Annotated in this window: 106 protein-coding genes, 6 tRNA genes and 1 riboswitch (2 of these 113 running past the window's edge); of the genes, 66 read left to right on the forward strand and 46 right to left on the reverse strand. The window is 53.8% G+C overall.

Translation table 11 applies throughout. The features are described from left to right. The 10 genes from cydB to sdhC form a co-directional block, all read right to left on the reverse strand. Positions 1 to 564, reverse strand: partial view of a cytochrome d ubiquinol oxidase subunit II gene (cydB, locus tag LF929_RS14290; RefSeq protein WP_012883914.1) — the start only. It extends 576 nt beyond the left edge of the window; 564 of the gene's 1,140 nt are visible here — the first part of the coding sequence; it begins with the start codon at positions 562 to 564; its stop codon lies off the left edge, out of view. 12 nt (positions 565 to 576) lie between these two features. After that, the gene (gene cydA, locus LF929_RS14295; protein WP_012883913.1) at positions 577 to 2,142 is read right to left on the reverse strand and encodes a cytochrome ubiquinol oxidase subunit I; all 1,566 of its coding nucleotides are present in this window, start codon (positions 2,140 to 2,142) and stop codon (positions 577 to 579) included. Positions 2,143 to 2,842: 700 nt separating this feature from the next. Continuing rightward, on the reverse strand, positions 2,843 to 3,715 hold the full coding sequence (gene sucD / locus LF929_RS14300; RefSeq protein WP_016941937.1) for a succinate--CoA ligase subunit alpha: 873 nt from the start codon (positions 3,713 to 3,715) through the stop codon (positions 2,843 to 2,845). Next, positions 3,715 to 4,881, reverse strand: a complete 1,167-nt coding sequence (sucC, locus tag LF929_RS14305; RefSeq protein WP_012883910.1) for an ADP-forming succinate--CoA ligase subunit beta — start codon at positions 4,879 to 4,881, stop codon at positions 3,715 to 3,717. Before sucC ends, sucD begins: the two co-directional genes overlap by 1 nt. Before the next feature lie 138 nt (positions 4,882 to 5,019). Next, positions 5,020 to 6,240, reverse strand: coding sequence for a 2-oxoglutarate dehydrogenase complex dihydrolipoyllysine-residue succinyltransferase (odhB, locus tag LF929_RS14310; RefSeq protein ID WP_226092594.1), 1,221 nt, complete (start codon positions 6,238 to 6,240; stop codon positions 5,020 to 5,022). Positions 6,241 to 6,257: 17 nt separating this feature from the next. After that, positions 6,258 to 9,065, reverse strand: coding sequence for a 2-oxoglutarate dehydrogenase E1 component (gene sucA / locus LF929_RS14315; protein ID WP_016941939.1), 2,808 nt, complete (start codon positions 9,063 to 9,065; stop codon positions 6,258 to 6,260). Between the two features lie 239 nt (positions 9,066 to 9,304). Continuing rightward, positions 9,305 to 10,021, reverse strand: a complete 717-nt coding sequence (locus LF929_RS14320; protein ID WP_012883907.1) for a succinate dehydrogenase iron-sulfur subunit — start codon at positions 10,019 to 10,021, stop codon at positions 9,305 to 9,307. An 18-nt stretch (positions 10,022 to 10,039) separates the two neighbouring features. Further along, positions 10,040 to 11,806, reverse strand: a complete 1,767-nt coding sequence (sdhA, locus tag LF929_RS14325) for a succinate dehydrogenase flavoprotein subunit (RefSeq protein ID WP_038907390.1) — start codon at positions 11,804 to 11,806, stop codon at positions 10,040 to 10,042. Beyond that, entirely contained in the window at positions 11,806 to 12,153 is a 348-nt protein-coding gene (gene sdhD, locus LF929_RS14330) for a succinate dehydrogenase membrane anchor subunit (protein ID WP_012883905.1), read from the reverse strand. Before sdhD ends, sdhA begins: the two co-directional genes overlap by 1 nt. Then, the gene (gene sdhC, locus LF929_RS14335) at positions 12,147 to 12,536 is read right to left on the reverse strand and encodes a succinate dehydrogenase cytochrome b556 subunit (RefSeq protein ID WP_210174685.1); all 390 of its coding nucleotides are present in this window, start codon (positions 12,534 to 12,536) and stop codon (positions 12,147 to 12,149) included. Before sdhC ends, sdhD begins: the two co-directional genes overlap by 7 nt. A gap of 677 nt (positions 12,537 to 13,213) precedes the next feature. Between sdhC and LF929_RS14340 the strand changes: the two genes are divergently transcribed. Then, positions 13,214 to 14,500, forward strand: a complete 1,287-nt coding sequence (locus LF929_RS14340) for a citrate synthase (RefSeq protein WP_038903786.1) — start codon at positions 13,214 to 13,216, stop codon at positions 14,498 to 14,500. 110 nt (positions 14,501 to 14,610) lie between these two features. Here the strand turns inward: LF929_RS14340 and pxpA are convergent, their stop codons facing one another. From pxpA to LF929_RS14375, 7 genes are all read right to left on the reverse strand, one after another. Next, the gene (gene pxpA, locus LF929_RS14345) at positions 14,611 to 15,348 is read right to left on the reverse strand and encodes a 5-oxoprolinase subunit PxpA (RefSeq protein ID WP_210174686.1); all 738 of its coding nucleotides are present in this window, start codon (positions 15,346 to 15,348) and stop codon (positions 14,611 to 14,613) included. Continuing rightward, positions 15,338 to 16,267, reverse strand: a complete 930-nt coding sequence (pxpC, locus tag LF929_RS14350; RefSeq protein ID WP_038903784.1) for a 5-oxoprolinase subunit PxpC — start codon at positions 16,265 to 16,267, stop codon at positions 15,338 to 15,340. The genes pxpA and pxpC overlap by 11 nt, the downstream gene beginning before the upstream one ends. After that, a complete protein-coding gene (pxpB, locus tag LF929_RS14355) occupies positions 16,261 to 16,920 on the reverse strand; it encodes a 5-oxoprolinase subunit PxpB (protein ID WP_210174687.1) in 660 nt (219 codons plus the stop codon). The genes pxpC and pxpB overlap by 7 nt, the downstream gene beginning before the upstream one ends. A gap of 62 nt (positions 16,921 to 16,982) precedes the next feature. Beyond that, a complete protein-coding gene (locus tag LF929_RS14360) occupies positions 16,983 to 17,726 on the reverse strand; it encodes a type 2 GTP cyclohydrolase I (RefSeq protein ID WP_168365213.1) in 744 nt (247 codons plus the stop codon). 14 nt (positions 17,727 to 17,740) lie between these two features. Next, a complete protein-coding gene (gene phrB / locus LF929_RS14365; protein WP_226092595.1) occupies positions 17,741 to 19,186 on the reverse strand; it encodes a deoxyribodipyrimidine photo-lyase in 1,446 nt (481 codons plus the stop codon). A gap of 240 nt (positions 19,187 to 19,426) precedes the next feature. Further along, positions 19,427 to 20,386 carry a DUF523 and DUF1722 domain-containing protein gene (locus LF929_RS14370; protein ID WP_210174689.1) on the reverse strand — a complete coding sequence of 320 codons (960 nt, stop codon included), beginning with the start codon at positions 20,384 to 20,386 and terminating at the stop codon, positions 19,427 to 19,429. Between the two features lie 266 nt (positions 20,387 to 20,652). Next, complete coding sequence (locus LF929_RS14375; protein ID WP_038903778.1) at positions 20,653 to 20,859, reverse strand: YbfA family protein; 207 nt, start codon at positions 20,857 to 20,859, stop codon at positions 20,653 to 20,655. 390 nt (positions 20,860 to 21,249) lie between these two features. Here LF929_RS14375 and kdpF point away from each other — a divergent pair, with 390 nt between their 5' ends. The 7 genes from kdpF (at position 21,250) to LF929_RS14410 (ending at position 29,720) form a co-directional block, all read left to right on the forward strand. Next, the gene (kdpF, locus tag LF929_RS14380) at positions 21,250 to 21,363 is read left to right on the forward strand and encodes a K(+)-transporting ATPase subunit F (RefSeq protein WP_049779755.1); all 114 of its coding nucleotides are present in this window, start codon (positions 21,250 to 21,252) and stop codon (positions 21,361 to 21,363) included. Further along, entirely contained in the window at positions 21,363 to 23,048 is a 1,686-nt protein-coding gene (gene kdpA / locus LF929_RS14385; protein ID WP_210174690.1) for a potassium-transporting ATPase subunit KdpA, read from the forward strand. Before kdpF ends, kdpA begins: the two co-directional genes overlap by 1 nt. Before the next feature lie 14 nt (positions 23,049 to 23,062). Next, the gene (gene kdpB, locus LF929_RS14390) at positions 23,063 to 25,129 is read left to right on the forward strand and encodes a potassium-transporting ATPase subunit KdpB (RefSeq protein ID WP_038903775.1); all 2,067 of its coding nucleotides are present in this window, start codon (positions 23,063 to 23,065) and stop codon (positions 25,127 to 25,129) included. A gap of 15 nt (positions 25,130 to 25,144) precedes the next feature. Beyond that, a complete protein-coding gene (gene kdpC, locus LF929_RS14395; protein WP_016941954.1) occupies positions 25,145 to 25,720 on the forward strand; it encodes a potassium-transporting ATPase subunit KdpC in 576 nt (191 codons plus the stop codon). 50 nt (positions 25,721 to 25,770) lie between these two features. Then, entirely contained in the window at positions 25,771 to 28,500 is a 2,730-nt protein-coding gene (gene kdpD / locus LF929_RS14400) for a two-component system sensor histidine kinase KdpD (protein WP_226092596.1), read from the forward strand. Next, positions 28,497 to 29,186: a two-component system response regulator KdpE gene (gene kdpE / locus LF929_RS14405; RefSeq protein WP_226092659.1), complete on the forward strand. Its 690-nt coding sequence runs from the start codon at positions 28,497 to 28,499 to the stop codon at positions 29,184 to 29,186. Before kdpD ends, kdpE begins: the two co-directional genes overlap by 4 nt. 105 nt (positions 29,187 to 29,291) lie before the next feature. Further along, positions 29,292 to 29,720 (forward strand): EamA family transporter, encoded by a 429-nt coding sequence (locus tag LF929_RS14410; RefSeq protein ID WP_038903770.1) that lies wholly within the window; start codon positions 29,292 to 29,294, stop codon positions 29,718 to 29,720. Between the two features lie 62 nt (positions 29,721 to 29,782). On the opposite strand, the gene pgm is transcribed toward LF929_RS14410, so the two are convergent. Together pgm and seqA are read right to left on the reverse strand one after the other, a co-directional pair. Next, entirely contained in the window at positions 29,783 to 31,426 is a 1,644-nt protein-coding gene (gene pgm / locus LF929_RS14415) for a phosphoglucomutase (alpha-D-glucose-1,6-bisphosphate-dependent) (protein WP_038903769.1), read from the reverse strand. Between the two features lie 25 nt (positions 31,427 to 31,451). Beyond that, a complete protein-coding gene (gene seqA, locus LF929_RS14420) occupies positions 31,452 to 31,988 on the reverse strand; it encodes a replication initiation negative regulator SeqA (RefSeq protein ID WP_038907376.1) in 537 nt (178 codons plus the stop codon). A gap of 255 nt (positions 31,989 to 32,243) precedes the next feature. Between seqA and ybfF the strand changes: the two genes are divergently transcribed. Together ybfF and ybfE are read left to right on the forward strand one after the other, a co-directional pair. Next, complete coding sequence (gene ybfF, locus LF929_RS14425) at positions 32,244 to 33,014, forward strand: esterase (protein WP_226092597.1); 771 nt, start codon at positions 32,244 to 32,246, stop codon at positions 33,012 to 33,014. A 285-nt stretch (positions 33,015 to 33,299) separates the two neighbouring features. Beyond that, on the forward strand, positions 33,300 to 33,581 hold the full coding sequence (ybfE, locus tag LF929_RS14430; protein WP_012883886.1) for a LexA regulated protein: 282 nt from the start codon (positions 33,300 to 33,302) through the stop codon (positions 33,579 to 33,581). An 85-nt stretch (positions 33,582 to 33,666) separates the two neighbouring features. Here the strand turns inward: ybfE and LF929_RS14435 are convergent, their stop codons facing one another. After that, positions 33,667 to 35,355, reverse strand: coding sequence for a methyl-accepting chemotaxis protein (locus LF929_RS14435; protein ID WP_210174694.1), 1,689 nt, complete (start codon positions 35,353 to 35,355; stop codon positions 33,667 to 33,669). Between the two features lie 418 nt (positions 35,356 to 35,773). On the opposite strand from LF929_RS14435, the gene fldA reads away from it, so the two are divergent. Both fldA and fur read left to right on the forward strand, forming a co-directional pair. Continuing rightward, positions 35,774 to 36,301 (forward strand): flavodoxin FldA, encoded by a 528-nt coding sequence (gene fldA / locus LF929_RS14440; RefSeq protein ID WP_038903765.1) that lies wholly within the window; start codon positions 35,774 to 35,776, stop codon positions 36,299 to 36,301. Between the two features lie 421 nt (positions 36,302 to 36,722). Beyond that, the gene (gene fur, locus LF929_RS14445) at positions 36,723 to 37,169 is read left to right on the forward strand and encodes a ferric iron uptake transcriptional regulator (protein ID WP_012770614.1); all 447 of its coding nucleotides are present in this window, start codon (positions 36,723 to 36,725) and stop codon (positions 37,167 to 37,169) included. 85 nt (positions 37,170 to 37,254) lie between these two features. On the opposite strand, the gene glnS is transcribed toward fur, so the two are convergent. Both glnS and nagE read right to left on the reverse strand, forming a co-directional pair. Beyond that, positions 37,255 to 38,913 carry a glutamine--tRNA ligase gene (gene glnS, locus LF929_RS14450; protein WP_210174695.1) on the reverse strand — a complete coding sequence of 553 codons (1,659 nt, stop codon included), beginning with the start codon at positions 38,911 to 38,913 and terminating at the stop codon, positions 37,255 to 37,257. Positions 38,914 to 39,080: 167 nt separating this feature from the next. Next, on the reverse strand, positions 39,081 to 40,553 hold the full coding sequence (gene nagE, locus LF929_RS14455) for an N-acetylglucosamine-specific PTS transporter subunit IIBC (RefSeq protein ID WP_210174696.1): 1,473 nt from the start codon (positions 40,551 to 40,553) through the stop codon (positions 39,081 to 39,083). A 328-nt stretch (positions 40,554 to 40,881) separates the two neighbouring features. Here nagE and nagB point away from each other — a divergent pair, with 328 nt between their 5' ends. The 10 genes from nagB to LF929_RS14505 all read left to right on the forward strand — a co-directional run bounded on the left by nagB (position 40,882) and on the right by LF929_RS14505 (position 46,902). Next, positions 40,882 to 41,682 carry a glucosamine-6-phosphate deaminase gene (gene nagB, locus LF929_RS14460; protein WP_210174697.1) on the forward strand — a complete coding sequence of 267 codons (801 nt, stop codon included), beginning with the start codon at positions 40,882 to 40,884 and terminating at the stop codon, positions 41,680 to 41,682. Positions 41,683 to 41,704: 22 nt separating this feature from the next. Next, complete coding sequence (gene nagA / locus LF929_RS14465; protein WP_210174698.1) at positions 41,705 to 42,856, forward strand: N-acetylglucosamine-6-phosphate deacetylase; 1,152 nt, start codon at positions 41,705 to 41,707, stop codon at positions 42,854 to 42,856. Positions 42,857 to 42,885: 29 nt separating this feature from the next. Continuing rightward, a complete protein-coding gene (locus LF929_RS14470; protein WP_210174699.1) occupies positions 42,886 to 44,109 on the forward strand; it encodes an N-acetylglucosamine repressor in 1,224 nt (407 codons plus the stop codon). A 294-nt stretch (positions 44,110 to 44,403) separates the two neighbouring features. Then, positions 44,404 to 46,068 (forward strand): asparagine synthase B, encoded by a 1,665-nt coding sequence (gene asnB / locus LF929_RS14475; RefSeq protein ID WP_012883878.1) that lies wholly within the window; start codon positions 44,404 to 44,406, stop codon positions 46,066 to 46,068. 218 nt (positions 46,069 to 46,286) lie between these two features. Continuing rightward, a tRNA-Met gene (locus LF929_RS14480) sits at positions 46,287 to 46,363 on the forward strand. Between the two features lie 10 nt (positions 46,364 to 46,373). Beyond that, positions 46,374 to 46,458, forward strand: a tRNA-Leu gene (locus LF929_RS14485). 54 nt (positions 46,459 to 46,512) lie between these two features. Continuing rightward, positions 46,513 to 46,587: transfer RNA gene (locus tag LF929_RS14490), tRNA-Gln, on the forward strand. Positions 46,588 to 46,625: 38 nt separating this feature from the next. Further along, positions 46,626 to 46,700: transfer RNA gene (locus tag LF929_RS14495), tRNA-Gln, on the forward strand. A gap of 42 nt (positions 46,701 to 46,742) precedes the next feature. Beyond that, a tRNA-Met gene (locus LF929_RS14500) sits at positions 46,743 to 46,819 on the forward strand. An 8-nt stretch (positions 46,820 to 46,827) separates the two neighbouring features. Next, positions 46,828 to 46,902: transfer RNA gene (locus LF929_RS14505), tRNA-Gln, on the forward strand. A gap of 119 nt (positions 46,903 to 47,021) precedes the next feature. Here the strand turns inward: LF929_RS14505 and LF929_RS14510 are convergent. Beyond that, positions 47,022 to 47,351 (reverse strand): multidrug efflux SMR transporter, encoded by a 330-nt coding sequence (locus tag LF929_RS14510; protein ID WP_038907364.1) that lies wholly within the window; start codon positions 47,349 to 47,351, stop codon positions 47,022 to 47,024. Positions 47,352 to 47,544: 193 nt separating this feature from the next. Next, complete coding sequence (ubiF, locus tag LF929_RS14515) at positions 47,545 to 48,711, reverse strand: 3-demethoxyubiquinol 3-hydroxylase (protein ID WP_210174700.1); 1,167 nt, start codon at positions 48,709 to 48,711, stop codon at positions 47,545 to 47,547. A 245-nt stretch (positions 48,712 to 48,956) separates the two neighbouring features. Between ubiF and miaB the strand changes: the two genes are divergently transcribed. From miaB to LF929_RS14560, 9 genes are all read left to right on the forward strand, one after another. Beyond that, entirely contained in the window at positions 48,957 to 50,381 is a 1,425-nt protein-coding gene (gene miaB, locus LF929_RS14520) for a tRNA (N6-isopentenyl adenosine(37)-C2)-methylthiotransferase MiaB (protein WP_210174769.1), read from the forward strand. A gap of 233 nt (positions 50,382 to 50,614) precedes the next feature. Then, entirely contained in the window at positions 50,615 to 51,670 is a 1,056-nt protein-coding gene (locus LF929_RS14525; RefSeq protein ID WP_210174701.1) for a PhoH family protein, read from the forward strand. After that, positions 51,667 to 52,152 (forward strand): rRNA maturation RNase YbeY, encoded by a 486-nt coding sequence (gene ybeY / locus LF929_RS14530; protein ID WP_012883873.1) that lies wholly within the window; start codon positions 51,667 to 51,669, stop codon positions 52,150 to 52,152. Before LF929_RS14525 ends, ybeY begins: the two co-directional genes overlap by 4 nt. Positions 52,153 to 52,252: 100 nt before the next feature. After that, on the forward strand, positions 52,253 to 53,122 hold the full coding sequence (gene corC / locus LF929_RS14535; protein ID WP_038903756.1) for a CNNM family magnesium/cobalt transport protein CorC: 870 nt from the start codon (positions 52,253 to 52,255) through the stop codon (positions 53,120 to 53,122). Positions 53,123 to 53,129: 7 nt separating this feature from the next. Next, positions 53,130 to 54,659, forward strand: coding sequence for an apolipoprotein N-acyltransferase (lnt, locus tag LF929_RS14540; protein ID WP_210174770.1), 1,530 nt, complete (start codon positions 53,130 to 53,132; stop codon positions 54,657 to 54,659). 374 nt (positions 54,660 to 55,033) lie between these two features. Beyond that, positions 55,034 to 55,927: a glutamate/aspartate ABC transporter substrate-binding protein gene (locus LF929_RS14545; protein WP_038903755.1), complete on the forward strand. Its 894-nt coding sequence runs from the start codon at positions 55,034 to 55,036 to the stop codon at positions 55,925 to 55,927. Positions 55,928 to 56,089: 162 nt separating this feature from the next. Continuing rightward, positions 56,090 to 56,830: an amino acid ABC transporter permease gene (locus tag LF929_RS14550; protein WP_016941979.1), complete on the forward strand. Its 741-nt coding sequence runs from the start codon at positions 56,090 to 56,092 to the stop codon at positions 56,828 to 56,830. Beyond that, complete coding sequence (gene gltK, locus LF929_RS14555; RefSeq protein WP_012883868.1) at positions 56,831 to 57,505, forward strand: glutamate/aspartate ABC transporter permease GltK; 675 nt, start codon at positions 56,831 to 56,833, stop codon at positions 57,503 to 57,505. It begins immediately after the preceding gene. Next, on the forward strand, positions 57,505 to 58,230 hold the full coding sequence (locus tag LF929_RS14560) for an amino acid ABC transporter ATP-binding protein (RefSeq protein WP_226092598.1): 726 nt from the start codon (positions 57,505 to 57,507) through the stop codon (positions 58,228 to 58,230). The genes gltK and LF929_RS14560 overlap by 1 nt, the downstream gene beginning before the upstream one ends. 142 nt (positions 58,231 to 58,372) lie before the next feature. Here LF929_RS14560 and LF929_RS14565 read toward each other — a convergent pair whose 3' ends face one another. Then, positions 58,373 to 58,855, reverse strand: a complete 483-nt coding sequence (locus LF929_RS14565; protein ID WP_038907358.1) for a zinc ribbon-containing protein — start codon at positions 58,853 to 58,855, stop codon at positions 58,373 to 58,375. Between the two features lie 268 nt (positions 58,856 to 59,123). Between LF929_RS14565 and leuS the strand changes: the two genes are divergently transcribed. The 13 genes from leuS to lipA all read left to right on the forward strand — a co-directional run bounded on the left by leuS (position 59,124) and on the right by lipA (position 72,918). Next, positions 59,124 to 61,706, forward strand: a complete 2,583-nt coding sequence (leuS, locus tag LF929_RS14570) for a leucine--tRNA ligase (RefSeq protein WP_226092599.1) — start codon at positions 59,124 to 59,126, stop codon at positions 61,704 to 61,706. A gap of 14 nt (positions 61,707 to 61,720) precedes the next feature. Then, positions 61,721 to 62,275 (forward strand): LPS assembly lipoprotein LptE, encoded by a 555-nt coding sequence (gene lptE / locus LF929_RS14575; protein ID WP_038903753.1) that lies wholly within the window; start codon positions 61,721 to 61,723, stop codon positions 62,273 to 62,275. Further along, on the forward strand, positions 62,272 to 63,303 hold the full coding sequence (gene holA / locus LF929_RS14580) for a DNA polymerase III subunit delta (protein WP_226092600.1): 1,032 nt from the start codon (positions 62,272 to 62,274) through the stop codon (positions 63,301 to 63,303). The genes lptE and holA overlap by 4 nt, the downstream gene beginning before the upstream one ends. Beyond that, positions 63,293 to 63,967 (forward strand): nicotinate-nucleotide adenylyltransferase, encoded by a 675-nt coding sequence (nadD, locus tag LF929_RS14585; RefSeq protein ID WP_210176559.1) that lies wholly within the window; start codon positions 63,293 to 63,295, stop codon positions 63,965 to 63,967. Before holA ends, nadD begins: the two co-directional genes overlap by 11 nt. A 170-nt stretch (positions 63,968 to 64,137) precedes the next feature. Then, positions 64,138 to 64,455 (forward strand): ribosome silencing factor, encoded by a 318-nt coding sequence (rsfS, locus tag LF929_RS14590; RefSeq protein WP_012883861.1) that lies wholly within the window; start codon positions 64,138 to 64,140, stop codon positions 64,453 to 64,455. Between the two features lies 1 nt (position 64,456). Beyond that, positions 64,457 to 64,927, forward strand: a complete 471-nt coding sequence (rlmH, locus tag LF929_RS14595) for a 23S rRNA (pseudouridine(1915)-N(3))-methyltransferase RlmH (RefSeq protein ID WP_012883860.1) — start codon at positions 64,457 to 64,459, stop codon at positions 64,925 to 64,927. A gap of 36 nt (positions 64,928 to 64,963) precedes the next feature. Further along, positions 64,964 to 66,874 (forward strand): peptidoglycan DD-transpeptidase MrdA, encoded by a 1,911-nt coding sequence (mrdA, locus tag LF929_RS14600; RefSeq protein WP_038903750.1) that lies wholly within the window; start codon positions 64,964 to 64,966, stop codon positions 66,872 to 66,874. Positions 66,875 to 66,881: 7 nt separating this feature from the next. Next, the gene (gene mrdB, locus LF929_RS14605) at positions 66,882 to 67,994 is read left to right on the forward strand and encodes a peptidoglycan glycosyltransferase MrdB (RefSeq protein WP_038903749.1); all 1,113 of its coding nucleotides are present in this window, start codon (positions 66,882 to 66,884) and stop codon (positions 67,992 to 67,994) included. A gap of 9 nt (positions 67,995 to 68,003) precedes the next feature. After that, positions 68,004 to 69,152: an endolytic peptidoglycan transglycosylase RlpA gene (rlpA, locus tag LF929_RS14610; protein ID WP_226092601.1), complete on the forward strand. Its 1,149-nt coding sequence runs from the start codon at positions 68,004 to 68,006 to the stop codon at positions 69,150 to 69,152. Between the two features lie 179 nt (positions 69,153 to 69,331). Beyond that, positions 69,332 to 70,543 (forward strand): D-alanyl-D-alanine carboxypeptidase DacA, encoded by a 1,212-nt coding sequence (dacA, locus tag LF929_RS14615; protein WP_038903747.1) that lies wholly within the window; start codon positions 69,332 to 69,334, stop codon positions 70,541 to 70,543. Between the two features lie 134 nt (positions 70,544 to 70,677). Further along, on the forward strand, positions 70,678 to 70,941 hold the full coding sequence (gene ybeD, locus LF929_RS14620; RefSeq protein ID WP_012883855.1) for a DUF493 family protein YbeD: 264 nt from the start codon (positions 70,678 to 70,680) through the stop codon (positions 70,939 to 70,941). Positions 70,942 to 71,051: 110 nt separating this feature from the next. Further along, positions 71,052 to 71,762 (forward strand): lipoyl(octanoyl) transferase LipB, encoded by a 711-nt coding sequence (gene lipB, locus LF929_RS14625; RefSeq protein ID WP_226092602.1) that lies wholly within the window; start codon positions 71,052 to 71,054, stop codon positions 71,760 to 71,762. 190 nt (positions 71,763 to 71,952) lie between these two features. Continuing rightward, a complete protein-coding gene (lipA, locus tag LF929_RS14630) occupies positions 71,953 to 72,918 on the forward strand; it encodes a lipoyl synthase (protein ID WP_012883853.1) in 966 nt (321 codons plus the stop codon). 103 nt (positions 72,919 to 73,021) lie between these two features. Here lipA and tatE read toward each other — a convergent pair whose 3' ends face one another. Together tatE and LF929_RS14640 are read right to left on the reverse strand one after the other, a co-directional pair. Beyond that, on the reverse strand, positions 73,022 to 73,231 hold the full coding sequence (gene tatE / locus LF929_RS14635) for a twin-arginine translocase subunit TatE (protein WP_226092603.1): 210 nt from the start codon (positions 73,229 to 73,231) through the stop codon (positions 73,022 to 73,024). A gap of 161 nt (positions 73,232 to 73,392) precedes the next feature. Then, a complete protein-coding gene (locus LF929_RS14640) occupies positions 73,393 to 74,181 on the reverse strand; it encodes a deaminated glutathione amidase (RefSeq protein ID WP_210174706.1) in 789 nt (262 codons plus the stop codon). A gap of 84 nt (positions 74,182 to 74,265) precedes the next feature. After that, positions 74,266 to 74,327: riboswitch (Fluoride riboswitch) on the forward strand. A gap of 65 nt (positions 74,328 to 74,392) precedes the next feature. On the opposite strand from LF929_RS14640, the gene crcB reads away from it, so the two are divergent. Next, positions 74,393 to 74,776, forward strand: a complete 384-nt coding sequence (gene crcB / locus LF929_RS14645; RefSeq protein WP_210174707.1) for a fluoride efflux transporter CrcB — start codon at positions 74,393 to 74,395, stop codon at positions 74,774 to 74,776. A 63-nt stretch (positions 74,777 to 74,839) separates the two neighbouring features. On the opposite strand, the gene cspE is transcribed toward crcB, so the two are convergent. Both cspE and ypfM read right to left on the reverse strand, forming a co-directional pair. Next, positions 74,840 to 75,049, reverse strand: a complete 210-nt coding sequence (cspE, locus tag LF929_RS14650) for a transcription antiterminator/RNA stability regulator CspE (RefSeq protein WP_009113827.1) — start codon at positions 75,047 to 75,049, stop codon at positions 74,840 to 74,842. Positions 75,050 to 75,785: 736 nt separating this feature from the next. After that, positions 75,786 to 75,845, reverse strand: coding sequence for a protein YpfM (gene ypfM, locus LF929_RS14655; protein WP_146214195.1), 60 nt, complete (start codon positions 75,843 to 75,845; stop codon positions 75,786 to 75,788). Positions 75,846 to 76,074: 229 nt separating this feature from the next. Between ypfM and LF929_RS14660 the strand changes: the two genes are divergently transcribed. The 4 genes from LF929_RS14660 to LF929_RS14675 all read left to right on the forward strand — a co-directional run bounded on the left by LF929_RS14660 (position 76,075) and on the right by LF929_RS14675 (position 78,576). Then, entirely contained in the window at positions 76,075 to 76,458 is a 384-nt protein-coding gene (locus LF929_RS14660) for an ArsC family reductase (RefSeq protein WP_012883849.1), read from the forward strand. Then, the gene (gene dapE / locus LF929_RS14665) at positions 76,439 to 77,566 is read left to right on the forward strand and encodes a succinyl-diaminopimelate desuccinylase (RefSeq protein ID WP_038903741.1); all 1,128 of its coding nucleotides are present in this window, start codon (positions 76,439 to 76,441) and stop codon (positions 77,564 to 77,566) included. The genes LF929_RS14660 and dapE overlap by 20 nt, the downstream gene beginning before the upstream one ends. Continuing rightward, positions 77,563 to 78,246, forward strand: a complete 684-nt coding sequence (locus LF929_RS14670) for a M15 family metallopeptidase (RefSeq protein ID WP_210174709.1) — start codon at positions 77,563 to 77,565, stop codon at positions 78,244 to 78,246. Before dapE ends, LF929_RS14670 begins: the two co-directional genes overlap by 4 nt. 141 nt (positions 78,247 to 78,387) lie before the next feature. Next, on the forward strand, positions 78,388 to 78,576 hold the full coding sequence (locus tag LF929_RS14675; RefSeq protein WP_016941995.1) for a YpfN family protein: 189 nt from the start codon (positions 78,388 to 78,390) through the stop codon (positions 78,574 to 78,576). Positions 78,577 to 78,713: 137 nt separating this feature from the next. Here LF929_RS14675 and ypfH read toward each other — a convergent pair whose 3' ends face one another. The 6 genes from ypfH to dapA form a co-directional block, all read right to left on the reverse strand. Beyond that, positions 78,714 to 79,400 carry an esterase gene (gene ypfH, locus LF929_RS14680; protein ID WP_016941996.1) on the reverse strand — a complete coding sequence of 229 codons (687 nt, stop codon included), beginning with the start codon at positions 79,398 to 79,400 and terminating at the stop codon, positions 78,714 to 78,716. A gap of 230 nt (positions 79,401 to 79,630) precedes the next feature. Continuing rightward, positions 79,631 to 81,658, reverse strand: a complete 2,028-nt coding sequence (locus LF929_RS14685) for a tRNA(Met) cytidine acetyltransferase TmcA (protein WP_226092604.1) — start codon at positions 81,656 to 81,658, stop codon at positions 79,631 to 79,633. Positions 81,659 to 81,677: 19 nt separating this feature from the next. Further along, a complete protein-coding gene (locus tag LF929_RS14690) occupies positions 81,678 to 82,130 on the reverse strand; it encodes a DUF441 domain-containing protein (protein ID WP_226092605.1) in 453 nt (150 codons plus the stop codon). Positions 82,131 to 82,443: 313 nt separating this feature from the next. Further along, positions 82,444 to 83,157: a phosphoribosylaminoimidazolesuccinocarboxamide synthase gene (gene purC, locus LF929_RS14695; RefSeq protein WP_019844578.1), complete on the reverse strand. Its 714-nt coding sequence runs from the start codon at positions 83,155 to 83,157 to the stop codon at positions 82,444 to 82,446. 252 nt (positions 83,158 to 83,409) lie between these two features. Beyond that, positions 83,410 to 84,450: an outer membrane protein assembly factor BamC gene (gene bamC, locus LF929_RS14700; protein ID WP_038903737.1), complete on the reverse strand. Its 1,041-nt coding sequence runs from the start codon at positions 84,448 to 84,450 to the stop codon at positions 83,410 to 83,412. 16 nt (positions 84,451 to 84,466) lie between these two features. Then, a complete protein-coding gene (gene dapA, locus LF929_RS14705) occupies positions 84,467 to 85,345 on the reverse strand; it encodes a 4-hydroxy-tetrahydrodipicolinate synthase (protein WP_038903736.1) in 879 nt (292 codons plus the stop codon). Positions 85,346 to 85,456: 111 nt separating this feature from the next. Here dapA and LF929_RS14710 point away from each other — a divergent pair, with 111 nt between their 5' ends. From LF929_RS14710 to arsC, 4 genes are all read left to right on the forward strand, one after another. Then, entirely contained in the window at positions 85,457 to 86,062 is a 606-nt protein-coding gene (locus tag LF929_RS14710) for a glycine cleavage system transcriptional repressor (RefSeq protein WP_202951912.1), read from the forward strand. A gap of 2 nt (positions 86,063 to 86,064) precedes the next feature. Then, positions 86,065 to 86,532 (forward strand): thioredoxin-dependent thiol peroxidase, encoded by a 468-nt coding sequence (gene bcp, locus LF929_RS14715; RefSeq protein ID WP_012883838.1) that lies wholly within the window; start codon positions 86,065 to 86,067, stop codon positions 86,530 to 86,532. A 191-nt stretch (positions 86,533 to 86,723) separates the two neighbouring features. Next, positions 86,724 to 88,187 carry a M48 family metallopeptidase gene (locus LF929_RS14720; protein WP_038907342.1) on the forward strand — a complete coding sequence of 488 codons (1,464 nt, stop codon included), beginning with the start codon at positions 86,724 to 86,726 and terminating at the stop codon, positions 88,185 to 88,187. Positions 88,188 to 88,201: 14 nt separating this feature from the next. Further along, complete coding sequence (gene arsC / locus LF929_RS14725; RefSeq protein ID WP_038907341.1) at positions 88,202 to 88,558, forward strand: arsenate reductase (glutaredoxin); 357 nt, start codon at positions 88,202 to 88,204, stop codon at positions 88,556 to 88,558. A gap of 9 nt (positions 88,559 to 88,567) precedes the next feature. On the opposite strand, the gene hda is transcribed toward arsC, so the two are convergent. The 3 genes from hda to upp all read right to left on the reverse strand — a co-directional run bounded on the left by hda (position 88,568) and on the right by upp (position 91,514). Then, positions 88,568 to 89,275 carry a DnaA inactivator Hda gene (gene hda, locus LF929_RS14730; RefSeq protein WP_016942004.1) on the reverse strand — a complete coding sequence of 236 codons (708 nt, stop codon included), beginning with the start codon at positions 89,273 to 89,275 and terminating at the stop codon, positions 88,568 to 88,570. A gap of 115 nt (positions 89,276 to 89,390) precedes the next feature. After that, entirely contained in the window at positions 89,391 to 90,695 is a 1,305-nt protein-coding gene (gene uraA / locus LF929_RS14735; RefSeq protein WP_038903732.1) for a uracil permease, read from the reverse strand. A 192-nt stretch (positions 90,696 to 90,887) separates the two neighbouring features. Next, positions 90,888 to 91,514 carry a uracil phosphoribosyltransferase gene (gene upp, locus LF929_RS14740; protein WP_038903731.1) on the reverse strand — a complete coding sequence of 209 codons (627 nt, stop codon included), beginning with the start codon at positions 91,512 to 91,514 and terminating at the stop codon, positions 90,888 to 90,890. Between the two features lie 271 nt (positions 91,515 to 91,785). On the opposite strand from upp, the gene purM reads away from it, so the two are divergent. The 10 genes from purM (at position 91,786) to LF929_RS14790 (ending at position 104,177) form a co-directional block, all read left to right on the forward strand. Beyond that, positions 91,786 to 92,823, forward strand: coding sequence for a phosphoribosylformylglycinamidine cyclo-ligase (gene purM / locus LF929_RS14745; RefSeq protein WP_012883832.1), 1,038 nt, complete (start codon positions 91,786 to 91,788; stop codon positions 92,821 to 92,823). Further along, positions 92,823 to 93,461, forward strand: coding sequence for a phosphoribosylglycinamide formyltransferase (gene purN, locus LF929_RS14750; protein WP_038903730.1), 639 nt, complete (start codon positions 92,823 to 92,825; stop codon positions 93,459 to 93,461). The genes purM and purN overlap by 1 nt, the downstream gene beginning before the upstream one ends. Before the next feature lie 278 nt (positions 93,462 to 93,739). Further along, complete coding sequence (gene galS / locus LF929_RS14755; protein WP_038903729.1) at positions 93,740 to 94,738, forward strand: HTH-type transcriptional regulator GalS; 999 nt, start codon at positions 93,740 to 93,742, stop codon at positions 94,736 to 94,738. 413 nt (positions 94,739 to 95,151) lie between these two features. After that, a complete protein-coding gene (mglB, locus tag LF929_RS14760; RefSeq protein WP_038907338.1) occupies positions 95,152 to 96,147 on the forward strand; it encodes a galactose/glucose ABC transporter substrate-binding protein MglB in 996 nt (331 codons plus the stop codon). A gap of 120 nt (positions 96,148 to 96,267) precedes the next feature. Then, positions 96,268 to 97,788, forward strand: coding sequence for a galactose/methyl galactoside ABC transporter ATP-binding protein MglA (mglA, locus tag LF929_RS14765; RefSeq protein ID WP_038903726.1), 1,521 nt, complete (start codon positions 96,268 to 96,270; stop codon positions 97,786 to 97,788). 19 nt (positions 97,789 to 97,807) lie between these two features. Continuing rightward, positions 97,808 to 98,818 carry a galactose/methyl galactoside ABC transporter permease MglC gene (gene mglC, locus LF929_RS14770; RefSeq protein WP_038903725.1) on the forward strand — a complete coding sequence of 337 codons (1,011 nt, stop codon included), beginning with the start codon at positions 97,808 to 97,810 and terminating at the stop codon, positions 98,816 to 98,818. Positions 98,819 to 99,067: 249 nt separating this feature from the next. Continuing rightward, complete coding sequence (locus tag LF929_RS14775; RefSeq protein ID WP_210174714.1) at positions 99,068 to 99,889, forward strand: ABC transporter substrate-binding protein; 822 nt, start codon at positions 99,068 to 99,070, stop codon at positions 99,887 to 99,889. After that, entirely contained in the window at positions 99,889 to 100,734 is an 846-nt protein-coding gene (locus LF929_RS14780; protein WP_080647278.1) for an amino acid ABC transporter permease, read from the forward strand. The genes LF929_RS14775 and LF929_RS14780 overlap by 1 nt, the downstream gene beginning before the upstream one ends. Before the next feature lie 175 nt (positions 100,735 to 100,909). After that, complete coding sequence (locus LF929_RS14785; protein WP_210174715.1) at positions 100,910 to 102,019, forward strand: ABC transporter substrate-binding protein; 1,110 nt, start codon at positions 100,910 to 100,912, stop codon at positions 102,017 to 102,019. After that, a complete protein-coding gene (locus tag LF929_RS14790) occupies positions 102,012 to 104,177 on the forward strand; it encodes a TonB-dependent siderophore receptor (protein WP_226092606.1) in 2,166 nt (721 codons plus the stop codon). The genes LF929_RS14785 and LF929_RS14790 overlap by 8 nt, the downstream gene beginning before the upstream one ends. A gap of 136 nt (positions 104,178 to 104,313) precedes the next feature. On the opposite strand, the gene ybbP is transcribed toward LF929_RS14790, so the two are convergent. Further along, positions 104,314 to 106,746 (reverse strand): putative ABC transporter permease subunit YbbP, encoded by a 2,433-nt coding sequence (gene ybbP, locus LF929_RS14795; protein ID WP_210174717.1) that lies wholly within the window; start codon positions 106,744 to 106,746, stop codon positions 104,314 to 104,316. Then, the gene (gene ybbA / locus LF929_RS14800; RefSeq protein ID WP_210174718.1) at positions 106,743 to 107,429 is read right to left on the reverse strand and encodes a putative ABC transporter ATP-binding protein YbbA; all 687 of its coding nucleotides are present in this window, start codon (positions 107,427 to 107,429) and stop codon (positions 106,743 to 106,745) included. The genes ybbP and ybbA overlap by 4 nt, the downstream gene beginning before the upstream one ends. On the opposite strand from ybbA, the gene tesA reads away from it, so the two are divergent. The 3 genes from tesA (at position 107,397) to LF929_RS14815 (ending at position 109,801) form a co-directional block, all read left to right on the forward strand. Next, positions 107,397 to 108,038 (forward strand): multifunctional acyl-CoA thioesterase I/protease I/lysophospholipase L1, encoded by a 642-nt coding sequence (gene tesA / locus LF929_RS14805; protein ID WP_210174719.1) that lies wholly within the window; start codon positions 107,397 to 107,399, stop codon positions 108,036 to 108,038. The two genes, ybbA and tesA, sit on opposite strands and share 33 nt — an antisense overlap. 64 nt (positions 108,039 to 108,102) lie before the next feature. Next, complete coding sequence (locus tag LF929_RS14810; protein ID WP_012883818.1) at positions 108,103 to 108,879, forward strand: SDR family oxidoreductase; 777 nt, start codon at positions 108,103 to 108,105, stop codon at positions 108,877 to 108,879. A 61-nt stretch (positions 108,880 to 108,940) separates the two neighbouring features. Then, positions 108,941 to 109,801 carry a co-chaperone YbbN gene (locus LF929_RS14815; RefSeq protein WP_210174720.1) on the forward strand — a complete coding sequence of 287 codons (861 nt, stop codon included), beginning with the start codon at positions 108,941 to 108,943 and terminating at the stop codon, positions 109,799 to 109,801. A gap of 98 nt (positions 109,802 to 109,899) precedes the next feature. On the opposite strand, the gene LF929_RS14820 is transcribed toward LF929_RS14815, so the two are convergent. From LF929_RS14820 to menH, 6 genes are all read right to left on the reverse strand, one after another. After that, positions 109,900 to 111,096, reverse strand: coding sequence for a nicotinamide mononucleotide deamidase-related protein YfaY (locus tag LF929_RS14820; RefSeq protein ID WP_038903717.1), 1,197 nt, complete (start codon positions 111,094 to 111,096; stop codon positions 109,900 to 109,902). Between the two features lie 235 nt (positions 111,097 to 111,331). After that, positions 111,332 to 111,877 (reverse strand): YfaZ family outer membrane protein, encoded by a 546-nt coding sequence (locus LF929_RS14825; protein ID WP_038903716.1) that lies wholly within the window; start codon positions 111,875 to 111,877, stop codon positions 111,332 to 111,334. A gap of 133 nt (positions 111,878 to 112,010) precedes the next feature. Continuing rightward, positions 112,011 to 113,402: an o-succinylbenzoate--CoA ligase gene (menE, locus tag LF929_RS14830; RefSeq protein WP_226092607.1), complete on the reverse strand. Its 1,392-nt coding sequence runs from the start codon at positions 113,400 to 113,402 to the stop codon at positions 112,011 to 112,013. Beyond that, complete coding sequence (menC, locus tag LF929_RS14835; protein ID WP_038903714.1) at positions 113,390 to 114,358, reverse strand: o-succinylbenzoate synthase; 969 nt, start codon at positions 114,356 to 114,358, stop codon at positions 113,390 to 113,392. Before menC ends, menE begins: the two co-directional genes overlap by 13 nt. Continuing rightward, entirely contained in the window at positions 114,358 to 115,215 is an 858-nt protein-coding gene (gene menB / locus LF929_RS14840; RefSeq protein ID WP_012883812.1) for a 1,4-dihydroxy-2-naphthoyl-CoA synthase, read from the reverse strand. The genes menC and menB overlap by 1 nt, the downstream gene beginning before the upstream one ends. Beyond that, positions 115,199 to 115,343 carry the 3' portion of a 2-succinyl-6-hydroxy-2,4-cyclohexadiene-1-carboxylate synthase gene (gene menH, locus LF929_RS14845; protein ID WP_226092608.1) on the reverse strand. Its footprint extends 647 nt past the window's final position, so only the last 145 of its 792 coding nucleotides appear in the window; the start codon falls outside the window, past its right edge — the gene reads right to left on this strand; it ends in the stop codon at positions 115,199 to 115,201. Before menH ends, menB begins: the two co-directional genes overlap by 17 nt.

Below are 115,343 nucleotides of genomic sequence, written 5' to 3' on the forward strand. Positions count from 1 at the left end.
CAGGTAAGTCGCCCCCTGAGCCACAATCATGCTCAGGCTGACAATACCTGCCAATAACCCGAACGGATTGAGCAACTGGAAGAAGTTACCGGTGTAGTACAAGCGCAGATACTCATCCACATGGAACGGAACACCCTGTAACAGGTTACCGAATGCGACACCGATAACCACCGGAGGAACGAAACTACCGATGAAAATGCCCCAGTCCCACATATTGCGCCAGCGCGGATCTTCGATTTTCGAACGGTAGTCAAAGCCGACCGGACGAAAATACAACGATGCCAGAACCAGAATCATCGCGATGTAGAAACCAGAGAACGCAGCGGCATACACCATCGGCCAGGCAGCAAACAACGCACCACCAGCCGTGATCAACCAAACCTGGTTACCGTCCCAGTGCGGCGCGATACTGTTAATCATCACGCGGCGCTCTACATCATTACGCCCCATGAGGCGTACCAGTACACCGACGCCCATGTCAAAACCATCGGTGACGGCAAAACCGATCAGCAGCACACCAATCAGCAGCCACCAGACAAAACGCAAGACTTCATAATCAAACATAGTGGACTCCTGTTACCGTACTTCCTGAGCCGCGATCGGCTGTTCGAAGTGATAAGCACCTGTTTTCAGACTGCTTGGACCCAGACGCGCATACTTGAACATCAGGTATGTTTCAGCCACCAGGAACAGCGTATACAGACCGCAAATCAGTCCCATGGAGAACAGGATGTCTCCCGCAGTTAGCGAGGAGTTGGCGACAGCGGTCGGCAACACTTCACCAATCGCCCACGGCTGGCGACCGTATTCCGCAACAAACCAACCCGCTTCAACGGCAATCCACGGCAACGGGATGCCATACAGCGCGATGCGATGCAGCCAGCGTTTCTGACCAATCTTGTTGCGCAGCACCGTCCAGAAAGACAGGCCGATAATCAACAGCATCAGCACACCACACGCCACCATAATGCGGAAGGAGAAGTACAGCGGGGCTACACGCGGAATAGAATCTTTAACCGCCTGCTTAATCTGTGCGTCGCTGGCATCCGCCACATTCGGGGTATACCGTTTCAACAACAGCCCATAACCAAGATCCTGTTTGTTCTTCAGGAACTCAGTACGTACAGCCGGGTCGGTGTTACCGGAGCGCAGTTGCTGCAACAGATGGTAAGCCTTCATACCGTTGCGGATACGAACTTCATGCTGCTCCATCAGTTCTTTCAGACCAGTCACCGTCTTGTCGGTAGAACGGGTAGCGATCAGGCCCAACATGTAAGGGATCTGAATTGCATACTTGTTCTCCATCGTTTCCTGATTCGGAACACCGAACAAGGTAAACGCAGCAGGTGCAGGTTGGGTTTCCCATTCTGCTTCGATAGCCGCCAGCTTGGTTTTCTGTACGTCGCCCATCTCGTAACCAGACTCGTCACCCAGCACGATAACAGACAGTACGGCCGCCATACCAAAGCTTGCTGCAATCGCAAAAGAACGTTTGGCAAAAGCCACATCACGTCCTTTCAACAGGTAGTAGGAGCTGATACCCAAAATGAACATGGCACCGGTACAATACCCTGCCGCGACGGTGTGAACGAATTTCACCTGTGCAACCGGGTTCAATACCAGATCAGCAAAGCTCACCATCTCCATGCGCATGGTTTCGAAGTTGAAATCCGAAGCAACCGGGTTCTGCATCCAGCCGTTGGCCACCAGAATCCACAATGCAGACAAGTTGGACCCCAACGCCACCAGCCAGGTTACCGCCATGTGCTGCACTTTGCCCAGTCGATCCCAGCCAAAGAAGAACAGCCCGACAAAGGTAGACTCCAGGAAGAACGCCATCAATCCTTCGATTGCCAGAGGTGCACCGAAGATATCGCCGACATAGTGAGAGTAATACGACCAGTTAGTACCGAACTGGAATTCCATGGTCAGACCGGTAGACACACCAAGGGCAAAGTTAATCGCAAACAACTTGCCCCAGAACTTGGTCATATCTTTGTAGATTTGTTTGCCAGACAAGACATACACGGTTTCCATGATCGCCAACAAAAACGCCATCCCCAGCGTTAAAGGCACGAACAGGAAATGATACATCGCGGTCAAGGCAAACTGTAAACGTGACAGTTCGACTACATCAAACATCTTAACTCCTTGCTCCTCGCAGGAGGGTCTTTAGCTCGCTGTACAGACAAGCCACTAAATACCCGGCAGTTAGTAACCTAAAGAACACAACAATTGCTTTAGCACAGGCCTCAATATGCGCCACCACGTTGTCACGACGCATTTGAAAAGTAAGCCGAAGAAAAAATTACAGAATTACGAATACTATACTCAGATATGAGTATAGTTATATTACGCCTCTACAACCTTACAATAAATAGGTTTTTACGTGATGCGGATTGAGTTTTTTGATTTTACGCCAATCGCCACGTTACAGGCCCTCAAGGGCATAATTGACCCACCGCAATTTAATCTTATTTCCGAACAGATATCCAGTTTAGATTTTTGATCTAAAACAACTATCGCCCCAGATGTTAATAAACATCGCCTTTTATTTTACACATCATTAAATGTTAATCTGATGTAATCGTCTGGTTTCTGAAGCGTGCCGTTAATAATGTATTTTTTGTTTTAAATAAAAATAGCATTGGTTGATCTAAAATATGGAAACTTTTAATTTATACACCATGTGTTATTTTATTGTTGCCAGATTGATTAAATATATTTCCATGAAGCTACATTTTTGCGACAAGGTTCAAATATAAAAAAGGCCACCTGAGGTGGCCAAACATGTCGAACCTGGAAGGTAATGACACACTATATTCAGTACAGTGCATTCCGCTTAACGTGACAGCACTGCTTTTACCGCATCACCAATGTCAGCCAGGCTGCGTACTGTCTTCACGCCTGCCGCTTCAAGCGCAGCAAATTTGTCATCTGCCGTACCTTTACCGCCAGCGATAATCGCCCCAGCATGGCCCATACGCTTACCTTTCGGCGCGGTGACACCAGCAATGTATCCTACTACAGGTTTGGTGACGTGTTCTTTAATGTAGGCAGCCGCTTCTTCTTCAGCAGTACCACCAATTTCACCGATCATCACGATAGCTTCGGTCTGCGGATCCTGTTCGAACAGCTTGAGAATATCGATAAAGTTGGAGCCAGGAATCGGGTCGCCACCGATACCCACGCAAGTCGACTGACCCAGACCAGCATCTGTAGTCTGTTTTACGGCTTCATAAGTCAGCGTACCGGAGCGAGATACAATACCGACTTTACCCGGTAAGTGGATGTGGCCTGGCATGATACCAATCTTACAAGCACCCGGGGTGATCACACCTGGGCAGTTCGGGCCTATCATACGCACACCGCTTTGCTCCAGCTTCACTTTCACCGTCAGCATATCCAGCGTCGGGATACCTTCGGTGATACAGATGATCAGTTGGATACCCGCATCAATAGCTTCCAGAATGGAGTCTTTACAGAACGGAGCCGGTACATAGATAACAGACGCCGTCGCACCCGTGGCTTCTACCGCTTCGCGTACCGTATTAAATACTGGCAGCCCCAGATGTTCTGTACCGCCTTTACCTGGCGTTACACCACCTACCATCTGCGTACCGTAGGCAATCGCCTGCTCAGAATGGAATGAACCCTGACTGCCGGTAAAACCCTGACAGATGACTTTGGTGTTTTTATCGATCAGAATGGACATTATTTACCCTCCACTGCTGCAACCACTTGCTGAGCCGCATCCGTCAGGCTGGTCGCAGCAATGATGTTCAAACCACTATCCGCCAGTTTCTGCGCACCCAATTCAGCATTGTTGCCTTCCAGACGCACAACGACCGGAACGTTCACGCCCACTTCCGCTACCGCGCCGATAATACCGTCGGCAATCAGGTCACAACGAACGATACCACCGAAAATATTGACCAGTACCGCTTTCACCTTGTCATCAGACAGGATGATTTTGAATGCTTCGGTTACACGTTCTTTGGTCGCGCCACCACCCACATCGAGGAAGTTAGCCGGTGAACCACCGTGCAGCTTCACGATGTCCATGGTTCCCATCGCCAGACCAGCGCCATTCACCATACAACCGATGTTGCCATCCAGTGCGACATAGTTCAGTTCCCACTGAGCAGCATGTGCTTCACGCGCATCTTCCTGGGAGTGGTCACGCATTTCGCGCAGCTCCGGCTGGCGGAACAGGGCATTACCGTCAGCACCCAGCTTGCCGTCCAGACACACCAGGTCACCTTGTTTAGTGATAACCAGCGGGTTGATTTCAACCAGTGCCAGGTCACGTTCCAGGAACAGTGTCGCCAACCCCATGAAGATTTTGGTGAACTGCGCCACCTGCTTACCGCTTAACCCCAGCTTGAACGCCAGTTCGCGGCCCTGATACGGTTGAGGACCGGTCAAGGGATCCAGAGCGACTTTATGAATCAGATGTGGCGTTTCTTCGGCCACTTTTTCAATTTCAACACCACCTTCGGTGGAAGCCATGAATACCACACGGCGAGTACCACGATCGACTACGGCACCCAGATAAAGCTCTTTATCAATATCCGTCGCACCTTCCACCAGAATCTGATGAACCGGCTGACCGTTAGCGTCCGTTTGGTAGGTAACCAGACGTTTACCCAACCAGTTTTCAGCAAAGGCACGAATCTCTTCTTTGCTGTTCACCAGTTTCACGCCGCCAGCCTTACCACGGCCGCCAGCATGCACCTGACACTTAACAACCCACGGGCCAGCACCAATCTTGGATGCAGCTTCTTCCGCTTCACGCGGTGTTGTGCAGGCGTAACCGGTGGGTGCCGGTAAACCATACCGAGCAAAGAGCTGTTTTGCCTGATACTCATGTAAATTCATGATGTTCTATCCATTTAAGTTTGAAGATAAGTCCAGAGACTCTCTGTCGTGGATAACGCCGCCGCACAGATGCAACGGCCTGCATAGCACATAATAAAGGCGGCAGGACGCAGGCCAGCCGCCTTTTACTACAACGGGTTAGACATCCAGCAACAAGCGAGCCGGGTCTTCCAGCATTTCTTTAACAGTAACCAGGAAACCAACTGATTCGCGGCCATCGATCAGGCGATGATCGTAGGACAACGCCAGATACATCATCGGCAGGATGACCACCTGACCATTCACCGCCATTGGGCGATCTTTGATAGCATGCATCCCCAGAATCGCGCTCTGCGGCGGGTTGATAATCGGGGTCGACATCAGAGAACCGAACACGCCACCGTTGGTAATAGTGAAGTTACCACCCGTCAGCTCTTCGACGGTCAATTTACCGTCGCGGCCTTTCACCGCCAGTTCTTTGATTTTCTTCTCGATCTCGGCCATACCCAGCAAGTCGACATCTTTCAGCACCGGCGTTACCAGACCACGTGGGGTAGATACCGCAATGCTGACGTCGAAATAGTTATGGTAGACCACATCTTCGCCATCAATAGACGCGTTCACTTCCGGATAGCGCTTCAGTGCTTCCACGACAGCCTTAATGTAGAAGGACATGAAACCCAGACGCACGCCATGACGTTTTTCAAACGCTTCGCCATACTGCTTACGCAGATCCATAATCGGTTGCATGTTGACTTCGTTGAACGTGGTCAACATGGCGGTACTGTTTTTCGCTTCCAGCAGACGCTCAGCCACGCGCTTGCGCAGACGGGTCATCGGAACACGTTTCTCGCTGCGGCTTCCCAGCGCGGCAGCAGGCTGTGCGGCGACCGGTGCTGCAGCAGCGTTGCTGGCTGACTTCTGAACAGCCAGGTGTTTTTCCACATCTTCGCGAGTGATACGCCCGCCGACGCCACTGCCTTTAATAGCGGATGCGTCCAAACCATGCTCGGCAATCAGACGACGAATCGCCGGGCTCAGCGCATCGTTATTTTCATCTTCCAACCCGGCGGTGTGACGCTGTGCCGGAGTAGACTCTTTGCTCTGTGCTTTTTCGCTGGTTTCTTTGCCGGAATTATCTCCCGGACGCAAACGCCCCAGAACCTGACGAGATGTCACGGTAGCGCCTTCAGCTTCCAGCACCACTTCCAGTACACCCGCTTCGATCGCCGGTACTTCCAACACGACTTTGTCGGTTTCAATTTCAACCAGCACTTCATCACGCTGGACGCTATCGCCCGGTTTCTTGTGCCAGGTAGCGACAGTCGCGTCAGCTACAGATTCCGGCAGGTCAGGGACAAGAATATCTACGCTACTCATTATCTATCCTTATTCATTTAATTAACGTTCAGCGCGTCATTAACCAGAGCTTGTTGTTGTTTCTGGTGTACGGACATATAGCCAACGGCGGGTGAAGCAGAGGCCGGGCGACCGGCATACCGCAACGAGGCACCAAAAGGAATCACTTCACGGAAGTGGTGCTGGCTGCAATACCATGCGCCCTGGTTCAGTGGCTCTTCCTGGCACCAGACAAAATCATGTACGTGAGCGAACGGTTCCAGCGCGGCCTGCACCGACTGATGCGGGAACGGATACAACTGTTCGATACGCACTATCGCCACATCGTTCTGTTCATTCTTGCGACGCTGTTCCAGTAAATCATAGTAGACCTTGCCAGAACACAGCACGACACGCTTCACTGCTTTTGGATCCAGGCTGTCAATTTCCCCTATTGCAGGCTGGAATTGCCCATTAGCCAGTTCATCCAGCGTAGACGTCGCCAGCGGGTGACGCAGCAACGATTTCGGCGACATCACAATCAGTGGGCGGCGCATACCACGCAACGCCTGACGGCGCAGCATGTGGTAGACCTGAGCTGGTGTGGAGGGAACACAAACCTGCATGTTTTGCTCAGCACACAATTGCAAGTAGCGCTCCAGACGTGCGGAGGAGTGTTCTGGCCCCTGACCTTCATAACCATGCGGCAACAGCATGACCAGACCGCACATACGGCCCCATTTCTGTTCGCCGGAACTGATGAACTGGTCAATCACCACTTGAGCGCCGTTGGCGAAATCGCCAAACTGCGCTTCCCAGATAGTCAGCGTACGTGGCTCAGCCGTAGCATAACCGTACTCGAATGCCAGCACGGCTTCTTCAGACAGCACCGAATCCCAGACATTGAAAACACCCTGGGCGTTATGCACATACGCCAGCGGTGTATAGGTAGAACCACCTTTCTGGTTGTGTACCACCGCGTGGCGATGGAAGAAGGTACCGCGACCAGCATCTTCACCAGACAAACGTACCGGAATGCCTTCGTCTACCAGTGTGGCATAGGCCAGGGTTTCCGCACCGCCCCAGTCAAACAGTTTTTCGCCTGCCGCCATTTCAGCGCGGTCGTTATAAATCTTGGCGACACGCGGCTGCATTTCCAGCGCCTCCGGCACTGTGCTGATACGGCGTGCCAGTTCCTGCAAACGCTTGGTTTCAACTTTATGCGGATACGGCTCGTCCCAATCATGGTTGAGATAAGACATCCAGGTGAAAGAGTGCATGTCCATCGGACGCCACTCGTCTACCACACATTCACCGGCATCCAGTGCATCGCGGTAAAGATTGACCATCTCGGTAGCGTCGGCAAGCGTTGTGAGCTGCTGCTGTTCCAGACGGTCAGCGTAGATTTTACGCGGCGTTGGGTGCTTCTTGATTTTCTGGTACATCACCGGCTGGGTAGCGCTCGGCTCATCGGCTTCGTTATGGCCGTGGCGGCGGTAGCACACCAGATCGATGAAGACATCACGCTGGAAGGTATTACGGAAATCCAGCGCCAGACGGGTAACAAACGCGACTGCTTCCGGATCGTCAGCATTAACGTGGAAGATAGGCGCCTGCACCATCTTGCCGATATCGGTACAGTATTCGGTAGAACGGGCATCGAGAGGGTTGGAGGTGGTAAAACCGATCTGATTGTTGATAACAATACGAATGGTGCCGCCAACTTCGTAACCGCGTGCTTTGGACATGTTCAGGGTTTCTTGCACTACCCCTTGCCCCGCAATCGCGGCATCGCCGTGAATAGTAATCGGCAACACCAGTGAACTACTGGGGTTATCCAGACGATCGATACGGGCACGTACCGACCCTATGACTACCGGGCTGACGATTTCCAGGTGCGATGGGTTAAACGCCAACGCCAGGTGAACCTTACCGCCCTCAGTTTCCATATCGGAGGAGAAGCCCTGATGGTACTTCACATCCCCCGTGCCGAGATGATCTTTGTGCTTACCGGAGAATTCGTCGAACAGATCCTGGGGTTTTTTCCCCATCACATTCACCAGCACGTTGAGACGGCCACGGTGGGCCATTCCCATCACCACTTCACGCGTACCATTTTTGCCCGCGTGACGGATTATTTCCTTCAGCATCGGAATCAGCGCATCGCCACCTTCCAGCGAGAAGCGCTTGGCACCAGGGAACTTGGCGCCCAGGTAGCGTTCCAGCCCTTCAGCCGCAGTCAGTTCTTTCAGGAAGCGCTTTCTTTCTTCAACGCTAAAGCTGGGCTGTCCCACCACTGACTCGATACGCTGCTGAATCCAGCGTTTTTCATCCGTGTTGGTAATGTGCATGTATTCCGCACCGATCGAACCGCAGTAAGTCTGTTTCAGTGCGCTATACAATTCGCCAAGCGGCATGGTTTCTTTACCAATGGCGAATGAACCAACGTTAAAGCTCTCTTTCAGATCGTCATCGGTCAGGTTGTGGTATGCCAGATCCAGATCGGCTACGCGCTCTTGTTTCCACAATCCCAATGGATCCAGGTTGGCATGTTGATGCCCACGGAAACGGAAAGCGTTAATCAGCTGTAATACTTTGACTTGCTTGGCATCACTGTCAGGATCAGTAATGGAAGAAGTATAACGCGAGGCATCTTTCGCCAGACGGCGAAAATAGTCGCGGGTTTTGGAGTGAAGTTGATCCGGTTTAACCCCAGTGGTAGGAAGTTGTTGAAAAATCGAACGCCAGCTGTGATCAATAGAATCTGGGTCGGTTAAAAAATCTTCATAGAGCTGCTCTATGTAGGACTGGTTCGCGCCCGCCAGATAGGAGGAATCCAGCCAGGCCTTCATTGCGCCGTTCTGCATTGTGATCCCTTAAGCTAATTAGCTTCAGTTTTCGCCGTGGTTAACATGTTCTATGTTGCCGTTATAAAACGGGTTGCCGTAAAACGGTTCACTTGTTGTGCTTAGTTACGCACAATGCGGATAGTCTTATCCTGAAGGAACCTTTAAAAAACGGTTTAAGCGCACAAGCCGGCTTTTAAAGGTTTCCTGCTGCTCCCCCGCCTCGCGACGGGGGAAACAGTGTGCTACAGAGCCAGAACTCAGGCGCTACGCTGCAGCAACATCGACTTGATGTGGCCGATAGCGCGCGTCGGGTTCAATCCTTTCGGACAGACGCTGACGCAATTCATGATGCTGTGACAGCGGAATACGCTGAAAGCATCGTTGAGATCATCCAGGCGAGCCTTGGTTTCCGTATCGCGGCTGTCAATCAGGAAACGGTAGGCTGCCAGAAGACCTGCAGGCCCGACAAACTTATCCGGGTTCCACCAGAAAGATGGGCAGGATGTCGAACAGCATGCGCACATGATGCACTCGTACAACCCATCCAGTTTTTCCCGCTGCTCTGGTGACTGCAGATGTTCGCGAGAAGGTGGATTCTTCCCATTATTCAACAGGTAAGGCTTAATTTTCTCATATTGAGCATAGAACTGCCCCATGTCTACCACCAAATCACGTACGACTGGCAGTCCAGGCAGGGGACGAATCACAATTTTGTTGTTGCCATTACGTAGGGTGGACACTGGCGTGATGCAGGCCAACCCATTCTTACCATTCATGTTCAGACCGTCGGAACCACACACCCCTTCACGACAGGAGCGACGGAATGCCAGTGTCGGGTCCTGCTCTTTGAGCAGGATCAGCGCATCGAGCAGCATCATGTCACGGCCTTCTTCCGCTTCCAGCGTATAGTCCTGCATGCGCGGAGCGCTATCGACATCCGGGTTATAACGATAAATGGAAAATTCAACTTTCATCGCTTTCTCTCCGCAAAATTAATAGGTACGCACTTTCGGCGGGAACGCCGGACGCAGTTTAGGCTGCATGTTTACCTCACGGCGCGTCATGCTTTCGGTTTGCGGTTGATACAGCGAATGGCACAACCAATTCTCGTCATCACGTTCAGGATAGTCGAATCGGCTGTGAGCTCCACGGCTTTCGGTACGGAAATTTGCCGATACCGCAGTGGCATAAGCCGTTTCCATCAGGTTATCCAGTTCCAGACATTCAATACGCTGAGTATTGAACTCGCTGGATGTATCATCCAGACGGGCGTTTTTGAGCCGTTCGCGGATCACTTTCAGCTCTTCCAGCCCCTTCGCCATGGCATCACCTTCACGGAATACCGAGAAATTGTTCTGCATGCAGGACTGCAACGCTTTGCGAATTTCCACCGGGTCTTCACCAGAGCGGGTGTTATTCCAGCGGTTAAGTCTGTCCAACGAGGCGTCGATATCAGAATCGCTGGCATCACGCGTCACGCCCTGTTCAGCCAGAGATTCCTGCAAGTGCATACCCGCAGAACGGCCGAACACCACCAGGTCGAGCAATGAATTACCGCCCAGACGATTAGCGCCATGTACCGATACACACGCGATTTCACCTACAGCGAACAGACCCGGGATCACCACATCCTCACCCTTCTCATTCACCGTCAGTGCCTGACCGGTCACTTTGGTCGGGATCCCACCCATCATGTAGTGGCAGGTTGGGATAACCGGAATCGGCTCTTTCACCGGGTCAACATGTGCAAACGTGCGAGACAGTTCCAGAATGCCCGGCAGACGAGATTCCAGTACATCTTTACCCAGGTGATCCAGTTTGAGCTTGGCATGCGGCCCCCACGGACCATCACAACCACGGCCTTCGCGAATTTCAATCATGATAGAACGGGCTACCACGTCACGTCCGGCCAGGTCTTTAGCGTTTGGTGCATAACGCTCCATGAAGCGCTCACCGTGTTTATTCAGCAGGTAACCACCTTCGCCACGGCAACCTTCGGTCACCAGTACGCCCGCACCCGCGATACCGGTCGGGTGGAACTGCCACATTTCCATGTCCTGCACAGGGACACCAGCGCGCAGCGCCATGCCGACCCCGTCGCCGGTATTAATGTGGGCATTGGTCGTAGATTGATAAATACGACCGGCACCGCCGGTTGCCAGCACAGTAGCACGGGCTTTGAAATAAACGACTTCGCCGGTTTCAATACAAATAGCCGTACATCCAACCACCGCGCCATCCTGGTTTTTCACCAGATCCAACGCATACCACTCGGAAAACACTGTGGTGTGATTTTTCAGGTTCTGTTGGTACAACGTATGCAACAACGCATGACCGGTACGGTCTGCCGCCGCTGCAGTACGGGCAGCCTGCTCGCCGCCAAAATTCTTAGACTGACCACCGAACGGGCGCTGGTAAATGCGTCCGTCATCAAGACGGGAAAACGGCAACCCCATGTGTTCCAGTTCCAGAATCGCTTCCGGACCGGTTTTACACATATATTCGATAGCGTCCTGATCACCGATATAGTCGGAACCTTTCACGGTGTCATACATGTGCCATTCCCAGTTATCTTCATGAGTATTACCCAGCGCTACCGTAATGCCCCCTTGGGCAGATACAGTATGAGAACGGGTCGGGAACACTTTTGACAACAGGGCACAGGACAGGCCCATCTGGGAAATCTGCAGTGCAGCGCGCATACCTGCGCCACCTGCACCGACAACAACGGCATCAAACTCTCTGACTGGCAAATTCATCACGCACCCCACACCACAACAGTTCCATAAATGACGTACACCAACAACGCGACGACGATAGCCAGTTGCAACGTCAGCCGGATAGCCAGCGGTTTGATATAGTCAGTCAACACCTGCCACATCCCGATCCAGGCATGAACCAGAATGGCGAACAGCGTCAGCAGGGTGAACACCTTAGTGAGATGCATGGCGAAGAAACCGCGCCAGACTTCATACGTGAGGTTACCGGCGCTGGCTACAAAACCAACGATATACAGGACATACAGCACGATGACGATGGCAGAAGCGCGAAGTAATAACCAATCGTGTACGCCATTACGCCCCAATGCGGAGGCATTGCTTACCATACGAGGACTCCAGCCAAAAATGAAAGCACGACAGTAATGATGAAAGAGGTTTTTGCAGTACGTGATCCCGCCTCGAAGTTCTCTTCGATATAGCCGAAATCCATCAACAGATGACGCAGACCACCTACAATATGATAGGCCAGTGCGGTCAAAATGCCCCAGACAACGAATTTCACGATGAAGCTGCCCATGATGGCCGCCGCCTGAGCAAACCCTTCTGGCGAAGAGAGAGACAGGCCCAACAGCCACAATAGAATACCTACAGCAACAAACGTTATAACGCCGGAGACACGGTGAAGAATAGATGCTATCGCGGTAACGGGGAACCAGATCGTTTGCAGATCCAGATTGACAGGTCTTTGTTTTTTCACGAGTTTGCCCACACAGCTTTTATTATTTTCTTCCTCCGGACCTGTTGTGGGGTCAGACAGTGCGGACGGTGAGATGGTGCTTATCTCTGTCAATGTACGGCTGGATACGATCCTTTATTTTCATCCGCACAAACCGTTCACACTGGGTGCTCCTACTGCAGGGTATTCCGGAGACCTGGCGGCAGTATAGGCACTTCACATTCTTATTACAATTACCCTACAAACTGTTTGGGCACATTTGCCCTGAACAGTGATTGAGATCACGAATTTCACAATTTATATAAAATTAATTATCTGATTTGACAAATCTTAAACATTTAAATTACAACTAGGACCCAAGAAACCTGTTGTCCTGTTAAAGCTCATTGGTAGCTCTTTCCCATTCACCAAAGTTATGTAACAGTGGGAAACAAAGTCCCCGGAAAAATTATAAGTACTGGCTACAATTAGAGCAGGACAGGGCTAAAACCCGAGCTGGGAGAAGACGAGTTCATCCTGACTGTGACCGCCTGACGATACGCCTGACGATAATAGTCAACTCTGTACCCGATTTGGTTGCCGACGACAGTTTGGTTTCCAACTACAGGGCGACGTCTGGTCTGTTTACTTTGTCCAGCGTGCGGGCATGACGGTATTTCTGCAGTGACGAATTTTTAAAATTAAAGATTAAAGCGCTAAGGAGACTGTAAATGGCTGATAAAAAAGCAACGCTTACAATAGACGGCAATGAAGCGATTGAGCTGAATGTCCTGTCTGGTACGCTTGGCAACGATGAAATCGATATTCGTAGCCTAGGTTCTAAAGGTTATTTCACGTTTGACCCAGGTTTCACTTCCACCGCATCCTGCGAATCCAAAATCACTTACATTGACGGCGATGTGGGCGTACTGCTGCACCGCGGCTATCCGATTGCGCAACTGGCGGAAAAGTCGAACTATCTGGAAGTCTGTTATATCCTGTTGTTTGGCGAAGCGCCGACACAAGAACAATATGACACGTTCAAGACCACCGTAACCCGCCACACCATGATTCACGAGCAGATCACGCGTCTGTTCCACGGTTTTCGTCGCGACTCCCATCCCATGGCGGTGTTGTGCGGCGTAACGGGCGCGCTGGCAGCGTTCTACCATGACTCGTTAGATATCGGAAACGAACGTCATCGTGAAATCGCCGCTTACCGCCTACTGTCGAAAATGCCGACCGTCGCAGCCATGTGTTATAAATATTCCATCGGCCAGCCGTTTGTGTACCCACGTAACGACCTGTCCTATGCGGGTAACTTCCTGCACATGATGTTCTCAACGCCGTGCGAAGAGTACGTCGTCAATCCGGTACTGGAACGTGCAATGGACCGCATCCTGATTCTGCATGCTGACCATGAGCAGAATGCGTCCACCTCTACCGTGCGTACCGCTGGTTCCTCCGGCGCTAACCCGTTCGCGTGTATCGCCGCTGGTATTGCTTCACTCTGGGGGCCGGCACATGGTGGCGCCAACGAAGCCTGTCTGCGTATGCTGGAAGAAATCAGTTCTGTGGAGCATATTCCAGCCTTTATCAAACGCGCCAAAGACAAGAACGATTCGTTCCGTCTGATGGGCTTTGGTCATCGCGTGTACAAGAACTACGACCCACGCGCTACCGTAATGCGCCAGACCTGTCACGAAGTTCTGAAAGAACTGGGGACAAAAGACGACCTGCTGGAAGTGGCGATGGAGCTGGAAAACATCGCGCTGAACGACCCGTACTTCATTGAGCGTAAACTCTACCCGAACGTGGACTTCTACTCAGGCATCATTCTGAAAGCCATGGGTATTCCGTCTACCATGTTCACGGTGATTTTCGCGATGGCTCGTACTGTCGGCTGGATTGCTCACTGGAGCGAAATGCACGGCGAAGGGCTGAAGATCGCGCGTCCGCGTCAGTTGTATACCGGTCACGACGAACGCGACTTCGAGCCGTTAGTCACCAAGCGCTAAGCGTTATCACAGTTAGTCAAATAAGTAAGGTCGGGGATTTACCCGACCTTTTTGCTTTCTGTTCTTTATCTTCAGTATTTTCAGTGCATGCCCGTATCTACGCTTTTCTGCTAACGGGCCGTAACCTGTATGCCGTACTGTGTGAAACTCTCCCTAAGCCGACGGGCAAATACCAGCGCATGTGCGTTATCGCCATGCAAGCAGACCGTTTCTGCCTGCACTGAGACCCAGGTACCATCCTGAGCCCGAACCCGCTGACGCTGCACCATCTCCAGCGTCTGAGCCAACGCCAGTTCGTCGCTACTGATCACGGCAGAAGGCTGATCACGCGGCACCAGCGAACCATCCGCCTGATAACTGCGATCAGCGAAAACCTCCTGACGGCACTTCAGCCCGGCGCGTTGACCGGCATGAATCAATTCACTCCCCGCCAGCCCAACCAGACACAACGACGAGTCGACCGCCGCTACCGCACGGGCAATCGCCTCTGCCAGCACCGGATCGCGCGCGGCCTGATTGTAGAGCATGCCATGCGGTTTCACATGAAACAGGCGCGCCCCTTCAGCCTTAACGATCGCCACCAGGGCACCAATCTGATACAGCACCTGCGCGTATACCGTTTCCGGCGGTACGTTCATGGCCGTCCGGCCAAAGTTTTCGCGATCAAAAAAGCTCGGGTGAGCCCCGATCGCCACGCCATACTGAATAGCCCAGCGTACCGACTGGCGCATCAAACTGGCATCGCCAGCATGAAAACCACAAGCGATATTGGCGGAGGAAACCAGTTGTAGCAACGCCTCGTCATGTTGACCGCCTTCTCCCAGATCGGCATTCAAATCAATGACCATGTAACCTCCAGGCAATCTGTTCCAGGTAGCGAGACTGCTCCTGCCATGCTCGCTGAGCCTCATCCAGCGAACAACGAATAAAATGTACCGGCTCACCCAGACGCAACTGCGCCATGTTGTAAAGATCAGCGTCAATCACACAACCGATACGCGGATAACCGCCGGTAGTCTGCGCATCAGCCATCAGTACGATAGGCTTGCCGTTATGCGGTACCTGAATCACCCCCGGCAACAGGCCGTGCGACAGCATTTCCCGCTGCTTTTCGCGTACTAGCTCGGGCCCCAACAGACGGTATCCCATACGGTTACTCTGTGGGCTTAGGTGCCAGCCGGTGCGCCAGAAATTATCCCGCGCCTCTTCACTAAACTCCTGATATTCCGGCCCTGGCAACACACGTACCCGGTTACTGAACAGCAGTTGCTTCACCCCCACTGAACGTTCCGGTAAACGTTCCGGTTTCCCTAACGGGAGCACATCGCCTTCCGCCAGCAGTCGCCCTTCCAGCCCACCAATCCCAGCTTTCAGGTCAGTACTGCGGGAGCCCAGTATCTCTGGTACGGCAATCCCTCCGGATACCGCCAGATAGCTGCGCATACCGTTACGCGGTGAGCGCAGGCGTAGCGTCTGGCCTTTTTGTACCGCAAAACGCCAGCCGGTCCACAATGTTTTACCGTCCAATAAGGCGTGGCAATCGGCACCGGTCAACGCTATCCAGCATGGTGCGGTAAACGTCACCACCAATTGCCCCAGCGTAATTTCCAGTGCTGCTGCATTCGCTTCATTCCCCACCAACAGATTGGCGAGTTTCAACGCTGGACTATCCAGCGCGCCACACTGGCTGATCCCCAGTTGGCGCCAGCCGGGTCGGCCGAGATCCTGCACGGTGGTTTGCAACCCTGCGCGAATAATCTTCAGCATATTCCCTCCCGCTGGGGTATAAAACGCACCCGATCTCCCGGTCTTAACAACACCGGCGGCGTTTGCGTCGGCTGGAACAACGCCAGCGATGTCTGGCCAATCAGTTGCCAGCCGCCCGGCGTATTGAGCGGATAGATACCGGTTTGATTGCCGCCGATCCCGACCGAACCGGCGGGCACCTGCAGGCGTGGTTCGGCACGACGAGGGGTAAACAGCGCCTCATCCAACCCGCCCAGATAAGGGAAACCGGGCTGGAAACCCAGAAAATAGACCACATAACGCCCGGCGGCGTGACGTTCTACCACCTGCTTCGACGTCATACCACAGTGCTCAGCCACCGTTTTCAGGTCCGGGCCGTAATCACCGCCATACGTCACCGGAATATCAACGTCACGGGCCTGCTCTTGCGCGAAGGATGCGCTCTCTTCCCACCACCGTTGCAGGCGCTCGATGGTATCCAGCGCCTGTGTACGGGGATGTTTGAGCACCACCGTCAGGTTATTCATGCCGGGGATGACTTCACTGACCTCGTCATGCCCGGTCAAACGCTCTGCCAGCCCCCAGATCCGCTGCTGGCTTTCCAGTCGTAACGGCGGTTCCAGCTCCAGCACCACCGCTCTCTCACCCAGTAAATAACAGCGTGCACGTTGCATTCCACCTCCCGACTGATGTATCTGCCCTATCTCGCGACGGCCTCATCCAAACCTGGTCGGCTCTACGCCGGGTTTGGGATATCGATAAATGTCACGTCAAAACCGTGTTGTGCCGTAAGCCACTCACCTAATGCACGAATACCGGCACGCTCAGTGGCATGATGCCCGGCAGCGTAGAAATGTAGCCCCATTTCACGAGCGGTATGAATCGTTTTTTCCGACACCTCACCGGTGATGAACGCATCAACACCGAAGTCCGCCGCCTGATCGATAAAACCTTGCCCGCCACCCGTACACCAGGCAATACGCCGGATCTGTGCCGGTGCGTTGTCACCACAGTGCAGCACCGGTCGCTCCAGCACCCCTTCCAGTTTGTGGCGCAACGCGTCACCGCTACACGGCTGAGCGAGTTCGCCATACGGCAACAGCGGCTCAATGTCGCCCAGAACCTGAATATCCAGCATCGCCGCCAGTTGGGCGTTATTACCGATTTGCGGGTGAGCATCTAACGGCAGGTGGTAACCATATAAATTAAGATCATTCGCCAGCAAGGTTTTCAGACGCTGACGTTTCATACCGCGTACCACCGCCGGTTCGTTACGCCAGAAGTAGCCATGATGGACCAGCACCGCATCGGCTTGCTGCGCGACTGCCGCATCCAGCAAAGCCTGGCACGCCGTCACACCGGTCACGATACGCTGCACGTCACTGCGCCCTTCTACCTGTAATCCATTAGGGCCGTAATCCTGAAACGCAGCCACATTCAGAAAACCGTTAATCAGGCTTTCCAGTTCTGTATTACGCATAGCTCTTGTGCTCCTTAATGCTGTTGTGGCGATGATGCCGCTTCCTGTTTGGCAGCCTCGAATGCTGCCAGCGTGCGCGTGCGCGCCTGTTTATGATCGACAATCGGTGCCGGATAATCGATACGCCGGTGCTGGCGGGCAGCCCAGTCATGGGGCTGATGTACCGCCTTGCCAGGAATCTGCGCCAGTTCAGGTATCCAATATCGAATGAACTCACCGTCCGGGTCGAAGCGCTCACCCTGAGTGGTCGGATTGAAAATACGGAAATATGGCGCAGCGTCGGTACCGGTGGAGGCAGCCCACTGCCAGCCGCCATTATTGGCTGCTAAATCGCCGTCCAATAGACGGCTCATGAAATAACGCTCGCCTTCACGCCAGTCGATCAGGAGATCTTTCACCAGAAAACTGGCGCAAATCATGCGAAGCCGGTTATGCATCCAGCCGGTCTGGTTTAACTGACGCATCGCCGCATCAACGATGGGATACCCCGTTTCCCCGCGCTGCCACGCGGCCAGTTCATCCGGGGCGTTGCGCCAGGCTACGCGCCGCGTCCAGCCAATAAACGGCTGGTGCCGACACAACGACGGGCTAAACACCAACAGGTGGCGGTAAAACTCACGCCATACCAGCTCGTTGAACCAGGTAAACGCGCCGCTTTCCGGCCGGGCCAACCCGTCCGGGTGTTCCATTCTTAGCCGGTTGAAACACTGGCGTGGTGACAGCACCCCCAGCGCCAGATAGGGCGATAGCTTGCTGGTGGCAGGTCGCGCAGGCAGGTCGCGCAACTCATGGTAGAACGCCACCTGTTCGCGGCAAAACTGACGCAGACGCTGCACAGCCGCCGCTTCACCAACCGGGAAATCGGCATGCACCTCAGCTTGCGGATAGTCGAACGGTGCCAGCGGCACCAGCGTAACATCCCCCTGCTGGCGGGCTACCGGCGCAGGTAACGAGCTGACATCCTGCTGTTGCAGGCGTTTGATAAAGGCAGAGCGGAATGGTGTAAACACCTTGTACATATCGCCAGACCCGGTCACCACGCTGCCCGGTGGCAATAACAGGCTGTCATCAAACTCCCGACACACGGTCACACCCGCCAAAGCCTGGGTCAGTTGCTCATCGCGCTGGCGTTCATTCCATTCATACTGGCGGTTGTAAAACAGCTGCGTGACCTGACGCTCACGGCAAAAATCAGCCAGCCAGCGCACACTGGCGGCAAAATCATCACATTGCTGGTAGTGCAGCGGGATGCCTTTCTCCTGCAGTGCCTGTTGCAGACAGCGTAAATTACCCAGTAAAAAAGCGGCCTGACAGGGTGCCATGTCATGGCTGCCCCACTGTTGCGGCGTGGCGATAAACACAGCTTCCACCCGCGCATCAGCATCCTGACAGGCGGCGTGTAACGCCAGATTATCGGTAAGGCGTAAATCGTGGCGAAACCAAACCAAATGTGTGGTCATGAACCATCCTTAACGTCGTACTACTAAAACGAAAACCTGACTTAACGCCTCTCCCGGTAGGCGTTCGCAGATAACATGCAATGCATGTTGAACAGACAATCCATATTGAACAAGCAATCACTCGTCCTATCCTGCGGGCGAGCGCAGCGAATCAACCGGAGCGTACACGGAGTGCGTGAGGATTTCGAGCACTGCCCAAGGCCCAAATGGCACGTGAAATAGCCTTAATGAGACAGGCGCTTAGTGGCCATAACGTAACCGTAGCGCTTCCGGGTAAGGATCAAAATAGCGCTGCTGCGACAACCAGGCATCCGGGTATTCTGTCATGTAATGACGCAACAAGGTAAGCGGTGCCAGTAAGGGTTGGACACCCTGTCGATAGCGCTCGATCAACTGAGCTAGCTCCTGCCGCTGCCCGGCAGTCAACTGACGGCGAAAATATCCCTGCACGTGCATCAACACGTTGGTGTGATTACGGCGAGAAGCGGGATGAGACAACAGCGTCATTAATCGCAACCGGTACTGTGCCGCGAACGCATCCAGAGAATCCCACTGGTCGATTGCGGCGACAAACGGCCCCAGTTCGCGGTACGCCGGTTGCGAATGCGCCAGCAACAACAATTTATAACGACTGTGGAAGCTCATGAGTGCGCTACGGCTCAATCCTCTTTGCCATAACTGATTGAATTCGTGGAGAGCATAAACCCGGGTAATGAAATTCTCACGCAGCATCGGATCGTGCAGGCGACCATCTTCTTCCACCGGTAGCCACGGCAACGTTTGTTGTAATTGACGGGTAAACAACCCCACCCCGCTTTTACGTGCGTTATTTTGGGCAACCTCATACACCTTAACCCGCTCCATGCCGCAACTGGGTGACTTGGCACAGACAATATAGCCACACAGATGCGCCAGTTCCGCCGTTCTGGCAGCAGAAAACGCGGCCATTTCTTCCGTCGCATCCAGTCCGGAGCCATTGCTGGCTAGCAACCTGATGCCCCCTGAATCCGACTTCACCAACCGCAACGCCGGGCGCGGTACTGGCAAGCCTATCGCCATCTCCGGGCATGTCGGCTCAAAATGAAAATAAGGCGCTAACTGTTCAACGGCAAAAGCCAGCCGTTTGTGCCCACCATCAAAACGTACCGGATTGCCCAGCAGGCACGCACTGATACCAACGGAAATCAGATCGGCAGTCATGATATCTATCCCCTTGATTAAAAGAGAGTGCTATTGCCATAGCATAGCAGAGCGCAGGAAAACGCCGCACAGAGAAGCGGTCAGAGAATCCGTAAAAACAGCAGGAAAAAACGGGTGGGCAAGGCGATGAGATAGCAAAAAATGATTACGCAACGAAAAACAATGCTACAGAAAAAAATAACACCACGGGAAAGCAAAAAGACGTAAAAAGAAGCGGCAGATCAGAAAAGCGCAACGGTCGCCGGGGCTTCCCGTCACACAGTCAATCAGTAAAAATACCCGGCGGCGTGTTCCGACTGCTCCAGCCATACCGGCTTGTCGCTGGTTTTAAGCCATACACGGTGCAAATAGCTATAAAAACGCGCACGGCCAGGCCAGAACAGCATGATCGGCAGCGCCAGCGTACCAGCCAACACCACGCCGATGCGTCGCAGCATAACCCGATACCAAGGGTACACAACATAAGACATCATAATAACTCCCTTCCAAACACACTATAGACTGGTTAAATTTTACACTCATCAGACCAGATAGCAACACAAAAAAATGACTATTTTTTCATACTCATCAATAAGTTAATTTTATGTTGATTTTTTTAACCACTAAGTTACACCTCGTTGTCTCGCCTCTGCATAGCGTTAGAACGACACGACTGGTTAACCACCATCCCACCGCCACCCTAGCGGTAGCCTAACTGACGTATCTTTCATCATTTTTATACTTTTTTTACGCCCCCTACCTGGAAATTTGCACCTTCTTTTTCTCACTCTGCGTAGCCTTAACCATGCAGCAAGACGCTCATTATTCAGGTGTGCGGTCATCAGTAGGATACCGCAGCCGAACAGGGCGACGACAGGATAAACGTGTCAACACCGTTGGAGGTGACTGTGAATATTGGCCTGGTGGCAGGCGGTATGCTGGTGGTTTTACTGCTGGTTTACCTTTTTTATGCATTGCTTAACGCGGAGGAATTCTGATGCCCAGCGATGCTTTTTTACTCATCGTCAGTCTGTTTGCACTCCTGTTAGTGCTGGCACAACCGCTCGGCCAGTTTGTGGCCCGACTGGTGGAAGGAGAAACCGGTGTATTACGCCGTTACGAACTGAGCGTAGCTCGGCTCTGCGGCTTTTCAACCCGTGAAATGGGTTGGCAGCACTACGCGATCGCCATTCTGGCGTTCAATCTGTTAGGTATCGTGCTGCTGTTTCTGATACTCCTGTACCAGGATCATTTGCCGCTGAACCCACAGCAGATGCCGGGGATGTCCTGGCATCTGGCGCTCAACACCGCAATCAGTTTTGTCACTAACACCGACTGGCAGGCTTACAGCGGGGAAAGTGCTCTGAGCTATTTCAGCCAGATGGTTGGGCTGACGGTGCAGAACTTTTTATCCGCTGCAACCGGTATCGCCGTCGCATTCGTGCTGATGCGAGCCTTTGCACGCCGCACCACCCATGAATTAGGCAACGCCTGGTTGGATCTGCTGCGCATCAATCTGTATCTGCTGCTGCCGATTTCATTGCTGCTCAGCCTGTTCTTCATCAGCCAGGGAAGCATTCAAAACTTCCTGCCTTACCAGCATATCACCACGCTGGAAGGGGCATCTCAGGTGCTGCCGATGGGGCCATTGGCCTCACAAGAAGCGATAAAAATGCTGGGTACCAACGGCGGTGGCTTTTTTGGTGCCAACTCGGCCCACCCGTTCGAAAACCCAAATGCATTGACTAACTTCGTGCAGATGCTGTCCATTCTGCTGATCCCAGCCGCGCTGTGCTTTGCCTTTGGTCGGGTGGTCAACGACCGACGTCAGGGCCATACCCTGCTGTGGGCCATGTCACTGATGCTGATCGTCGCCTCAGTCGTCGTGATGTATGCCGAAGTGAGTGGTAACCCGCACCTGTTATCGCTAGGGGCAGACAGTGCGCAAAACATGGAAGGTAAGGAATCGCGCTTCGGGGTACTGGCATCGGCCTTTTTCGCCGCCATTACCACTGCCACGTCTTGTGGTGCGGTTAACGCCATGCACGATTCATTTACCGCGCTGGGTGGTTTGATCCCGATGTGGTTGATGCAGATTGGCGAAGTCATCTTCGGCGGCGTAGGTTCCGGTTTTTACGGCATGCTGGTGTTCGTCTTGCTGACTGTCTTTATCGCCGGACTGATGATCGGCCGCACTCCGGAATACCTGGGTAAGAAAATCGAGGCCTGGGAAATGAAAATGGCGGCGTTGGCTATTCTCATCACCCCAGCACTGGTGTTACTGGGTACGGCACTGGCGCTCAGTACCGAAGCGGGTCGCGCCGGTATTCTGAACCCCGGAGCACACGGTTTTAGCGAGGTGCTGTACGCCTACTCATCCGCCGCCAACAACAACGGCAGCGCGTTTGGTGGTCTCACCGTCAACACCCCGTTTTACGACGTGACGCTGGGCATCGCCATGCTGGTAGGGCGTTTCTCATCGCTGATTCCAGTGCTGGCTATCGCCGGTTCACTGGTGGCGAAAAAACGCCAACCGGAAACCCAAGGGTCGTTATCCACCCGTGGTCCGCTGTTTATCGGCCTGCTCATCGCCATCATTTTACTGATTAGCGCGTTGAACTTTATCCCTGCCCTGGCACTGGGTCCCGTTGCCGAGCAGTTACAGTCAAGTCTGGTTCACTGAGCCGGAGAAAGAAGATGATTCGTAAACAGCAAACGCTTTTTGATTCCGCACTGTTGCGTAATGCGCTGGTGGATTCAGTAAAAAAACTCGACCCACGCATCCAGTGGCGCAACCCGGTGATGTTCGTGGTGTATATCGGCAGCCTGCTGACAACCGGTATCTGGCTGGCCATCGCCAGCGGTCATACCGACGGCAGCGCCGGTTTCACTGGTGCTGTCGCGCTGTGGTTGTGGGTAACAGTCTTGTTCGCCAATTTCGCTGAAGCACTGGCGGAAGGCCGCAGCAAAGCACAGGCAGAAGCCCTGAAAGGGGTGAAGAAAACCAGTTGGGCCAACAAGCTGACCACCCCGCATCATGATGCGGCAACCCAGCAGGTACCGGCTGATAGCTTGCGTAAAGGTGACATCGTACTGGTGTCCGCCGGTGAGATGATCCCCTGCGACGGTGAAGTGCTGGAAGGTGGTGCCTCGGTGGATGAAAGCGCCATCACCGGTGAATCTGCACCGGTGATCCGTGAATCCGGCGGCGATTTCGCCTCGGTCACCGGCGGTACCCGCGTACTGTCCGACTGGCTGGTGATCCAATGCACCGTCAACCCCGGCGAAACCTTTATCGACCGCATGATCGCCATGGTGGAAAACGCCAAACGTCGTAAAACGCCGAACGAAGTCGCACTGACTATTTTGCTGGTGGAACTGACCATCATCTTCCTGCTGGTAGTCGCGACCTTATCGCCGTTTTCCTGGTTTAGCGTGCTGGCTAACAACAGCGGTTCGGTTATCAGTATCACCGTTCTGGTGGCGCTGCTGGTGTGTCTGATCCCTACCACTATCGGTGGATTGTTGTCTGCCATCGGTATCGCCGGTATGAGCCGTATGCTCGGTGCCAACGTCATCGCCACCAGTGGTCGTGCTGTCGAGGCCGCTGGCGATATCGATGTGCTGCTGTTAGACAAAACCGGCACCATCACGCTCGGCAACCGTCAGGCGTCAGCGTTTCTGCCAGCCCCGGGGGTCAGTGAACAAGCGCTGGCAGACGCGGCGCAACTGGCGTCACTGGCGGATGAAACGCCGGAAGGTCGCAGCATCGTGGTGCTGGCTAAACAACGCTTTGGCCTGCGTGAGCGCGCGCTACAGGATTTGGACGCCACCTTCGTGCCGTTCTCAGCACAAACACGCATGAGTGGTGTCAATATTCAGGGCCGCACGATCCGCAAAGGCGCGGTGGACGCGCTGCGTCGCTACATTGAAGCCAATCAGGGGCAATTCCCAGCCGAAGTGGAAGACGCTGTCGCCAGCGTTGCACGACAAGGCAGCACCCCGTTAGTGGTGGCGGAAGGCAAACGCGTGTTGGGCGTCGTGGCGCTGAAAGATATCGTCAAAGGCGGTATCAAGGAACGCTTCGCTGAACTGCGCAGCATGGGGATCAAAACCGTCATGATCACCGGCGATAACCCGCTGACTGCCGCCGCCATCGCCGCTGAAGCTGGCGTAGACGACTTCCTGTCGGAAGCCACGCCGGAAGCCAAGCTGGCGCTGATTCGTCAGTATCAGGCGGAAGGCCGCATGGTCGCCATGACCGGTGACGGCACCAACGACGCTCCGGCGCTGGCACAAGCCGATGTGGCGGTAGCCATGAACTCCGGTACTCAGGCGGCTAAAGAAGCGGGTAACATGGTGGACTTGGATTCAAACCCCACCAAGCTTATCGAAGTGGTACACATCGGCAAACAGATGCTGATGACCCGAGGGTCACTCACCACCTTTAGTATCGCCAACGATGTGGCCAAGTACTTCGCTATCATCCCGGCGGCGTTCGCGGCAACCTATCCGCAGCTAAACGCGCTTAACGTCATGCACCTGCACTCCCCCGCCTCGGCGATGTTGTCTGCGGTGATCTTCAACGCGCTGATTATCGTGTTCCTGATCCCGTTAGCGCTGAAAGGGATTAGCTACAAACCCATGAGTGCGGCGGCATTGCTGAGCCGTAATCTGTGGATTTACGGGCTGGGCGGACTGCTGGTGCCGTTCATCGGCATCAAGCTGATAGACCTGATCCTGACCGTCACCGGACTGGCGTAACCAAAGGTAATCATCATGAATTATATTCGTTCTTCTCTGGTGCTATTGCTGCTGATGACCCTGATAACCGGCGTGGGTTATCCCTTGTTGGCGACAGCGCTGGGGCAATTGCTGTTCCCGGCGCAGGCCAACGGTTCCCTGCTCTACCAACAGGACAAGCCGGTTGGATCGTCACTGATAGGCCAGGCATTCAGCCGTGACGGGTACTTCCAGGGACGCCCATCCGCGACCTCGGACAGTGCCTACAACACAATGGCGTCTGGCGGCAGCAATCTAGCGGTCAGTAACCCGGCGCTGGACAAAGCCATCAGCCAGAATGTCGCCGCCTGGCACCAACGTCATGGTGATAACGCTGCCGTACCGGTCGATCTGGTCACGGCATCGGCCAGCGGCCTTGATCCGCACATTTCGGTACAAGCAGCACGTTATCAGGCCGGACTGGTCGCCAAAGCTCGCGGATTGTCGCAGGATCAGGTGGATCAATTAATCAATAGCCATACCTACACGCCAATGCCCGCATTTATCGGTGCGCCGGTAGTGAATGTCGTAGAATTGAATATGGCGCTGGATACGCTTAAACCGCTTCCCTGATTAAAGAACCGCGGTGTCGACAGAACAGACCCGATTGATGAGGAACAGAAATGACCGACGAGGAACAACGTCGACCCGACCCGGATAGCCTCTTAAGCCAGATTGAGGAACAGCCGCGCGGTAAGCTCAAAATCTTCTTCGGCGCTTGTGCAGGCGTAGGTAAAACCTACGCCATGCTACAGGAAGCGCAGCGCCTGAAAGCACAAGGACTGGATGTGCTGGTCGGGGTGGTGGAAACCCACGGGCGCAGTGAGACCGCCGCATTGGTGGAAGGTTTGCCCTCCCTGTCGATGAAGAAGATCAGCCACTACGGTCGCCATCATCATGAGTTTGATCTGGATGGGGCGCTGGCACGGTGTCCGGCAATCATCCTGATCGACGAACTGGCGCACAGCAATATTCGCGGTTCTCGTCACCCCAAACGCTGGCAGGACGTTCAGGAACTGTTGGATGCCGGCATCGACGTCTTCACCACCGTCAACGTACAGCATCTGGAAAGTCTCAATGATATCGTCGGCGGTGTCACCGGTATCCGGGTACGGGAAACTGTTCCTGACCCGATTTTTGACGACGCTAACGAGGTGGTGTTGGTGGACCTGCCACCTGACGACTTACGCCAGCGTCTTAATGAAGGCAAAGTTTACCTGCCGATGCAGGCAGAACGCGCCATCGAAAACTTCTTTCGCAAAGGCAATCTGCTCGCCTTACGTGAGCTTGCACTGCGACGTATGGCCGACCGGGTAGACGATGAGATGCGTGCGATGCGCGCCAGTCAGGGACGTGAGCGGGTCTGGCATACCCGCGATGCTATCTTGCTGTGTATCGGTCGCGGCGTGGGCAACGAAAAACTGGTGCGCACCGCCGCCCGTCTGGCTGCCCGCCTGGGCAGCATCTGGCATGCGGTGTATGTTGAAACTCCCGGTTTGCATCGTCTGCCAGAAGGCGAACGACGGGCCATCCTGCGTGCCCTGAAGCTGGCGCAGGATTTGGGGGCGGAAACCGCCACCCTGTCTGACCCTTCGGTAGAACGCGCGGTATTGCGTTACGCTCGCGATCATAATCTCGGCAAAATCGTCATTGGCCGTCATACCGAGCAAAAACTCGGCTGGTGGCGTCGCACCCGCTTTGCCGAGAAGCTCGGCAAGTTAGGGCCGGACCTCGACCTTGTGGTGGTATCAGTACAGGACGACGCCACACCGCCACCGCCCAAAGCGCCAGACAGTCGTGGTATTACCGACAAATGGCGATTACAGCTCTACGGCTGCGGTGTAGCGATGCTGCTGTGCACGCTGATCACTCTGCTGGCGCTGTGGTCGCCCTTCTCGATGCTGGAACCGGTCAACCTGGTGATGCTCTACCTGCTGGCCGTGGTGCTCATTGCCCTGTTTTATGGTCGTTGGCCATCGGTCTTCGCCGCCTTCATCAACGTCGCCAGTTTTGATCTGTTTTTCGTGGTGCCGAAAGGTACCTTCGCCGTCGCCGACGCACAATATCTGGTCACGTTTGCGGTGATGCTGACTATCGGTATTCTGGTGGGGAATCTGACTGCCGGGGTACGTTATCAGGCCCGCGTCGCCCGCTACCGGGAACAGCGGGTGCGCCATCTGTACGAAATGTCCAAAGCACTCAACCGCAGCCTGTCAGTTGAGGATATCGCCAAAGCCAGCCACCATTTTCTGCGCTCCACATTTCAGGCCAAGATAGCCATTTTGCTGGCTGAGCCATTGTCTGCGCCGACGGCAGAGCTACAGCAGGTTGCGCTTGATGAACCTGAGCAGTTGATCGTCGATAAGGCCATTGCTCGCTGGAGTTACGACCATGCCGCGCCTGCCGGTGCCGGTACCGCCACACTGCCGGGCGTGCCTTACCAATTGCTGCCGCTGACCACGTCGCAGCTGACGTTTGGCGTCATCGCCGTAGAACCCACCAACGCGCGTCAGTTAATGATTCCGGAACAGCAGCGTATGCTGGAAACCTTTACGGTGCTGATCACTAACGCACTGGAGCGTCTGCATCTGGTTAACAGCACCGAAAATGCACGTCTTGACGCCGAACGCGAGCAACTGCGCAACTCGCTGCTGGCCGCGCTATCCCACGATTTACGCACTCCGCTGACGGTACTGTTCGGTCAAGCTGAAATCCTGACGCTCAATCTGGCATCCGAAGGTTCCCCCTATGCCCCACAGGCCAGTCAAATACGCCAGCACATTCTCAGTACCACGCGTCTGGTTAACAACTTGCTGGACATGGCGCGCATCCAGTCTGATGGCTTTAATTTGCGCAAAGAGTGGCAAACACTGGAAGAGTTGACCGGAAGTGCATTACGGCAGTTGGAAAACTCGCTGGCAAGCAATACTATTCACTTACGGTTGCCGCAGGACATGATACTGCTGTACTGCGACGCCAGCCTGATCGAACGGGTGCTGATCAATCTGCTGGAAAACGCCATCAAATACGCAGGTGAGCAGGCGACCATTACCCTTTCTGCCAGCCGACGCTCCTCGTCAGCGTCCGGCGATGTGCTGGAAGTGCAGATTCAGGATAACGGCCCGGGCATCCCCATCGGTCAGGAAAAAATCATTTTCGACAAGTTTGCCCGTGGGCACAAAGAGTCTTCGATTCCCGGCGTTGGGCTGGGACTGGCGATTTGCCGGGCGATTGTAGAAATTCACGGCGGGAAAATCTGGGCCACCAACGCAGACGAAGGCGGCGCAGTGTTCCATTTTACCCTGCCGCTGGGTGCGCCACCGGCGCTCGAACCTGAAGAGATGGAGTCCTGACCCTGTTACAGACCAACATACTGATCGTAGAAGATGAAAAAGAGATCCTGCGTTTTGTCCGTAACGCGCTGGAAGGTGAAGGCTGTCGCGTGTTTGAAGCCGAAACGCTGCAACGGGGGTTGATTGAAGCCGCGACGCGTAAACCGGATCTCATTATTCTTGATCTGGGTCTGCCCGATGGCGACGGTATTGATTACATCCGGGATCTGCGGCAGTGGAGCGCCATCCCGGTTATCGTGTTATCAGCCCGCACCGACGAACAGGACAAAATCGCCGCACTGGATGCCGGTGCCGAGGACTATCTCACTAAGCCCTTTGGCATTGGCGAACTGCTGGCACGTTCACGGGTCGCGTTACGTCGTTTTAGTACTCCCCAGCAGGAAACCCCGCTGATTACCTTTTCCAATGTCACCGTGGATTTGATCAACCGTCAGGTTATCCGCAATCAGCAGGAACTGCACCTGACGCCTATCGAATTCCGGCTGCTATCCACCCTGCTCGCCAGCCCCGGCAAAGTGCTGACACAGCGCCAACTGCTCAATCAGGTCTGGGGTCCTAACGCGGTGGAACACAGCCATTACCTGCGCATCTATATGGGGCATTTACGTCAAAAACTGGAAGATGACCCGGCACGCCCACGTCACTTTTTGACTGAAACCGCCATCGGCTATCGGTTTATGCCCTAAATGCCCAGATACTACGCCTGACGCAACTGCTGTCCTGCCAGCATCAAGCGTAGCATCCCGGCTTTTAGCCACGAGAAGACTATCAATTAAAGAGAAAATAATCGGATGAGTAGCTGGTTACTTTACGCCTTACTGTCGGCGCTATGCGCTGCGCTGGTGGCGCTGTTTGGTAAAATCGGCCTGCAACAGCTGGATGCCAATACGGCCACCGCCATTCGTGCCGTGATTATGGCGTTGTTTCTGGTCGGCGTGGTGGTGATGCAAGGTAAATCATCACTGTTCGGCACCGTACTGGCCAACCATAAAGCGATGTTGTTTATCGTATTGAGTGGTGTGGCAGGGGCGCTGTCCTGGTTGTTTTATTTCATGGCACTGAAAAGCGGTAGCGTCGCGCAGGTAGCGCCAATCGACAAACTCAGTGTGGTGTTTGCCGTCATTCTGGCTGTGCTGCTACTGGGTGAAAAAATATCGCTGCTGGCGGGGGTGGGTGTCGCGCTCATTTCTGTCGGCGCGTTGCTGGTAGCATTGGGATAAGTGGGCCACTGTCATAAAAAAGGCGCTGTTTACACAGCGCCCTGATTACAGCTGATGGCTCATTACTTCGCGTTGCTCAGCACCGCGCTAACGATTTCCACCGCTTCTTTCTCGATCTTTTCACGGTGTTCAGCACCGAGAAAACTTTCGCAATAAATCTTGTAAGCCTCTTCCGTGCCGGATGGACGAGCGGCAAACCAGCCGTTATCAGTCATCACTTTCAGGCCGCCAATCGACGCGCCATTACCGGGCGCGGCAGTCAGACGGGCCGTGATTGGGTCGCCTGCCAGCGTACTGGCGGATACCATTTCCGGCGATAGCTTCGACAAGGCCGCTTTCTGCGCATGGGTTGCCGGTGCCTGTAAACGGTTGTAGCTCGGTGCGCCAAAACGTGCCGCCAATTCATCATAATGCTGCTGTGGGTTCTTACCGGTTACTGCGGTGATTTCCGCAGCCAGCAGGCACAGAATGATACCGTCTTTATCCGTTGACCAGGGCTTGCCGTCAAAACGCAGGAACGAGGCACCAGCGCTCTCTTCACCGCCAAAGCCCAGCGTACCGTCAAATAAACCATCCACAAACCATTTGAAACCGACTGGCACTTCCACCAGTTTGCGGCCCAGGTCGGCCACCACACGGTCGATCATCGCACTGGATACCAGTGTTTTGCCTACCGCGACCGACTCACTCCACTGCGGACGATGGCGGAACAGATAGTTGATAGCGACAGCCAAATAGTGGTTCGGGTTCATCAACCCAGCCGGAGTGACGATGCCATGGCGGTCATAATCCGGATCGTTGGCGAAAGCCAGGTCGAACTTATCGCGCAACGACAGCAGGCCAGACATCGCCGAAACCGATGAGCAGTCCATACGGATAACACCATCGTGGTCCAGCGTCATAAACCGGAACGTCTGATCGATAGCATCATTAACCAGCGTCAGATCCAGTTGGTAGCGCTCGGCGATGCGCTGCCAGTAGGCAATACCGGAACCACCGAGCGGATCCACGCCAAGTTTCAGACCCGCACGCTGGATAGCGGCCATGTCCACCACGTCACCCAACGACTCGACATACGCCTCAACCAGATCACGTTCATGCAGGTGGCCGCTCTGGCGTGCGCGGTCCAGCGACTGGCGCTTCACGTCACGCAAGTTATCTGCCAGCAATGCATTCGCACGTTTTTCAATCACGCTGGTGAGATTGGTATCCGCCGGGCCGCCATTAGGCGGGTTGTATTTAATACCACCGTCTTCCGGCGGGTTATGCGATGGGGTAATCACGATACCGTCAGCCAGTGCGCCACCCTGGCGGTTGTGCACCAGAATCGCATTCGACACCGCCGGTGTCGGGGTAAACCCGTTATCCTGCTGGATAATGACGTCGACACCGTTGGCGGTCAGCACTTCCAACACGGAAATGAACGCCGGTTCAGACAACGCGTGGGTGTCTTTGCCCACATAGCATGGCCCCGTGATGCCCTGACGGCTGCGCTCTTCGGCAATCGCCTGGGCAATCGCCAGAATATGGGCTTCATTGAAACTGTGGCGAGCGGCACTGCCGCGGTGGCCTGAAGTACCGAATTTAACCGACTGAGCCGGATTGCTCGCATCCGGGCTCAACACATAATACTGGGACGTCAACTGTGCGACATTAATCAGGTCGCTTTGCCGGGTAGGTTGTCCGGCTCTTGGGTGATTAGCCATTGGCGTTTCTTCCTGACGCAGTGATTTAAATGGTGCCGCAAACTTTCTCTGTCAGTTCCGGCGGGAACTGCATCGCCAGCATGATGTCCTCGACCATGCTACGTTTACGACCGGTATTGGTATTGGTGATAACCCAGTAAGGCGTGCCTTCAATGAGGCGAGGTTTAGTCTGGGCGCCGTGCAGCAACAAGGTCTGCTCGTCAGCCGCAAAATAAATGCGGGTACGGCCGTGCAACGATTCGGTAGCCGCCGCAAACTCTTGCGGCGATAAGCTATGCAGGGTAGACAGCACCATCAGGAAACGATTGACCGCCCTACTCTGCTCGGCGTATTCGTCCGACAACAGTAACTCGCGCACGGTTCTTACCCGATCACGTGGCGGCTGCGCAACGGCAGGCTGGGCAATTGTCGACTCTGCTGTCGGCACTACTGCCACCGACGCTGGCTGCACGCTATTGAATTTCAGCATGCGCCGTAAAATATCTGATGCACTCTCGCCGATATGCTGAGTGTGGCTGGCGATATAACGGTAAAGCTCGTCGTCGACCTCAATAGTTTTCATCTTTATCCAGTACTGTTTTATGTCTTTAATTAATCATCGGGAATTATACAGGCTATGCGCAACCCACGAACAGCAGCAGACAGCGGAGATAACATATTCAGGATTATCCTGAACGCGCCGCGCACATCCTGTACATGAACGCGGCTTTCCGCCTACTGCCCCGGCTGACGCTGCCTGAGAGAGTTTACCCTGCGGCGAAGCGACATGGTAAAGTCATGATACCCTAAGCCACTGTCTCTCTGAATGAACTTCACCATGAAATTGAATTATCGCTGGCAAAACGCACAATCCCCGCAAAATCAATTACCCGTAGTCCTCATTCATGGGCTATTCGGTAATCTGGATAACCTCGGCGTACTGGCACGCGATCTGCAAAAACATCACGATACCGTGCAAGTTGATCTGCGCAATCATGGGTTGTCGCCGCGATCGTCAGAGATGACGTATCCAGCAATGGCGCAGGATGTGTGTGAGCTGATTGACGATCTGGGTCTGGAGCGCGTCATTCTGATAGGCCATTCGATGGGTGGCAAAGTATCAATGGCGCTGACCGAACAGCTTGCTGCACGCATCGATCGTATCGTGGCAATTGATATTGCACCGGTCGATTATCAGGTTCGCCGCCATGACAAGGTGTTTGCCGCCATTCGTGCTGTCAGTGACGCGGGTGCGACACAACGCTCGCAGGCAGCGGAAATCATGCGGCCTCATCTGCCCGGTGAAGAAGGCGTGGTGCAATTTTTGCTGAAGTCATTTCAGCAAGGAGAATGGCGTTTTAACGTGCCGGTATTATGGGATCAGTACGAGCATATTGTCGGCTGGAAAGAAGTATCCCCCTGGGCAGGCCCTATTCTGTTTATCCGTGGCAGTGAGTCGCCTTATCTCGATGATCGCTATCGTGACCTCCTGGTGCGCCAGTTTCCTGCCGCGAAAGCCCATGTGGTGAGTGGTGCAGGCCACTGGGTACACGCGGAAAAACCCGACGCCGTACTGCGCGCCATCCACCGTTTTTTAACCTCGAATTAAGACGCAACGGGAAGATAATCCACCCAGCGGGCGGAAAGGTCGCCTTATACCACGCGTTAATTAAATCTTAATTGAGTCCTGGCCCCAGTAAACGTTGTCGCCACCGCAATGGCTGGGGTATTATGGCGCGCTCAGTATGAGGGACGGCTGTATGGCCACTTGCATCGTTAACCACATTTCATCAAAACGCGGCCTGAGTTGCTAAAAGCACCAGATAATCCCGGCGGTCAACCTCCGGAGTTCACACGCGGCGTTTTGGCCGAATTTCTTGCAGTACCATTAGTTATGGCAAAAGAACAAACGGATCGCACCACGCTGGATCTGTTCGCGAATGAGCGTCGGCCTGGGCGGCCGAAAACCAATCCGCTCTCGCGTGACGAACAGTTACGGATCAACAAGCGCAACCAGTTGCGGCGTGACAAAGTGCGGGGGCTTCGTCGTGTCGAGCTGAAAATTAACAGTGAAGCGGTAGAGATTCTCAACGCGTTGGCTGAACAAAAAAACATCAGCCGAAGTGAACTGATAGAACAGATGCTGCTGGCACAGTTGGCAGAGCAACAAGACTAGTACAACACGACTACAATACGACACAACTACACGACACAACTACATAGTGCTGGCGTCATCCATGACGCCTGACGTCCTCAATACATCAGAACGTTTCCCAATTATCACTGCCTTTCTTAGCCGATGTTGCAGCGGGCAATGCTTTAGCTGACGGAACCGCCACGGCTTTAACCGGTGCCTGACGTTCGCGCCTTGGCGACAGGCCGGATGACTGTTCCTCTGAAAGACGGAAGACGGATACCGCTTCGGTCAGCACCATCGCCTGTTCTTCCAGTGAGCGGGTTGCGGCAGAGGCCTCCTGCACCAGCGCGGCGTTCTGCTGAGTCACGCCATCCATTTCCGTAATCGCCTGACCTGCCTGGGCGATGCCTTTACTCTGCTCATCCGATGCGGTGGCGATTTCTGACATAATATCGGTCACATTGGTTACCGCTTTCACAATCTCGCTCATGGTGCTGCCTGCGTCAGCCACCAACGAGGAACCGTTATCCACGCAACGAACCGACTCGGCAATCAGATTTTCAATCTCTTTGGCCGCCTGCGCACTGCGTTGCGCCAGGCTTCTTACTTCACCGGCCACCACCGCGAATCCACGCCCTTGCTCACCAGCACGAGCCGCCTCAACCGCCGCGTTCAACGCCAGAATGTTAGTCTGGAAAGCGATGCCATTAATCACACTGGTAATTTCAGCGATTTTCTTCGAACTACCGGAAATTTCCGACATGGTTTTCACGACATTGTCGACCAATTCTCCGCCTTTACTGGCCGTGGTCGAAGCCTGACGAGCCAGTTGACTGGCGTGGCTGGCATTTTCCGCGTTCTGTTTCACGGTCGACGTCAGTTGTTCCATACTGGCAGCACTTTCTTCCAACGCCGCTGCCTGCGACTCGGTACGGGCCGCCAGGTCGTTGTTGCCGGATGCGATTTCCGACACACCCTGATAAATGGAATCTGCACTGCTTCGAATCGTACTCACGGTGTTCGCCAGGCTGGTTTGCATATCGCGCAACAGCGGGAACAGTTTACCTACACAGTTGTTACCAAAATCCAAAATCGGTTTGCCAAGACGGCCAGCCGCAATCACCTGGAAGTGTTCACGCAGATCGTTAAGTGGGCGTGTCAAACAAGCTACCAGATAGCGATCGGTCATAAACAGCATCAACAAACCAGCTACCAGCCCTGCCAGCAAAATATTCTGTCCGACAGCGGTAATACTTTCCAACCGGTCACCTGCATCGACGAACATCGTTGACCCGGCTTTGTTGAAGTTGGTAAACGAGACATTGAACTGGCGACTGAAGGCGGGCACGATGTCTTTGGCATACTTGTCGTACTCATCGAACTTTTTGTCCACCGCACGCTGGAACATCGGCTCAACCCCTTGGGTAATCAGGTTGCTCCAGTCACGTGTTACCGCGTCCACCAGCTCCGGCGACATGCCAGCATGATCAATCTTTTTGAAGGCTTCCAGGTTAGATTTCAGTAGATCCAGCGCAGCTTGTGATGATTTTTGCTGTTCATCTGCCTTCTTATCATCGCCACTCTGCCGATAATCAATCGCACGTGCCAGCCGGGTGACCATCCGGAAATATTGGTCATTACCGGTATTAACCAAATTCATATTATTAACCAGCAAAGCACTGGTTTTAGATGTTTCATTCATGGTTTTGAACGAATACATGGTGTAGAGCGAGACCGCAATCCATAACACACAGAAGATACCAAGCACCCATAACATAGCAGTGCGAATGGCAATATTTTTTAGGAATTGCATAATTGACTCCATAAACGAGCTATTGATCGAGGAGGTAAGGCTTGTTTTGACTTATGTAATGAGAAAGTCTCTCGTTTTGTAAGAAACATTGCTGCACATTTACATTCAATAAAGCACTATGTTTCGTCATCGTCAAAACGATAAGAATATTTAGTCTTTTCTGTTTTTTTAAAAACTAATAAAAATTAGGTATTTAACCAATTGTCTATATTTTCAGTTATCTGTGAGAATATCGTATTTTAAAAAAATTAAAAAAACATTAAGAAGGCGATTAAAAAAGAATCAATTAATTGTTTTTACAGCACGACTGCAGGCAGCCACAGATACACGTTTATCCGCCAGACAGTGTCTGCTATTATTAGCAGATAGTGGGTGACTCAAGCACCATACCCTTAGGAATCAAGAGGTTATTTAATCTATGGCTCTCATAGGCATTTTTTTTGGCAGTGATACTGGTAATACGGAAAATATTGCTAAAACTATCCAGCAACAACTGGGCAGCGACGCCGCCGAACTGCACGACATTGCCAAAAGCAGCAAAGAGGATCTGGAACGCTTTGACATCCTGCTGTTGGGTATCCCGACCTGGTATTACGGCGAAGCACAGTGTGACTGGGATGACTTTTTCCCAACGCTGGAAGAGATTGATTTTTCTGGAAAACTTGTAGCCATCTTTGGTTGCGGCGATCAGGAAGATTACGCAGAGTACTTCTGTGATGCCATGGGCACCATTCGCGACATCATCGAACCACGTGGTGCAAATATCGTCGGTCACTGGCCAACCGAAGGTTACTACTTCGAAGCCTCAAAAGGCCTGGCGGATGACGATCACTTTATCGGCCTGGCTATTGATGAAGACCGCCAGCCGGAACTGACCAGCGAACGCGTCTCCAACTGGGTCAAGCAAATCAGCGAAGAGCTGAATTTGAAAGCCTTACTGGCCTGATTCACCCGTGGCCCTGATGCACCGCTGGTGCCAATGTATTCGGGGCCATATCACTATCGATAAGTAAACATCGATAAGTAAATATCGACAGGAAAATCGATGGCTAAATCGATAATGAGAGCCATAGATAGATAAAACCTATCGCAATCAGTGATACATTTTTTTAACTTTTTCTCCTGACAAGGTACAATGTCACCCGCTCAGCCGGATTATGTTTAATGATAAATCCTGGCATATAATTTGTTCCTTATCGATAACTACTCTGAATACAGTACGTTAACCTGAACCATATTGTAAAAGTTCCGTAGTTTTCATTTCGATGGTGCGGTTCTATAATTGAGACACATGACCTTTTTTACGCCGACCGATGATACTAGGCTAATAGCCTCCCAGATAAAGCACGTAACAGGACTAAATCCGCATGACTGACAACAACACCGCATTAAAGAAGGCCGGCCTGAAAGTCACACTTCCACGACTGAAAATTCTGGAAGTCCTTCAGGATCCTCAATGCCACCACGTCAGCGCGGAAGACTTATACAAGAAGCTGATTGATATGGGGGAAGAGATTGGTTTGGCCACTGTCTACCGTGTGCTTAACCAGTTTGACGATGCAGGCATCGTCACCCGCCACAACTTCGAAGGTGGCAAATCTGTTTTCGAACTCACCCAACAGCACCACCATGATCATTTGATCTGTCTGGATTGCGGTCGGGTGATTGAATTCAGCGATGAGTCTATCGAAGCACGCCAGCGTGAAATTTCCGAGAAGCATGGCATCAAGCTCACCAACCACAGTTTGTATCTGTACGGCCATTGCAGTAGCGGCGACTGCCGTGAAGACGACAACGCCCACGACGAACGCTGATTGAGCCTTCTCTCTTTATTCTGAGCAAAAATAAAACCGCCTCGGCGGTTTTATTTTTATCTTGTACCCCACCATCAGGCGGTGATTAACCCGCCCAACTGTCACGCAATCCTACCGTGCGGTTGAATACCAGATGCTCAGGACGAGAATACACGCGATCCGCGCAGAAATACCCTTCACGCTCAAACTGATAGGCTTTTTCGACCTCGGCATTACCCAGACTAGCTTCAACAAAGCCCTGAGCAATACTCAGTGAATCAGGATTGATGGTGGAGAGAAAATCCTCCGCTCCGCCAGGGTTCGCCACGCTAAACAGACGGTCATACAGGCGGAACTGTGCGGGCAGCGCGTGAGCGGCAGATACCCAGTGGATCACGCCTTTCACTTTACGGCCGTCAGCCGGATCCTTGCTCAGGGTTTCTGTATCACAGCTGCAGTAAATCGTGGTGATCACACCCTGCTCGTCTTTATCAATACGTTCAGCCTTAATGACATACGCATTGCGCAGACGGACTTCTTTGCCCAGCACCAAACGTTTGTACTGCTTATTGGCTTCTTCACGGAAATCAGCGCGATCGATATACACTTCACGACTGAAGGCAACCTGTCGTGTCCCCATCTCCGGCTTATTCGGATGGTTGGGCATGCTCAGCCACTCTTCATGGCCTTCAGGCAGGTTCTCAATCACCACTTTCACCGGATCCAGCACGGCCATCGCACGTGGTGCATTCTCGTTGAGATCATCACGAATGCACGACTCGAGTGCCGCCATTTCTACCGTGTTATCCTGCTTGGTCACGCCAATACGGCGGCAGAACTCACGAATAGAAGCAGCAGTATAGCCACGACGACGTAAACCAGAGATGGTCGGCATACGCGGATCGTTCCAGCCTTCGACGATCTTCTCACTCACCAGTTGGTTCAGTTTCCGCTTGGACATGACTGCGTATTCCAGGTTCAGGCGGGAAAACTCGTACTGACGCGGGTGAGCAGGAATGCTGATGTTATCCAGCACCCAGTCATACAGGCGGCGGTTATCCTGAAACTCCAGCGTACACAGTGAGTGTGTAATACCTTCCAGCGCATCGGAAATGCAGTGGGTGAAGTCGTACATCGGGTAGATGCACCACTTATTGCCAGTCTGATGATGCTCGGCGAATTTGATGCGATACAGCACCGGGTCACGCATCACGATAAACGGTGATGCCATATCGATTTTAGCACGCAGGCAAGCAGCACCTTCGGCGAAACCGCCATTGCGCATTTTTTCAAACAGCGCCAGGTTCTCATCAACACGGCGATCGCGGTACGGGCTATTTTTGCCAGGAGAAGTCAGCGTGCCGCGATATTCGCGAATCTGTTCCGACGTCAGCTCATCGACATACGCCAACCCTTTATTGATCAGTTCAACGGCATACATATGCAACTGATCAAAATAATCCGACGAATAGCGAACATTGCCGCTCCAGGAAAAACCCAGCCACTGCACGTCATGTTTGATGGATTCAACGTACTCGATATCTTCTTTTACCGGGTTGGTATCATCAAAGCGCAGGTTGCACTTGCCGTGGTAATCTTCAGCGATACCGAAGTTCAGGCAGATGGATTTAGCGTGGCCGATATGAAGATAGCCGTTCGGCTCTGGAGGAAAACGCGTCTGAATGCTGTCGTGTTTACCGGTAGCCAGATCTTCATCAATGATCTGACGAATAAAGTTGGTTGGGCGGGCTTCAGCCTCACTCATGCTTGGTTCCTCAAATGCGAAAAAACAACCCTTAACCACTAATGATCCAACAAGCCACGCCGGGAAACAACCGTTTGTTTCATGAAAATTCAAGATAAAAAAACGGAGCGTGCTTGCAGGCACACTCCGTTTATCGATATCAGACGGCGATGATGACGCCAGCCGAATTATTCCTGTGAAACCTCACGCAAGGCGGCGGCGATATTCTCGGCCTGGGTGCCAACCACAATCTGCACGCTTTGCTTGTTAAGACGAATCACACCCGCAGCCCCTAACTGACGTGCCGCCGATTCATCCACCAGGCTCGAATCCTTCACGCTCAGGCGCAAACGAGTAATACAAGCGTCGATGCCGGTCAGATTATCTTTACCGCCGATAGCCTGCAAATACCCTTTCGCCACCGATTGGGTATTACCCGCAGGAGCGGTAGTCCCTTCCGTTGAGGGCTGGGTCGCAATCGTTTCACGTCCCGGCGTCATCAGGTTAAACCGGGTAATGGTAAAGCGGAACACCACATAATAAATGGCGAAGAACACCACCCCCTGGAGCAGCAACATATACCAATGTGTCGCCAGCGGGTTACGTGTAGAAAGCACCAGGTCCACCAAACCAGCACTGAAACCAAAACCGGCAATCCAGTGCATGCTGGCCGCGATGAATACTGAAATCCCGGTCAACACCGCGTGCAGCACATACAGCACTGGCGCAACAAACATGAAGGAGAATTCCAGTGGTTCAGTAATACCGGTGAAGAAGGCGGCAAACGCTGCTGCCACCATAATGCCCGCCACACGGCTGCGGTTTTCAGGACGCGCACAGTGATAAATCGCCAGTGCCGCACCCGGCAAACCAAACATCATGATCGGGAAGAAACCGGCCTGATAACGCCCGGTAATGCCCGGGATCGCTTTGCCAGCATCAATCGCCTGCTGCCCGCTCAGGAAGTTGGGGATATCGTTAATGCCCGCCACATCAAACCAGAACACTGAATTCAGTGCATGATGCAACCCGACCGGAATCAACAAGCGGTTAAAGAAGGCATAAATACCCGCCCCTACCGACCCCATCTGCTGGATATGTTCGCCAAAGGAAACCAGTGCGTTATAAATCACCGGCCAGACGTACATCAGCACAAACGCCACCACAATCATCAGCACCGATACCAGAATCGGCACCAGTCGGCGACCGTTGAAGAAAGAGAGTGCTTTGGGCAATTCAACCTGGCTGTAGCGGTTATACAACTCGGCGGAAATCACGCCGACCAGGATACCGATGAATTGGTTTTCAATCTTGCTGAATGCCTTTGGCACCTCTGCCAGCGGGATATGCTGAATCATCGATACCGCCGCAGGCGAGCATAGCGTAGTCAACACCAGATAACCGACAAACCCAGACAGCGCCGCCGCACCGTCTTTATCCTTAGACATACCGTAGGCGACACCGACAGCAAACAACACTGCCATGTGCTCGATAATCGCCGCACCAGACTTGATCAACAACGCTGCCAGCGCGTTTTCACTCCCCCAGCCAACCGGGTCTATCCAGTACCCCACCCCCATCAGGATGGCGGCTGCGGGCAATGTAGCGACCGGCACCATCAACGCACGGCCTACTTTTTGTAAATAACCGAGTGTACTCACCTTCCCCTCTCTTTCCCTTACGGGCAATAAATTGTCTGTCAGCCTTGCTACCAAATCACCCGCCAGCCATGTGGGCCTGACCAGAGTGCCAAAAAAATAATTCGCCACGCAAATTAATAACAGTGATTATGTGATAATAATCACCACAAACGCACATATTAAAAGTTTATGGCGCTGCATTAACACAACTTATTTCAAGACTAAAAAAAACACGCTACACTAGCCCCCAGATAAACACCGACACATCGCATCGGCATAGTACCTGGCAGCCAATCTATCTGGCTGCGACGACCCGATGATAGCTAACCGATTGCCAGAGGAGAGCACCATGAGACTGATTCCACTAACGACCCCCGCCGAGGTTGGCAAATGGGCCGCCCGCTATATTGTCGAGCGCATCAATGCTTTCAACCCAACGGCGGAACGCCCGTTCGTGCTCGGACTGCCAACCGGCAGCTCGCCGCTGGAAGCCTACAAAGCGCTGATTGCGCTATACAAAGCAGGTCAGGTCAGCTTTAAGCATGTTGTTACCTTCAACATGGATGAATACGTCGGACTACCGGCGGACCACCCGGAAAGCTACCGCACCTTTATGTACCAGAATTTTTTCAATCACGTTGATATTCCGGAAGGAAACATTAACCTGTTGAATGGCAACGCGGAAGATATCGCTGCTGAGTGTCAGCGTTATGAAGAAAAAATCAAGTCTTACGGCAAGATTCACCTGTTCATGGGCGGCGTCGGCAACGATGGCCATATCGCTTTTAACGAACCGGCGTCTTCTCTGGTATCCCGTACCCGTATCAAAACGCTGACGGAAGAGACCCGTATCGCCAATTCCCGTTTCTTCGACGGCGATGTTAGCCTGGTGCCTAAATACGCACTGACAGTCGGCGTGGGTACGCTGCTGGATGCAGAAGAAGTCATGATTCTGGTTAGCGGCCGTCATAAGGCACAGGCGCTTCAGGCAGCAGTAGAAGGCAATGTGAATCACATGTGGACCATCAGTTGCCTGCAGTTGCACGCTAAAGCGCTGATGGTGTGCGATGAGCCTTCCACCATGGAATTAAAAGTGAAGACCGTGAAATATTTCCGCGAGCTGGAAGCTGAAAATATCCAAAATCTGTAATCGGTGAGCCAGGAGCTTAGAGATGTTCGCTTTAATCAATGGTCGTGTTTTTACCGGCCACCAGATCCTTGACGGTTATGCCGTCGTCGTCGCCGATGGATTGATCGAGGCAGTATGCCCGGTAAATGAACTGCCTGACACCCTGCCCCAGCGTGATCTTGCTGGTGCGCTACTGGCCCCTGGCTTTATTGACCTGCAATTGAATGGTTGCGGCGGCGTTCAGTTCAATGACGCGCTGAGCAGCCTGTGCGTCCAGACACTGGAAACCATGCAGAAGGCCAACGAAAAATCTGGCTGCACCAGTTTCTTACCGACGCTTATCACCTCCTCTGATGAATTCATGCGCCACAGCATCGGCGTCATGCGTGCCTGGCTTGCTCAGCACCGCCATCAGGCGCTAGGGTTGCACCTGGAAGGCCCGTGGCTTAACCCGATAAAAAAAGGCACCCACGACGCCAGTTTTATCCGCCAGCCAGACGATGAGCTGGTGGCTTATCTGTGTGACAATGCCGATGTCATTAGCAAGGTCACGCTGGCACCGGAAATGGTGCCAGACAGCGTGATAAGGCAGTTGAGCGATGCGGGTATCGTCGTATCCGCCGGGCACTCTCATGCCACCTGGGAACAGGCCAAACGGGGTTTTGCCGCCGGGATCCGCTTTGCTACCCACCTGTTTAACGCCATGCCCCCCGTTACCGGCCGGGAACCCGGCCTGGTCGGTGCCGTCTATGACGCACCGGAAGTCTATTGCGGTATCATTGCCGATGGTCATCATGTCAGTTGGGCGACTATCCGCAACAGCAAACGCATCAAGGGCGACAAACTGGTGCTGGTCACCGACGCTACGGCACCCGCGGGTTCCACTATCGACCAGTTCACATTTGCCGGTAAAACCATATACTACCGCGACGGCATCTGTGTGGATGAGAATGGCACCCTGAGCGGTTCGGCTCTCACCATGATCGATGCCGTACGCAATTGCGTAGAACACGCGGGTATCGCTCTGGATGAAGCGCTGAGAATGGCGACGCTCTATCCGGCAAGAGCCATCGGCGAAGCATGCCGACTGGGAAGCATTGAAACAGGAAAAGTGGCAAACCTGACGGCGTTTACCCGCGATTTTGACATCCTCAGTACGTTTGTGAATGGTGAAGAAGTCTTTCGCAAATCGTAAGCGTATTGCATCGACACGAGTAACGCGTCATGACCACAGGCGGACAAACCCAGATAGGAAATATCGATCTGGTTAAACAACTCAACAGTGCGGTCGTGTACCGCCTGATTGACCAGCAAGGCCCTATCTCCCGAATTCAGATTTCAGAACAGAGCCAGCTTGCTCCCGCCAGCGTCACCAAAATTACCCGCCAGTTGCTGGAGCGCGGTCTTATCAAGGAAGTGGATCAGCAGGCATCAACCGGTGGGCGTCGCGCTATTTCCATCATTTCTGAAACACGACCGTTTCATACCGTGGCGGTGCGGCTCGGCCGCCACGATGCCACCCTCGCCTTATACGATTTACAGGGCAAACGGCTGGAAGAAGAGCACTGCAACCTGCCGGAAAATACCCAGGAAACGCTGGAAAGTGCTTTATTCACCGTGATTGATCAATTCATCACCCGTCATCAGCGCCGAATCCGCGAATTAATCGCGATCTCAGTGGTGTTACCGGGGTTGGTGGACCCGATTGCCGGTGTAGTACGTTATATGCCGCATATCAGCGTGGATAACTGGCCGCTGGTTGACAACCTCGAACAGCGTTTCAACGTACACAGCTTTGTTGGTCACGATATCCGCAGTCTGGCCCTGGCCGAACACTACTTTGGTGCCACCCGCGACTGTCAGGATTCGTTACTGGTGCGGGTTCATCGTGGCGTAGGTGCCGGTATTCTCGTCAACGGCAAAATCTTCCTCGGCAGCAACAGCAATGTGGGAGAGATAGGCCACATCCAGATTGATCCTTTGGGGGATCGCTGCCACTGCGGCAACTTTGGTTGCCTTGAAACGGTGGTATCCAACGGTGCGCTGGAACAGCGGGTTCATCATTTGCTGCAACAAGGTTTCCCCAGCAAACTAACGCTCGATGACTGCCAGATTGCCGCCATCTGTAAAGCGGCAGTCAAAGGCGATCGCCTGGCCAAAGAACTGATTGAAGCAGCCGGGCAGCAACTGGGCAAAGCTATCGCGATTGCTGTTAACCTGTTTAACCCACAACGGGTCGTTATCGCCGGTGAAATTACCGCCGCAGACAAAATTCTGCTGCCCGCCATTGAGCGTTGCATCAATACGCAGGTGCTAAAAGATTTCCGACAAAACCTGCCCGTCGTCATCTCCGAATTGCAGCATTTGTCTGCCATCGGCGCTTTTGCGCTGGTAAAACGCGCCATGCTTAATGGTGTATTGCTGCAACGTCTGCTTGAAAATCAGTAAGTTTTGGTTTTTGCTATAAGGCCGGATTATGAGATCGCTAAAAATCCGGCCTCTCTCTTCAGGCGTTGTGAATAAACCATAATAAATCACGCCAAAAATTACACATTCACCATCACAATGGCTTTTTTCATTAAATGATATTGAATTAGTATCCCCTTTTGATGCTAAATCAGTGTTACCGACACGGCGGCGACCGACCCATAGCAATGCCACCCGGCAAGGAAAACCGCTGCTTACCGCCATACACTTTGACAGTTTTCACGTTGTGATGCGTGAATAAAGGGAGCCTTTGGTATGTGTTCTATTTTTGGTGTGCTTGATCTGAAAACTGACCCGGTTGAACTGCGTAAAAAAGCGCTGGAATTGTCCCGTCTGATGCGCCATCGCGGTCCGGACTGGTCCGGTGTTTATGCCAGCGACAAAGCCATTCTGGCGCATGAACGTCTGTCTATTGTCGACGTCAACACCGGCGCACAGCCCCTCTACAACCAGGCGCACACCCACGTTCTGGCCGTGAACGGTGAAATTTATAACCATCAGGCTCTGCGTCAGCAATATGGCGACCGCTACCAGTTCCAGACCGGTTCCGACTGTGAAGTGATTCTGGCGTTGTACCAGGAAAAAGGGCCGGAATTCCTGGATGAACTGCGTGGTATGTTCGCCTTCGCGCTGTATGACAGTGAAAAAGACGCTTACCTGATCGGCCGCGATCACCTGGGCATCATCCCGCTGTATATGGGTTACGATGAGCACGGCAACTTTTATGTCGCCTCTGAAATGAAAGCGCTGGTACCGGTATGCCGCACCATCAAAGAATTCCCGGCAGGTAGCTACCTGTGGAGTCAGGATGGCGAAATTCGTGAATACTATCGCCGTGACTGGTTTGAATACGACAACGTAAAAGATAACGTCACCGACGCCGACGAACTGCGTGAAGCACTGGAAGAGTCTGTGAAAAGCCACCTGATGTCCGATGTGCCTTACGGCGTATTGCTATCCGGTGGTCTGGATTCGTCCGTCATTTCCGCCATCACCAAGAAATTCGCCGCCCGCCGCGTGGAAGATGACGAGCGCAGCGAAGCCTGGTGGCCGCAGCTTCACTCCTTCGCCGTTGGACTGGAAGGCGCGCCTGACCTGAAAGCGGCACGTGATGTTGCCGAACACCTCGGCACGGTGCACCACGAAATCCATTTCACGGTACAAGAAGGTCTGGACGCTATTCGCGACGTGATTTATCACATCGAAACCTATGACGTTACGACCATCCGCGCCTCGACGCCGATGTACCTGATGTCACGTAAAATTAAAGCCATGGGCATCAAGATGGTGCTGTCCGGTGAAGGTTCTGACGAAGTTTTCGGCGGCTATCTCTACTTCCACAAAGCGCCGAACGCCAAAGAACTCCATGAAGAAACCGTGCGTAAACTGCTGGCTCTGCACCAGTATGACTGCGCCCGCGCGAATAAAGCGATGTCGGCCTGGGGTGTTGAAGCACGCGTACCGTTCCTGGATAAGAAATTCCTGGACGTCGCCATGCGTATCAACCCGAAAGACAAAATGTGTGGTAACGGCAAAATGGAAAAACACATTCTGCGCGAATGTTTCGAATCCTATCTGCCGCACAGCGTGGCCTGGCGCCAGAAAGAGCAGTTCTCTGACGGTGTTGGCTACAGCTGGATTGATACGCTCAAAGAAGTGGCCGCTAAACAGGTTACCGACCAGCAACTGGAAACCGCACACTTCCGTTTCCCGTACAACACGCCGACCAGCAAAGAAGGCTACCTGTACCGCGAAATTTTTGAAGAACTGTTCCCGGTTCCAAGCGCGGCTGAATGCGTCCCTGGCGGTCCGTCAGTAGCCTGTTCGTCAGCTAAAGCCATTGAATGGGATGAATCCTTCAAAAAGATGGATGACCCGTCAGGCCGTGCCGTCGGCGTGCACCAATCCGCCTACCAATAACCCGCTTTATTTTACTGTTTTAAACGGGCCAATCGCGGCCCGTTTTTCTTATGTAATACCGTTAAAAGCCTGCTTTCTGACGCTTTTCTCACCAGACTGTTCATAACCCAAACAAACAATTCGAATACGCCGTTTTTAGGGAAAAAATGTGTTGACGCCAAAAGGCCAACTCCGCATAATGCGCCCCGCAACGCCGATGAAGGTGACGCGGAAAAGATGGCTACGTAGCTCAGCTGGTTAGAGCACAGCACTCATAATGCTGGGGTCACAGGTTCGATTCCCGTCGTAGCCACCATTTTTTCCCTGCGGGAGTGGCGAAATTGGTAGACGCACCAGATTTAGGTTCTGGCGCCGCAAGGTGTGCGAGTTCAAGTCTCGCCTCCCGCACCATTATCTTCATCGGTGTGAAAGCCGAAAGCGTCAACTCGGATTGCAACGATTCATTGGGGTATCGCCAAGCGGTAAGGCAGCGGGTTTTGATCCCGCCACTCCCAGGTTCGAATCCTGGTACCCCAGCCATATATTTAGTGAGACACATCTTACGATGTGCACCCTGTTGGGGTATCGCCAAGCGGTAAGGCAGCGGATTCTGATTCCGCCATCCCGAGGTTCGAATCCTCGTACCCCAGCCATTTTCAGTCACAAAGCTTCACGCTTTTGACAGTGCAGTATTTGGCTACGTAGCTCAGCTGGTTAGAGCACAGCACTCATAATGCTGGGGTCACAGGTTCGATTCCCGTCGTAGCCACCACATTAAATTGGGGTATCGCCAAGCGGTAAGGCAGCGGATTCTGATTCCGCCATTCCGAGGTTCGAATCCTCGTACCCCAGCCATACAGAAAAGCCCGTTTATCGGGCTTTTTCTTTTTTGGCCGCCATCTCTTGTACGTTACCCTGTACGATGTCCCGTATAAGCCCCCGCTGCCAACCTATTGTCGGCAGCGGTTTGGCGATTAATGTGCGACGGAATTGGAAAACAGGTTAATGACCGCGACCCCGGCAATAATTAACGCCATTCCCAGTACCGCAGGCCAGTCCAGCCGCTGGTCGTAAAAAATCCAGCTTACCGCCGCGATCAATACGATGCCGACACCGGACCAAATGGCATAAATCACCCCCGTCGGCAACACCCGCATCGAAATGGTCAGGCAATAAAATGCAATTGCGTAAAACACCACCGTGACCACACTCGGCACTAGCCGGGTAAGACTCTCCGACAGTTTGAGTGCCGTCGTCGCTATCACTTCTGAGACAATGGCCAGACAAAGAAATAAATAGGTCATCAGCTTTACTACCCAAAGATAAGGCTTTCACCATAAAAAACCGCGATACCGCGAATGACACATGATACAGACCAGCACATTATTGCTAACACATCATTGCTGACACATCGTCAATACCGCACCACTGTAATAGTGCGGCATGAAAGCGGTATGACGGCGAAAAAGGAATCCCCAGATACGCCCATACCGCTGACTATAGCCCTAATGCATACCGCAACGCCTGCTGTTTCAATTTACCGGCACGTTGCGCTACCATCAGCGCCAGATTACGCGCCAGTTCAAGCGGTGGCAGACGGTTACTGAACGCGCCGTAAAACAGATCCATGCCGCTTTGCATCAACAGATTGTCGGGTTTACGCAGCCGTTGATAACGCTGCAACACCGGTTCGCCATACCAGACCTCGCCGTCATCGCGAGCCTGAATAACTACATCCATCAGTGTGGCAACATCGCGATACCCCAAATTCACCCCCTGCCCGGCCAACGGATTGATGGTATGGGCAGCATCGCCAATCAAGGCTAATCCCGGCAACACATACTGCTGAGCATGGCGGCGTACCAGTGGAAACGCGCCGGCTGCAACGGCATTGACGGCCCCCAGTCGCTCAGGAAACGTCTCGGCAATAGCCTTATTGAGTTGAGGAAGCGACATCGCTTGTAACTGGCGAATACGCTGCGGGCTGTCGTACCACACCAGCGAGCACCAACCGTCAAATAGCGGCAGAAATGCGCGTGGTCCGGACGGCGTAAAACGCTGCCAGGTCGCATCCTGCTGCGGGCCGGGCATTTCGGCGCTAATCAACATGCAAGACTGGCGATATTGCCAACCAGTAATACCAATCCCCGCCCACTGCCGAATGCGCGAATTAGCGCCATCCGCACCAATCACCAACGACGTCGACAGGCTCTCTCCCTGTTCGCTCGTCAACCGCCATTGGTCGTCCTCGCGGTGTAACCCTTGTAATTGCCACGGGCATAACAGCGTTATATCTGGCGTCTTCTCCAGTTCCTGCCATAACGCCAGTTGCAGCACCCGGTTTTCCACCATGAACCCCAGCTCAGATAACCCAAGGTCTGCCGCATCAAACACCACATGTGCGTTGTCCCATTCCCAGGTTTCAAGCCGTCGATATGGCGCGCTACGCATCTGCTCAACGTTCTGCCATACGCCCAGACGCTCAAGCAATCGAACCGATGCCTGACCGATTGCCGAAACGCGCACATCCGGCGCACTGCCCACGACAAACGGTGGTGGTGCATCCTGCTCCAGTACCGCCACCTGAAAACCACGTTGTGCCAGGCCCAACGCAGCGGCGGCACCGACCATGCCACCGCCTACAATTACCGCATCATAGTGCATACCCGCCCCACTGTTTCTGCTGCGCAGTTCAGTCAAAGCACCTGCGCCAGAAAGACAAAAGATGCCGATAGTTTACTGGATTTCACGGTGAGTTTTTCACAAAAGCGACACCTGTCGCTAGCAAACGCCCTCTCACGCTTGATCTGGTCACAACGGCGGCAAAAGATTACAATACGCGCCCGCATGTACGCGCCCCTCGAAGGACAGCGTGTTTACCCGCACTGAGTAATGGCTAGTCGATGACGATGACAAAGAAACTGCATATCAAAACCTGGGGCTGTCAGATGAACGAATACGATTCATCGAAGATAGCCGACCTACTGGAAAGTACGCACGGTTACCAGCTGACCGACGTCGCTGAAGACGCTGACATTCTGCTGCTGAATACCTGTTCGATCCGAGAGAAGGCGCAGGAAAAAGTGTTTCATCAGCTCGGCCGCTGGAAAACACTCAAAGACGTCAATCCGAATCTGATTATCGGTGTGGGTGGCTGTGTGGCGTCGCAGGAAGGCGAACACATTCGTGACCGCGCGCACTATGTGGATGTGATTTTCGGGCCCCAGACACTGCATCGTCTGCCGGAAATGATCAATCATGTTCAGGGCACCCGCAGCCCTATCGTGGATATCAGCTTCCCGGAAGTAGAGAAATTTGACCGTCTGCCGGAGCCGCGTGCCGAAGGGCCAAGCGCATTCGTTTCCATCATGGAAGGCTGCAACAAGTACTGCACGTTCTGCGTAGTGCCTTATACCCGTGGTGAAGAAGTCAGCCGTCCGGTCGATGATGTGCTGTTTGAAATCGCCCAACTGGCGGCACAAGGTGTGCGTGAAGTGAATCTGCTGGGCCAGAACGTGAATGCGTATCGCGGAGCCACACACGATGATGATATGTGCAGTTTCGCAGAGTTGCTGCGTTTAGTCGCGGCGATCGACGGTATCGACCGTATCCGCTTTATCACCAGCCACCCGATTGAGTTCACCGACGACATTATCAGCGTTTACGAAGATACGCCGGAACTGGTGAGCTTCCTGCATCTGCCGGTTCAGAGCGGTTCAGACCGTATTCTGACGATGATGAAACGTCGCCACACTGCGCTGGAATACAAGTCTATCATCCGTAAACTGCGTAAAGCGCGCCCGGATATCCAGATCAGTTCCGATTTTATCGTCGGCTTCCCGGGTGAAACTCAGGAAGATTTCGAACAGACCATGCAGTTGATTGCTGATGTCGATTTCGACATGAGCTTTAGCTTTATTTACTCGCCTCGCCCAGGTACCCCGGCCGCCGATATGGTGGACGATGTAACCGAAGACGAGAAAAAACAGCGTTTGTACATTCTGCAAGAGCGCATCAATCAGCAAGCCATGCAGTACAGCCGCCGGATGATGGGTACCGTGCAACGTATTCTGGTGGAAGGGACGTCACGCAAGAGCGTGATGGAGCTATCCGGCCGAACTGAAAATAACCGTGTGGTGAACTTTGAAGGCACACCAGACATGATCGGCAAATTCGTCGACGTAGAAATCGTTGATGTTTATCCGAACTCACTGCGTGGTGTGGTCGTTCGCACCGAAGACCAAATGAATCTGCGCGTCAGTGAATCACCGACCTCGGTTATCGCCCGTACCCGCAAAGAAGACGAACTCGGCGTCGGTATCTATCAGCCGTAATGGCTGGCTCATGTGCATTATCAGGCGGGCCGTCAAACGGCCCGTTTTTTCTTTGGTCCTGACTCACTGACCGGGCGAATACATCGACCTTGCGGCCTTTATGCCGAATCTGACTTGCGCCTTGCGGGCTTCACGATAAATAATCAAGGTAATCTCTGCGCCACATCCGGGCAGATACCACTGCCCGTGGCACAACGTCATTGCTCATTCTGCTTAAACCCAAGAGGAATAGTTTGAACGTAACGATAAAAGAAATTGCCCTCGAACCTGCGGATAATAAACGTCTGCTTAGTCTGTGCGGCCCGTTTGACGACAACATCAAACAGCTGGAACGCCGCCTCGGCATAGAGATCAATCATCGCGACAATCATTTCAAGCTGGTAGGAAAAGACCTCTGCATCGACGCCGCTGCTGATATCCTGCGCCATCTGTATGTGGATACCGCGCCAGTGCGTGGCGTGATTCCAGACATTGATCCGGAGCAGATTCATCTGGCTATCAAAGAATCCCGGGTACTGGAACAGACCGCCGACAGCGTGCCGGAATACGGCAAGGCGGTGAATATCCGTACTAAACGCGGCGTTATCAAACCCCGTACGCCCAATCAGGCGCAATACATCGCCCATATTCTTGATCACGACATTACTTTCGGTATCGGTCCGGCCGGTACGGGGAAAACCTATCTGGCGGTGGCCGCTGCGGTGGACGCGCTGGAACGACAGGATATCCGCCGTATCCTGCTGACCCGTCCAGCGGTAGAAGCCGGTGAAAAACTGGGCTTCCTGCCGGGTGATTTGAGCCAGAAAGTGGACCCTTACCTGCGCCCACTCTACGATGCATTGTTTGAAATGCTGGGCTTCGAGCGCGTGGAAAAGCTCATTGAGCGCAACGTCATTGAAGTCGCGCCACTGGCCTATATGCGCGGTCGCACCCTGAACGATGCCTTCATCATTCTGGATGAAAGTCAGAACACCACTATCGAGCAGATGAAGATGTTCCTGACCCGTATCGGTTTTAACTCGAAAGCCGTTATTACTGGCGACGTCACCCAGATAGACCTGCCACGCAACCAAAAATCCGGTTTGCGTCACGCCATTGAAGTACTGTCAGACGTGGAAGAGATCAGTTTCAACTTTTTCCACAGCGAAGACGTGGTACGCCATCCGGTGGTGGCCCGCATCGTCAACGCGTATGAAGCCTGGGAAAGCGCCGACCAGAAACGCCGGGAAGAACTGGCAGAACAGCGTAAACGTGAAGCGCAGACCAGCAGCACGCAGGAGCAAAAATGAGCCAGGTCATTCTTGATTTGCAGATAGCCAGTGAGAATAGCCACGGTCTGCCCTCTGAAGCCGACTTCCAGCGCTGGCTGGAAGCGGTGTTACCGCAGTTTCAGGACGAGGCAGAGGTCACCATCAGGGTGGTGGATGAAGAGGAAAGCCATCACCTGAACCTGACCTATCGCGGTAAGGACAAGCCGACCAACGTCCTCTCCTTCCCCTTTGAGGCACCACCAGAAGTGGAACTGCCGCTATTGGGCGACCTTATCATCTGCCGACAAGTGGTCGAGCAGGAAGCGGTCGAACAAGGGAAAAGTGAAGAGGAACATTGGGCGCACATGGTTGTCCATGGCAGTCTGCATCTGTTAGGTTATGATCATATCGAAGACAGTGAAGCCGAAGAAATGGAAGCACTGGAAACGGAAATCATGCAGAGTATGGGTTATGCCGACCCGTATCTGGCAGAAAAAGAAAATTTTACGGATACACCTTAAATTCGATATTTTAAGGACCAGACGCCAGCGGTGATATCGCCTGTTTACTGTATTCACTGCTGGTCATCATTTCTTAACAAGAGTGATATTTACTGACGCCATGAGCGACGACCATTCTACCAACAGCGATACCCCCAGTCCCAAAAAGGGATTCTTTTCTTTTTTTCTCAATCAAATTTTTCACGGTGAGTCCAAAGATCACGACGATCTGCTGGCGTTAATCCGCGATTCGGAACAGATCGACCCGGAAATCCGCGACATGCTGGAAGGCGTGATGGACATCGCCGAGCAACGGGTGCGCGATATTATGATCCCGCGTTCTCAGATGATTACACTCAAACATAATCAGACGCTGGAAGAGTGTCTGGACGTGATTATCGAATCGGCGCACTCCCGTTTCCCGGTTATCAGCGAAGACAAGGACCACATTGAAGGCATTTTGATGGCCAAGGACCTGCTGCCGTTTATGCGTAGCAACTCCGAGCCATTCAGTATGGATAAAGTGCTGCGTCCTGCCGTTGTGGTGCCGGAAAGCAAGCGGGTAGACCGCATGCTCAATGAATTCCGCTCCCTGCGCTACCACATGGCTATTGTCATTGATGAATTTGGCGGCGTTTCCGGACTGGTGACGATTGAGGATATCCTGGAGCTTATCGTTGGTGAAATCGAAGACGAATACGATGACGAGGAAGATCGCGACATCCGTCAGCTCAACCGCCAGACTTATACCGTACGTGCGCTAACACCTATCGAGGATTTCAATAAGATCTTCGAAACGCGATTTAGCGACGAGGAAGTTGATACCATTGGCGGCCTGGTGATGCAGTATTTCGGCCACCTGCCGGCACGCGGGGAAACTATCGACATAGACGGTTACCTGTTCAAAGTTGCTATGGCAGATAGCCGCCGTATCATTCAGGTTCATGTCAGGATCCCTGACGATGCCCCACAACCGCAACTGGAAGACTAATTTATTCATGGCAGTCGCCTCATTATTACAACGCCAGCAGGTTCGCCTCCTGCTGGCGCTTTTATTCGGTGCCTGCGGCACACTGGCTTTTTCCCCTTATGATGTCTGGCCTGCTGCCATCGTTTCTCTGATGGGCTTATTGGGCCTGACGCTAAACCGTCGGGCTCGTCAGGCTACCGCCATCGGCTTTTGCTGGGGATTTGGCCTGTTCGGCACGGGTATCCACTGGGTTTACTACAGCATCGCCGACTTTGGCGGCATGCCCGGCCCCGTCAATGTCGGCCTGGTGACGCTACTGGCGCTTTATCTGTCACTCTACCCGATGCTGTTCGCCGGGCTACTCTCGCGCCTGTGGCCGCAAACCACCCTCTGGCGACTGGCACTGGCCGCGCCGGTTCTCTGGCAACTCACCGAACTGCTACGTGGCTGGGTGTTAACCGGCTTTCCCTGGTTGCAATTCGGCTACAGTCAGCTTGATGGCCCGCTCAAAGGCCTTGCGCCGATAGCCGGGGTGGATACCCTCACCTTTCTGCTGATGGTGATAAGCGGGTTGCTGGTGCTGGGATTAGTACAGCGCCGCTGGCAGCCAGCCTTGGTTGCGGCAGCGTTATTGGTGTTGCCATGGCCGCTGCGCTCGCTCGAATGGTACAAACTGCAACCGGAACGCGCCGTTAACGTCGCTATGGTGCAGGGCAACATTCCACAAGAGCTGAAGTGGGATCCGAACGAGCTGTTCAACACACTAAAAATCTATTTCGACAACACCCTGAAGGTGATGGATAAGGCACCACTGGTGATTTGGCCTGAATCTGCCATTCCTGATGTCGAAATCCGCCAGCAGCAGTACCTGACGCAACTGGACACTATCCTGCGCGAGCACCATAGCAGCCTGATTACCGGCATCGTCGATGCCCGCCGGGAAAACAATCGTACCGATTTTTATAACAGCATTATCGTGCTGGGTGACCAGCAACCGTATCACTACCCCACCACGAACCGCTACAGCAAGCATCACCTGGTGCCATTTGGTGAATTTGTGCCGCTGGAAGCCTTGCTGCGTCCGCTGGCACCGTTTTTTGATTTACCGATGTCGGCGTTCAGCCGCGGCGACTATCGCCAGCCGCAACTGGTCGTCAACGGTTATCGCCTCACCGCCACCATTTGCTATGAGGTAATCCTGGGGCAACAGGTTCGCGACAACTTCCGTCCTGACACCGACATGCTGCTGACAGTTTCTAACGATGCCTGGTTTGGCAATTCGATTGGCCCCTGGCAACATTTCCAAATGGCGCGGATGCGTGCGCTGGAACTGGGACGCCCACTGCTACGCGCTACCAACAATGGGGTAACCGCCGCTATCGCGCCTGATGGCAGCATTAGCGCCAGCCTGCCGCAATTCACCCGTGATGTGCTGGAAACCCGCGTCACACCCACAACAGGCATCACGCCTTACGCCCGCTTTGGCTCATGGCCACTGTGGGTGCTGGAAACCTTGTTGGGCCTGACAGCGCTGGTATACCGTCGGCGCTCACGTTAATCCTCCCCCTCTCCGCCCGAACCCGAACAAGACATGCTCAGACATGTCTTGTTTCATTTCTGGCACATAACTTGCTACCTATTCAGACGAAACGTCTTGCATGCACGCTTGCGACCCTCTTCATCCCTGAGTCAGCACAACATCAGGGCATGAACTGCACCAAATCAGTGCCATAAGTTTTTTATTGCAGCAATTTGGTGCGGGACACCTCGCAAAAAACAAACATTCTCGTTTCATTATGTTTACAATCCGCTATTTTTAAACATGACAGCGTTTTATTCGCTCTTTAGCGGTGCACAACATGACCTGGCCTGAACCACAGAGGCCACATCATCCATGATAGGCATCGATCACAACAGCAAAGGAGTTAGAACATGCAATTGCGCAAACTGGCACTGTCATTACTGTTGATCTCGGCAACCGGAAGCCTGGCCCACGCAGAAGAACTGACGGGCACGCTGAAAAAAATCAAAGACAATGGTGTTATCACCATCGGCCACCGTGAATCGTCAGTGCCATTCTCCTACTACGACAACCAGCAGAAAGTAGTCGGCTACTCTCAGGCCTACTCTGACAAGATTGTTGAAGCGGTCAGGAAAAAACTTGATGCACCGAACCTGCAGGTAAAATTAATTCCCATTACCTCACAAAACCGTATTCCGTTGCTGCAAAATGGTACCTATGACCTCGAATGTGGCTCGACGACCAATAACCTGGAACGCCAGCAGCAGGTCGCTTTCTCCGACACCATTTTTATCATCGGCACACGGCTGCTGACCAAGAAAGACTCCGATATCAAAGACTTCAGCGACCTGGCAGGTAAAGCTGTCGTCGTTACCTCCGGCACCACCTCAGAAGTGTTGCTGAACAAGATGAACGAAGAGAAAAAACTGAATATGCGCATCATCAGCGCCAAAGACCATGGTGACTCGTTCCGTACGCTGGAAAGTGGTCGAGCTGTGGCCTTCATGATGGATGATGCCTTGCTGGCAGGTGAGCGCGCCAAAGCCAAAGCCCCGGATGAATGGGTTATCACTGGTACCCCGCAATCCCGCGAGGCGTATGGCTGTATGCTGCGTAAAGACGACCCGCAATTCAAACAACTGGTTGATGCGACAATAAGTCAGGTGCAGACCTCCGGCGAAGCCGAAAAGTGGTTTGATACCTGGTTCAAACAACCGATTCCGCCGAAAAACCTGAATATGAACTTTGCCCTGTCAGACGACATGAAAGCCTTGTTCAAGGCACCCAACGATAAGGCGTTGTAACCGAATTAATAATGACAATAAAGGGCAGTAATCTGCCTTCCGATTGCTGATTCGTGGCAAGACAGACAGGTGCAGAGTGGCCGTTCCCCATTCTGTGAATCCATGAGCCACTCACCAATCTTCGGGGTAGCGAACGCTACCCCTTTTTTACCGGAGTTCGTTATGTCAATAGATTGGAACTGGGGTATCTTCCTGCAACCTGCCCCTTTCGGAAATACAACCTATCTGGGGTGGATTATTTCCGGCCTGCAGGTCACCGTCTCACTGTCGCTATGTGCCTGGGTCATCGCTTTTCTGCTGGGCTCACTACTGGGTATTCTTCGTACTGTCCCTCATCGTCTGCTATCGGGTATCGGCACCTGTTATGTGGAAATGTTTCGCAACGTGCCGCTGATTGTGCAGTTTTTTAGCTGGTATCTGGTGGTGCCTGAGCTTTTACCGACCAAAATAGGGATGTGGTTTAAAGCTGAGCTGGACCCGAATATCCAATTTTTCCTGTCTTCTATGTTTTGTCTGGGCATGTTCACCGCCGCACGGGTGTGCGAACAGGTGCGGGCAGGCATTCAGTCATTACCGCGTGGACAGAAAGCGGCCGGTTTAGCTATTGGCCTGACACTTGCGCAAACGTACCGTTATGTTCTGCTGCCCAATGCCTACCGGGTGATTGTGCCGCCACTGACCTCTGAAATGCTCAACCTGGTGAAAAACTCCGCCATCGCCTCCACTATCGGTCTGATGGATATGGCAGCGCAGGCAGGCAAGCTGTTGGATTACTCTGCCCACGCCTACGAATCGTTCAGCGCGATTACGCTGGCTTATGTCGGCATCAACGCCATCATCATGCTGTTGATGCAAGTTGTAGAGCGTAAGACCCGTTTGCCGGGCAACCTGGGGAGCAAATAAATGTATAACTTTGACTGGAGTTCCATTCCCCCCAGCCTGCCTTACCTGATTAAAGGCATGGGAGTGACGCTGGAAATTACCCTGACAGCCGTGGTGGTCGGGATAGTCTGGGGAACCGTGCTGGCGGTGATGCGACTGTCGCCGGTTAAGCCCATCAGTTGGTTTGCCAAACTGTACGTCAACCTGTTCCGTTCAGTGCCACTGGTGATGGTGCTGCTGTGGTTCTACCTGATTGTACCTAGCTTATTACAAAATGTGCTTGGCCTTTCCCCGAAAACCGATATTCGGCTGGTATCGGCTATGGTAGCCTTTTCGTTGTTCGAAGCGGCCTATTATTCCGAGATTATCCGCGCCGGTATCCAGAGCATTTCCCGTGGACAGGCGTCAGCAGCGCTGGCGTTGGGAATGACGCACTGGCAATCCATGCAACTGGTGATTCTGCCTCAGGCATTCCGGGCTATGGTACCTTTACTGCTGACTCAAGGTATCGTGCTGTTTCAGGATACCTCGCTGGTGTATGTGCTCAGTCTGGCGGACTTTTTCCGTACTGCATCCACCATTGGCGAACGTGATGGCACCCAGGTAGAAATGATCCTGTTCGCCGGGTTTGTCTATTTTGTTATCAGCCTCTCGGCGTCGATGCTGGTCAATTATTTGAAGAGAAGGACGGTTTGATGATTTTCCTGGAAAATGTTTCTAAGTGGTATGGTCAATTTCAGGTGCTGACCGACTGCTCCACCGAAGTAAAAAAAGGTGAAGTGGTGGTGGTTTGCGGACCTTCCGGTTCCGGGAAATCGACCTTAATCAAAACCGTAAACGGCCTTGAACCCATCCAGCAGGGTCAGATCGAAGTTAACGGCATCGTCGTCAACGATAAACGAACCAACCTGGCACAACTGCGCTCCAAAGTGGGCATGGTGTTCCAGCATTTCGAGCTGTTCCCACACTTGTCTATTGTCGACAACCTGACGTTAGCGCAGGTCAAGGTACTCAAGCGTGATAAAGAAGCCGCCCGTGAGAAGGGATTGAAACTGCTGGCCCGCGTCGGATTGTCGTCCCACGCCAATAAATTCCCCGGGCAGTTATCCGGCGGCCAGCAACAGCGTGTGGCGATCGCGCGCGCGCTGTGCATGGACCCGGTTGCGATGCTGTTTGACGAGCCAACCTCGGCGCTCGACCCGGAAATGATCAACGAAGTGCTGGACGTAATGGTTGAACTGGCGCAGGAAGGCATGACCATGATGGTCGTTACCCATGAGATGGGCTTCGCTCGCAAAGTGGCACATCGCGTCATCTTCATGGATGAAGGCAAGATAATCGAAGACACGCGTAAAGAGGATTTCTTCGGCAACCCACGCTCTGATCGCGCCAAAGACTTTTTGGCTAAAATCCTGCATTAATACGCACGTCTCACCGTCCGTCGATTTTTGACATCGATAACATTTGACCGCGATAACATTTAACCTCGATAACAAGGGTGCTCCGGCACCCTTGTTTTTATCTATGGTTGTTCAGCAATAACGGACTTAGCGGAAAAAGGGATCACGGAGAAAACGGCTGGCGATGGAACTGGTCGTGCCCACATTTCGGGCATAGCGGCAACACTTCTGGCGTATAAAAGGCGATATGGTGATGGCACTGCTCACACACCAGATTTCCCAGCCCCACCACTTCACCACTGTGATACACGCCATGGTGACTGACATCTTTGAATACTTCACGCCACTCCAGTTGTGTCTTGTCAGTGATATCCGCCAGGTTCTGCCACAAACTTTCGCGGACAACACGCATGAAGACACTGTCGGAAAAGGCATTCTGGCTCTCCTCATAGCTGAGAGAAAACGCTTCCAGATCACGCTGGAGCGCCAGTATTACCTGCTCAATCTCCTTTTGCGTCAGTTCGTTGGTTTCCTGCAACTGACGTCGTGCATCCGACATCAGTTTATCTATGTCTCTCTCACCTCGGCTTAGCCACTCGGTAACGGCAGACATCAGTTCCCGGTAATACCGCACCACTTTGCTCATCGTGACTCCTTAGCGTAAAATCGCTTATCGACGGGCCTGCAAAGTCTAGTGTAGATGATTTTTACAACACTACCGGGAGCCGCTTCCCAATCCGCAGTTTTCTCCCTCATCTTGCCACGTTCTTCGCCACTAACACCGCATAAATCAGCTACAGAGCGCCTCAAGCGGTTGTTGAGCCCGTTGCTTATCAGCTATGCTATGCGGATCTTTTGAAATGAAACAGAACATGCTATCGCGTTAGCAATTTCACTAAGGACCACTGGCAGCCATGCAAGAGCAATACCGCCCGGAAGATATCGAAGCGCACGTCCAACTTCACTGGCAAGAAAAACAGACTTTCAAAGTGACCGAAGAACCCGGCAAGGAAAAATACTATTGCCTTTCCATGCTGCCTTATCCTTCCGGCCGTCTTCACATGGGTCATGTCCGCAACTACACCATCGGTGACGTGATCTCCCGTTATCAGCGCATGCTGGGTAAAAACGTATTGCAGCCGATCGGCTGGGATGCCTTCGGCCTGCCGGCAGAAGGCGCGGCGGTGAAGAACAATACGGCACCGGCTCCCTGGACCTACGCCAATATCGAATACATGAAGAACCAGCTGAAACTGCTGGGTTTTGGTTACGATTGGGATCGCGAAGTCGCCACCTGTAAACCAGATTACTATCGCTGGGAACAGTGGTTCTTCACCAAGCTGTATGAAAAAGGTCTGGTTTACAAAAAAACCTCCGCGGTGAACTGGTGCCCGAACGACCAGACGGTACTGGCCAACGAGCAAGTGATCGACGGCTGCTGCTGGCGCTGTGATACCAAAGTAGAACGCAAGGAAATTCCGCAGTGGTTCATCAAAATCACCGCGTATGCTGACGAGTTGCTCAACGACCTCGATACGCTGGAAAGCTGGCCGGAGCAGGTCAAAACCATGCAGCGTAACTGGATCGGCCGCTCCGAAGGGGTGGAAATCACCTTCCGTATCGCTGATGCCGACGATACGCTGACCGTTTACACCACCCGCCCAGATACCTTTATGGGCGTCACTTACGTTGCGGTAGCAGCCGGTCACCCTCTGGCTCTGAAAGCGGCGGAAAACAACCCAGTCCTGCAAGACTTCATCGCCGAATGCCGCAATACCAAAGTGGCCGAAGCCGACATGGCGACGATGGAGAAAAAAGGCGTCGCTACCGGCCTGTTCGCTATCCACCCACTGACGGGTGAGAAAGTGCCGGTATGGGCCGCCAACTTCGTGCTGATGGAATACGGTACCGGAGCCGTGATGGCGGTGCCGGGTCACGACCAGCGCGACTGGGAATTCGCTCACAAATATAACCTGCCGGTGAAGCCCGTTATCCTGATGGCAGACGGCAGCGAGCCGGATCTGTCCGCTCAGGCGCAAACAGAAAAAGGCTGTCTGTTTAACTCTGGCGAGTTCAACGGATTGGATTTTGACGCCGCGTTCAACGCCATCGCCGATAAACTGGTGTCGCAAGGCGTCGGTCAGCGCAAAGTGAATTATCGTCTGCGTGACTGGGGTGTATCCCGCCAGCGCTACTGGGGTGCGCCTATCCCGATGGTGACGCTGGAAGACGGCACAGTCATCCCAACGCCAGAAGATCAATTGCCGGTCATCCTGCCGGAAGACGTGGTCATGGATGGGATCACCAGCCCGATTAAAGCCGATCCCGAATGGGCTAAAACCACCGTTAACGGTCAGCCAGCGCTGCGTGAAACCGACACGTTCGATACCTTTATGGAGTCCTCCTGGTACTACGCGCGCTATACCTGCCCGCAGTACGATCAGGGTATGCTCGACCCGGCGGCAGCGAACTACTGGTTACCGGTTGATCAGTATATTGGCGGTATCGAACACGCCATCATGCATCTGATGTATTTCCGCTTCTTCCACAAACTGATGCGTGACGCCGGTCTGGTGAATTCGAATGAGCCAGCCAAACGTCTGCTGTGTCAGGGAATGGTGCTGGCCGATGCATTCTATTATCTCGGCAACAACGGCGAGCGTATCTGGGTATCCCCAGTCGACGTCACACTGGAGCGCGATGACAAAGGCCGCATCACCAAGGCGTTTGATAGTGAAGGTCGTGAGCTGGTGTATGCGGGCATGAGCAAAATGTCGAAATCGAAAAACAACGGTATCGACCCGCAAGTGATGGTGGAACGCTATGGTGCTGACACCGTCCGTCTGTTCATGATGTTTGCATCACCGGCGGAAATGACGCTGGAATGGCAAGAATCTGGTGTTGAAGGGGCCAACCGCTTCCTGAAACGCGTCTGGAAGCAGGTTTACGATCATACCGGCAAAGGTGCTACCGCACCGCTGGATACGGCAGCCCTGACCGACGATCAGAAAGCGCTGCGCCGTGACCTGCACAAAACCATCGCGAAAGTGACCGACGATATCGGTCGCCGCCAGACCTTCAACACGGCTATCGCTGCCATTATGGAGCTGATGAATAAGCTGGCTAAAGCGCCGCAAGAGTCTGAGCAAGATCGCGCGCTGACGCAAGAAACGCTGCTGGCGGTTGTACGGATGCTCTATCCGTTTACCCCACACGCCTGCTTCGTACTGTGGACCGAGCTGAAAGGCGAAGGTGATATCGATCAGGCACCGTGGCCGGTAGCGGATGAGCAGGCGATGGTCGAAGATTCTCGCCTGGTCGTGGTACAGGTTAACGGTAAAGTTCGCGGCAAGATTACCGTAGCGGCCGATGCTACCGAGCAGCAAGTGCGTGATCGTGCAGCGCAGGAGCCGCTGGTGGCAAAATATCTGGATGGCGTGACTGTCCGCAAGGTGATTTTCGTTCCGGGCAAACTGCTTAACCTGGTTGTAGGTTAAGGCAAGGAGGTACTGTGCGACACCCGTTTTTAACGCTGGTGCTGGGGCTGGTGGTCTTAATGACCGCCGGCTGCGGCTTTCATCTGCGCGGCACCACCCAAATACCGACGCAGTTGCATAATCTGATGTTGGACAGCGGCGACCCCTATGGCCCAACGACGCGGGCTATTCGTGAACAACTGCGCCTTAACGATATTCAGGTAACGGAAGATACTAATCGCAAAGATATTCCATCACTGCGTTACATGGGAGAAACCCTGTCACACAACACGGTGTCCATTTTCCAGGATGGGAAAACAGCGGAATATCAGTTTGTTATGGTGCTGAAAGCCCAGGTGCTGATCCCAGGGGATGATATTTATCCTCTCAGCGTCACGGTTTTCCGCTCGTTCTTTGACAACCCGCTGGCCGCGCTGGCTAAAGACGCCGAGCAGGACATTATCATACAGGAAATGCGTCAACAGGCCGCTCAGCAACTGGTACGCAAGCTGCTGACCATCAAGGGTAACCAGAACACGAAAAGCGCCCAGAAAGCAGCGACTAATGCTGCAACTCCGGCACACCCATGATTCGTCTCTACCCCGAACAACTGACCGCGCAGCTCCATGAGGGGCTGCGCGGCTGTTATTTGTTGTTTGGTAATGAACCCTTATTGCTGCAGGAAAGTCAGGACCACATTCGTGCGGTCGCCCGTCAGCAGGATTTTCTGGAGCATTTTAGTTTCACGCTCGATAACAGCACCGACTGGGATGCCATCTTTTCCACTTGTCAGGCACTCAGCCTGTTTGCATCCCGTCAGACCCTGTTGCTGATTTTGCCAGATGCTGGCCCGGGTGCCCCCGCCAGTGAGCAACTGGTTAAACTCACCACGCTGCTGCATCCCGATATTTTGTTGATGGTCAGAGGAAATAAGCTGACCAAAGCACAAGAAAACAGCGTCTGGTTCAAAGCGTTATCCCAACAGGGTGTGTATGTTCCCTGTATGACGCCCGAACAGGAACAGCTTCCCCGCTGGGTAGCCCAGCGAGCCAGAAATATGAAGCTGGAGCTGGATGATGCCGCCAGCCAACTGATTTGCTATTGCTATGAAGGGAATATGCTGGCGTTGGTACAGGCACTGGAGCGACTCTCACTGTTGTATCCTGATGGCAAGTTAACGCTGCCCCGGGTGGAACAGGCCGTCAACGACGCCGCTCACTTTACGCCATTCCATTGGCTGGATGCCTTGCTCGGCGGCAAAAGCAAACGGGCATGGCACATTCTTCAGCAACTACGGCTGGAAGATTGTGAACCGGTCATTCTGTTGCGCACAGTGCAACGGGAATTGTTGCTGCTGCTACAGTTAAAGCGGCACATGACAAATACACCGCTGCGTACGCTGCTTGACCAGCACAAAGTCTGGCAAAACCGTCGGCCGCTACTGACGCAGGCATTGCAACGTCTGTCGTTAACCCAGTTACAACAGGCGATCACCCTGTTGAGCCGACTGGAGATCACCCTGAAACAGAATTATGGGCAGCCAGTCTGGGACGAACTGGAAACGCTGTCGATGATTCTGTGTGGTAAAGCACTGCCTGACAGCCTGCTTGAGGTATAGCGATTTGCCAACATCCCCCACTCGCCCTACCCTGACTGCCTATTTTGGCGGTACGTTTGATCCGATTCACTACGGACATCTGCGCCCGGTTACTGCACTGGCGCAGGAAATCGGCCTTCAGCGCATCATTCTGTTACCCAATAATGTGCCGCCGCACCGCGAGCAGCCCGAAGCCAGCGCCAGTCAGCGCAAGACCATGGCAGAACTGGCAGTACAGGGGAATCCGCTGTTTTGCGTGGACCCTCGTGAGTTACAACGCGCCACACCGTCCTATACGATTGAGACACTGGAAGCGTTGCGTACAGAGCAAGGCACCAGTACGCCACTGGCATTCATTATTGGGCAAGACTCGCTGCTGACGCTACATCACTGGCACCGCTGGCAGGAAATTCTGGACTACTGTCACCTATTGGTGTGCGCCCGACCCGGTTATCGCCAACAGTTGGATACCGACGAACTGGAAGCCTGGTTGACACGGCATCAAACCCAGGATGCCGCACAATTACACCGTCAAAACCACGGGTTGATTTATCTTGCCCATACGCCGTTGCTCTCAATTTCAGCGACAGAAATCCGTCAGCGTCGACAAAACGGCCTCGACTGCCATGACCTGCTGCCCGAGAGTGTGCTGAAGTATATTGACACACACGGACTCTATCGATAACCACACGTCGATACCACTCATTATAAGGCCGTGATATACTCCGCCGCTGGTTTCAGCCACAGGAAAACCTCCTGCCATAGCCCTCAGGCTTCGGTGAAAACGGCTGTTATCCGCAATTACCGCCTGGCCGGCATAACCGGCTGATTAACCACTTATCGAAGGGGGAACCTTTGCAAGGCCAAGCACTCCAAGATTTCGTTATTGATAAACTGGACGATTTGAAAGGTCAGGATATCGTGGCGCTCAATGTAAAAGGGAAATCCAGCATCACTGACTACATGGTGATTTGCACCGGAACATCCAGCCGCCATGTCAGCTCTATCGCCGATCACGTTGTACAGGAATCCCGCGCTGCCGGACTGATGCCGTTAGGTGTCGAAGGTGAAAATGACGCCGATTGGGTCGTGGTCGACCTAGGTGATGTGATCGTTCATGTGATGCAGGAAGAAAGCCGTCACCTGTACGAACTGGAAAAGCTCTGGGGCTGATATGAAGCTGCAACTGGTCGCCGTCGGCACCAAGATGCCCGACTGGGTGCAGACAGGTTTTACCGATTATCTTCGCCGATTTCCCAAAGATATGCCGTTTGAGCTGGTGGAAATCCCAGCGGGTAAGCGTGGCAAAAACGCGGATATCAAGCGGATTCTGGAGCGGGAAGGTGAGTTGATGCTAGCGGCTGTAGGGAAAGGCAACCGCATCGTCACGCTGGATATTCCCGGCTCGCGCTGGGAAACGCCGCAGTTGGCGCAACAACTGGAACGCTGGAAACAAGACGGACGCGATATCAGTCTGCTGATCGGCGGCCCGGAAGGGTTAGCACCACAATGCAAAGCCGCGGCGGAGCAAAGTTGGTCGCTGTCACCGCTGACGCTGCCTCATCCGCTGGTACGTGTGCTGGTAGCGGAAAGTCTGTACCGGGCCTGGAGCATTACCACCAATCATCCTTACCATCGGGAGTAAGGCGAATGATGAACCCTGTGAAGTAGCAATCGCTGGATGAATATAGAACGTAAACCCTTTCGTGACTATACGGCTGAGGCGGCCCTGTTTGTACGCCGGGCGTTGGTCGCATTTCTGGGCATTTTGCTGCTAAGCGGTATTCTGGTCGCCAACCTATACCACCTGCAGATTGTACGTTTTGACGATTACCGTACCCGTTCAAATGAAAACCGTATCAAGCTGGTACCTATCGCCCCCAGCCGTGGCATCATTTACGACCGTAACGGTACGCCACTGGCGCTCAACCGTACCATTTACCAGTTAGAGCTGATTCCCGAAAAAGTTAACAACCTGGAAGAGACGCTACAGGCGCTCAAGCCGATTGTTGACCTGACCGATGAAGACATCGATAACTTCAGAAAAGAGCGCAAGCGCTCACGCCGCTTCACCTCTATCCCCGTCAAAACCGGACTGAATGAAGTGCAGGTCGCGAGCTTCGCGGTCAACCAGTACCGTTTTCCCGGTGTAGAAGTCAAAGGCTACCAACGCCGCTACTATCCTTACGGTTCCGCACTCACCCATGTCATCGGCTACGTTTCTAAAATCAACGATAAAGATCTGGAACGGCTGGACCAGGAAGGCAGGCTTGCGGATTACGCCGCTACGCACGATATCGGCAAACTCGGCATTGAGCGTTATTACGAAGATGTGCTGCACGGCAAACCGGGTTACGAGGAAGTGGAAGTCAATAACCGCGGTCGTGTCATCCGCCAATTGCACGAGCAACCTCCGCAAGCGGGTAAAGATATCTACCTGACACTGGATCTCAACCTTCAGCTTTATATCGAGAAATTGCTGGAAGGCAGTCGTGCCGCCGTGGTGGTCACCGATCCGAAAGACGCGTCTATTCTGGCGATGGTCTCCACCCCCAGCTATGACCCGAACCTGTTCGTAGACGGTATTTCCAGTAAGACCTATCACGCCTTGCTAAACGATCCAAATCGCCCGTTGATCAACCGTGCGACGCAAGGGGTCTATCCACCGGCTTCAACCGTCAAGCCCTATATCGCGGTTTCTGCGCTCAGTGCCAATGTCATTACCCCGTATACGTCGCTGTTCGACCCTGGCTGGTGGCAGTTGCCAGGTTCGGAAAAACGGTTTCGCGACTGGAAAAAATGGGGGCATGGTCGCCTGAACCTGACCAAAGCCATTGAAGAATCTGCGGATACCTTCTTCTATCAGGTGGCTTACGATATGGGCATCGACCGCCTGTCCGAATGGATGACGAAATTCGGTTACGGTCAGCGTACGGGGATCGATTTGTCCGACAAAGAAGAAAGTCCGGGCATCATGCCGACGCGTGAATGGAAATTAAAGCGTTATAAGAAACCGTGGTATCAAGGGGATACTATCCCTGTTGGTATCGGTCAGGGTTACTGGACTGCTACGCCGATTCAAATGCTGAAAGCGCTGACGACGCTGATTAATGACGGTCAGGTGCAAGTACCGCACCTGCTTGGTAGTACCATGGACAACAACACGAAGGTGCCATTCCGTCAACCACAACACCAGCAGATTGGTGACATTCGTTCCGGTTATTGGGAAATCGTCAAAGATGGTATGTATGGTGTAGCTAACCGCCCGAACGGTACCGCGCATAAATACTTTGCCGACGCGCCGTATAAAATTGCGGTCAAGTCAGGGACGGCACAGGTATTCGGTTTGAAGGAAAACGAAACCTATAATGCCAACCGGATTGCCGAGCGGCTACGTGACCATAAGCTGATGATTGCTTTCGCCCCTTACAACAATCCGAAAGTCGCTATGTCCATCATTCTGGAAAACGGCGGCGCAGGCCCCGCCGTCGGGACCATTGTGCGTCAGATCCTCGACCATATTATGTTGGGCGACAACAATACCAGCCTGCCGGACGCGCCGCCGTCGCCGCCGGGCAGTGAAACCGAGTAGAGACACCATGACAGACAGTCAACAAAAAGGCTCAATCTGGACCAAACTGCACATTGACCTGCCTTTCCTTCTGTGTGTAATGGCGTTACTGGGCTATAGCCTGTTCGTCATGTGGAGCGCCAGCGGGCAAGACCCCGGAATGATGGAGCGCAAAGTTGCCCAATGCGTGCTGGGGCTGGTCGTCATGATTGGCATGGCGCAGATTCCGCCACGGGTGTATGAAAGCTGGGCACCTTATCTGTACATTTTTTGCTTTATTCTGCTGGTCCTGGTGGATGTCTTCGGCCAAATCAGTAAGGGGGCGCAACGCTGGCTCGACCTCGGTGTGGTGCGCTTCCAGCCATCAGAAATCGCTAAAATTGCGGTACCGCTGATGGTGGCTCGCTATATCAACCGTGATATGTGTCCGCCGTCGCTAAAAAACACGGCTATCGCGCTGGCGTTAACCTTCGTCCCCACGCTGCTGGTTGCCGCCCAGCCGGACCTGGGTACCGCTATCCTGATTTGTGCGTCGGGTTTGTTCGTGCTGTTTCTTGCGGGCATGAGCTGGCGGCTGATTGCGGTTGCGGCCATTTTGCTGGCCGCGTTCATTCCCGTGTTGTGGTTTTTCCTGATGCATGATTATCAGCGCGACCGAATCATGATGCTGCTTGACCCGGAAACCGACCCTCTGGGGGCTGGCTACCATATTATTCAGTCGAAAATCGCAATAGGTTCCGGTGGCTTGAGCGGCAAAGGCTGGTTACAGGGCACCCAATCTCAATTAGAGTTCCTGCCAGAACGCCACACCGACTTCATTTTTGCCGTACTGGCAGAAGAGCTCGGTTTGATCGGCGTGCTGATTCTGCTGGCGCTTTATCTGTTCCTGATCATGCGTGGTCTGGTGATCGCCGCCAATGCGCAGACCTCCTTCGGCCGGGTGATGGTCGGCGGGCTGATGCTTATCTTTTTCGTGTATGTGTTTGTTAACATCGGCATGGTGAGTGGTATTCTGCCGGTGGTTGGTGTGCCGCTGCCGTTGGTCAGCTATGGCGGTTCGGCGCTGGTCGTCTTGATGGCGGGATTCGGTATCGTCATGTCGATACACACTCACCGCAAAATGTTATCCAAGAATTTATAGGGGTAAGCAATGCGTAAGGATTGGGTTTGGATTGGCGCGCTCAGCCTGGCTCTGGCTGGCTGTAGCGTCACGGAACAACCGCAGTCTCCCTCACCGCAGGCCTCGGCATACAACGGCCCGGTAGAAGAAATCGGCGGTGTCGAACCGCGCTACGAACCGTATAACCCTGCCAACATGCAAGATTACAGCATGAATGGTAAAACATACCGTATTGTCAAAAACCCGGAAAACTTCAGTGAAAGCGGGTTTGCCGCCTGGCACGACAGAGAATCTGTCGGTAACCGCACCGCGACCGGTGAAGAATTCGATGTCAATGCGATGGCGGCGGCGCATCCAACGCTGCCTATCCCCAGTTATGTACGCGTGACCAACCTCAGCAACGGCCGTCGTCTGGTCGTGCGCATCAACGATCGCGGGCCTTATACGCCGGGCAGAATCATCGACCTGACCAAAGGGGCGGCCGACCGTCTTAACCTGTCCAATAATACCAAGGTGAAGGTAGACTTTATCAGTGTAGCACCGGACGGTACACTCTCCGGCCCGGGAACCATCGGTACACGTGTCGCGAAGCAGAGCTTTGCCTTACCTGCACGCCCGACACTCGGCTCAAGCGGTATGGGAACCCCCATGATGGAAAGCGCGCCACAGCCTGCCGCTACCGTACGGCCCATCAGCAATGCGACGCTGGTACCTGCTACCAGTAACGCAGGTATGACTGGCGCTGCGGATGCCTCAGCCCTTCATACCACTACCGCAACCGGGGGCGGTTTCCTCGGCGCGCCTAAACCACTGCCCAGCGGTGTACTGGAAGGTTCAGAAACGACTCCCGCCGCGGCACCGGTTCGCTCAACACCAGCGGTCGGCGCAGCCTTTGTCGCCACGTCATCCCTTGCATCATCATCGGCAAGCGTGCCCGCAGGCTCGGGTAATATTGTGGTGCAGGTCGGGGCGCTGAGCGATCAGCAACGGGCGCAAGCCTGGCTGAAAAGCCTGAACGAGCGTTTCCGCGTGCCCGGCAAGGTGACCCTGAGTAACGGCTTGTATCGCATACAGTTAGGCCCATTCCAGAACCGCCAACAGGCCGTTGATCTACAGCAGCGCCTGTCCAGCGAAGCACAGCAGCCGTCATTTATCACGACATTATCTGGCGCGCAGTAACGCATTGACTCCCGAAAGAGGGGTTAATCCCCTCTTTCTTTATCGACACAAGCGATAACGATACCACCTGTGGCGATCAGCAAAATCACGTAACGTATTGTCTGGTGCCGCCCCGATTTTCATCTGCTATAGTGTGGCTCGTTTTTTAACTTATACCCACGGATGTTGTTGTTCCAATCATGAAAACAGTAATCACGTCTTGTTTTACCAAACGTATTGCGCTCGGCACGTTGCTCGCCATCAGTGCATCCACTTTCGCCTACGCAGACGACATTAATCTGAAAACCATGATTCCTGCCGTCCCGGATATTGATGCCGAAGCGTACATCCTGATTGATTACAACTCGGGTAAAGTCCTGGCGGAAAAGAACGCCGACACCCGCCGCAATCCGGCCAGTCTGACCAAGATGATGACCAGTTATGTTATCGGGCAGGCGATTAAGTCCGGGAAAATTACGCCAAACGACGTCGTGACGATTGGTAAAGACGCCTGGGCGACTGGTAACCCCGATTTTCAGGGTTCATCACTGATGTTCCTCAAACCGGGTGATCATGTACCGGTTTACCTGCTGAATAAAGGAATCATTCTGCAATCCGGCAACGATGCTTGTGTGGCAATGGCGGATTACGTAGCAGGCAGTCAGGATGCGTTCGTCAACCTGATGAATGGTTACGTCAAGGCATTGGGCTTACAGAATACCAACTTCAAAACTGTTCACGGTCTGGATGCGGAAGGCCAGTACAGTTCAGCCCGCGATATGGCGCTGATTGGTCAGGCATTGATCCGTGATGTCCCGGATGAATACGCGACCTATAAAGAAAAAGAATTTACCTTCAACAACATCCGCCAGTTGAACCGCAATGGTCTGTTGTGGGATAGCAGCCTGGCCGTGGATGGCATCAAAACCGGTCATACTGCGTCAGCAGGATATAACCTGGTCGCCTCAGCGACCGAAGGGCAGATGCGCCTGATTTCCGCGGTCATGGGTGGACGGACGTTCAAAGGCCGAGAAACAGAAAGCAAGAAACTGCTCACCTGGGGTTTCCGTTTCTTTGAAACCGTGGCACCGCTGAAAACCGGTAAAGAGTTTGCGTCTGAGCCGGTATGGTTCGGTAATAGTGACCGCGTATCATTGGGTGTGGATAAAGACGTTTATATCACCATCCCACGTGGACGCATGAAAGACCTGAAAGCCAGCTATGTGCTGACCAATACAGAATTGCATGCGCCACTGGCTAAAAACCAGGTGGTAGGGACTATCAACTTCCAGCTCGACGGCAAAGTCATTGATCAGCGCCCGCTGGTTGTCATGAACGAAGTCAAAGAAGGCGGTATTTTCGGTCGCCTGTTTGATTACATCAAACTGATGTTCCACCGTTGGTTTAGTTGATCCCCCTTGAATCCTGAGTAACTGCCCTTATGTTGCTCACTTAAGGATCGACAACCCGCTTTCGGTCATACTTATACACTCCCGCTTCGGCGGGAGTGGTAATTTTTGTACTAATGAATAACTCTGGAGTCACCATGAAAACCAAACTCAACGAACTGCTTGAATTTCCATGTTCATTTACCTACAAGGTCATGGGGTTGGCAAAACCGGAGCTGGTGGATCTGGTTGTGGAAGTGGTTCAGCGCCATGCTCCCGGTGACTACACCCCACAGGTCAAGCCCAGTACCAAAGGCAATTACCACTCCGTATCGATTACCATCACCGCGACCCATATTGAGCAGGTTGAAACGCTCTACGAAGAACTGGGTAACATCGATATTGTGCGTGTCGTGCTCTAACCAGCCCGACTCCCCAGCCTTGTCTCCCTAATCCGGAGACAAGCGAGGAAACCGCTATTCGCTCCAGTCTCCCCTCGCTATAATTGCGCTCATCCCTTCTTTACCCGACGATGACACTCTTGCAACAAGATACGCTCACAGCACGCAATACGATCATAGTGCGTCAATTAGGCATACAGCCTTATGAACCGGTATCGCAGGCCATGCATACCTTTACTGAGCAGCGGGATAGCAACAGCGCCGACGAGTTATGGCTGGTGCAGCATCTGCCCGTTTTTACCCAAGGTCAGGCAGGCAAAGCCGAACACGTCCTGATGCCTGGTGATATTCCTGTGATCCAAAGCGATCGCGGTGGTCAGGTCACCTATCACGGTCCTGGCCAGCAAGTGATGTATGTGCTGATTGATATCAAAAGACGTAAAGTGGGCGTACGCCAGTTAGTGACCACTATCGAAAATACCGTCATCAACACGCTGGCGCATTATGCTGTTGAAGCGCATGCGCGCCCGGATGCTCCCGGTGTCTATGTCGGCGAGCGTAAAATTTGCTCGCTGGGATTGCGTATCCGGCACGGTTGCTCGTTTCATGGTCTGGCGCTAAATATTGCGATGAACCTGTCCCCTTTCCTGCGCATCAACCCTTGCGGCTACGCGGGTATGAGCATGACCCAGCTCAGTGAACTGGTTCCTGGTACAACGGTAGCCAACACCGCACCAGTCATGGTGAACGCGTTTATGACACAGTTGGACTACCAACAGCAAGAATGGCTGGACTGGGACTGGTCACAGCAGGGAGAACCGCACCCGCTGCATATCGAGTGACATCGACCAAAACCATTCAGTTACAGTTTATTTACATTGTTTCTGCATTTTGTTGTTCTATGGCTGCTCGTCAGAAGACAAAGATGATATAATTTTGTGAGTTTTTTAAAAAAAAGTTTAATCACTCACGTAATCCAATGAATTTTAGATAAATTCATAACAGCGATTCAGAACTGGAAATTACGCAACCATGAGTAAACCGATTCAGATCGAACGTGGCGTCAAATACCGCGATGCAGACAAAATGGCCCTGATCCCGGTACGCACCGTCGCTACCGAGCGTCAGGAAATGCTCCGCAAACCAGAATGGATGAAGATAAAATTACCTGCGGACTCCAGCCGGATTCAGGGCATCAAGGACGCCATGCGCCGCAATGGTCTGCACTCGGTTTGCGAAGAAGCCTCCTGCCCTAACCTGGCGGAGTGTTTTAATCACGGTACCGCCACGTTCATGATTCTCGGGGCTATCTGCACCCGCCGTTGCCCATTCTGTGATGTTGCCCACGGCCGCCCGCTGACGCCCGATGCCAACGAACCGGAAAAACTGGCGCAAACTATCCATGATATGGGGTTACGTTATGTGGTCATCACATCGGTTGACCGCGATGACCTGCGTGATGGCGGTGCACAGCACTTTGCTGACTGTATCAGTGCGATACGCCGCAAAAACCCAACCATCAGAATCGAAACACTGGTGCCGGATTTTCGCGGCCGTATGGACCGCGCACTGGATATTTTAACCGCCACGCCGCCAGACGTGTTCAACCATAATCTGGAAAACGTGCCGCGTCTTTATCGTCAGGTTCGTCCGGGTGCCGATTATGAATGGTCGCTAAAATTGCTGGAGAAATTCAAAGCGTCTCATCCAACCATTCCGACCAAATCCGGTCTGATGGTGGGCCTGGGTGAAACCAACGACGAAATTCTGGATGTGATGCGCGATTTGCGTCGTCACGGTGTGACCATGCTGACATTGGGACAATACCTGCAACCTAGCCGTCATCACCTGCCAGTACAGCGTTATGTGCCGCCGGAAGAATTTGAAGAAATGAAAGCGGAAGCGCTGGCAATGGGCTTTACCCATGCTGCCTGTGGTCCGTTTGTTCGCTCTTCCTACCATGCAGACCTGCAGGCTAAAGGGATTGAAGTGAAATAACAGGTTATTACCTGCAACATTCCCTTACCAAAAAATGAGCAACACAAAAAGCGGATGGGTAGCCCCCTCCGCTTTTTCGTTTCAATACTGTCAGCTGATACGCTTATTCTTTCGGACGCGTCTCGCTGATAGCAGCATGATGTTCATCCTGAGCGGAAGATTTCGCCGCTGGCTGATCATCGTTCATGGCTTTCTTGAAGCCTTTGATAGCCGCGCCCAGATCGCCGCCCAGACTGCGCAATTTATTGGTGCCAAACAGCAGAACAATCAAGGCGCCAATCACTAAAAGTTTGGCAATACTGATACCTTCCATACATACCTACCTGATAATGTGAGCTGGAAAAGCCAGCGCGCTTTAATGCATTAATAATGCTCTTTTTAAATCGATATACCGGATAAGGCAATGCCTATCTGTAACAAAGTAAGACCCAACGCATTACCCGATGCATTTACCCGACCAGAAAAGCCTTACCCTTATCGTAATACAGGTGGCTTAAAGCGATTGTGATGTAGCACAGGTAACTGGCGACGAACGGTTTGAATTCGCTCCAGGTGCAATTCCGCCAGCAACAATTGCGGTTGCTCAGCAGCCTGAGCAATCACCACCCCCATAGGGTCTATCACCATGCTATTGCCGATATTCCTGTCACCACACTCTCCGGTCGCGACCAGATAGCAGGTATTTTCCAGCGCTCGGGTTCGCGCCAGTAACTCCCAGTGAGCTTCTTTGTGCGGCCCTTTCACCCAGGCCGCCGGGACGACCAGAACATCAGCGCCACTAATCGCCAACTGGCGCGCCATCTCGGCAAAACGAATGTCGTAGCACACCATCAACCCGACCCGCATTCCCGCAATCTCCACCACTGGAGGCAACGCACTGCCCGGCGTCACCCGGCGGGACTCCTGTACCGAGAAAGCATCATACAAATGCAGTTTATGGTAATGGGCCAGGACTTCTCCCCGCCGGATAACCAGCAATGTGTTATGCACCTTCCCTTCTGCCGCTGGGGTATGCAAGGTAAACACAACGCTAATATCCAGTGACTGACTCGCCGCCAGCAGTTGGCTAACAAAAGGGCCAGTTATCGGTTGGGCACACCCGACGCCCCATTCTGGGTCCGCATTATCACGCGCCAGTACAGCCTCCGGCAACACCAGCAGATCAGCACCGACAGAGGCAGCCTGTACCATTAATGTCATGCAGGTCTGGGCATTGTCCTGCCATAAACGCTGAACCGCAAATTGACCAAGCGCCACCTTCATATCAGGCTCCTTCATAACCGGCGGATACATTTGGTAAAACTACCACGGCTACAAAACACATCGACATATAGGTAAACTTTATCAGACAGTAACGGAGATGACATTCCTCCATAACCGCCTTTCCGGCTGATGATGTCTACGCGTCCCTCAATCGGCATCACTCGTGCCCTTTCGAGAGTAGTCTAACTTACACCTGAACGAAAAGGTGACTATGTACAGTACGTTACTTGCTATTTTTCTTGGCGGCGGATTGGGCAGCGTCGCACGCTGGCAATTGAGTGTGCGTTTTAACAACCTGTTTCCCCAGATTCCGGCGGGCACGCTGCTGGCAAACCTGTCAGGAGCCTTCATTATCGGTGCCTGCATGAGCTATTTCATCCGCCAGCCTGACCTTCCGCCACACTGGAAACTGTTGCTCACAACCGGTTTCTGCGGTGGTTTGACAACGTTTTCCACCTTTTCCTACGAAATGGTGACCTTACTGCAGAGCGGTGAATGGGCAGCGGCGTTGTTCAATCTGCTGCTTAATTTGCTTGGTTCACTGATGATGACGGCACTGGCATTTGCGCTGATGGGCTGGCTGAGTACCCATTAAGAGAAGAGTAAAATACAAAATAAAAACCCGCCATAAGGCGGGTTTTTCAGGAAATCGGTATAATTAAATAGCGATAACGTTAGCAGCAGAAGGTCCTTTAGCGCCGCTGGTGATTTCAAACTCTACGCGCTGACCTTCAGCCAGGGTTTTGAAACCGTTGCTCTGGATAGCAGAAAAGTGAACGAATACGTCCTTGCTGCCATCTTCCGGAGTAATGAAACCGAATCCTTTGGACTCATTAAACCACTTAACGCTACCTTTAATCTTAGACATCAAACTTACCTTTACATGAATGAACGACACAAAATCTGTGTCAAATACAGTACAGCAAGTAGCGGCGCATTTGTCCAGCCGAACATCACCAAAAAGTGATAAAACATGATAAAAAAGCGAACTGACTCCATTCATCCCACAGATTTACCAGCCGCATCGGCATTATTTGGCATCTTATGCGTGGGTGGTCACTCTCTTTTTATTCGTACATTTTACTAGCACCGCGATCATCGCAAACACCGGGGCGATAAACTGAGATGTCGATGGCCTGAACCGGGGATCACATTGACTACTACTCCGGCGTCTCCGGCGTCACCCAACCCATCCATCTTTGCCAGCGAATGTCGTTATCAACTTATGTCTTTACCACCTTAATCCTCGATCGACATGGCTCACCGACATGGGTAACGACAAATGCAAATAATAGCCTCTTTTATTTACTCAGGCTTCCTCATTTCGCCTTCCTCACCGGCGGCAGAAATCTGAAAAACATGAGCGAAAATTAGCGACATAGATCACAAAAATGAAAAGAGAAAAATGGGGTAAAACGGGGGAGTTTATGGATAACACAACCACCTTAAGCGAAAATTAATTTTTATAAATCAGTTCATTAAAAGCGTTGTCAGTCACATAAAAAAAGCAGCAACCCGTGGGTTGCTGCTTTGGTAACACTCAATATGGGTCCTGGTAACTAATGACAGTAAATAAAATTGTACTAGTCTAAATACATCAGCAATTACTTACGCAGCATTGCGTCGATGAAGCTTTTCCAGTTGTTGAGTTCGATTTCGATCATGTTGGTAGCTCCTTAAGGCTTTGTGGTCTTACAGGGTTATTATACGCTTCTTTTTTGACCAAGATAAAGACTTTGGGGCGCAGAAATGTGCTCTCTTTCGCATTTCCGCAACTTTTCGTTAATTCCAACCCTATGATTTCTTAAGATAATTTTAATACTCTGCCGTATTTCATCGTTATGCGGTATGCTTTTTCGCCTTATAACATGAAAAGTAACGAGTTTTAAATATATGGCTATCACCCTGTATGGAATCAAGAACTGCGACACCATAAAGAAGGCCCGTCGCTGGCTGGAAGAGCATCGTATCGACTATCGCTTCCACGACTACCGGGCAGACGGGTTAACCGCAGAGCGTCTGCAATCATTTATAGATGACATTGGCTGGCAGCCGTTGCTCAACACCCGCGGCACCACCTGGCGTAAGCTGGACGAAGCCTATCGCAACAGCATCAACAACGATGTGGCGGCAAAAGCTGTTATGCTGGAGCAACCGGCGTTGATAAAACGCCCGTTACTGGTAACCGATGATGGGAAAACCCTGCTTGGTTTTAGTGACGACAGCTATCAGCACTTTTTTACGGAGAATACCGCACATGTCTTGCCCGGTAATTGAACTGGCCCAGCAACTCATTAAACGCCCGTCCCTCAGCCCGGATGACGCAGGCTGTCAGGCACTGATGATTGAGCGTCTGAAAGCTATCGGCTTTGTTATTGAAGCGATGGACTTCGGTGATACCCAGAACTTCTGGGCCTGGCGAGGCCAGGGAAAGACTCTGGCATTTGCCGGTCACACCGATGTGGTACCGGTTGGCAACCAAAGTCAGTGGCAGACCCCACCGTTTGAACCCACTATTCGCGATGGCATGTTGTTTGGGCGCGGTGCAGCAGACATGAAAGGCTCGCTGGCCGCCATGGTTGTGGCAGCAGAGCGGTTTGTCGCAGCGCATCCTAATCATCAGGGGCGCCTGGCGTTTCTCATCACCTCTGACGAAGAAGCCAGTGCCGTTAACGGTACCGTCAAGGTGGTCGAAGCATTGATGGCACGCCAGGAGCGGTTGGACTATTGCCTGGTCGGCGAGCCATCCAGTACCGAACGTGTTGGCGATGTGGTGAAAAATGGCCGACGCGGCTCCATCACCGCCAATCTGCGGGTTCATGGCGTTCAGGGGCACGTTGCCTACCCACATCTGGCGGATAACCCGGTGCATCGGGCGATGTCCGCGCTCAATGAACTGGTGGAGACCGTCTGGGATCAGGGCAATGAATTTTTCCCGCCTACCAGCATGCAGATAGCCAATATCAACGCCGGTACCGGTAGCAATAACGTTATCCCTGGCGAACTGTTCGTCCAGTTCAATTTCCGCTTTAGCACTGAATTGACCGATGAACTGATTAAAGAGCAGGTCAAGGCGCTGCTGGACAGCCACCAACTTAATTACACACTGGAATGGCAGTTGTCTGGTCATCCATTCCTGACCGGACGCGGCGAGCTGGTCGATGCCGTCGTCAACGCAGTGGAGCATTACAGTGAAATCACGCCGCAACTCCTGACTACCGGCGGTACGTCAGACGGTCGCTTTATTGCCCGTATGGGTGCGCAGGTTGTCGAATTGGGTCCGGTCAACGCCACCATCCATAAAGTGAACGAGTGCGTCAGCGCTGCCGACCTGCAACTGCTCAGCCGCATGTATCAACGTATTATGGAGCAATTGATCGCATGATGTCCCCCGCCTGCCTGACTGGCAAAAGCGACCGCCATCTGGTGACGTTGAGCGGTTCACACCGTCTGCAGCGTGAAGCGGTCGCGGCGTTTACTGCTATGCAGCAGGCGGCGCGACAAGATGGATTCAATTTACAGCCTGCCAGCACATTTCGCGATTTTGACCGCCAGCGCCAGATCTGGAATGGCAAGTTTACCGGTCAGCGCCCGCTGCTGGACCATCACTGCCAGCCGATCGATGCACTCACACTGGATGAAGGCGCGCGTTGTGAGGCTATTCTGCGTTGGTCTGCATTGCCAGGTGGTAGCCGTCATCATTGGGGCAGTGATCTGGATGTTTACGACCCAGACTTATTACCCGCTGGCCAGAAATTACAACTGGAACCTTGGGAATACCAGTCAGGCGGCTATTTTTCCGGTCTGAACGACTGGCTCACCCGCCATATGGCCCGCTTCGGTTTTTACCGGCCATTCGCCCAGGATAACGGTGGGGTCGCGATAGAACCCTGGCATATCAGCTACGCACCGCTGGCTCAGGTTGCTCAGTCACAGCTAACGCCTGAGTGCATTTTACACGCCTGGCAAGGCGAAGACATTGCCGGGCGGGAATGGCTGGAACCCAATCTACCGAGCCTGTTTCAGCGCTTTATACTGTCTGTTGATACACAATATATCGGTTGATCAATATATCGGTTGATAGACAGTGTATCCGCTGACCTGCTGCATGCAGGTCTGTGTACACCGACAGCCTGAAATAATGGCGGCTTACCAGCTACAATAAGGCGTATACGAGAAGATTCGCCAAAATAACGAGGAACAACCATGGGATGGCTGGCTGATTACTGGTGGGTGATACTGCTGGTGCTAGTGGGAATGCTGGTCAACGGTATCAAAGAGCTACGTCGCCTTGATCATAAACGCTTTTTGAATAACAAACCGCCTTTGCCGCCGCACCGCGATAACAACGCACAGTGGGACGACGAAGACGACTGGCCACAGAAAAAACCCTGAAACATACATGAACATCATAAGGCCGGGTCACTATGTGGCCCGGCCTGTTTATTGATGGGCGGTTTCTGCCGCATTTCTCACTTAAAATACATAGCGTAAAATACGTGGCTTAAAACACGAAACCCGTCATCGGTCAGTTAGCGAAATGCCACCAGCTCACCGCGTTCCCCCATCACCGCCTCATCCCAGAAACGTTTAGGAATATAGTGATGCAGTCGGTCCAACGCGTATTCCATCATGCGGCCATCAATAGCGTGCCCGAGTTGCGGCACCAGATCCAACGTAAAATCCGATCCCTGAGCGCGCAAGCTCTGTGCTGCCTGCCGGGCATGATCCACGGTAATCACCGGGTCTTCCTCACCATGAACCAGATGGACCACAACATCGTACATCGGCTGGTCAGGCAGCGTGGCAAAACGGCCACTGAATGCCACAACCCGCCCAGCCAGATTCTTCTCTGCTTTCAGCGCTTCCAGGATCATGATTGAGCCCTGAGAAAAACCAATCAACGCCGTGTGGGAATAATCGATTCCCGTGGATGCCTGCCAATAGCGAACCGTATCGATAAAACGCGGCATAACGGCATTCACGCGGCGGGCACGGTTATCTTCCGTTACCCCCTGAACCGAAAACCACTGGCGTCCTTCGCCCAAGCCAATCGCTTCCGGGCCCCCCACACTGATAACCTGCGCCATGGGAAATGCATTGGCAAAATAACGGCCAATCTGTCCCATAGAAACCGGGTTGTCGCCTACGCCGTGAAATAGTAAAAACAACTGCTTAGGTGAAGGTGGCTGTTGCACCACAAAATAGTCATGCTTCATATCGCCTCTCCTGCGGTTCTCTTCTGGGGGAACCGACTATGTAAAATATTCAGCGGTCACTATACGCCCCTCGATGGCGGGTCAATATTGAGGTTTATTGAACAAGTTATTCCATTATCCTGTATCAGGATCAGTGTATATGAACGGGGGAAATCAGCAGGTCGTCTCACAGTTTTAGTTGCAAAATTGTGATCGTTACCACTTGAAATAAATCTGAGGAATAAAACCACTTATTTCGCTATAGCGATAATGTCATGCCAGCGTTGCCATTGTGCGGCATCCAAATGCTGCAACGCCTGGGCCGTTTCGGTACGCCAGCGCTGAACCAACGCTTTTTTACCCGCCAGTTGGAGCTGCTGAACGCACTCCGCCACGCTTCTCCCTTGCTCAAGCCACAGCCTTAAGGCCGCCAATGCCATCGGCGAGTGGATTACCAAACGTGACAACGCTCCCTGACAGGCTTCCGGCGGACGGTGAGCCAGAGCAAACCCCGCCAGATTACGCCAGTCATCAACCGTGAATGTCTGTTCTGTCTCCAGTGGCAAATCCAGCGTCAACGGAATATCACGTCGCAGCCAAAACCAATCCCGACGTAATTCATGGTGTGCTAAAGCGGTCAACGCCTCCCCTGCTTCACTGAGCGGGAACAGTGCCATCGCGCTATAGCACCCACTGCTGGCCTCAACATGACTACCGATACGTACCAACCGGAACCCACAACGTTGCCAGAATTGCCACAAATCGGGCTGAAAACCGAAACTGACAGACAGAAAATCCAGCTGCGCCTGTTGAGCCCGTTGCTGTTGATCTCGCACCAGTGCCAGACCGATTCCCTGACCTCGATGGGCGGCTAGCACAGCGATACGACTGATACGACGTGATCGTAACACCGGTGCCTGCCATTGATTAGCGTGTGCGGCCAACGACTGCGCTACCAAATTTCCGCTTGGGCGACGGCGTCCGGCCCACACCTCCTGCGCCAGTGTCGCCGACAATCCCCCTTCATCCACCAGCCAGATAACCCCGCCAACCTTCTCGTCGACACAAGCGCTGGCAACATACATACCGGGGGCATCCATCAAGCGGCGTAAATCTAGCGCAGAAGTACGGTAATGGGCGCTACAGAGCAATCCATAGCAACCTTCCAGGCGTTCGGGCTGGCTCAGCCAGTCATCCTGCCACTCCGGGCGAATAACAGGGGGAGCATCAAGTCGTTCCGGTACCTGTTTTTCAGCATCAGACAGCATCATGCGATCCACAATGTGCTCCAGCGGATCGTGCTGCGCCCAACGTAATGGCTCAGTCAGTTCGATAGCCTGCCAGTCCGGCAATGAGGCACAAAATTTAAGCAGAAAACCACGTCCAGTCCCCTCATAGCCTTGAACCGTGGTTGTCATCACCACCCGACGGAAAAACGGCAATAACGATCGCAATAGCGACGTAGGGATAGCGGCGGCTTCATCAATCAACAGCCAGTCTACCGGTGGTGTGCCGTGCTGCTGACAGAACGCCAACAGGGCGTCCGGTGCCCAAAATGTTGCTGCCTCTCCGGCTTGTCGTAACAGAATCTCGCCAGCAGCGCGTGACGGTGCCGTTACCCAACATCCCCCCTGACACTGGCTTGCCAGCATACCGGACAACGTTGATTTGCCACGCCCACGCAGTGCGGTAATCACCGACACGGCACACGCGGTATGCTGCAGTTGCTGCACGATACGATACTGGCAAGATGTCGGCTCACCGGTAGCAGGCAACCAATCCGGGCGACGTGCAGGGGGAGAAATCACCGGTTCGGCGTCTTGCTGGCGCCATACCACGACCTCTTCATCCGTCAACAGTTGGCGCTGCACATGTCGGATAAAGCGAGGCGTGACTATCGGCTGTGGCTGTTCACTCCAGCGCAGGCTATCGGCATCCGGGCTATCAGGCCACGACGCCCACTCAGGAACCAATAACACGAGCCAACTACCAGCCTTGAGCGCCCCTGCCAACATCGCCAGCGCTTGTGCATCGAAGCCTTCTCTGGCATCAAATACCGCGTGCAGATACTCCTGCCCTAACACTCCACGCACGCGCGAAGGCGCTAAAGGGGTCATGTGCTGCGGTGCCGATGTGCCCACCCACAACCAGTCACCAGGCCGCAGAGCGCTCAAACGTACAGCCTGCTCGCCACACCAGTCAGGCTGGCCGCTTAACACCAGCAGGCGACGAATGCCACAGCGCTGCTGATAATGCTGGCTGACAATGAAAGATTCCACGACACTCCCCAAAGCACACTTAGCCTTTGCCGATCAGTAACGAGAGCAATCCCGCTGCAATCAGTGGCCCCACTGGCACGCCACGAAATAGCGCTACCCCCATCACGGTACCCACCAGCAAACCGGCCACAACCGAGGGTTGGTTACTCATCAGTGCGACGCCTCGCCCACCGAGCCAGGAAACCGCGATACCGATGGCCACAGCCAGTAACGATTTCCAGTGTAAAAACGAAGCGAACACATCACCGGCAGAAATTTTGCCGCTGGCAATGGGTGCCATCACACCGATGGTGAGTACCAGCACCCCAAATGACAGGCCATATTTTTCCACCCACGGGAAATAGTGATTCAGCGGGGTAATACGCACCACCACCAAAAACAAAATAGCCAGGGTAACCGTCATGTTCTGGCTGATAATACCGAGGGCAGCCAATGCCAGTAAGATAAGTAACGTTGGGTCAAAAAAGGCCATAAAACATATCCTTGCCGGAATCAGTCGACACACAGGCGGAGAATAATAGCACTCATTTCACTCAGGCAGCATGATTCACTAAAGCAATATGAAGAGTGCCACGCAGCAGGAGGCCAGCCGCGAAGAGGCATCAGAGAGACCTACGATCGGATGTCGTCAGGCAGTATCCGGCAACGGGCTGACAGGTACCGACTTGTCAGACAAATCGCTACCAGATAGACCTTTGGCTGATTAACAGGTATCAGGTAAACAGCTGTCCCGTTCTGGCAACCGGAAACCACAGCCGCCTGCCAGAACGTAAACGATTGCGCAGTTAGTCCAGTTTAACACCCAGACGGCGTGCGACTTCTTCATAGGCTTCAATCAGGCCACCCAGGCTCTGACGGAAACGGTCTTTATCCATTTTGTTCAGGGTTTCTTTATCCCACAGGCGGCTACCGTCCGGCGAGAACTCGTCGCCCAGCACCACTTCGCCTTTGAACAGACCGAACTCCAGCTTAAAGTCCACCAGGATCAGGCCCGCGTCGCCGAACAGCTTGCTCAGTACTTCATTGGCTTTGTAGCTCAGTTCCTTCATACGCGCCAGATTCTCTTCACTGACCCAGCCGAAGGTCTTGCAGTAGGACTCATTCACCATCGGGTCGTGCATGGCGTCGTTTTTCAGGAACAGGTCGAACAATGGCGGATTGAGAATCTCACCTTCCGTGATACCCAGACGTTTAACCAGCGACCCCGCAGCACGGTTACGCACTACGCATTCGACCGGCACCATTTGCAGCTTCTTCACCAGTACTTCAGTATCCGACAGCAGGCTCACCATCTGGGTTGGGATCCCGGCTTCTTCCAGCTTGGTCATGATGAAGTGGTTGAACTTGTTATTCACCATCCCTTTACGATCAAACTGCTCAATGCGAGCACCATCCCCTGCTGACGTATCATTGCGGAACTCCAGCACCAACAGATCCGGATCTTCCGTGGTGTAGACCGTTTTCGCTTTTCCGCGATACAACTCAGCTAGCTTTTGCATCTTTTATTACTCCACACAAGTAAGGGCCACCCGCACCGGGCCCGTTAATTGAACGTGTTGATAAACCCATCACGTTGATGACTAAATGAATAAGGGCCGGAGAACCCGACCCTTATACCCGTCATACTTCAAGTTGCATGTGCGTTGGCTTTCCTCGCTCACCCCAGGAGCTTACTTAAGTAAGCTCCTGGGGATTCGCTGCGTCGCCGCCTGCCTGCAACTCGAATTATTTAGGGTACATATTCTTGCGTTTTACGACTTGCTGAACGCGGCCTGCAACACTGCGACCAGCGCGTCATTTTGCGACTGGCTTAGCGTATGTCCTTTGGAGTCGATAAATTGCAGCGTACTGCGGTTGCCCAAATCACCGACCTGCAGTTTGTAATCGCCGTTCGGCAATTGTGGATCGCGCGCCCCCAGTTCGTTCCAGGTTCCGCTACCCGGCGCCTTATAGCTGACAGACACCGATCCTTGCGGACGGCTGCGATCGTTAACGGTCATCCCGACTTTATCCAGCGCTTTCGGCAGGCGGTCCCATACCTGATTGTAGGAACCACGCACCACCAGCAACGGCAGGCCAGAATCATCAGCGCCGCTCTGAACATTGAGCTGCTGGCTGTTACGACTAGCCTGAGCGCTGTCATTATCGTTCAGGCGCTTATCCAGTTCGTCAGACAGTGTATTGAGCATCATCGCGGTATAACGCTGAGTTTCGCTACTATCTGTCACCGGGCTGGTGTTCTGTTGCAGATCCAGCAGTTTCACGGTCAGCGCCAGTTGATAGCCTTGCGTCTGCAGCGTTATCTGGTAACGCGCCTGATGCGCGACATCCTCATCTTCACGCTTCCAGGTGATCCAATCGGTCGTCAGTGTCCGGTTGGCATCCTGGCGACTGGCAATCGTATAGCCTTTTGACTGGAGGACTTGCGTCAACACCGACCACAGGCTGCTGTTGCGCGCATTGTTCTCCAGCAACAGCGTCGCCGTATTGCCAGATACCTGACCGCGGGAACCATTCAACAAAGCCAATGGCTGCATCGGCGGGCGAATATCCAGCGCTTTACCAACCAGCCCATTCTGGTTGACCGGAGGAATATCGAAATCCCCGTTCTGCAACGGCAGAATCAGACCGGGCGGTACATTCAACGCCCGGTGTTCGGGTGTTTGCAGATAGGACTCATCGCCGTTAACCTGACGCTTGTAGCGTTGATCGCTGGTACAGGCGGCCAGCAACATGATCAGCGAAACACCGACAACCTTTGCCACCATCGACTTTTGCAATGAAGAACTCATCAAATCTCCCTAACGGTTACAGCAGACCCGCCTGCTTCATAGCCTGCTCCATCACGTCGCGACCAGCATCGGTCAGCGGCGTCATCGGCAGACGAAGCGTATCGGTCGCCATCAATCCCAATGCCTTACAGGCCCATTTCACCGGAATCGGATTGGGTTCAACAAACAGTTTATGATGCAACGGCATCAGACGCTGATTAAGACGGCGGGCTTCAACGAAATTCCCTTGAGCTGCCAGCTTGCACAGCGCCGCCATTTCACGGGCCGCGACATTGGCTGTCACGGAAATCACGCCTTTGCCACCGAGTTGCATAAAGTCCAGCGAGCTGGCGTCGTCGCCGCTCAGCAAAATGAAACCTTCATGAACCAGCTCTTGGATCTGGCTGACACGGCTTAAGTTCCCGGTCGCTTCCTTGATGGCAACAATATTTTTGACTTCTGACAGACGGGCGACGGTTTCCGGCAACATGTCACAACCTGTACGGGATGGCACATTGTAGAGGATCTGCGGCAGGTCGGTATGCTCGGCAATCGCCTTGAAATGCAGGAACAAACCATGCTGGGTCGGCTTGTTGTAATACGGCGTCACGGTCAGGCACCCGGCCACACCCGTATCGTTAAAACGCTGGGTGAGGGAAATCGCCTCAGCCGTTGAATTGGCACCGGTACCGGCGATAACCGGGATTCGGCCGTCGCTTAATTCCAGTGTCAACATCACCACGTCGCCATGCTCATCGTGACTCAAGGTGGCGGACTCGCCGGTGGTGCCCACCGACACAATCGCGGACGTACCGCTAGCGACATGATAATCAATCAGTTTTTTCAGGCTCGCGCGATCAACGGCACCTTTGTCGTCCATCGGCGTCACCAGAGCAACAATACTACCCGTAAACATTAGCCATCCCCTCCACAAACAAGTGCTTCATGGTACTTTTGACTTCTATGCAAAAGCAAGCAGACAACCGTGGTTGTCTGCGCTTGGCAGGTGGTTTTTTTTATGTTTACCATGTTACTCCCAACATTTTGTACAGGAAGCACTATTTTGCCGCGCCCACAAGAACACTATCTGGTCATTACCGCGTTGGGGACGGATCGTCCCGGTATCGTTAATACGATTACCCGCCATGTCAGTAGCTGTGGTTGCAACATCGAAGATAGCCGACTTGCGATGCTGGGCACCGAGTTCACGTTTATCATGTTGCTTTCTGGCAGTTGGAACGCGATTACGCTTATCGAGTCCACCCTGCCACTCAAAGGTGTCGAACTGGATTTGCTGATTGTGATGAAACGTACAGAATCGCAGTCCCGCCCACCGATGCCTGCTACCGTGTGGGTCAAAGTGGATGTTGCTGACTCCCCACACATCATTGAACGCTTTACTGATCTGTTTGATTCTCATCAAATGAACATCGCTGAGCTGGTGTCAAAAACTCGCCCTGCCGATGGCAATACACCGCCGCAACTGTATATCCAGATTACAGCGCACAGCCCGGCTGCGTTAGCCGGTTCAATTATTGAGCCAGCCTTTCATCAGCTATGTACAGAACTGCACGCGCAAGGCAGTATTAGCGTTGTGAACTATCCACAGCACGAAGAGAAAGATGGAGAGTAGTGATGACCACACTGAAAGCCGGTGATACCGCACCGAAATTTAGCTTGCCCGACCAGGATGGCGAACAAGTTAATTTGGCCGACTTCCAGGGACAACGGGTGTTGGTGTATTTCTATCCCAAGGCCATGACGCCAGGTTGCACCGTGCAAGCCTGTGGGCTTCGCGATAACATGGACGAGCTGAAGACATTCGGCGTTGAGGTTCTGGGTATCAGCACCGATAAGCCGGAGAAATTGTCCCGCTTTACGGAAAAAGAGCTGCTGAACTTTACCTTGCTGGCTGATGAAGACCATCAGGTAGCAGAGCAGTTCGGCGTATGGGGTGAAAAAACCTTCATGGGTAAAACCTATGATGGCATTCACCGGGTCAGTTTTCTGATCAACGCTGAAGGCAACATCGAAAAAGTATTCGATGACTTCAAGACCAGTAATCACCACGATATCGTATTGAATTACTTAAAAGGTGCCTGAACCTTTTCCTTTTCTTGATTATTCTGCTCCTGATTATTGCCGACGCGGTATTCGGTGCGTCGGCAAACCACAAGCCACCACGCATTTCCCATTTTTTACACCGCCTTTTTCCCTATTCATGTTTCATTGTTTGCCACTGCTGGCTAAGATGATGACCATTCTTTCAGGTTGTTCGAAAGGTTGTCTTCGTTATGTCCTATCGGTTCAAACAGACGGTCATCACCCTACTGGCAGGCGCGTTACTGAGCGCAAGCCCGCTGATGGTCACAGCCACGACACAGGACACGTTGCCGGATATCGGCACCACCGCAGGCGGAACGCTCAGTATTAATCAGGAACTGGTGATGGGGGATTTCTACCTGCGCCAGTTGCGTGCCGGTGCGCCGCTGATTAACGACCCGCTGTTGCTGCAGTACATCAATCAGTTGGGTGGACGATTGGTGAAGTCGGCCGATTCCGTGCGTACGCCGTTTCACTTTTTTCTGGTCAACAACGACGAAATCAACGCCTTCGCCTTCTTCGGCGGCAATGTCGTGCTGCACTCAGGGCTATTCCGCTATGTGGAAAGTGAAAGTGAGCTGGCCTCGGTACTGGCGCACGAAATCTCCCACGTAACCCAGCGTCATCTGGCTCGCGCCATGGAAGCTCAGAAAGCCAGCGCACCGCTCGCCTGGGCCGGCGCGTTTGGTTCACTGCTGCTGGCGATGGCAAACCCACAGGCCGGGTTCGCCGCACTCAGCGGTACGCTGGCAGGTGCACAACAAAGCGTCATCAGCTTTACCCAGGCGAATGAACAGGAAGCGGACCGTATCGGGATTCAGGTATTACAACGGGCCGGGTTTGACCCACAGGCGATGCCCAACTTCCTGCAACGATTGGCGGACATCTCGCGCTACGCCACTAAACCGCCGGAAATGTTGCTGACACACCCGTTGCCGGAAAGCCGACTTTCGGACGCCCGCAACCGCGCCAATCAGATGAAATCCACCCCGGTGCACTCCTCTCAGGACTTTCTATTCGCCAAGGCGCGGGTGTTGGGAATGTACGTCTCGCAAGATAACCCGTATGGTGCCGCCCTGTTAGACAACTGGGCCAAAGGCAATGCACGCGAGCAGTTGGCCGCTCAATACGGCCGAGCTATTCGGGCCTATCAAGCCAAAAAGTACGATGAAGCACGCGCGACGCTGCAACCCTTGCTGGATAAATCGCCGTCAAGCCCCTGGTTTCTTGATCTGATGACGGATATCGATATCGGCCAGCAGCGTGCAGATCAAGCCGTCGCCCGTTTGCAGAAAGTGCCGGATGCGCAGGACAACCCAGTCCTGCAGATCAATCTGGCTAACGCGATGGTAGAAAGCCATAAATCCGCCGACGCTATTCGTATCTTGCGTAAATACACCTATGCCCATCCGGACGATCCAAATGGCTGGGACTTACTGGCGCAGGCTTCTGCAGCACAGAACATGCGCGGTGAAGAGCTGGCATCCCGGGCAGAAAGCCTGGCACTTAACGGCAAACTGGATCAGGCGATTCGTTTGCTGAGTAACGCCAGCTCACAAAGTAAGCTCGGCAGCCTCGATCAGGCACGCTACGACGCACGCATCGACCAGTTACGTGCGATGCAGCAACGTTTCCGCCCTTATGAAAAATCCTGAAAAAGGTAAATGGAATGAGTAAATCGGTGACCATCTATCATAATCCTCGTTGCTCCAAGAGCCGCGAAACACTGACGCTGCTCCAGCAACAAGGCATCGAACCGGAGGTGGTGCTGTATCTGGATACGCCACCGGATGCCGCTACCCTCACCAGGCTGATTAAACAACTGGGATTTAACAGTGCGCGCGAACTGATGCGTCGAAAAGAAGAGTTGTACCGCGAATTGAATCTGGCTGACGACACACTGACAGAGGCTCAACTGATTGATGCAATGGTCACCCACCCGAAATTGATTGAACGCCCAATCGTGGTTGCCAACGGCCACGCTAAACTGGGTCGCCCACCAGAACAGGTGCTGGATATCCTGTGACAGATGGCATTACAGCCCGAGGATCTCTTTAACGAAAGGGATCGTCAGTTTACGTTGGGCGGTGATGGACGCGTGATCGAGCTGGTCCAGCGTCATAAATAACGTGCGCATTTCCCGATCCAGCCGCTTTAGCAAAAAGCGGCTGACGTCTTCCGGCAGTTCAAAACCACGCAACCGGGCCCGCAATTGTAACGCCTCGCCTTTTTCTTCATCCGACAACGGCTGCAACCGATAGATTTGCCCCCAGTCGAGACGTGAAGCCAGATCCGCCAGTTGCAGATTGATCTGACGCGGCGGACGATCGCCGGTAATCAGCAAGCGGGTGCGTCCACCTTCCTGAATGCGGTTGTATAGATTAAACAGTGCCATTTCCCACGCGTCATCACCGGCGATCGCTTCAATATTGTCGATACAGACCAGCGACAGTTGCTCCATCCCGTCCAGTACCTCTGGAACGAAATAGGCACGCTTATCCAACGGCACATAGCCGACCGCACGACCAAGACGGGACAATTCAGCGCAGGCTGCATGCAACAGGTGACTACGGCCGCCGCCTTCACGTGACCAGAAATAGATGTAACTGCCATGTTCCTGATCTAACGTCGTATGGATAGCAGCCAGCAGAGACGTGTTTTCTCCCGGGTAGAAACTGGCAAAGGTTTCGTCATCGGGTAAGTAGAGTGGCAATGATAACTGTGCCGGTGTGTTCAGAAGCACCTCAAACCAAACAGGCAGGAAAACGAATCAAGTTTAGCATAGAAACCTTTTGCGATTGAACCGGCATCCCGCCGGTTCAACGCACCGCCCGTCGCAACATCAACGGGCTGGAGAATTAGTGTGCAGAAGAGGAGTGAGCAGAAGTGTTGTCGTCCGCCTCATCAATCACCTCTTCTTCTTTACGGAACAGGCTGATAACGCGAAACACGAGGCTCAGGAACACTCCCACCACCGTGGCCAGCGCCATCCCTTTGAGCTCGACCGCGCCCAGGTGGATCTTCGCGCCGCTGACGCCGATGATCAGGATGACCGAGGTCAGGATCAGGTTCTGTGCCTTGTTGTAATCCACTTTGGATTCGATCAGCACACGAATACCAGATGCCCCGATAACACCGTACAACAGCAGTGACACGCCCCCCATCACTGGAACTGGCACGGCCTGAATTGCCGCAGCCAGCTTACCGACGCAAGAGAGCAGAATCGCAATGATCGCCGCGCCGCCGATAACCCAGGTACTGTACACTTTGGTAATCGCCAGTACGCCGATATTCTCACCGTACGTCGTATTCGGTGTGGAACCAAAAAAGCCGGATAACATGGTAGAAATGCCGTTAGCAAACAACGACCGGTGCAGACCTGGGTCACGCATCAGATCTTTTTTCACGATATTGGCGGTGACCACCAGATGGCCCACATGTTCGGCGACTACCACCAGCGCGGCGGGCAGTACCGTCAGCATCGCCACCCACTCAAAACGCGGCGTATAAAAGGTGGGTAAAGCGAACCAGTGCGCCTGAGCGATCGGCGTTAAATCCACCATGCCCATCACGAAAGCAAGCGCATACCCTACCAGTACGCCAATCAGGATAGGGATAATCGCCAGAAAACCGCGAAACAAGACGGAGCCCAGCACGGTTACCGCTAGCGTTACCAGTGAAACAGTGACGGTCTTGGTATCCATTTCAGTACCGGCAGCAGGCAGCAAGCCAGCCATGTTGGCCGCCACACCCGCCAGTTCCAGCCCGATTACCGCGACAATCGCCCCCATCGCCGCCGGTGGGAAAATCACGTTCAGCCAGCCAGTTCCGACTTTTTTCACCAGCAACGCCACCAGACAAAACAGTGCGCCGCACAGAATAAAACCGCCCAGCGCCACTTCATATCCCTGCGGCAATAGCAGAAAGACCGGCGAGAGAAACGCAAAACTCGAACCCAGATACGCCGGGATTTTACCTTTACAGATAAACAGATAAAGCAGTGTCCCGATGCCGTTGAACAGCAGTACGGTCGCCGGGTTAATTTTGAACAGAATGGGCACCAGTACGGTGGCTCCGAACATCGCAAACAGATGCTGGAAACTCAGCGGTATCGTTTGCAAAAGTGGGGGGCGTTCACTGACGCCGATGGCGCGACGAGTCATCGTGTTTTCCTCTGTGTCTCAGACTGAAAAATACCGGGAACCCCGGCAGAAAGTTCAGCGCCGACCACTCTTCATCTCATCGACGCTGAAAAAATGTCGCCATCCGTGGAATGCGCAGGGGCCAGCCGTTAGGTTAGGTCAGAAACGGCGGCTTATACGCAAAAAAAAGCCGACTCTACAGTCGGCTGGATATCATTTCGTACCAAACAGCTTGTCGCCCGCATCGCCCAGGCCCGGCATAATGTAACCGTGTTCGTTGAGGCCCTTGTCGATGGAGGCGGTGTACAACTCTACATCCGGATGCGCTTTCTCCAGCGCAGCAATCCCTTCAGGCGCAGCAACCAGCACCAGCACCTTAATGCTAAGGCAACCGGCTTTCTTCAGCAGGTCGATAGTGGCAATCATCGAGCCGCCAGTCGCCAGCATCGGGTCAACGACCAGCGCCATGCGTTCGTCGATGTTAGAAGCCAGTTTCTGGAAATAGGGAACCGGCTCCAGCGTTTTTTCGTCGCGGTACATCCCTACCACGCTGATACGCGCACTCGGTACGTTTTCCAGCACCCCTTCCATCATGCCAAGGCCAGCACGCAGGATCGGTACGACGGTAATTTTTTTACCTTTGATTTGGTCAACTTCAACCGGGCCGCACCAGCCTTCGATGGTCACTTTTTCCGTCGCCAAATCGGCGGTGGCTTCATAGGTCAGCAAACTACCGACTTCAGACGCCAGTTCGCGAAAACGCTTGGTACTGATATCGTGCTCGCGCATCAGACCCAGTTTATGCTTAACGAGCGGGTGTTTTACCTCGACGATTTTCATTACTTTTTACTCCCATCGGCAGTGGACGGCCAAAAAAATCGCGGGATTATACCGCTTTTTCAAATGTACGCCATAGATTCCAGTCTGATCCAAATCAAGCGAAAACGGAAATTATCGCTATCCCTCCCCCCAGACCGCCGATAGCGGCCTTCATCGTCTTCTGACGAAAGCGCCACACAGCGAAGACACCGCTCGCAAACGTTTGCTTACGCTGTTAGAATTAGCGCGCTCCATTTTTTAAACCAATCGTAACCTCCGTGGGGACTCCGCAGTGACCGATAAAACCTCTCTCAGCTATAAAGACGCAGGCGTGGATATTGATGCTGGTAATGCATTGGTAGACCGTATCAAAGGTGTAGTGAAACAGACCCGTCGCCCGGAAGTCATGGGTGGATTGGGCGGTTTCGGTGCCCTGTGCGCCTTACCGCAAAAATACCGCGAACCGGTACTGGTTTCCGGTACCGATGGGGTTGGCACCAAGCTGCGTCTGGCGATGGACCTGCAGCGTCACGATACGATTGGTATCGACCTGGTGGCAATGTGCGTCAACGACCTGGTAGTACAAGGTGCCGAGCCGCTGTTTTTCCTGGATTATTACGCCACCGGTAAGCTGGATGTAGACACGGCAGCCCGCGTTATCACCGGTATCGCCGAAGGCTGCAAACAGTCTGGCTGTGCGCTGGTGGGCGGCGAAACGGCTGAAATGCCCGGCATGTATCACGGTGATGATTACGACGTGGCCGGTTTCTGCGTCGGCGTGGTTGAAAAAGCCGAGATTATCGACGGCAGTAAAGTACGCGAAGGCGACGCACTGGTAGCACTGGCTTCCAGCGGCCCGCACTCCAACGGTTACTCGCTGATCCGTAAAATCCTCGAAGTGAGTGGCGCTAATCCGGAACAGATTCAACTGGATGGCAAACCACTGGCTGATCACCTGCTGGCCCCGACTAAAATTTACGTGAAATCCGTACTGTCACTGATTGAAAACGTAGACGTACACGCCATTTCGCACCTGACCGGCGGCGGTTTCTGGGAAAACATTCCGCGTGTATTGCCGGAAGGTATGCAGGCGACGATCGAAGAATCCAGCTGGCAGTGGCCGTCTGTGTTCCAGTGGCTGCAGCAAAATGGCAACGTCAGCCGTCACGAAATGTATCGCACCTTTAACTGTGGCGTGGGCATGATCATCGCGCTGCCAGCCGAACAGGCGGACAACGCTATCGCTCACCTTACCAGCAACGGTGAAACTGCCTGGAAGATCGGTGTCATTACCCGTACCGATGGCGGAGAAACCGTGGTCATCCAGTGATGAAAAACATCGTTGTCCTGATTTCAGGTCAGGGAAGCAATCTGCAGGCGTTAATTGACGCCTGCCAGCATGGTCGCCTTCCCGGGCGAATTAGTGCGGTATTGAGCAATAACCCTGATGCTTTCGGCCTCAAGCGGGCTCGTGACGCCGGTATAGCAACCCATGCGCTACTGCCGGGCGATTACGCCAGTCGTGTCGATTTCGATGCAGCACTGGCAGTCGAAATCGAGAAATATCAGCCAGATGTCGTGGTATTGGCTGGATATATGCGGATCCTCAGCGCCGAATTCGTTACCCGTTTTCTGGGGAAAATGCTGAATATCCACCCGTCGCTGCTGCCCAACTATCCCGGCTTGCATACCCATCGCAAGGCGCTGGAAAACGGTGACAGCGAGCACGGCACCTCGGTGCATTTTGTCACCGAAGAGTTGGATGGTGGCCCGGTTATTCTGCAAGCCAGAGTGCCCATTTTTCCCGGCGATACCGAGCAGGATATTCAAGAGCGGGTGCAAACGCAGGAACACAGCATCTACCCGCTGGTTGTCGGCTGGTTCCTGGCAGGACGTCTGGCACTGCGCGATAATCACGCCTGGCTTGACGGCGAAGTGATTCCCGCAAGCGGCTACGCCGCCGAATAAACCTCCTGATTCAGCGTCCGCCTACCTCACGCCCTGGCATCGCCGGGGCGTTGTTTTTGCGTGTTATCCTCGTCATGCCTTCATAAACAGAGTCGCATCAAGCCGCGCTCTTTTTCCCGGATAATGACCCTCGTCACAAAGGTTACAGAATTGTATGTAACCGCTTTCATCACTGTGACATGACTCACGTAGTCTATCCATAACGCCTGACAGAATAAGCCCAACAGGTTGAATGCCAGAGGCGCCCTTGTGAACTTTTTCTTCTGTGGTGAGTATGCATGATTACCATCCGTGATGTCGCACGTCAGGCGGGCGTTTCCATCGCTACCGTTTCCCGTGTGCTCAATAACAACAGCGCGGTCACCCAACAGACACGCGATCTGGTGCTGCAAACCGTCGAACAATTAGGGTACCGGCCTAATGCTAACGCGCAGGCACTGGCATCACAGGTCAGTGACACCATTGGTGTGGTGGTCATGGACGTGTCGGACCCGTTCTTCGGCGCGATGGTCAAAGCCGTCGATACCGTGGCACAGCGCCTGCAAAAGCATGTGCTGATAAACAACTCCTACCACCAGGAAGAAAAGGAACGGCATGCCATCGAAGTCCTGATCCGCCAGCGTTGTAACGCGCTGATCGTGCATGCCAAAGCCTTATCCGATGAGGAGCTGGCAGGCTTCATGGATCAGGTCCCCGGCATGGTGCTGATCAACCGGGTGCTGCCGAACTACGCGCACCGCTGCGTCTGCCTCGATAACATCAGCGGTGCCATGATGGCGACCCGTATGTTGTTACAACAGGGGCATCAACGCATTGGTTATCTGCGATCCAGCCACCCGATAGAAGACGTAACGGAACGTCTGACTGGCTGGCGACAAGCGTTACAGGAACATGGCATCGAGCCACCTGATGAGTGGATTGCCGCCGGCGAGCCTGACCTGCAGGGGGGAGAAGCGGCGATGGTGGAACTGCTGGGACGCAACCAGCAGTTAACAGCCGTCTTCGCTTATAACGACGGTATGGCCGCGGGCGCCTTAATGGCGTTGAAAGATAATGGCATTTCGGTACCGGAACGGTTCTCGGTGGTCGGCTTCGATGATATCCCCATTTCCCGTTACACCGACCCGCGCCTGACCACTATCCGCTACCCTATTGTTTCTATGGCGAAAATCGCCACAGAGCTGGCGCTAAAAGGCGCGGCAGGGTTGCTGGACCCAACAGCCAGACACTGTTTCATGCCGACGCTGGTACGGCGGCATTCGGTGGCGGCCCGTTAAAATGTGGAAGCGGTCACTAATTCATTCAAATCATCCATGTAACCGCTTTCAATTTGTGAGTAAATTCACAGTTAATTAACATTGCGCTCTCTATGATGGTGGCGTACTGCGTAGGCCGGACGCCTTGTAACACGGTCGCCCAGTCAGTTGAATTGTTAGCGGCCGCCACGGCGAAAACGTTCACAATATCAGTTTCAGGACGCTGTTTATATTCAGGATGCATTATCAGGTCGCGCTGCCAACCGGCGAACGCCGCCTGAAACAGGGAAGTCAGGCTTTAAGCGGGCCATGCCTGCAAACTCCATCAGACCGGCGTTACCCGCCACTGATGACGACTAACTGACTGCCGTACTACGTCTACCTTGCGTTGTGCGGCCGGACTGAGAACTACCCTGCATAAACCCGGAGATATCATGAATAAGAAGGTTTTCACTCTCACCGCCCTGGTTGCCAGCATGATGTTCGGAGCCTCCGCCCATGCCGCGGATACCCGTATCGGCGTCACCATCTACAAATACGACGACAACTTCATGTCGATGGTGCGTAAAGATATTGAAAAAGAAGCCAAAGCCCTGGGTGGCGTCGACCTGCTGATGAATGACTCGCAGAACGACCAATCCAAACAAAACGATCAGGTCGATGTCCTGCTGGCCAAAGGCGTGAAAGCACTGGCTATCAACCTGGTTGACCCGGCTGCTGCGGCCATTGTGGTACAGAAAGCGAAAGCGGCCGATGTACCGGTGGTGTTCTTCAACAAAGAACCGAACGCAAAAGTACTGGCCAGCTATGACAAAGCCTACTACGTCGGTACTGATTCGAAAGAATCCGGGATCATTCAGGGTCAGTTGATCGCCAAACACTGGAAAGCCAACCCATCATGGGATCTGAACAAAGATGGCGTTATCCAGTACGCCCTGCTCAAAGGCGAACCGGGCCATCCGGATGCCGAAGCCCGTACCAAATACGTGATTGATACCCTGACCAAAGACGGCATCAAAGTCCAGCAGCTGCAGATGGATACCGCCATGTGGGATACCGCTATGGCGAAAGACAAAGTTGACGCCTGGATGTCTGGTCCTAACGCCGACAAGATTGAAGTGCTGATTGCCAACAACGACGCCATGGCAATGGGTGCTGTCGAAGCGCTGAAAGCGCATAACAAGAGCAGCATTCCGGTATTCGGCGTTGACGCGCTGCCTGAAGCCCTGTCGCTGATCAAATCCGGCGCACTGGCTGGTACCGTGCTGAATGACGCCGACAACCAGGCCAAAGCCACTATCGATCTGGCGAAAAACCTGGCGCTGGGCAAACCGGCAGCTGAAGGCACCAACTTCAAAATTGAAAACAAGGTGGTTCGCGTACCTTACGTGCCGGTTGATAAAGAAAACCTGGCGCAATTCACGAAGTAATCTTGTCGGGGCGCAGCAACCGCTGCGCCCTTCACTGTTTGAACGACCGGTTTTTTCAGCCAGACAGTCATGTTCAGTCTGGCAACGTTTCAGCCAGGTAATATTTCGACCAGGTAAAATATGACCAGTGATACTCTAACCACTCAGCGCGAATTCCTGCTGGAGATGACCAATATCAGTAAGTCGTTTCCCGGTGTAAAGGCATTGGATAATGTCAACCTGAAGGTGCGCCCTCACTCTATCCATGCCCTGATGGGAGAAAACGGCGCAGGAAAATCGACTCTACTGAAATGTCTGTTCGGCATTTATCAGAAAGATACAGGCAGCATTCAATTCCAGGGGCAGGAGATCGATTTCAAAAGCGCGAAAGAAGCGCTGGAGAACGGCGTATCCATGGTGCATCAGGAATTGAACCTGGTTTTGCAACGCTCGGTCATGGATAACATGTGGCTCGGCCGTTATCCCAAAAAAGGGTTGTTCGTCGATCAGGAAAAAATGTATCGCGACACCAAAGCCATTTTCGATGAACTGGATATCGATATCGATCCGCGCGACAAAGTAGCCACACTGTCCGTGTCGCAGATGCAGATGATCGAGATCGCCAAAGCATTCTCCTACAATGCCAAAATCGTCATCATGGACGAGCCCACCTCGTCGCTGACGGAAAAAGAGGTGAACCATCTGTTCACTATCATCCGTAAGCTGAAAGACCGGGGCTGCGGCATTGTTTATATCTCCCACAAAATGGAAGAGATCTTCCAGTTGTGCGATGAAATCACCGTCCTGCGTGACGGTCAGTGGGTCGCGACTCAACCGCTCGAAGGCCTGAATATGGACCAGATCATCGCCATGATGGTGGGCCGTTCCCTCAATCAACGCTTCCCGGATAAAACCAACACCCCGGGCGACGTGATGCTGGAAGTACGCGGTTTGACCTCAATGCGTCAACCGTCTATCCGCGATGTGTCGTTTGACCTGCGCCAGGGTGAGATTCTGGGGATTGCGGGTCTGGTCGGTGCCAAACGTACCGATATCGTCGAAACCCTGTTCGGTATCCGCGAAAAACTCAGCGGCACTATCAAGCTGCACGGCAAAGACATCAACAACCACAACGCTAACGAAGCGATTAATAACGGTTTCGCGTTGGTCACCGAAGAGCGCCGCTCTACCGGTATCTACGCCTATCTGGATGTCGGCTTTAACTCGCTGATTTCCAATATTCACAAATACAAAAATAGCCTCGGCCTGCTGGACAACAAACGCATGAAAAGCGATGTGCAGTGGGTGATTGATTCCATGCGGGTAAAAACCCCAGGCCACCACACCGCTATCGGCTCGCTGTCCGGCGGTAACCAGCAGAAGGTCATCATCGGACGCTGGCTGCTGACTCAGCCGGAAATACTGATGCTCGACGAACCGACCCGTGGCATTGACGTGGGCGCGAAATTCGAGATTTATCAGCTGATTTCAGAGCTGGCGAAAAAAGGCAAAGGAATCATCATCATTTCGTCTGAAATGCCAGAGCTGCTGGGCATCACCGACCGTATTCTGGTGATGAGTAATGGCCTCGTCGCAGGCATTGTCGAAACCAAGAACACCACGCAGAACGAAATTCTCCGTTTAGCGTCGTTACACCTTTAATGATGCAAGGGCTGTTACCATGAAAGCTACAACTAAAAAAAGTGCGCTCACCTGGCTGAAAGACAGTGGCATTTACGCCGTACTGCTGGTACTGCTGGTGATTATTATTATCCAGGACCCCACCTTCCTCAGCCTCACCAACCTGAGTAACATTCTTACCCAGTCTTCGGTGCGCGTCATTATCGCGCTTGGCGTCGCTGGGCTTATCGTCACGCAAGGTACCGACTTGTCAGCTGGTCGCCAGGTCGGCCTCGCCGCAGTGGTTGCCGCCACGCTGTTACAGGCGATGGACAACACCAACAAGGTGTTCCCACACCTGGAAACCATGCCGATCCCGCTGGTTATTCTGATCGTTTGTGCTATCGGTGCAGTGATTGGTCTGGTCAACGGCCTTATCATCGCCTACCTGAAAGTGACGCCGTTCATCACCACATTGGGTACGATGATCATCGTTTACGGTATCAACTCACTGTACTACGACATCGTGGGCGCTTCCCCGATCGCCGGCTTTGACGACCGTTTCTCCACCTTCACACAGGGCTTTTTGCGCTTCGGCGATTTCAAACTGTCCTACATCACGTTCTATGCAGCGATTGCGTCACTGTTCGTGTGGATTTTGTGGAATAAAACCCGTTTTGGTAAAAACATCTTCGCTATCGGCGGTAACCCGGAAGCTGCCAAAGTGTCTGGTGTGAACGTGTCGCTGAACCTGATTTGGGTGTACATGCTGTCCGGTGTGTTCTATGCCTTCGGCGGTATGCTGGAAGCAGGCCGTATCGGCAGTGCCACCAACAACCTCGGCTTTATGTACGAACTTGACGCCATCGCCGCGTGCGTGGTTGGCGGCGTGTCTTTTGCCGGTGGTGTCGGTACGGTTGCCGGTGTCGTGACCGGGGTTATCATCTTCACCCTCATCAACTACGGTCTAACTTACATCGGTGTCAGCCCTTACTGGCAGTACATTATCAAAGGCGGCATCATCATTTTCGCTGTTGCCCTCGACTCCCTGAAGTACGCTCGCAAAAAATAACGCGAACCGTGCCTCACGCTGTCAAACCTGCCACTTCGGTGGCAGGTTTTTTTTATCCGGTTTAACTTATCGGGACGATAAGATACCGCCAATCACCGATGCTTATGCCCGGCTTTCCAACTACCCGACAAAGACCGTATTTTGCACTCGCCCGCTGCTGCTATAAAATAGCGCCTTTGTGATTTCCACACGGGACGCGGCCACTCGCCCTGCGTTAATCGTTGTGATGCTCGCTTATAGGGAAAATAGATGAAAAAACTCCTCGCTCTGATGGCTCTCGCCCTGAGTACCTGTTTGGCGCTGAGCACCGCGCAGGCCGGTAGCACGCTGGACCGGGTTAAACAAACCGGTGTTGTCCGTAACGTGTTGTTCAATGACTACCCGCCATTCAGTTATCTGAATGATAACAATCAGTTGGTCGGTTTTGATGTCGATGTTGCCAACGCCGTCGCGCAGAAACTGGGGGCAAAGCTGGAACTGGCAACACCAGGCTGGGAAACCATCGTCGGTGGTAAATGGCAAGGCCGCTGGGATATGTGCATCTGTTCGATGACGCCAAACGCCGAGCGCGCCAAAGTGCTGGATTTCGCTACCCCCTATTACAGCACCTTCGCCGTGCTGATCGTCCATAAAGATGAGAAAAACATCCACTCCGCCGCTGACCTGAGCAACAAAAAAGTCGGGCTGGGGTTGGGTTCCAGCTACGAGAACTACCTCAACAAAAGTCTGGTGATCCCCGGCGGCAAGCCGATTGCCTTCCCATTTGACCATGTTCAGGCAGTCCCCACCGATGAAGAAATGGCATTCCGTAATCTGGCGTTAGGCCCAGGTAAACGTCTGGATGCGGTCATTTCCGATCGCATCACGGCTAAACCTCGCCTCGAAAAACTGCCGCAACTGCGCATTCTGCAGGAACTGTATGCTGAACCGAACTGGATTGCCGTTGATAAAGGCGACCCGGAATGGAGCAAAACACTGGCCGACACCATCACTGCACTGCGTGCCGACGGCACCCTAAAAGCCATCTCCATGAAGTGGTTTGGTGAAGACATCTCCGGGGTCACCCCGTAATGTCGCGCTCCACCGCAAAAACCCCATCCAACATGCCACCGGCACCTGAGCGCGCCGGATTAGGTTTTCGTTTGCGTGCGGGGCTGACCTGGCTGGTGTTGCTCAGCCTGCTGTTGTGGCTGTTTTCATTTATGGATTTGGATACCGGCCTTATCCGTCAGAAATTGCCTTCCATGCTGGGCATGCACCTGTCGCCGGATGGCTTCATCCAGGGAGCGGTGCTGAGCGTCGTCATCACCATCATCTCCATGCTGTTCTGTATCCTGTTGGCGGTTATCACCGCAGCAGGCAGGCTCTCTTCCAGCGCCATCGCCTTTGGTTGCGCCACGTTTTACGTTTCGCTGTTTCGCGGCACTCCTCTGCTGGTGCAGGTACTGATAATCTACCTCGCCCTGCCCCAGGTCGGTATTGTGATGAGCGCTTTCACCTCCGGTATTATTGCGCTATCGCTCAACTACGGCGCTTATCTGGCGGAAACCATTCGCAGCGGCGTACTCTCGGTTCCCCGCGGTCAAAAAGAAGCGGCGATGGCGTTGGGGTTGTCACGTTGGGTCATTACCACCCATGTGGTGGCACCGCAGGCGCTGCGCATCATCATTCCTCCTGCCGGTTCTCAGTTCATTTCAATGATCAAAGACTCGTCACTGGTGTCGCTGATGGGCTTGTGGGAACTGAATTTTCTGGCGCAGTCTTACGGGCGCAGCACCTACCACTACATGGAAATGCTCACTACCGCTGCCGTGATTTACTGGTTGCTGTCTATCGGGCTGGAACTGATCCAGGGACGACTGGAGCGACGCTTCGGTCGTGGTTACGAGCATCACGACGAGAAAACCCCCTCTTGATTCTCCGTTAATGCGCTCGCCGTATCACACGGCCGTCGTTAACTATCGCCCCCATTTGCAATAGCCCTGTGAAATAGCAGGGCTTTTCTTTTTTTACTTTCGTTTTTCGTCTTTTTGTTGCAAATAAAAATAATTCTTATTATTTTTTCACGCCTAATTTTTACGAGAAAAGCACATGCGTATCCTTTTTCTCCTCTTCACCCTACTCAGCCTTTCCCCTCTGGTTCAGGCCAAAATCGTCACCGACATCACCGGTCGTCAGGTCATCATTCCGGATAACCCGCAACGGATCGTGCTGGGTGAAAGTCGCATGTTGTATACGCTGGCCTTGCTGGAACCGGGGAGCCCGGCGCAGCGCATCGTGGGATGGCCTGGCGACCTGGCGCGTTACGATGCCCAAAGCTGGCGACGCTACATAACGGCATTCCCTGATATCGCGCGTATTCCACAGTTGGGTAACGGCAATCTCAACAGCGTCAACGCAGAGATGCTATTGCCACTGAAGCCCGATCTGGTGATCCTGCCGCGGCTGGCCAAAGGGGCTGACAACGAACAGAGCATCCAGCAGGCGTTAACGCAGGCGGGCATTCCTTACATTTATGTCGATCTGCGCATTGACCTGCTGAAAAACACCGTCCCCAGCCTGCGTCTGTTGGGTGAGGTACTGAACCAGCAGTCACGTGCCGATGCCTTTATCACGTTCTACCAGCAGCATATGGATGCCATAAGAACACGGCTCGCGCAGTACCAAGGGCGCAAACCGACGGTGATGTTGCATTTGCATCTTGGCCGCCGGGATACCTGCTGCACCACTGCCGTCAACGGTAATCTCGGCGAACTGCTGGCCTTTGCTGGCGGCGATAACATCGCGGCAGGCAAAGTCAAAGGAGTATACGGCGAGCTGAGCCCGGAACAGGCATTAGCCGCCAACCCCGATGTCTACATTGCCACCGGCATGGCCGGGCCGGATGGCAAACGCTTTTCTGACCTGATGCTCGGCCCGGACGTCACGCCCCGTCAGGCAAGCGACAGTTTACGCACGCTACTGCTGCAAGAGCCTCTGCTCTCACACCTCAGCGCCGTCGGCAACGGCCGGGCCTGGAGTATGTGGCACAACTTTTATCTCAGCCCTTATCACGTGGTGATGGTGGAAATGTTCGCCAAAGCCCTCTACCCGACGCTGTTTAGCGACATCGATCCACAGCGCACCTTACAACAACTCTATCAACAATTTTTACCGATTGATTTTTCAGGGACCTATTGGAGTCAGTTAACACATGAATAACCGCCACTGGCAAAAAAGCTGGCCACTGCTAGCTTTGCTACCGTTCAGCCTTCAGACCACCGCCGCATCAACAGATAGCACTACCCCGTCAGAGACCAAAAAGCAGGAAGATACCCTGGTAGTGAACGCCAGCACACCTGCTACCAGCACTGGGGATACCGGCTATCAACCGCACAACGCCGTAATCGGCACCCGTACCGACAGCCGCCTGCTGGATATACCGCAGGCCGTTAACGTGGTGCCGCAGCAGGTGCTGGAGGATCAGGCGGTCAGAAACCTTGATGATGCGTTATACAACGTCAGCGGCATCACTCAGGCTAACACGCTGGGGGGAACACAAGACGCCGTGATGAAGCGTGGTTTCGGTGATAACCGTGACGGTTCCATCCTGCGTGACGGCGTACGTTCGATTCAGGCGCGTAACGTCACCCCAACCACCGAACGGGTGGAAGTGCTCAAAGGGCCAGCATCCATGCTGTACGGCTGGGGCGACCCTGGCGGTATGATCAACATCATCAGCAAAAAGCCGCAGCTGGTGCAGAAAACCCATATCGAAGGCTGGAACAGCAGCTTTAACGGCGGCGGTGGCCAGTTTGACGTCACCGGCCCGATCAGCACCTCTGGTCTGGCTTATCGCCTGATTGTCGATCATGATGAAACCGATTACTGGCGTAATTTCGGCCGTAATCGCCAGACAACCGTTGCCCCCTCACTGATGTGGTATGGCGAAAATACCACCGTGCTGGTTGCTTATGAGCACATGGAATACCTGACACCGTTTGATCGCGGGACTGTCATCGATAGCCGCACTGGCAAACCTGTTGCCACGCCGCGCGAGCGACGGTTTGATGAAACCTATAACGCCACCCGCGGCGATCAGGACACACTGACGTTCCAGATGGAAAATACGCTGAACGAGCGCTGGAAAAGCAAACTGAATTACGCCTATAGCCGCAATACCTATAACGACAATCAGGCGCGAGCCATGTCGTTTAACCCCAATACCGGATTCCTGACACGCCGGGCTGATGCAACGCAGGACGCGCACAGTCAGTCACAAAATGTGCAACTGACGTTAAATGGCGATATCGACTGGGGCAGCATCAACCACCAGTTGTTATTCGGTTTCGATCATGAAGCTGACCGTACCCATCGCGGCAATATGATTCGTGGTAAAAACAACAGCAGTTTCAATGTTTATAACCCGGTATACGGCCTTTTCCCGGCGTCCAGCTCGGTTATCGCAGCGGAGAGCGACCAGAAAGAAGACGTCGATAGCACCGGCGTTTTCATGCAGGACGCCATACGACTGGATGAACACTGGATGCTGTTAGGCGGCGTGCGCTATGACCGCTTCGATGTCATGTCAGGCAAAGGGCGTCCCTTCGTGACCAATACCGACAGGTCAGACAGCCGACTGGTGCCACGCGCGGGTGTCGTGTACAACCTCACGTCTTACGCCTCGTTGTACACCAGTTATAGCGAATCCTTTAAGCCTAACTCGGCCGTCAACAAAGCAATAGGGGCGACGATGGAGCCGGAAGTCGGGCGCTCCTACGAGATTGGTGCCAAGCTGGATCTCCCCAATCGTATTACCGCCAACCTGGCGTTATTCGATATTCAAAAGCGCAACGTGATGGTGGATGAACTGCAAACCATTAACGGCATCAGCGAAACGGTTACCCGCACCGCCGGTAAGGTACGTTCACAAGGGGTAGAAGTGGATGTCGCGGGCAAACTGACCGACAGCCTGAGCCTGATTGGTGCCTACGCCTTTACCGATGCACGTGTCACCTCCGACCCGACGAATCAGGGGAATGAAATGGCTAACGTGGCGCGCCACACCGCGTCACTGTTCCTGACCAACGACTTCGGCAATCTGGGCCTTCATGCGGGTGATGATCTGCGTGCTGGCGTCGGCGCACGCTACGTGGGCCGTCGACCGGGCGATGCCGCCAACAGCTTTTTCCTTGACGACTACACCGTGGCGGATGCCTTTATCGCCTATAGCGTGCCGCTCAACGGTTACAAGGTGAAATGGCAGTTGAACATCAAAAACCTGTTCGACAAAACCTACTACCCCTCCAGCGGCAGCAGCCAATATGTGGCGATTGGCGACCCACGTGAAGTGGTGTTACGCGCCAGCGTCGACTTCTAACTCATCCGCACTGCGCGGCCTTAAACACAGGCCGCGCATCTTCACACTTCACACACTGTCATCACCGGGCACTTGCCCTTATCCCAACGGCTGTTAACGTCATATCATTACTCTCCATTAGGATGCTGTATTTAACTCAGGCGTGATAACGACGGAACAACGCCTTACCGCGTAACAGACGCAGCCCCAGCCAACTGCCGTACAGCGACAGCAGCAACGCCGCCACGACTGGCAACCCGCCCCACAACCACAGGTTCGGCTGCCACGGAAAATCAAACACCTTGCGTTGCAACAACCACAATGCGGCTTCCGCCCCCAGTGCTGCCGCCACACCGGCCGATAACCCCAGTACCGCGAACTCCCACCACAAGGTGGCGCGTAATAAACGCTGCCCAGCCCCCAGCGTGCGATAGACAATCAACTCCTGACGCCGCTGGCGCATCCCCACCTGAATCTGCGCCAGCAATAACAGCGCGCCGCAGAACAACACCAGCACCACCATCACTTCCAGCGCCAGCCCGACCTGCTGCAACACAGCACCAAGCTGCTGTAGAATCGCCCCGACATCCAACACCGTCAGAGTAGGAAACTGTCGATTCAACTGGGTGATCAACGTATCGCCGCCGTCATAACGGAAGCTGGTCAACCATGACTGCGGCTGGCTATCCAGCGTTCCTGGCGGGAAGATAAAGAAAAAGTTCGGCCGCAGGCTTTCCCAATCCACCTGCCGCAGGCTGCTGATGGTGGCCTGAAACGGCTGAGTATCGCCGGTAAACGTCAGCGTATCGCCAATCTTCAGCCCCAGACGTTGCGCCACGCCTTGTTCTATCGACACTTCGCCCGCTTTTGGCGGCCACTGCCCTGCCACCAGCGGATTATGCCCCGGCAACTGCGCCAGCCAGGTCAGGTTCAACTCCCGGTTGACGGTTTCCCCACCGGGATCATCCTCATGCACCAGATCAGTCGCCCTCAGCCCATTGATTTCCGTCAGGCGGGCGCGAATGATCGGGTAGAACGTTTGCGGTTTTACCTGATGCTGCGCCAGAAAATCCCTGACCTGCGGCACCTGATCCGCATTGATATTCAACACAAAGTAGTTAGGGCTACCGGGGGGTAACTGCTGTTGCCAGCGCTCCAGCAAATCACCACGCAACAGCAGCAAAAGCGACAGCAGCATAAAAGAGAGTGAAAACGCCGCCAGTTGCCCCAGCGTGACCCACGGTTGACGTAACAAGCGGTTAATTGCCAGACGCAATGACAGCCTTTTCAGCGTCAGGCGACGCAACACGAGCAAGCTGCCCCAGCCAATCCCCCCCAGCAGCAGCGATAATGCCAGCATCCCACCCAACAGCGACCATAACAACGCGCCGCCACCAGACAACACCACCAGTAAACCGATAACCATCACTGCCACGGCGGGCAGGTAATAGCGCAACGGCCACACATTCGCGACCACATCCTGACGTAATACCCGCAGCGGCAGGGTCGCCAGCAACTGCCGGTAAGGGCGAATCCCCACCAGCAAGGAGATCAACACCAGCGTTCCCAGCGCCCAGCCCCACGGCCATAGCCCGGCAGCGGGTAATTCGCCCGGCAACACCGGTGCAAGTACCCGTATCAGCAACGCTTCAAAGCCCATTCCCAGCAGGCTGCCGCACAATGCCGATAGCATCAGTACCGATACCCACTGCCCGATAATCAGCCGACGCAACGCCTGACGCCCAGCCCCCAGCGTTTTCAGTACCGCCACCAGATCGTAACGGCTGCGGCAATAATGCCCCATCGCCACGGCGACCGCCGCCACCGAAAGCAGTAACGTCAGCAGTGCCGACAACAGCAGGAACTGCTGGGAGCGTTGCAACGATTTGCCCACGGCTCCCTGCGAATCCGCCATACCATACCAGCGTTGATCCGGTTTCAACTGTGGCGTGATAACGTCGCTAAAACGGGTGAGTTGTGAGGGTGTCCCGGCAAACATATAGCGCCAGGTAATGCGTCCACCGGGCTGAATAGCGCCGGTTTTGTCCACATCAGCCAGATTCATTAACACCCGTGGCGCGGTCTCGAACGGATTAAACCCCGCGTCCGGCTCTTGCAGCAATTCCCCGGCGACGGTCAAGGTGGTATCGCCGACATCCAACTTATCGCCCACCTTTATTCCCAGTAACGCCAGCAGACGTGGAGCGACCAGCACCGTGCCCGGCGACGCCCGCAGCCCGGCGGGTTGTGTCTTCAGCTCGCCATACAACGGATACTGCGTATCGGTGGCGTTAACCTGAGCCAGTTGCGCGTTGTCTCCCGCGTAGGTCATGGTCATGAACGATACTTGCCGACTCTGCGCCAGCCCTAATTGCTGCGCCTGCTGTAACCACTGTTCATCTACCGGGCGGGATGCCCGCAGCACGCGATCGCCGGCCAGAAAATCCCGACTTTGCAGGCTAAGCCCTTTCTCCATCCGATCACTGATAGACCCCAATGCCAGCACGCAAGCCACCGACAGCGTTAACGCCAGCCAGACAATCAGCAACGACGGCGATCGCCACTCTCGCCAAAACCAACGCCAGATCATGCATCCTCCCACAATTTTCCGTCGCGCAACCGCAGACAACGCTCACAACGCGCCGCCAGCTGTTCGTCATGCGTCACTAAAATCAGCGTGGTGGCAAAGTCACGATTAAGGGAAAACAGCAGATTAGCGATACGATCGCCCGTTTGACGGTCGAGGTTACCGGTCGGTTCATCGGCAAATAGCAACCGTGGGCGGCCGCTGAACGCACGAGCCAGCGCGACGCGCTGCTGTTCACCGCCGGAAAGCTGCGCAGGCAGGTGGTGTAATCGCGCACCCAACCCAAGCTGCTGTAAAAGCTGCTCCGCCTGCTGGCGGCTGTAGCGATCGCTTTCGCCACGCAGCAACGCCGGTAACTGCACGTTCTCCAGCGCGGTCAGGGTCGGCACCAGCATAAAAGACTGAAACACAAACCCCACATTCTGCGCCCGCAGTGCAGCACGGCCTTCTTCATCCAGGCTATCGAGCCGCTGACCAAGCAGCGACACCTGCCCGCTGCTGCCGTCATCCAGTCCGGCCAGAATCCCCAACAGGGTCGATTTCCCCGAACCGGACTCACCCACCAGCGCAATGGTCTGAGCAGGTTTGACAACCAGCTCAACTCCGGTGAGGATGGAGAGCTGATGTTCCCCCTGACCAACGTGCTTACTAAGATGATGAACTTCAAGAATGTTTTCTGCAGGCATGTCGTTATCCTTCTATTCTGGGGCCTGTTCAGTCTGCGCGCCTTCGCGACAGATACGCTATTGGTGCTGGGCGACAGCCTGAGCGCAGGCTATCGCATGGCGGCGAACCAGGCCTGGCCTGCATTACTGGATGCGACCTGGCAGTCGCGCTCCCCAGCCGTCACGGTCCGGGTGGTGAACGCCAGCATCAGTGGCGACACCGCCGCACAGGGGCTGGCGCGCCTGCCGATGCTGCTACAACAACATCAGCCGCGCTGGGTATTGATTGAGCTGGGCGGCAATGACGGCCTGCGTGGGTTTCCTCCCCAAAACCTGGAGCGGGAACTCACCAGCGTCATTACACAAGTCAAAGCGGCCAACGCCCAACCGTTGCTGATGCAAATCCGCTTGCCTGCCAACTATGGACGGCGCTATACGGAATCATTCAGCGCGGTTTATCCGCGGCTTGCTACAACGTTGGGTGTTCCTCTGCTGCCGTTTTTCATGGAACAGGTTTATCTCAAGCCAGAATGGATGCAGGATGATGGCATCCATCCCAACCGTGACGCCCAGCCGTTTATCGCGCAATGGATGGCAACACAGCTTGACCCCATTATTCACCAACACTGAGTCTATTACAGACTACCAGTTAACCACGACTCTTGATATTTAAGCGTTTTCGTTAGGTAAAGTTATGCAAAAAGCGGTTTTGATTACCGGTTGCTCCAGCGGCATTGGCCTGATTGCCGCTCAATGTTTGCAACAACGCGGCTATCGCGTACTGGCGGCCTGCCGCCGTCATCAGGATGTGGCGCGCATGAATTCGCTGGGCTTTGAAGGGATCGATCTGGATCTCGACAACAGTGCCAGTGTCAGGCAAGCGGCGGATATCGTGATTGCCCTGACCGGCAACCAGCTCTACGGCTTGTTCAACAACGCCGGTTACGGGCTGTACGGACCGCTTAACACCATCTCCCGTCAGCAACTGGAACAGCAGTTTTCCAGTAATCTGTTTGGCACCCACCAGTTAACCCAACTGTTGCTGCCCGCCATGTTGCCGCACGGCGAAGGACGAATTATCCAGACCAGTTCGGTCATGGGACTCATCTCCACCCCAGGGCGAGGCGCTTACGCGGCCAGTAAATATGCGCTGGAAGCCTGGTCCGACGCATTGCGTATGGAACTACACGGCAGTGGTATACATGTATCGTTGATCGAACCCGGCCCCATCAGTACCCGATTCACCGATAATGTGGCGCAGACACAACAGGATAAACCGGTCACCAACCCCGGTATCGCCAGCCGTTTCACGCTGCCGCCGCAAGCCGTGCTGCCAAAGTTGATTCACGCACTGGAAAGTCCGCGCCCGAAACTACGCTATCCGGTCACGTTGCTTGCCCACGGCATTACTGTACTACGCCGCGTACTACCGGGCTGCGTGCTTGATCATCTGCTGCGGACAAAATCCTGATTCGGGGTTGAAGTGTCGGACATCGACCCCATAATGGCTAAAAAGGCTGAGAGAGAATGACATGTTTGAACAACACGCCAACGTGATTGATATCAACGAGACCAATTTGCATCAGGTGCTGGAACAATCCATGAGCGCCCCGGTGCTGTTTTACTTCTGGTCTGATCGCAGTACTCACTGCCAGCAACTGGGCCCTGTGCTGGACAAACTGGCGGCGGAGTATGCCGGTCAGTTTATTCTGGCAAAAGTAGACTGCGATGCTGAGCAACGTGTGGCGGCGCAGTTCGGTCTGCGCGCTATTCCAACGGTGTATCTGTTCAAGGACGGTCAGCCCGTAGACGGTTTTCAAGGGCCGCAGCCGGAAGACGTCATCCGTGACTTGCTGCAACGTGTCTTGCCGAAAGCCGAAGACCTCAAACTGGCGCAGGCGCAGCAGTTGATTCAGGAAAACCAGTTAAAAGAAGCGGTGGTCCTGTTGAAAGACGCCTGGCAGTTGGACACCAGGCGCAGCGACATTGCACTGTTGCTGGCGGAAGTGCAGCTCCAACTCAATCGATCCGAAGATGCGCAAGCGGTACTGGATACCATTCCACTGCAGGATCAGGACACCCGCTATCATGGGCTGATCGCGCAAATCGAATTGATGAAACAAGCGGCGGATACGCCAGAGATTCAGCAACTCCAACAGCGACTGACCGCGTCGCCGGATAATCAGGAACTGGCGGTACAGCTGAGTCTGCAACTGCATCAGGTCGGGCGTAACGAAGAAGCGCTGGAACTGCTGATAGGCTTGCTGAAAAAAGATCTGGCGGCGGCTGATGGCAGCGCCCGCAAGACACTGATGGATATCATGGCAGCACTGGGTACCGGCGATGCGCTGGCTGCCCGATACCGCCGTCAGTTGTACTCTTTGTTGTACTGATCCATGTTGTACTGATCCTTATTGTACTGATCCTTCGCGAATTCCTGACGCTAACGACGGGGGCCACGGCCCCCGCCTTCGTTTTCCCTGGTGGCAGATTAGCGCGTCGCCAGCACGCTTATCCAACCATGACCACCATACACCGGCCAACCGTTAAGCCAGCGGCGCAGCATATTCATCGCCAGCATCGCCACCACATCCTGATGGGTTTTGCGGCTATAGCGTCGTGCATTCACCTGAATGGTCTGGGCAAATGTCGCGTCAGGGGTATGCAACGCCAGCGTCAGCACCCCATCCTCCTCAGAACGCCCCACGTATAACGCTAATTGCGCCTGATGACGCGCTGCCAGCGTTAGCGTCTCTCCGGCAGCATCATCCAGTGTTAATGCGCTCTTCTCCAACCGTAACTCACCGCCGGATAGCGGGACTTCCGCCTCGCGCAGCTGCCAGTTGAGCAAACCAGCGGTGAAGTCTTCCGCCACCGCCAGACGCAGCCCACGCTCACGAAGGCGTCGGGCCAATTGCGCAGGTAACCCCTCCGTGCCCTCGAAAATCATATTGTCGCCCGCGACATCACGCACCGTTTGCCACACGGTTTCCATCTCCTGACGCCGGGCTGCGGGGCCGGTGAGTTTCAGCTCGATTATCGGCATTGAGGAGCGATACCCCAGCACGACATCCGGCGGTAACGGCAAGCTGTCAAGCTGGCTGGCCAGGTCGCTTTCGGAGCGCCCAAATGTGGTCAGCCGCAGGCACAGTGGCGGTTCAGCCACCGTAAAACGCTGGCGAAGACGCGGCAGAATCTGCTGCTCCACCATCACTTTAAATTCAGAAGGCACCCCAGGGGTGAAAAACATCAGGCACCGGTTCAGTTGCATGGCAAACCCACAAGCGGTACCGACCGGGTTATCCACCAGTTCCGCACTGGCAGGCAGTTGGGCCTGTTTGCGGTTGCTATCAGCCATGACACGGCCGCGCTCAGTGAAAAAAGCCTCCATCCGGACGAGCCATTCAGGATGCTCAACCAGCGTTTCTCCGGCGGCAGTAGCGGCCGCCAGCGCACTGAGGTCATCACTGGTTGGGCCCAACCCACCATTCACTATCAGTACGTCGGCTATCTGGCTGCGCTCGGTTAACGCGGCGACCAGTTCTTCGAGCTTATCGCCCACCGTCATACGACTGGTCATCGGCACACCTTGTGAAAACAGGTAATCCGCCAGCCAGGCGGCGTTGGTATCCACAATCTGCCCGTGCAGGACTTCATCGCCGGTACATAACATCTCAACCCTAAGCATCCACGGCACTCCTTATGATGGTTTCACACCACTTTAGAAATTAGTCGCTATAAACACAATGGTGCGTTTTGCCTGATAAACGCGTTAGCGGGCAAACCGTGTCACTGGATAAAAAGTGTCACCGGATAAAAAGACAAAAGGCGTGACTCAGCACGCCTTGGGTTTTTACATATCGACCGTTGATACACATCGACTATTTATACATATCGACAGTGTATACACACTGACAATGGAATTAGAAATTCAGCCCCACGCCAACGTAAGCGGTATCCGCGACACGGTTATCGTTGCTGGATTCGCCAGACGCCATATTGATATAGCGATAACCGACATCCAGCGATAACGGACGGAACGGCTGCCAACGCACACCACCACGGGCTTCTACATAGTGATCAACGTGGCTGGAGAACGCGTCCGGCGAGTAATACCCTTCACCGTACAGGGAAATGGAGCTGGTCATCGGTACCTGCAATCCGCCACCCAGCGCAACGCCATAACCGTCTTTAAAACGATTCTGGTTCAGATAAAGCCCTTTGGCACCGACTTTAAGCGACGCATTACTCAACGCGAAGGTATAATCCACACCAGCGCTATAAACGTCATTGCTGTGTTTGTCATTATGACCCCAGCCGACGTTACCAGACAAACCTGGCATACCCAGACCGAAACCTGCGCTGGCACCGGTATAATTTCGTCCAGCTTCCCCAGAAAGACTGATGGCATGAGCGGAAACTGTCGCCAGCAGCAAACCTCCCGCCAAAGCAATACCCCACTTTTTCATATCTATAATCCTTAATATGATTAGGTTAAACGCGCATAGCACTGTGATGTTAACAGGCATTTTACCCAAATATTCTGCGGCCAAAAGCGTAAATAACCGCAAGTGTAATACGATTGGGCGGGGAATCAGGTGGTTATACCAGGCTACGCGGTTGCTGTTCCACCCAGGTTTTCACCTGTTGACGGGAGATTTTTATCCCGCCGTTCTTCAATTCGTCCGGTAAAAGATAACAGGCTATCGGACGCTGGAATCCTGCCAGTCGGGATTGCCACCACGCGACTAATTGCGACAACGGCAGATGGTTCGCTACCTCCACCACCGCCACCGGACGCTGACCGAACTCGGGGTCATCCACGGGCACCACGCACGCGTAGGTCACATCCGGGTGTTGCATCAGCACAGCTTCCACATCTTCAGGTTGAATGCCTTCACCACCGCTGAAAAACTGGTTATCCAGCCGTCCCAGAATTCGCCACTCGTGGCCATCCCACTGCCCACGATCACGGGTATGAAACCAACCTTTCGCGTCAGTAAGAGGATTAACCCGCCCTTCGCGCCAGTACCCCAACGCCAGACAACGGCCACGCAGCAAGATCTCCTCCCCCTCCAGCATGATCTCACGCCCTGCCAGTGGCAACCCGACACCGTCATGACCGTCGGCCCGCTTGGCACAGACTGTCGATGCCAGTTCGGTCAAGCCGTAGCCACACCAGCAACGGATCCCCCGCGCTTCGGCCTGTTGCATCAGCGCTGCCGGGATCATCGAACCACCCAGCAATACCGCCCGCAGGCTTACCGGTGAACGATTCTGCGACAACAAACGCCAGAGCTGGGTAGGCACCAGCGAGGCATGGGTGCACACGCGCAACGCGACATCCAGCGGCAGGTCTGGTTTCACGACCAGTGACGCACCGGCGGCCAGCCAGCGCCAGACGATCCCCTGTCCAGACACATGAAACAGCGGCAGCGACAGCAGCCAGCGATCGCCAGCACTGAACGCCATCAACGCCAGCACACCTTCCGCGCTGGCCAGATGGGCTTCACAGGTGTGCACCGCCGCTTTCGGCATGCCGCTGGAGCCGGAGGTCAGCGTCATGGTTGCCAGTCGTTGCGCCGCCCATGGCAAGGGCGGCGGCATCTCTGGCGATGATAGGGGTGACGGCACATGTAACGGCATGATGCCTTGCGGCCAGCCGTGTTCGCCGGTACACAATCCATACTCGATATTCAGTGACGGCAACAACGCATCCAGCAGCGTATCCGGCAGTTGGGGATTCAGCGGCAGCAGACGTGCGCCGCACTGTAACAACGCCAGATAACAAAACAGCATCGTGGTGCTGTTTTTACCGCGCAGTGCGACCCCCATCCCCGGCTTTACCCCCTGACGCACAAAACCGATCGCCAGTTGATTCAGATGTGTTGCTACCTGCTGCCAGGTCCAGATCCCGCTGTCGTCTATCAGCGCCGGGGCCATCGGCTGCGATACCGCCCAGCTTCGCCAGGGCCAGTCGCTCAGGCCTGCCATACCTGCTCCAGACGGTCTACCGTCATCAGCGGCAACGTACTATCAGGCCAGGCGCGGACAATCTGCGCCTGCATCAGGTCCAACGTATCCAGCCCCGGCAGCACTCCCGGCGTCAGCCAATGCGCCACCCGTGCCAGTTGCGTCAACCCCAGACTGGACTCAATGCTGGAGCTGATAACCGCCGTCAACCCCGCTTGCTGCGCTTGAGTAGCCAGTTGTCGACAACGACTCAGACTGCCGGTCAGTGACGGTTTGATGATAATCGCTGCCACCCCCGGCTCTGCTTCCACCTGAAACCCCGGCTCACGCACGCTTTCATCCCAGGCGATAGCAATACCGGTGTCCCTGGCGAAATCGCGCGACTCGTCACGCGTTTTACACGGTTCTTCCAGAAAAGCGATGCGGGCACGATAAGCCGGTGTGACATAGCGAGCAAAGCCGTCAGCCTTCTGCCGTGTCCAGCTACGGTTCGCATCCAGACGCAACCGCAAATCAGGCAAGGCTTCCAGCAACAGATTAACGATCATGCCATCGCGTACCGCCTCATATAGCCCGACTTTCACCTTTGCCAGCGGCTCGGGCAGATGCTGCAACATGGCAAACAGTTCATCCGGATCGCCACTACACAGCGGTGCCTTACGGTAATCCGCCGCGTTGGGTAGCGCCCCGGTCAGTTCTGCCAGCGCGCAACTGACGCCGAAATCCACCGACGGCATCCCACATTCATCCGGTGTTTGCCCGGCCAGCCAATGTTGTAACGGCACCTGCGCCGTGTTGAATGCCTCTTCAAGCGTTTCCACGCTGAACTGCGGTAGCGGCGCTATCTCACCCCACCCTTCCCGCTCGCCATCACGCAAGCGAAGCAGCAGCCCATCACGGGTTTTCAGACGCTGGTTACGCAACACCACCCCGGCGTCCATCGGCACGCTGTAACGATAGAGGGTAGCCTCACGCATCAGGGATTCCGTTTGAATTTGCTGAAATCAGGCTGACGTTTTTCATTGAAGGCATTACGGCCTTCCTGCCCTTCATCCGTCATGTAGAACAGCATCGTGGCGTTGCCCGCCAGTTCCTGCAAGCCCGCCTGCCCGTCGCAGTCTGCGTTCAGCGCCGCTTTCAGGCAACGCAGCGCCATCGGGCTGTTCTGCAACATCTCACGGCACCAACGCACGGTTTCACGTTCCAGTTCAGCCAGTGGCACCACGGTGTTAACCAGCCCCATATCCAGCGCCTGCTGAGCATCATACTGACGGCACAGGAACCAGATTTCACGGGCTTTTTTCTGCCCCACGATACGCGCCATGTAGGACGCGCCCCAACCGCCGTCAAAAGAACCGACACGCGGCCCGGTCTGACCAAAAATGGCATTATCCGCCGCAATGGTCAGATCACACATCATGTGCAGCACATGACCGCCACCAATGGAATACCCGGCCACCATCGCCACGACCGGCTTCGGACAGGTACGGATCTGGCGCTGAAAATCCAGCACATTGAGGTGGTGAACACCGCTGTCATCCTGGTAACCGCCGTAATCGCCACGGACTTTCTGATCGCCGCCGGAACAGAAGGCTTTCTCACCGGCACCTGTCAGGACGATGACGCCAATACCATCGTCATGACGGGCATTGTCCAGCGCCTGAATCATCTCTTTTACTGTTTGCGGGCGAAACGCATTGCGCACCTGGGGACGATTGATGGTGATTTTGGCGATGCCGTCGGTCGACTTGTGATAGAGAATATCGACAAAATCCCCGCTGCAATCGTGCCATGTTACCGGGGCGTAAAGCAGTTCTTCACTGGGATAAAGCATAGTGGATCTTCCTTTCGGGATACGAAATAAACTGGCGAACCCGTTCGGCATAACCTGACGGGTTCGCATGATGAGCGTTGTGCCCGGCACCCTCCACACTCAGCAGCGGTAGACGATGCTGCGTAGCC

This window comes from Dickeya oryzae (assembly GCF_020406815.2).
In the GTDB taxonomy this organism is placed as follows: domain Bacteria; phylum Pseudomonadota; class Gammaproteobacteria; order Enterobacterales; family Enterobacteriaceae; genus Dickeya; species Dickeya oryzae.

Coding starts and splice junctions, on each gene's coding strand:
- cydA (WP_012883913.1), bottom strand. CDS start 2,142: ATGTTTGATGTAGTCGAACTGTCACGTTTACAGTTTGCCTTGACCGCG.
- sucD (WP_016941937.1), bottom strand. CDS start 3,715: ATGTCCATTCTGATCGATAAAAACACCAAAGTCATCTGTCAGGGTTTT.
- sucC (WP_012883910.1), bottom strand. CDS start 4,881: ATGAATTTACATGAGTATCAGGCAAAACAGCTCTTTGCTCGGTATGGT.
- odhB (WP_226092594.1), bottom strand. CDS start 6,240: ATGAGTAGCGTAGATATTCTTGTCCCTGACCTGCCGGAATCTGTAGCT.
- sucA (WP_016941939.1), bottom strand. CDS start 9,065: ATGCAGAACGGCGCAATGAAGGCCTGGCTGGATTCCTCCTATCTGGCG.
- LF929_RS14320 (WP_012883907.1), bottom strand. CDS start 10,021: ATGAAAGTTGAATTTTCCATTTATCGTTATAACCCGGATGTCGATAGC.
- sdhA (WP_038907390.1), bottom strand. CDS start 11,806: ATGAATTTGCCAGTCAGAGAGTTTGATGCCGTTGTTGTCGGTGCAGGT.
- sdhD (WP_012883905.1), bottom strand. CDS start 12,153: ATGGTAAGCAATGCCTCCGCATTGGGGCGTAATGGCGTACACGATTGG.
- LF929_RS14340 (WP_038903786.1), top strand. CDS start 13,214: ATGGCTGATAAAAAAGCAACGCTTACAATAGACGGCAATGAAGCGATT.
- pxpA (WP_210174686.1), bottom strand. CDS start 15,348: ATGGTCATTGATTTGAATGCCGATCTGGGAGAAGGCGGTCAACATGAC.
- pxpC (WP_038903784.1), bottom strand. CDS start 16,267: ATGCTGAAGATTATTCGCGCAGGGTTGCAAACCACCGTGCAGGATCTC.
- pxpB (WP_210174687.1), bottom strand. CDS start 16,920: ATGCAACGTGCACGCTGTTATTTACTGGGTGAGAGAGCGGTGGTGCTG.
- LF929_RS14360 (WP_168365213.1), bottom strand. CDS start 17,726: ATGCGTAATACAGAACTGGAAAGCCTGATTAACGGTTTTCTGAATGTG.
- phrB (WP_226092595.1), bottom strand. CDS start 19,186: ATGACCACACATTTGGTTTGGTTTCGCCACGATTTACGCCTTACCGAT.
- LF929_RS14370 (WP_210174689.1), bottom strand. CDS start 20,386: ATGACTGCCGATCTGATTTCCGTTGGTATCAGTGCGTGCCTGCTGGGC.
- LF929_RS14375 (WP_038903778.1), bottom strand. CDS start 20,859: ATGATGTCTTATGTTGTGTACCCTTGGTATCGGGTTATGCTGCGACGC.
- kdpA (WP_210174690.1), top strand. CDS start 21,363: ATGCCCAGCGATGCTTTTTTACTCATCGTCAGTCTGTTTGCACTCCTG.
- kdpB (WP_038903775.1), top strand. CDS start 23,063: ATGATTCGTAAACAGCAAACGCTTTTTGATTCCGCACTGTTGCGTAAT.
- kdpC (WP_016941954.1), top strand. CDS start 25,145: ATGAATTATATTCGTTCTTCTCTGGTGCTATTGCTGCTGATGACCCTG.
- kdpD (WP_226092596.1), top strand. CDS start 25,771: ATGACCGACGAGGAACAACGTCGACCCGACCCGGATAGCCTCTTAAGC.
- LF929_RS14410 (WP_038903770.1), top strand. CDS start 29,292: ATGAGTAGCTGGTTACTTTACGCCTTACTGTCGGCGCTATGCGCTGCG.
- pgm (WP_038903769.1), bottom strand. CDS start 31,426: ATGGCTAATCACCCAAGAGCCGGACAACCTACCCGGCAAAGCGACCTG.
- seqA (WP_038907376.1), bottom strand. CDS start 31,988: ATGAAAACTATTGAGGTCGACGACGAGCTTTACCGTTATATCGCCAGC.
- ybfF (WP_226092597.1), top strand. CDS start 32,244: ATGAAATTGAATTATCGCTGGCAAAACGCACAATCCCCGCAAAATCAA.
- ybfE (WP_012883886.1), top strand. CDS start 33,300: ATGGCAAAAGAACAAACGGATCGCACCACGCTGGATCTGTTCGCGAAT.
- LF929_RS14435 (WP_210174694.1), bottom strand. CDS start 35,355: ATGCAATTCCTAAAAAATATTGCCATTCGCACTGCTATGTTATGGGTG.
- fldA (WP_038903765.1), top strand. CDS start 35,774: ATGGCTCTCATAGGCATTTTTTTTGGCAGTGATACTGGTAATACGGAA.
- fur (WP_012770614.1), top strand. CDS start 36,723: ATGACTGACAACAACACCGCATTAAAGAAGGCCGGCCTGAAAGTCACA.
- glnS (WP_210174695.1), bottom strand. CDS start 38,913: ATGAGTGAGGCTGAAGCCCGCCCAACCAACTTTATTCGTCAGATCATT.
- nagB (WP_210174697.1), top strand. CDS start 40,882: ATGAGACTGATTCCACTAACGACCCCCGCCGAGGTTGGCAAATGGGCC.
- nagA (WP_210174698.1), top strand. CDS start 41,705: ATGTTCGCTTTAATCAATGGTCGTGTTTTTACCGGCCACCAGATCCTT.
- LF929_RS14470 (WP_210174699.1), top strand. CDS start 42,886: ATGACCACAGGCGGACAAACCCAGATAGGAAATATCGATCTGGTTAAA.
- asnB (WP_012883878.1), top strand. CDS start 44,404: ATGTGTTCTATTTTTGGTGTGCTTGATCTGAAAACTGACCCGGTTGAA.
- LF929_RS14510 (WP_038907364.1), bottom strand. CDS start 47,351: ATGACCTATTTATTTCTTTGTCTGGCCATTGTCTCAGAAGTGATAGCG.
- ubiF (WP_210174700.1), bottom strand. CDS start 48,711: ATGCACTATGATGCGGTAATTGTAGGCGGTGGCATGGTCGGTGCCGCC.
- miaB (WP_210174769.1), top strand. CDS start 48,957: ATGACAAAGAAACTGCATATCAAAACCTGGGGCTGTCAGATGAACGAA.
- ybeY (WP_012883873.1), top strand. CDS start 51,667: ATGAGCCAGGTCATTCTTGATTTGCAGATAGCCAGTGAGAATAGCCAC.
- corC (WP_038903756.1), top strand. CDS start 52,253: ATGAGCGACGACCATTCTACCAACAGCGATACCCCCAGTCCCAAAAAG.
- lnt (WP_210174770.1), top strand. CDS start 53,130: ATGGCAGTCGCCTCATTATTACAACGCCAGCAGGTTCGCCTCCTGCTG.
- LF929_RS14545 (WP_038903755.1), top strand. CDS start 55,034: ATGCAATTGCGCAAACTGGCACTGTCATTACTGTTGATCTCGGCAACC.
- LF929_RS14550 (WP_016941979.1), top strand. CDS start 56,090: ATGTCAATAGATTGGAACTGGGGTATCTTCCTGCAACCTGCCCCTTTC.
- gltK (WP_012883868.1), top strand. CDS start 56,831: ATGTATAACTTTGACTGGAGTTCCATTCCCCCCAGCCTGCCTTACCTG.
- LF929_RS14560 (WP_226092598.1), top strand. CDS start 57,505: ATGATTTTCCTGGAAAATGTTTCTAAGTGGTATGGTCAATTTCAGGTG.
- LF929_RS14565 (WP_038907358.1), bottom strand. CDS start 58,855: ATGAGCAAAGTGGTGCGGTATTACCGGGAACTGATGTCTGCCGTTACC.
- leuS (WP_226092599.1), top strand. CDS start 59,124: ATGCAAGAGCAATACCGCCCGGAAGATATCGAAGCGCACGTCCAACTT.
- holA (WP_226092600.1), top strand. CDS start 62,272: ATGATTCGTCTCTACCCCGAACAACTGACCGCGCAGCTCCATGAGGGG.
- rlmH (WP_012883860.1), top strand. CDS start 64,457: ATGAAGCTGCAACTGGTCGCCGTCGGCACCAAGATGCCCGACTGGGTG.
- mrdA (WP_038903750.1), top strand. CDS start 64,964: ATGAATATAGAACGTAAACCCTTTCGTGACTATACGGCTGAGGCGGCC.
- mrdB (WP_038903749.1), top strand. CDS start 66,882: ATGACAGACAGTCAACAAAAAGGCTCAATCTGGACCAAACTGCACATT.
- rlpA (WP_226092601.1), top strand. CDS start 68,004: ATGCGTAAGGATTGGGTTTGGATTGGCGCGCTCAGCCTGGCTCTGGCT.
- dacA (WP_038903747.1), top strand. CDS start 69,332: ATGAAAACAGTAATCACGTCTTGTTTTACCAAACGTATTGCGCTCGGC.
- ybeD (WP_012883855.1), top strand. CDS start 70,678: ATGAAAACCAAACTCAACGAACTGCTTGAATTTCCATGTTCATTTACC.
- lipB (WP_226092602.1), top strand. CDS start 71,052: ATGACACTCTTGCAACAAGATACGCTCACAGCACGCAATACGATCATA.
- lipA (WP_012883853.1), top strand. CDS start 71,953: ATGAGTAAACCGATTCAGATCGAACGTGGCGTCAAATACCGCGATGCA.
- tatE (WP_226092603.1), bottom strand. CDS start 73,231: ATGGAAGGTATCAGTATTGCCAAACTTTTAGTGATTGGCGCCTTGATT.
- LF929_RS14640 (WP_210174706.1), bottom strand. CDS start 74,181: ATGAAGGTGGCGCTTGGTCAATTTGCGGTTCAGCGTTTATGGCAGGAC.
- crcB (WP_210174707.1), top strand. CDS start 74,393: ATGTACAGTACGTTACTTGCTATTTTTCTTGGCGGCGGATTGGGCAGC.
- cspE (WP_009113827.1), bottom strand. CDS start 75,049: ATGTCTAAGATTAAAGGTAGCGTTAAGTGGTTTAATGAGTCCAAAGGA.
- LF929_RS14660 (WP_012883849.1), top strand. CDS start 76,075: ATGGCTATCACCCTGTATGGAATCAAGAACTGCGACACCATAAAGAAG.
- dapE (WP_038903741.1), top strand. CDS start 76,439: ATGTCTTGCCCGGTAATTGAACTGGCCCAGCAACTCATTAAACGCCCG.
- LF929_RS14670 (WP_210174709.1), top strand. CDS start 77,563: ATGATGTCCCCCGCCTGCCTGACTGGCAAAAGCGACCGCCATCTGGTG.
- LF929_RS14675 (WP_016941995.1), top strand. CDS start 78,388: ATGGGATGGCTGGCTGATTACTGGTGGGTGATACTGCTGGTGCTAGTG.
- ypfH (WP_016941996.1), bottom strand. CDS start 79,400: ATGAAGCATGACTATTTTGTGGTGCAACAGCCACCTTCACCTAAGCAG.
- LF929_RS14690 (WP_226092605.1), bottom strand. CDS start 82,130: ATGGCCTTTTTTGACCCAACGTTACTTATCTTACTGGCATTGGCTGCC.
- purC (WP_019844578.1), bottom strand. CDS start 83,157: ATGCAAAAGCTAGCTGAGTTGTATCGCGGAAAAGCGAAAACGGTCTAC.
- bamC (WP_038903737.1), bottom strand. CDS start 84,450: ATGAGTTCTTCATTGCAAAAGTCGATGGTGGCAAAGGTTGTCGGTGTT.
- dapA (WP_038903736.1), bottom strand. CDS start 85,345: ATGTTTACGGGTAGTATTGTTGCTCTGGTGACGCCGATGGACGACAAA.
- LF929_RS14710 (WP_202951912.1), top strand. CDS start 85,457: ATGTTACTCCCAACATTTTGTACAGGAAGCACTATTTTGCCGCGCCCA.
- bcp (WP_012883838.1), top strand. CDS start 86,065: ATGACCACACTGAAAGCCGGTGATACCGCACCGAAATTTAGCTTGCCC.
- LF929_RS14720 (WP_038907342.1), top strand. CDS start 86,724: ATGTCCTATCGGTTCAAACAGACGGTCATCACCCTACTGGCAGGCGCG.
- arsC (WP_038907341.1), top strand. CDS start 88,202: ATGAGTAAATCGGTGACCATCTATCATAATCCTCGTTGCTCCAAGAGC.
- uraA (WP_038903732.1), bottom strand. CDS start 90,695: ATGACTCGTCGCGCCATCGGCGTCAGTGAACGCCCCCCACTTTTGCAA.
- upp (WP_038903731.1), bottom strand. CDS start 91,514: ATGAAAATCGTCGAGGTAAAACACCCGCTCGTTAAGCATAAACTGGGT.
- purN (WP_038903730.1), top strand. CDS start 92,823: ATGAAAAACATCGTTGTCCTGATTTCAGGTCAGGGAAGCAATCTGCAG.
- galS (WP_038903729.1), top strand. CDS start 93,740: ATGATTACCATCCGTGATGTCGCACGTCAGGCGGGCGTTTCCATCGCT.
- mglB (WP_038907338.1), top strand. CDS start 95,152: ATGAATAAGAAGGTTTTCACTCTCACCGCCCTGGTTGCCAGCATGATG.
- mglA (WP_038903726.1), top strand. CDS start 96,268: ATGACCAGTGATACTCTAACCACTCAGCGCGAATTCCTGCTGGAGATG.
- mglC (WP_038903725.1), top strand. CDS start 97,808: ATGAAAGCTACAACTAAAAAAAGTGCGCTCACCTGGCTGAAAGACAGT.
- LF929_RS14775 (WP_210174714.1), top strand. CDS start 99,068: ATGAAAAAACTCCTCGCTCTGATGGCTCTCGCCCTGAGTACCTGTTTG.
- LF929_RS14780 (WP_080647278.1), top strand. CDS start 99,889: ATGTCGCGCTCCACCGCAAAAACCCCATCCAACATGCCACCGGCACCT.
- LF929_RS14785 (WP_210174715.1), top strand. CDS start 100,910: ATGCGTATCCTTTTTCTCCTCTTCACCCTACTCAGCCTTTCCCCTCTG.
- LF929_RS14790 (WP_226092606.1), top strand. CDS start 102,012: ATGAATAACCGCCACTGGCAAAAAAGCTGGCCACTGCTAGCTTTGCTA.
- ybbP (WP_210174717.1), bottom strand. CDS start 106,746: ATGATCTGGCGTTGGTTTTGGCGAGAGTGGCGATCGCCGTCGTTGCTG.
- tesA (WP_210174719.1), top strand. CDS start 107,397: ATGATGAACTTCAAGAATGTTTTCTGCAGGCATGTCGTTATCCTTCTA.
- ybbA (WP_210174718.1), bottom strand. CDS start 107,429: ATGCCTGCAGAAAACATTCTTGAAGTTCATCATCTTAGTAAGCACGTT.
- LF929_RS14810 (WP_012883818.1), top strand. CDS start 108,103: ATGCAAAAAGCGGTTTTGATTACCGGTTGCTCCAGCGGCATTGGCCTG.
- LF929_RS14815 (WP_210174720.1), top strand. CDS start 108,941: ATGTTTGAACAACACGCCAACGTGATTGATATCAACGAGACCAATTTG.
- LF929_RS14820 (WP_038903717.1), bottom strand. CDS start 111,096: ATGCTTAGGGTTGAGATGTTATGTACCGGCGATGAAGTCCTGCACGGG.
- LF929_RS14825 (WP_038903716.1), bottom strand. CDS start 111,877: ATGAAAAAGTGGGGTATTGCTTTGGCGGGAGGTTTGCTGCTGGCGACA.
- menE (WP_226092607.1), bottom strand. CDS start 113,402: ATGGCAGGCCTGAGCGACTGGCCCTGGCGAAGCTGGGCGGTATCGCAG.
- menC (WP_038903714.1), bottom strand. CDS start 114,358: ATGCGTGAGGCTACCCTCTATCGTTACAGCGTGCCGATGGACGCCGGG.
- menB (WP_012883812.1), bottom strand. CDS start 115,215: ATGCTTTATCCCAGTGAAGAACTGCTTTACGCCCCGGTAACATGGCAC.